General features: G+C 47.5%; 83 protein-coding genes, 2 tRNA genes, 2 pseudogenes and 1 riboswitch (2 of these 88 running past the window's edge). Of the genes and pseudogenes, 49 read left to right on the top strand and 38 right to left on the bottom strand.

Features of this window, described 5'->3' with window-relative positions; all coding sequences use genetic code 11:
• The 3 genes from ACL9RG_RS00945 to ACL9RG_RS00935 form a co-directional block, all read left to right on the top strand.
• Positions 1 to 747: the 3' portion of an amidohydrolase family protein gene (locus ACL9RG_RS00945; RefSeq protein WP_422790694.1), read on the top strand. It extends 660 nt beyond the left edge of the window; the window shows 747 of its 1407 coding nt (coding positions 661-1407); its start codon lies off the left edge, out of view; its stop codon occupies positions 745 to 747.
• Between the two features lie 324 nt (positions 748 to 1071).
• Positions 1072 to 1968, top strand: a complete 897-nt coding sequence (gene iolE / locus ACL9RG_RS00940; protein ID WP_422790693.1) for a myo-inosose-2 dehydratase — start codon at positions 1072 to 1074, stop codon at positions 1966 to 1968.
• 194 nt (positions 1969 to 2162) lie between these two features.
• Positions 2163 to 2238: transfer RNA gene (locus ACL9RG_RS00935), tRNA-Asn, on the top strand.
• Positions 2239 to 2501: 263 nt separating this feature from the next.
• Here the strand turns inward: ACL9RG_RS00935 and ACL9RG_RS00930 are convergent.
• Entirely contained in the window at positions 2502 to 2981 is a 480-nt protein-coding gene (locus tag ACL9RG_RS00930; protein WP_422790692.1) for a hypothetical protein, read from the bottom strand.
• Between the two features lie 216 nt (positions 2982 to 3197).
• Between ACL9RG_RS00930 and ACL9RG_RS00925 the strand changes: the two genes are divergently transcribed.
• Positions 3198 to 3518, top strand: a complete 321-nt coding sequence (locus tag ACL9RG_RS00925) for an ash family protein (protein WP_422790691.1) — start codon at positions 3198 to 3200, stop codon at positions 3516 to 3518.
• Between the two features lie 99 nt (positions 3519 to 3617).
• Positions 3618 to 4004 (top strand): hypothetical protein, encoded by a 387-nt coding sequence (locus tag ACL9RG_RS00920; RefSeq protein WP_422790690.1) that lies wholly within the window; start codon positions 3618 to 3620, stop codon positions 4002 to 4004.
• An 83-nt stretch (positions 4005 to 4087) separates the two neighbouring features.
• Here ACL9RG_RS00920 and ACL9RG_RS00915 read toward each other — a convergent pair whose 3' ends face one another.
• From ACL9RG_RS00915 to ACL9RG_RS00905, 3 genes are all read right to left on the bottom strand, one after another.
• Entirely contained in the window at positions 4088 to 4549 is a 462-nt protein-coding gene (locus ACL9RG_RS00915) for a DUF943 family protein (RefSeq protein WP_422790689.1), read from the bottom strand.
• Complete coding sequence (locus ACL9RG_RS00910) at positions 4533 to 5384, bottom strand: YPO3983 family protein (RefSeq protein ID WP_422790688.1); 852 nt, start codon at positions 5382 to 5384, stop codon at positions 4533 to 4535. Before ACL9RG_RS00910 ends, ACL9RG_RS00915 begins: the two co-directional genes overlap by 17 nt.
• A 194-nt stretch (positions 5385 to 5578) precedes the next feature.
• Positions 5579 to 5944, bottom strand: a complete 366-nt coding sequence (locus ACL9RG_RS00905; RefSeq protein WP_422790687.1) for a hypothetical protein — start codon at positions 5942 to 5944, stop codon at positions 5579 to 5581.
• Positions 5945 to 6150: 206 nt separating this feature from the next.
• Here ACL9RG_RS00905 and ACL9RG_RS00900 point away from each other — a divergent pair, with 206 nt between their 5' ends.
• Positions 6151 to 7392, top strand: a complete 1242-nt coding sequence (locus ACL9RG_RS00900) for a mechanosensitive ion channel family protein (protein WP_422790686.1) — start codon at positions 6151 to 6153, stop codon at positions 7390 to 7392.
• Positions 7393 to 7464: 72 nt separating this feature from the next.
• Here the strand turns inward: ACL9RG_RS00900 and ACL9RG_RS00895 are convergent.
• The 3 genes and pseudogenes from ACL9RG_RS00895 to ACL9RG_RS00885 all read right to left on the bottom strand — a co-directional run.
• Positions 7465 to 7620 (bottom strand): annotated as a pseudogene (locus tag ACL9RG_RS00895) (ASCH domain-containing protein); the annotation flags it as partial.
• A gap of 36 nt (positions 7621 to 7656) precedes the next feature.
• On the bottom strand, positions 7657 to 8595 hold the full coding sequence (locus tag ACL9RG_RS00890; protein WP_422790685.1) for a DUF3829 domain-containing protein: 939 nt from the start codon (positions 8593 to 8595) through the stop codon (positions 7657 to 7659).
• A 531-nt stretch (positions 8596 to 9126) separates the two neighbouring features.
• Entirely contained in the window at positions 9127 to 10146 is a 1020-nt protein-coding gene (locus ACL9RG_RS00885) for an LLM class flavin-dependent oxidoreductase (protein WP_422790684.1), read from the bottom strand.
• A 175-nt stretch (positions 10147 to 10321) separates the two neighbouring features.
• Positions 10322 to 10428, top strand: a riboswitch (TPP riboswitch).
• Between the two features lie 93 nt (positions 10429 to 10521).
• On the opposite strand from ACL9RG_RS00885, the gene tenA reads away from it, so the two are divergent.
• The 4 genes from tenA to ACL9RG_RS00865 are packed head-to-tail and all read left to right on the top strand — an operon-like array spanning position 10522 to position 13726.
• Complete coding sequence (gene tenA, locus ACL9RG_RS00880; protein WP_422791156.1) at positions 10522 to 11214, top strand: thiaminase II; 693 nt, start codon at positions 10522 to 10524, stop codon at positions 11212 to 11214.
• Positions 11214 to 11969 carry an ABC transporter ATP-binding protein gene (locus ACL9RG_RS00875; protein ID WP_422790683.1) on the top strand — a complete coding sequence of 252 codons (756 nt, stop codon included), beginning with the start codon at positions 11214 to 11216 and terminating at the stop codon, positions 11967 to 11969. Before tenA ends, ACL9RG_RS00875 begins: the two co-directional genes overlap by 1 nt.
• Positions 11966 to 12751, top strand: a complete 786-nt coding sequence (locus tag ACL9RG_RS00870) for an ABC transporter permease (protein WP_422790682.1) — start codon at positions 11966 to 11968, stop codon at positions 12749 to 12751. Before ACL9RG_RS00875 ends, ACL9RG_RS00870 begins: the two co-directional genes overlap by 4 nt.
• Positions 12752 to 12793: 42 nt before the next feature.
• Positions 12794 to 13726 carry an ABC transporter substrate-binding protein gene (locus ACL9RG_RS00865; RefSeq protein WP_422790681.1) on the top strand — a complete coding sequence of 311 codons (933 nt, stop codon included), beginning with the start codon at positions 12794 to 12796 and terminating at the stop codon, positions 13724 to 13726.
• 64 nt (positions 13727 to 13790) lie between these two features.
• On the opposite strand, the gene ACL9RG_RS00860 is transcribed toward ACL9RG_RS00865, so the two are convergent.
• Genes ACL9RG_RS00860 through ACL9RG_RS00845 form a run of 4 tightly spaced genes read right to left on the bottom strand, consistent with a single transcriptional unit; the run spans position 13791 to position 18555 of the window.
• A complete protein-coding gene (locus ACL9RG_RS00860) occupies positions 13791 to 14945 on the bottom strand; it encodes a Gfo/Idh/MocA family protein (protein WP_422790680.1) in 1155 nt (384 codons plus the stop codon).
• 30 nt (positions 14946 to 14975) lie between these two features.
• On the bottom strand, positions 14976 to 15986 hold the full coding sequence (locus ACL9RG_RS00855; protein WP_422791155.1) for an ABC transporter permease: 1011 nt from the start codon (positions 15984 to 15986) through the stop codon (positions 14976 to 14978).
• 19 nt (positions 15987 to 16005) lie between these two features.
• A complete protein-coding gene (locus tag ACL9RG_RS00850) occupies positions 16006 to 17574 on the bottom strand; it encodes a sugar ABC transporter ATP-binding protein (RefSeq protein WP_422790679.1) in 1569 nt (522 codons plus the stop codon).
• Between the two features lie 36 nt (positions 17575 to 17610).
• A complete protein-coding gene (locus ACL9RG_RS00845) occupies positions 17611 to 18555 on the bottom strand; it encodes a substrate-binding domain-containing protein (protein ID WP_422790678.1) in 945 nt (314 codons plus the stop codon).
• A 453-nt stretch (positions 18556 to 19008) separates the two neighbouring features.
• Between ACL9RG_RS00845 and ACL9RG_RS00840 the strand changes: the two genes are divergently transcribed.
• Together ACL9RG_RS00840 and ACL9RG_RS00835 are read left to right on the top strand one after the other, a co-directional pair.
• The gene (locus tag ACL9RG_RS00840) at positions 19009 to 20442 is read left to right on the top strand and encodes an EmmdR/YeeO family multidrug/toxin efflux MATE transporter (protein ID WP_422790677.1); all 1434 of its coding nucleotides are present in this window, start codon (positions 19009 to 19011) and stop codon (positions 20440 to 20442) included.
• A 194-nt stretch (positions 20443 to 20636) separates the two neighbouring features.
• Complete coding sequence (locus tag ACL9RG_RS00835) at positions 20637 to 21596, top strand: D-2-hydroxyacid dehydrogenase family protein (RefSeq protein WP_422790676.1); 960 nt, start codon at positions 20637 to 20639, stop codon at positions 21594 to 21596.
• A gap of 89 nt (positions 21597 to 21685) precedes the next feature.
• Here the strand turns inward: ACL9RG_RS00835 and tmaR are convergent, their stop codons facing one another.
• The 4 genes from tmaR to ACL9RG_RS00815 form a co-directional block, all read right to left on the bottom strand.
• Complete coding sequence (gene tmaR, locus ACL9RG_RS00830) at positions 21686 to 22018, bottom strand: PTS system regulator TmaR (RefSeq protein WP_422790675.1); 333 nt, start codon at positions 22016 to 22018, stop codon at positions 21686 to 21688.
• 198 nt (positions 22019 to 22216) lie between these two features.
• Complete coding sequence (locus ACL9RG_RS00825) at positions 22217 to 23278, bottom strand: FUSC family protein (protein WP_422790674.1); 1062 nt, start codon at positions 23276 to 23278, stop codon at positions 22217 to 22219.
• A 133-nt stretch (positions 23279 to 23411) separates the two neighbouring features.
• On the bottom strand, positions 23412 to 24179 hold the full coding sequence (locus tag ACL9RG_RS00820; RefSeq protein WP_422790673.1) for an N-acetylmuramoyl-L-alanine amidase: 768 nt from the start codon (positions 24177 to 24179) through the stop codon (positions 23412 to 23414).
• 116 nt (positions 24180 to 24295) lie between these two features.
• On the bottom strand, positions 24296 to 25204 hold the full coding sequence (locus ACL9RG_RS00815) for a LysR family transcriptional regulator (protein WP_422790672.1): 909 nt from the start codon (positions 25202 to 25204) through the stop codon (positions 24296 to 24298).
• Positions 25205 to 25325: 121 nt separating this feature from the next.
• Between ACL9RG_RS00815 and ACL9RG_RS00810 the strand changes: the two genes are divergently transcribed.
• The 5 genes from ACL9RG_RS00810 (at position 25326) to sbcB (ending at position 30018) form a co-directional block, all read left to right on the top strand.
• Positions 25326 to 26192 (top strand): pirin family protein, encoded by an 867-nt coding sequence (locus ACL9RG_RS00810; RefSeq protein WP_422790670.1) that lies wholly within the window; start codon positions 25326 to 25328, stop codon positions 26190 to 26192.
• Between the two features lie 77 nt (positions 26193 to 26269).
• Complete coding sequence (gene ycaC / locus ACL9RG_RS00805) at positions 26270 to 26893, top strand: isochorismate family cysteine hydrolase YcaC (protein WP_422790669.1); 624 nt, start codon at positions 26270 to 26272, stop codon at positions 26891 to 26893.
• A 218-nt stretch (positions 26894 to 27111) separates the two neighbouring features.
• Positions 27112 to 27708, top strand: a complete 597-nt coding sequence (locus tag ACL9RG_RS00800) for a pesticin C-terminus-like muramidase (protein WP_422790668.1) — start codon at positions 27112 to 27114, stop codon at positions 27706 to 27708.
• Positions 27705 to 28127 carry a hypothetical protein gene (locus tag ACL9RG_RS00795; RefSeq protein WP_422790667.1) on the top strand — a complete coding sequence of 141 codons (423 nt, stop codon included), beginning with the start codon at positions 27705 to 27707 and terminating at the stop codon, positions 28125 to 28127. Before ACL9RG_RS00800 ends, ACL9RG_RS00795 begins: the two co-directional genes overlap by 4 nt.
• Before the next feature lie 460 nt (positions 28128 to 28587).
• A complete protein-coding gene (gene sbcB, locus ACL9RG_RS00790; RefSeq protein WP_422790666.1) occupies positions 28588 to 30018 on the top strand; it encodes an exodeoxyribonuclease I in 1431 nt (476 codons plus the stop codon).
• Between the two features lie 89 nt (positions 30019 to 30107).
• Here sbcB and ACL9RG_RS00785 read toward each other — a convergent pair whose 3' ends face one another.
• Positions 30108 to 31484 (bottom strand): APC family permease, encoded by a 1377-nt coding sequence (locus tag ACL9RG_RS00785; protein WP_422790665.1) that lies wholly within the window; start codon positions 31482 to 31484, stop codon positions 30108 to 30110.
• A 798-nt stretch (positions 31485 to 32282) separates the two neighbouring features.
• On the opposite strand from ACL9RG_RS00785, the gene ACL9RG_RS00780 reads away from it, so the two are divergent.
• The 7 genes from ACL9RG_RS00780 to ACL9RG_RS00750 all read left to right on the top strand — a co-directional run bounded on the left by ACL9RG_RS00780 (position 32283) and on the right by ACL9RG_RS00750 (position 40810).
• Positions 32283 to 33944 carry a TIGR04028 family ABC transporter substrate-binding protein gene (locus ACL9RG_RS00780; RefSeq protein WP_422790664.1) on the top strand — a complete coding sequence of 554 codons (1662 nt, stop codon included), beginning with the start codon at positions 32283 to 32285 and terminating at the stop codon, positions 33942 to 33944.
• Between the two features lie 19 nt (positions 33945 to 33963).
• A complete protein-coding gene (locus ACL9RG_RS00775; RefSeq protein ID WP_422790662.1) occupies positions 33964 to 34908 on the top strand; it encodes an ABC transporter permease in 945 nt (314 codons plus the stop codon).
• On the top strand, positions 34905 to 35795 hold the full coding sequence (locus tag ACL9RG_RS00770) for an ABC transporter permease (protein ID WP_422790661.1): 891 nt from the start codon (positions 34905 to 34907) through the stop codon (positions 35793 to 35795). The genes ACL9RG_RS00775 and ACL9RG_RS00770 overlap by 4 nt, the downstream gene beginning before the upstream one ends.
• Positions 35792 to 37453: a dipeptide ABC transporter ATP-binding protein gene (locus ACL9RG_RS00765; protein ID WP_422790660.1), complete on the top strand. Its 1662-nt coding sequence runs from the start codon at positions 35792 to 35794 to the stop codon at positions 37451 to 37453. Before ACL9RG_RS00770 ends, ACL9RG_RS00765 begins: the two co-directional genes overlap by 4 nt.
• A gap of 22 nt (positions 37454 to 37475) precedes the next feature.
• Positions 37476 to 38555 (top strand): putative FMN-dependent luciferase-like monooxygenase, encoded by a 1080-nt coding sequence (locus tag ACL9RG_RS00760; RefSeq protein WP_422790659.1) that lies wholly within the window; start codon positions 37476 to 37478, stop codon positions 38553 to 38555.
• The gene (locus ACL9RG_RS00755) at positions 38552 to 39718 is read left to right on the top strand and encodes an alkylhydroperoxidase domain protein (protein WP_422790658.1); all 1167 of its coding nucleotides are present in this window, start codon (positions 38552 to 38554) and stop codon (positions 39716 to 39718) included. Before ACL9RG_RS00760 ends, ACL9RG_RS00755 begins: the two co-directional genes overlap by 4 nt.
• Positions 39719 to 39901: 183 nt before the next feature.
• Entirely contained in the window at positions 39902 to 40810 is a 909-nt protein-coding gene (locus tag ACL9RG_RS00750; protein WP_422790657.1) for an Rpn family recombination-promoting nuclease/putative transposase, read from the top strand.
• Between the two features lie 78 nt (positions 40811 to 40888).
• On the opposite strand, the gene ACL9RG_RS00745 is transcribed toward ACL9RG_RS00750, so the two are convergent.
• The 4 genes from ACL9RG_RS00745 to yieE form a co-directional block, all read right to left on the bottom strand.
• Positions 40889 to 41755 carry an ABC transporter ATP-binding protein gene (locus ACL9RG_RS00745; RefSeq protein WP_422790656.1) on the bottom strand — a complete coding sequence of 289 codons (867 nt, stop codon included), beginning with the start codon at positions 41753 to 41755 and terminating at the stop codon, positions 40889 to 40891.
• Complete coding sequence (locus ACL9RG_RS00740; protein ID WP_422790655.1) at positions 41752 to 42852, bottom strand: FecCD family ABC transporter permease; 1101 nt, start codon at positions 42850 to 42852, stop codon at positions 41752 to 41754. Before ACL9RG_RS00740 ends, ACL9RG_RS00745 begins: the two co-directional genes overlap by 4 nt.
• A gap of 303 nt (positions 42853 to 43155) precedes the next feature.
• Entirely contained in the window at positions 43156 to 44631 is a 1476-nt protein-coding gene (locus tag ACL9RG_RS00735) for an amino acid permease (protein WP_422790654.1), read from the bottom strand.
• 216 nt (positions 44632 to 44847) lie between these two features.
• On the bottom strand, positions 44848 to 45711 hold the full coding sequence (gene yieE / locus ACL9RG_RS00730; protein ID WP_422790653.1) for a DNA-binding transcriptional regulator YeiE: 864 nt from the start codon (positions 45709 to 45711) through the stop codon (positions 44848 to 44850).
• A 192-nt stretch (positions 45712 to 45903) separates the two neighbouring features.
• On the opposite strand from yieE, the gene ACL9RG_RS00725 reads away from it, so the two are divergent.
• Both ACL9RG_RS00725 and nfo read left to right on the top strand, forming a co-directional pair.
• Entirely contained in the window at positions 45904 to 47010 is a 1107-nt protein-coding gene (locus ACL9RG_RS00725) for a YeiH family protein (RefSeq protein WP_422790652.1), read from the top strand.
• A 100-nt stretch (positions 47011 to 47110) separates the two neighbouring features.
• Complete coding sequence (gene nfo, locus ACL9RG_RS00720) at positions 47111 to 47974, top strand: deoxyribonuclease IV (RefSeq protein WP_422790651.1); 864 nt, start codon at positions 47111 to 47113, stop codon at positions 47972 to 47974.
• A 68-nt stretch (positions 47975 to 48042) separates the two neighbouring features.
• Here the strand turns inward: nfo and fruA are convergent, their stop codons facing one another.
• The 4 genes from fruA to ACL9RG_RS00700 form a co-directional block, all read right to left on the bottom strand.
• A complete protein-coding gene (gene fruA / locus ACL9RG_RS00715) occupies positions 48043 to 49743 on the bottom strand; it encodes a PTS fructose transporter subunit IIBC (RefSeq protein ID WP_422790650.1) in 1701 nt (566 codons plus the stop codon).
• An 11-nt stretch (positions 49744 to 49754) separates the two neighbouring features.
• The gene (fruK, locus tag ACL9RG_RS00710) at positions 49755 to 50696 is read right to left on the bottom strand and encodes a 1-phosphofructokinase (RefSeq protein ID WP_422790649.1); all 942 of its coding nucleotides are present in this window, start codon (positions 50694 to 50696) and stop codon (positions 49755 to 49757) included.
• Positions 50693 to 51823, bottom strand: a complete 1131-nt coding sequence (fruB, locus tag ACL9RG_RS00705; protein WP_422790648.1) for a fused PTS fructose transporter subunit IIA/HPr protein — start codon at positions 51821 to 51823, stop codon at positions 50693 to 50695. Before fruB ends, fruK begins: the two co-directional genes overlap by 4 nt.
• A 376-nt stretch (positions 51824 to 52199) precedes the next feature.
• Complete coding sequence (locus ACL9RG_RS00700; RefSeq protein WP_422790647.1) at positions 52200 to 52454, bottom strand: YkgJ family cysteine cluster protein; 255 nt, start codon at positions 52452 to 52454, stop codon at positions 52200 to 52202.
• Between the two features lie 233 nt (positions 52455 to 52687).
• Here ACL9RG_RS00700 and yeiP point away from each other — a divergent pair, with 233 nt between their 5' ends.
• Positions 52688 to 53260: an elongation factor P-like protein YeiP gene (gene yeiP, locus ACL9RG_RS00695; RefSeq protein ID WP_422790646.1), complete on the top strand. Its 573-nt coding sequence runs from the start codon at positions 52688 to 52690 to the stop codon at positions 53258 to 53260.
• A 172-nt stretch (positions 53261 to 53432) separates the two neighbouring features.
• Here yeiP and ACL9RG_RS00690 read toward each other — a convergent pair whose 3' ends face one another.
• Positions 53433 to 53717 (bottom strand): hypothetical protein, encoded by a 285-nt coding sequence (locus ACL9RG_RS00690; protein WP_422790645.1) that lies wholly within the window; start codon positions 53715 to 53717, stop codon positions 53433 to 53435.
• A gap of 295 nt (positions 53718 to 54012) precedes the next feature.
• On the opposite strand from ACL9RG_RS00690, the gene ACL9RG_RS00685 reads away from it, so the two are divergent.
• The 4 genes and pseudogenes from ACL9RG_RS00685 to ACL9RG_RS00670 all read left to right on the top strand — a co-directional run bounded on the left by ACL9RG_RS00685 (position 54013) and on the right by ACL9RG_RS00670 (position 59227).
• Positions 54013 to 54987: a CobW family GTP-binding protein gene (locus tag ACL9RG_RS00685; protein WP_422790644.1), complete on the top strand. Its 975-nt coding sequence runs from the start codon at positions 54013 to 54015 to the stop codon at positions 54985 to 54987.
• 209 nt (positions 54988 to 55196) lie between these two features.
• Positions 55197 to 55901, top strand: coding sequence for a phosphatase PAP2 family protein (locus ACL9RG_RS00680; RefSeq protein ID WP_422790643.1), 705 nt, complete (start codon positions 55197 to 55199; stop codon positions 55899 to 55901).
• 445 nt (positions 55902 to 56346) lie between these two features.
• Positions 56347 to 56916: pseudogene (gene mepS, locus ACL9RG_RS00675) on the top strand (bifunctional murein DD-endopeptidase/murein LD-carboxypeptidase); the annotation flags it as partial.
• Positions 56917 to 57427: 511 nt separating this feature from the next.
• On the top strand, positions 57428 to 59227 hold the full coding sequence (locus ACL9RG_RS00670; protein WP_422790642.1) for an extracellular solute-binding protein: 1800 nt from the start codon (positions 57428 to 57430) through the stop codon (positions 59225 to 59227).
• A gap of 89 nt (positions 59228 to 59316) precedes the next feature.
• Here the strand turns inward: ACL9RG_RS00670 and ACL9RG_RS00665 are convergent, their stop codons facing one another.
• The 3 genes from ACL9RG_RS00665 to idnO all read right to left on the bottom strand — a co-directional run bounded on the left by ACL9RG_RS00665 (position 59317) and on the right by idnO (position 61765).
• Entirely contained in the window at positions 59317 to 59661 is a 345-nt protein-coding gene (locus tag ACL9RG_RS00665; protein WP_422790641.1) for a YejG family protein, read from the bottom strand.
• Positions 59662 to 60176: 515 nt separating this feature from the next.
• Positions 60177 to 60932 carry an SDR family oxidoreductase gene (locus tag ACL9RG_RS00660; RefSeq protein WP_422790640.1) on the bottom strand — a complete coding sequence of 252 codons (756 nt, stop codon included), beginning with the start codon at positions 60930 to 60932 and terminating at the stop codon, positions 60177 to 60179.
• Positions 60933 to 61000: 68 nt separating this feature from the next.
• Positions 61001 to 61765: a gluconate 5-dehydrogenase gene (idnO, locus tag ACL9RG_RS00655; protein ID WP_422790639.1), complete on the bottom strand. Its 765-nt coding sequence runs from the start codon at positions 61763 to 61765 to the stop codon at positions 61001 to 61003.
• A gap of 455 nt (positions 61766 to 62220) precedes the next feature.
• Between idnO and ACL9RG_RS00650 the strand changes: the two genes are divergently transcribed.
• Positions 62221 to 63204 carry a LacI family DNA-binding transcriptional regulator gene (locus tag ACL9RG_RS00650; protein ID WP_422790638.1) on the top strand — a complete coding sequence of 328 codons (984 nt, stop codon included), beginning with the start codon at positions 62221 to 62223 and terminating at the stop codon, positions 63202 to 63204.
• Between the two features lie 336 nt (positions 63205 to 63540).
• Positions 63541 to 64908 carry an MFS transporter gene (locus tag ACL9RG_RS00645; RefSeq protein ID WP_422790637.1) on the top strand — a complete coding sequence of 456 codons (1368 nt, stop codon included), beginning with the start codon at positions 63541 to 63543 and terminating at the stop codon, positions 64906 to 64908.
• Between the two features lie 49 nt (positions 64909 to 64957).
• On the opposite strand, the gene ACL9RG_RS00640 is transcribed toward ACL9RG_RS00645, so the two are convergent.
• On the bottom strand, positions 64958 to 66160 hold the full coding sequence (locus ACL9RG_RS00640) for a Bcr/CflA family multidrug efflux MFS transporter (protein ID WP_422790636.1): 1203 nt from the start codon (positions 66158 to 66160) through the stop codon (positions 64958 to 64960).
• 53 nt (positions 66161 to 66213) lie between these two features.
• Positions 66214 to 66921, bottom strand: a complete 708-nt coding sequence (gene rsuA / locus ACL9RG_RS00635; protein WP_422790635.1) for a 16S rRNA pseudouridine(516) synthase RsuA — start codon at positions 66919 to 66921, stop codon at positions 66214 to 66216.
• A gap of 321 nt (positions 66922 to 67242) precedes the next feature.
• Between rsuA and ACL9RG_RS00630 the strand changes: the two genes are divergently transcribed.
• Together ACL9RG_RS00630 and rplY are read left to right on the top strand one after the other, a co-directional pair.
• Positions 67243 to 69012, top strand: coding sequence for a DEAD/DEAH box helicase (locus ACL9RG_RS00630; RefSeq protein ID WP_422790634.1), 1770 nt, complete (start codon positions 67243 to 67245; stop codon positions 69010 to 69012).
• 195 nt (positions 69013 to 69207) lie between these two features.
• Positions 69208 to 69492, top strand: a complete 285-nt coding sequence (gene rplY / locus ACL9RG_RS00625) for a 50S ribosomal protein L25 (protein WP_422790633.1) — start codon at positions 69208 to 69210, stop codon at positions 69490 to 69492.
• Positions 69493 to 69591: 99 nt separating this feature from the next.
• Here rplY and yejK read toward each other — a convergent pair whose 3' ends face one another.
• A complete protein-coding gene (gene yejK, locus ACL9RG_RS00620) occupies positions 69592 to 70602 on the bottom strand; it encodes a nucleoid-associated protein YejK (protein ID WP_422790632.1) in 1011 nt (336 codons plus the stop codon).
• A 225-nt stretch (positions 70603 to 70827) separates the two neighbouring features.
• On the opposite strand from yejK, the gene ACL9RG_RS00615 reads away from it, so the two are divergent.
• From ACL9RG_RS00615 to ACL9RG_RS00595, 5 genes are all read left to right on the top strand, one after another.
• On the top strand, positions 70828 to 71055 hold the full coding sequence (locus ACL9RG_RS00615) for a YejL family protein (RefSeq protein WP_422790631.1): 228 nt from the start codon (positions 70828 to 70830) through the stop codon (positions 71053 to 71055).
• A gap of 24 nt (positions 71056 to 71079) precedes the next feature.
• A complete protein-coding gene (gene yejM / locus ACL9RG_RS00610; protein ID WP_422790630.1) occupies positions 71080 to 72837 on the top strand; it encodes an LPS biosynthesis-modulating metalloenzyme YejM in 1758 nt (585 codons plus the stop codon).
• A 119-nt stretch (positions 72838 to 72956) separates the two neighbouring features.
• A tRNA-Pro gene (locus ACL9RG_RS00605) sits at positions 72957 to 73033 on the top strand.
• Between the two features lie 726 nt (positions 73034 to 73759).
• Entirely contained in the window at positions 73760 to 74506 is a 747-nt protein-coding gene (locus ACL9RG_RS00600; protein ID WP_422790629.1) for a glycosyltransferase family 2 protein, read from the top strand.
• Positions 74507 to 74827: 321 nt separating this feature from the next.
• A complete protein-coding gene (locus ACL9RG_RS00595; protein WP_422791154.1) occupies positions 74828 to 75631 on the top strand; it encodes an acid phosphatase in 804 nt (267 codons plus the stop codon).
• Positions 75632 to 75725: 94 nt separating this feature from the next.
• On the opposite strand, the gene ACL9RG_RS00590 is transcribed toward ACL9RG_RS00595, so the two are convergent.
• Complete coding sequence (locus tag ACL9RG_RS00590) at positions 75726 to 75884, bottom strand: YqaE/Pmp3 family membrane protein (protein ID WP_422790628.1); 159 nt, start codon at positions 75882 to 75884, stop codon at positions 75726 to 75728.
• Positions 75885 to 76193: 309 nt separating this feature from the next.
• Here ACL9RG_RS00590 and ACL9RG_RS00585 point away from each other — a divergent pair, with 309 nt between their 5' ends.
• The 3 genes from ACL9RG_RS00585 to ACL9RG_RS00575 all read left to right on the top strand — a co-directional run bounded on the left by ACL9RG_RS00585 (position 76194) and on the right by ACL9RG_RS00575 (position 79359).
• Positions 76194 to 76436, top strand: a complete 243-nt coding sequence (locus tag ACL9RG_RS00585) for a DinI family protein (protein WP_422791153.1) — start codon at positions 76194 to 76196, stop codon at positions 76434 to 76436.
• Positions 76437 to 76683: 247 nt separating this feature from the next.
• On the top strand, positions 76684 to 78453 hold the full coding sequence (locus tag ACL9RG_RS00580) for a penicillin-binding transpeptidase domain-containing protein (RefSeq protein ID WP_422790627.1): 1770 nt from the start codon (positions 76684 to 76686) through the stop codon (positions 78451 to 78453).
• A 519-nt stretch (positions 78454 to 78972) separates the two neighbouring features.
• Entirely contained in the window at positions 78973 to 79359 is a 387-nt protein-coding gene (locus ACL9RG_RS00575) for a helix-turn-helix domain-containing protein (protein ID WP_422790626.1), read from the top strand.
• 112 nt (positions 79360 to 79471) lie between these two features.
• Here ACL9RG_RS00575 and ompC read toward each other — a convergent pair whose 3' ends face one another.
• A complete protein-coding gene (ompC, locus tag ACL9RG_RS00570; protein WP_422790625.1) occupies positions 79472 to 80578 on the bottom strand; it encodes a porin OmpC in 1107 nt (368 codons plus the stop codon).
• 759 nt (positions 80579 to 81337) lie between these two features.
• Here ompC and ACL9RG_RS00565 point away from each other — a divergent pair.
• From ACL9RG_RS00565 to ACL9RG_RS00555, 3 genes are all read left to right on the top strand, one after another.
• Positions 81338 to 83344 carry a DUF4034 domain-containing protein gene (locus tag ACL9RG_RS00565; RefSeq protein ID WP_422790624.1) on the top strand — a complete coding sequence of 669 codons (2007 nt, stop codon included), beginning with the start codon at positions 81338 to 81340 and terminating at the stop codon, positions 83342 to 83344.
• A gap of 384 nt (positions 83345 to 83728) precedes the next feature.
• Entirely contained in the window at positions 83729 to 84223 is a 495-nt protein-coding gene (locus ACL9RG_RS00560) for a DUF4334 domain-containing protein (protein ID WP_422790623.1), read from the top strand.
• A 105-nt stretch (positions 84224 to 84328) separates the two neighbouring features.
• Positions 84329 to 85444, top strand: a complete 1116-nt coding sequence (locus ACL9RG_RS00555) for an NAD(P)-dependent alcohol dehydrogenase (RefSeq protein ID WP_422790622.1) — start codon at positions 84329 to 84331, stop codon at positions 85442 to 85444.
• A gap of 42 nt (positions 85445 to 85486) precedes the next feature.
• On the opposite strand, the gene ACL9RG_RS00550 is transcribed toward ACL9RG_RS00555, so the two are convergent.
• The 4 genes from ACL9RG_RS00550 to ACL9RG_RS00535 form a co-directional block, all read right to left on the bottom strand.
• On the bottom strand, positions 85487 to 86656 hold the full coding sequence (locus tag ACL9RG_RS00550; RefSeq protein WP_422790621.1) for an HlyD family efflux transporter periplasmic adaptor subunit: 1170 nt from the start codon (positions 86654 to 86656) through the stop codon (positions 85487 to 85489).
• 10 nt (positions 86657 to 86666) lie between these two features.
• Positions 86667 to 88835, bottom strand: coding sequence for a type I secretion system permease/ATPase (locus ACL9RG_RS00545; RefSeq protein WP_422790620.1), 2169 nt, complete (start codon positions 88833 to 88835; stop codon positions 86667 to 86669).
• A 39-nt stretch (positions 88836 to 88874) separates the two neighbouring features.
• Positions 88875 to 90257: a TolC family outer membrane protein gene (locus tag ACL9RG_RS00540; RefSeq protein ID WP_422790619.1), complete on the bottom strand. Its 1383-nt coding sequence runs from the start codon at positions 90255 to 90257 to the stop codon at positions 88875 to 88877.
• Positions 90258 to 90528: 271 nt separating this feature from the next.
• Positions 90529 to 107385, bottom strand: coding sequence for an Ig-like domain-containing protein (locus ACL9RG_RS00535; RefSeq protein WP_422790618.1), 16857 nt, complete (start codon positions 107383 to 107385; stop codon positions 90529 to 90531).
• Between the two features lie 703 nt (positions 107386 to 108088).
• Here ACL9RG_RS00535 and ACL9RG_RS00530 point away from each other — a divergent pair.
• The 3 genes from ACL9RG_RS00530 to rcsB are packed head-to-tail and all read left to right on the top strand — an operon-like array spanning position 108089 to position 112598.
• Entirely contained in the window at positions 108089 to 109234 is a 1146-nt protein-coding gene (locus ACL9RG_RS00530; protein ID WP_422791152.1) for an MFS transporter, read from the top strand.
• A 21-nt stretch (positions 109235 to 109255) separates the two neighbouring features.
• Positions 109256 to 111949, top strand: a complete 2694-nt coding sequence (rcsD, locus tag ACL9RG_RS00525) for a phosphotransferase RcsD (RefSeq protein WP_422790617.1) — start codon at positions 109256 to 109258, stop codon at positions 111947 to 111949.
• A 4-nt stretch (positions 111950 to 111953) separates the two neighbouring features.
• Positions 111954 to 112598: a response regulator transcription factor RcsB gene (rcsB, locus tag ACL9RG_RS00520; RefSeq protein WP_422790616.1), complete on the top strand. Its 645-nt coding sequence runs from the start codon at positions 111954 to 111956 to the stop codon at positions 112596 to 112598.
• Between the two features lie 104 nt (positions 112599 to 112702).
• Here the strand turns inward: rcsB and rcsC are convergent, their stop codons facing one another.
• On the bottom strand, positions 112703 to 115343 hold the 3' portion of the coding sequence (gene rcsC, locus ACL9RG_RS00515) for a two-component system sensor histidine kinase RcsC (protein ID WP_422790615.1). 218 nt of this gene lie beyond the right edge of the window; only the last 2641 of its 2859 coding nucleotides appear in the window; its start codon lies off the right edge, out of view; its stop codon occupies positions 112703 to 112705.

Raw genomic sequence — 115343 nt, 5'->3', positions numbered from 1 at the left:
ATTGTTGCCTTTCCGCAGCACGGTTTATTGCATTCGCATGTCGACGGCCTGATGCGCGAAGCGATGCAAATGGGTGTGCAATACGTTGGGGGACTAGACCCGACCAACGTTGATGGCGCGATGGAAAAATCGCTCGATGCCATGTTCCAGATTGCAATAGACAGTCAAAAAGGCGTGGACATTCATCTACATGAAACGTCACCGGCAGGTGTCGCCGCAGTGAAATATATGATAAAAACCGTCGAGCAAAACCCGCAGTTGCAAGGCAAAGTGACACTGAGCCACGGTTTTGCGCTTTCGACTTTGCACGATGCCGAGCTCGATGCGGTTATCGACGGTCTGGCACGCCAACAATTTAGCGTGGCGTCTACCGTACCGATTGGTAAATTGGCGATGCCACTGCCGCAATTAAGTGAGAAAGGCGTCGTTGTCATGACCGGTACCGACAGCGTGATTGACCATTGGTCGCCATTCGGCACCGGCAGCATGCTGGAAAAGGCCAACCTCTATGCGCAGCTTTACGGTAATTCTGACGAGTTCGGCCTGACCCGCTCTTTAGCTATCGCGACGGGCAATGTGCTGCCACTCGATGACAGCGGTAAACGCCAGTGGCCGGCGGTAAACGATAATGCAGAGATGATCCTGGTTGACGCCAGCTGCTCCGCTGAAGCCGTTGCGCGTATCTCCCCCGTAAAAGCCACCTTCCACCAAGGCCGTCTGGTCTTTGGCAGCATACAAAAAGTCTGATTATTATTAAGGGTTGCCGTCAACAAGCGCTGTCTGGCGGCAACGCATTATCTCTCTCTTCGCCCTATTCTCTCCGTTACAGCATGCTTTACAGAGTAAAGATGCGGTAGATCACACATCAATAAAATTCCATATTGTTTTATTTTGAAATTTTAATTCCATTCATTACATTAATTTCATCAGTACTATCAATAGTCAAAAGCCCTGCATAAGTTAAGGCTATTCTATTGGCTTCACTACCCTAACACGTTCAAGTGCCAACCATTATTTGCAAGCAACACTCACCCTGTCTTTTGAGTTGAGAGACGACTTTAAGGAAAACGCATGAACAGAGACCATATCAAACTTGCCATCGCCCCTATCGGCTGGACTAACGACGATATGCCGGAATTAGGCAGCGAGAACAGCTTTCAGCAATGTATCAGTGAAATGGCTCTAGCGGGCTTTGTCGGTTGTGAGGTCGGCAACAAATATCCTCGTGATATTGCGCAGTTAAAAAAAGCACTGGATTTACGCGGTTTGCAAATCTGTAACGCCTGGCACAGCACTTTTTTTGCCAAAGGTCACCATCAAAAAACGTTGGATGAATTTACCCAGCAGGTGGATTTTTTATATAGCCTGGGCGCAAAAGTGATTGGCTGTTCAGAACAGAGCATGAGCATTCAGGGGACGACCAAAGCGGTATATGACGAAAAGCCGGAGTTTAGCGATATTGAATGGACTCGCGTCACAGAAGGCTATAACCAACTGGCAGAGATTGCCGCTACACGAGGGATCTCTGTCGCCTTACATCACCATATGGGCACCGGCATCCAAACCCCGGCCGAGATCGACCGCTTTATGTCAGCCACCAATGACAATGTGTTCTTGCTGTTTGATACCGGCCATATCTACTGCTCGGAACGCAGCCAGCAGTCAGTGATGGCAGTACTGGAAAAACACATCGCCCGCATCAAGCATGTTCATTTAAAAGATTGTCGTGACAGCAAACTACAGCGAGTGAAAGAAGAGAAACTCTCTTTCCTCGACGGCGTTCGCCTGGGTATGTTCACCGTACCCGGCGATGGCGTAATAGATTTTAAACCGGTATTCGAGCTGCTCGACAGCAGCGGCTACCAAGGTTGGATGGTAGTTGAAGCAGAACAAGACCCGGCGATTGCCAATCCTCTCGAATATGCCCTCAAAGCCCGACAATATTTACGTGACACCGCCGATATTTAATCTGTGCTTATCGCTAGCTGGGGCAACTCAGCTAGCTAACATAATCCATTAATGCGTATTAATTGGAGACAAAACGACCACATTTGCTTTAATAGTCAACAAGTTGACTAATCTGTCATCAAACAGTCATTTTTTTAATTTAACCCTTTGACATGCCCGTCCCCTATCGCTATTATTCGCCTCGTTCAAACGATTCCTCTGTAGTTCAGTCGGTAGAACGGCGGACTGTTAATCCGTATGTCACTGGTTCGAGTCCAGTCAGAGGAGCCAAATTAGAGAAGCCCGCTTAAGGAAACTTAAGCGGGCTTTTTGTTTTTTGGTTAACTGGTTACAGGCATAAACTGAAAGGCTAAGCAAAACCCTCGCTTCTTTACGCCCCCTCTAAAACCAGAACCTCGCTTAGGGCCGAGTCCACACTACGAGGGTAGGATCACTTTATTATCGAATTCGGTGACCACTTGAGTGATCACTTTTAATACGGTAGCAGTTTACATAGAATTATTTACAGGGCCTAAAATAACAAAAGTGCTATTTTATTCTGACGCTAAATCTTTTAATTTTTGGTAGTGAATATAATAACTAGCTCTTTCGCTATATTCATATGTCAAACATGCTCCTTTTACGATGTAAAAGTCGTAGCTTCCTTTAGTAGAAAGATAGGCTCTGGCTAAACACTTTGCTTTAATATAATTATCCCACTGCATTTTTTCAGTAGTGATTGAGGATAAGAAATCATTATAATTCAAAAGATAAAAATCATCTTTTGGGGTGTTTTTTATTTTTTTTAAAAATGCAGAGTATTCTTTCTCATAATCATTTTTAGTCTCTTCAGCAGTTTGTAACATGCAACTTTGTACAACTGAAAGAATACTGCTTGTTTTTAAGCAATCCTTAACATTTTTATTTTGATAAAAAACGTTACTACCATCATCAGCGATAGAGTCTGATTTCTCAATACTGGCATGTACCAATAAAGGGAATGCGGTCACTAATAATATTATAAAAACTCTCATCTCATATTATCCTTAATGTACTTAATTCTCCCTCTGCTTCCTTCATATTGCATTAACTTAGGTGTGTTTTTTATCATTTTTGATACTGACTAGATGAATCGTTGTTTCCTTCTGCTCGAAATGTCAGAAGTCCTTCTTTTGGCTCTAGCATCACTTTATTCCTTTTCCTTGGAGTTCTACGCCAGAATTTCTGGTTGACTGTCTTTCGATATCTGAATGAGGGACTGTACGCCGGAATCCCAGAGAACTCCATCACCAAAGCTAAAGACGGTCTGCATTTGGTCAATCGCTATCGAATGCGCTATAGTCGCGCCGCTGCGGCAAAATCCGCAGCCGGGTTTCGCACCCCGTAACCTTCAAGGTGGCACTCTGCGTTTAATACTGCGCTTAGGTGCCACTGTCTTTGAACACCTATTGCAAATGGATTTATATTTGCAGGCTTCAATGGTAGCTCAGATGGGGCAGCCTTCGGGCTGGCCGGTAGCCTTCAGAGCCGGTACTGCGAACCTCACCTGGGCAGTTTCGCAGCTCCAGTGATAGCATTAACCCTATCTGAAGGAGGCTGCCACATGGCTACGGCCCTCACCACTACTCACTCTATTTTTTGCATCATCCTGGCATTTCGCGGGGTGAGTCATGCATAACGATAAATCCGCTACTCACGCCCTGCCCGATTCCTGGTCGCTGTGCGACAGCTGCCGTTTATTGGCGCATGCGCTGATTGGCCCGCAGAATCATCATGCGCAACATACGCTGTGCCTGATGATGGAAACCCATTTAAAAGCCTTGCAAGCCGCACTGAATTTACCCATCCCTGAGGATTATCAACCCGACGCATTGCCCGCCAACGACGGCCTGTTTGATGAGGTAGAACTCGAACCAGCGGAACTCTGCGATCAATGCTTCGCGCTTAATTACGCGCTACTAATGCTCAGTGATAAATGGGTGAAAGAAGCGATCGCTTTTGTATTATGGGAGCCGCTGGAGATGTTACGCCGGTCGCTTTATACGGTGGAGGAATGATTGGGTTGGCTGTCTGGATAAAATTGATTGTCAGGCAGCCAAGATTAACACTATTTTGCAAGGAGTTCGGAGAAGTGACCTTACTAATACTTAAAGTTAACAATTTCACCATTTTTTTTCATACGATAGACCCCATCATGAAGAGTAAATAATATATCGTTATTTCGCTCTGTCTCAACTGAAAATACTCTGTTTTTATCAATGCAGTTTTTTTGATTTTTCATATCATCAAAACATAACCTGTCATATTTACCTTCCTCTTTATACCCACCAGAAAAATCCCAAAACACAATAGAAAAATGACCGTCACTATCTTTCTTAGGAATACTATATTTTATTTTTAATTTTTCTTTATTTTTTAACCACCAGTTGATTTTACCTTTATCGGTAAAAGGAAAGTTTATTACCAACACATCGCTGGAGTTTCCCACCTCATGGACTGCAACGATTTCAGCAGAACGCATTAGCAACCAAAAAATGAACAAAAATATGCTAAGAAAAGCGATTAACAGTGTATAATTAATTTTACTATTTTTTCCTTTCATTACGCCCTCCTGTAATTCCCACAGTAGCTTCCATATTCGTCATGAAGGGTTTAAAACCAAATTTATTGTATCTTTGTAAAACGAACCATATACGAAAAAAACGAAATTGAGAAAATTTAAAATTTGAAATATCTCCATTATCTAGCCCGAAGTGGTCTTGGACTTTATAATGTAGTGTTGCGTGATAACGATCATTATCTATCTGTAGAGACTTTAATGTAATATGTGTAGACCACGTGTCATGTACAGTAATACCCATCCCATTAAAACCATCCTGAAATCTATCAAACTTAGGAAGCTTTCCTTTACGGATAGCGATATTCATATCAATTTCTTTCTCTGCCGGATAGCATTTCCTATCCCAATCTATATTTAGATTAAAGACTTTCTCTAATAACAAACGAGTACTATTATCTGGAGAGTTATCATTTAATATTTGCTCTTTCAATGCTGCATTTAGTTTCAAACTACGAAATTCAGAACCGTTGTTATTCTGCATATGAGTGATCATCTCAGTGATCAAATCACTATAAGGCCCATAAATCGAGAACAGTTGTGAAAGATAGCGAAATTCATCAAAAAGAATTTTGGCACATTTCTCTCGTGTAATTTTTTCACCTTCTTGGCGCGAGCCATAAAACATTGATTGTGGCTGGGTAAATGGAGTAATTTTGGTCAACGTGTAAGGGTTAACGCTGGAAGAGACGTCAATCAGACTAAACTCTGCTTTTAACTGAGTCTCTGATAAGTCACCACAGTGCATATCATCTGCACTATAGTCATCCATCCATCTTTGTGTTTTGAATATTGAACAAGGGAATTTAAGTGCTGACATAATGATACATTCCTTATAATAAAACTCATCCATACTGACTTCACTTTGTAAGGGTACCCCTCAACAAATGATAATGTAAATGCCGCATTAGCCATTGTTATGAATAAACTAAAATTAGTCATTCAAAACTAGAAATATAAAAATCGTATAACCGTACTATTTTTAGCAGATTGGTTAAAATTGAACGATAATGTTCAACTGTATTCCAGTGATGCAGTGTCCTTATCAAATATAATGATAGCGGTATCCCATTTTTCATTTTTGAGGATTGCTTCAACGCATTGTACCGGATAGAGGTCATCGGCTGGTTGAAATCGCTGATACTCAGAATCTGGAGTAAGCATCACATCGTGATTGACACTTACAATATGTCCATCGGGTTTTTCAGGATTTGGGTATCTGATGCATAATAGCCTAGCCTTATAAAACTCCTCTGGCAGTCCCTCTAACATACATCCTGTGGCCCACCCAATTAATTGCTCTTTGGAATCTTCATTTTGTGAGGAATCAGGTTGCTGAGCACCTATCAATCTTTTAAAAGTATTAATAAAGTTAAACATATTATTTCTCAATAACGCTAGGTGAATACTCATCATCCAAACTGGATAACGTAACTACAATCAGGAGAAAATACATCGCAACAGTATAACCAAAATATCGCGTTGTCTTCGTTTTTCTAAATTATTGTAGGCAATTCTAAACAACCTCAAGGTTGCAGCGCCCTCCCTCGCAAGGCATGATGCCCCCTTATTTTTAAGGAGGCACTATGCAGGAATTGATTTCCACACTACAGCAATATGGTATTCAGCCCAACCACACGACGTCACTGATCGTCATTTTCGGCATCATCCTTCTCACCGCACTCGTGATCCACTTTATCCTGCACCGAATTGTGCTTCGTGCCTTTGAGAAACGTGCGCAGGCCAGTTCTCGATTGGTGCTGCAAATCATTACCCAGAATAAATTGTTCCAGCGGTTGGCGTTTATGTTGCAAGGCATCATCGTCAATATTCAGGCGGTGCTATGGCTAGAAAAAGGCAGCGATGCGGCGACGATCCTCACCACCTGCGCGCAGCTGTGGGTCATGCTTTACGCGCTGATGTCCTTCTTCTCGCTGCTTGATGTGATTTTTGGGCTGTCCGGCAAATTCTCTTTCGCTTCTCAGCTCCCGCTGAAAGGGATTTTTCAGGGCATCAAACTGATCGGCGCGATCATTGTCGGCATTCTGATGGTGTCGCTGCTCATCGGCAAATCACCGGCGATCCTCATCAGCGGGCTGGGTGCGATGGCCGCGGTGCTGATGCTGGTGTTTAAAGACCCGATTCTCGGCCTGGTAGCCGGTATTCAGCTTTCCGCTAACAGCATGCTCAAGCTGGGCGATTGGCTAGAAATGCCGAAATACGCTGCCGACGGCGCGGTCATCGATATCGGTCTGACCACCGTAAAAGTGCGCAACTGGGATAACACCATCACCACTATTCCAACTTATGCGCTGGTTTCCGACGCGTTTAAGAACTGGAGCGGCATGTCTGCCTCTGGCGGACGCAGGATTAAGCGCAGTATCAATATCGATACCACCAGCATTCGTTTTCTCTCGCAGGAGGAGCAGGACAAGCTGCTGAAGGCGAAGCTGCTGCAACCCTATATGGCCGAGCGCAGTAAAGAGATTGCCAGCTATAACCAGCAGCACGCCGATGATTCGGTGCTTAACCAGCGCAAAATGACCAATATCGGGACGTTTCGCGCCTACATGAATGAGTACCTGAGCAATCATCCGCGTATCCGCAAAGATATGACGCTGATGGTTCGCCAGCTGGCACCAGAAAACGAAGGGCTGCCGATTGAGATTTATGCCTTTACCAATACGGTTGTTTGGTTGGAGTACGAAAGTATCCAGGCCGATATCTTCGACCATATCTTTGCCGTGGTCGATGAGTTCGGATTACGTATCCACCAGACGCCGACCGGCAATGATATACGCTCGCTGGCGGGGGCATTCAGCCATTAATCTGTTAACGCCCGCAATGCGGGCGCTTTCTTAATATTGCTGTGGCTGCATTAGTTAAACAGCCCGCACAGGTCAAACAATATCTATCAGTTGGAATTCCTCGGCGACCAACTCCATATCCTCAGAAAATGTGCCTTCACGGGTAAAAAAGGCTTGATGTTCTTTACGCCAGTACTCGAGGCTCAGGTCGCCTTCCCCCTCTTTTCTGGCAAAGTAGGCCGTCACGTCAGAGATTTAATTAAAGGCATAGACATCATGTCAAAATTACTTGAAGGTACAACCATACATATTGATACGATTAATAACCTGCATGTAATCATTATTTACCGAGTTTCTTAGATTCTGGGCCATTAGAGGGCTACTCCCAGAGACGGAGTTGGGAGATAAATAACCATTTTCGGCCTTGTTCAATAAACCTCTTCCTGAACCAACAAAATTATTCACTGTGTCTTTCGACGGCTGACATCCAGTGGCCATTTCAGCCAGTTTATTCAGCGACTGCGTAAAATTATTGTTTATCTCTTTTGATGGTTTTCCTTCACGGTATAAATCAAAAACGGTGTTAGCTTCACGGATAGCTTGTTTTGCATAAAGCGCTATCCCTCCACGATAATATTCGGGCGAGTTTTTTGGCGCTTTATCAAACAGACTACGCATATTGGCTTCATCTTGTTTTTCCATTGCATCACTGAATTGCTCTTGAGATTCAGCAACATTCTTCATCAAAGATACGTATTCTTTCTCAGTATCACGTACTTTTTTCCCCTTATCCACTAATGCCGTTTTAGCTGTCTGATAATCATTCAATTCTGTTAACAGAGGCAGAGCAGCATTTATAGCATTAGAAAGTTTTTTAGCCGGAGTGTCTAAATCATCCATTTTAGGTGGCAAGGAATAAGCTTTATCTAACCGCTCTGCTAAAGATTTCAATGACGAACCGCTGATAGAACTATAATATTGGAAATCCCCATCTTTTTTATAAGTTTGTATATTATCAATATACTTATCCAGTTCATCCGCCACATTTATAGTGTACGAATTAGAGGCATTAACATATTTATTGTACTTGATAATCTCCTGCTGCTCTGGATCATCCTGCTGCACGACCTTGTTATTGCTTACTTTTTTATCGTCGCAAGCCGTATTTAAAACACACAAACCACCAACAACAAAAGCAAGACAATATTTTTTTAAGTTATTCATAATATTCAACTCTTATCTATTAATCCAATGATAATCTGCGTACCATTCCTGCTGACTGCAGTTTTACTATCAATCCCCCCTGCTGTTTCGCACTCGACGAAACAATAAATAAAAGTAGTTGAAAATTGAGAATGTGCCAACATGCCATTCATTAATTATGAATTTATAAAATAAAATTAATCAAGAAGCAGGGAGTTAGCATTAGTGGGCTTTACATGGAAGATATTTTACATCTGAAAAACAAAGATAATAATTTTATAAAAATCAAATAAGAACATTATTATAAAGAATGAAGTGAATTTTTTCAGTCTATTTATATTTACCCTGGCGCAATCTGTTCACGCTTTTGACCTTCAATAGCGCATATTAGCGGGCAAGAGAAATCGGCCATATTCGGCCGATTCAGGATGAGCCGGACAAGGGGTTCGCCTTAAACCACTTGCCGGGTACGTTCAGTTACGCTGGTATATTACATCTTCTTAATAAACGGCCGAACTGATATGTATATTCTATACACCACAGCAACGCTGCTTATCTCCACCCCAATCCCGGCGCGACATGCTTGAGAATAGACTCAATCACATGGGCGTTGTAATCCACGCCCAATTGGTTAGGGACGGTTAATAGCAACGTGTCGGCTTCGGCGATGGCTTCGTCTTGTGCCAGCTGTTTGATCAACACATCTGGTTCGGCGGCGTAGCTGCGACCGAAGATAGCGCGGCCCTGATCGAGATAGCCAATTTGGTCACCCTGATTACCGCTGCCGCCAAAGTAGGCGCGATCTTGCTGGTTCATCAGCGCAAAGATACTGCGGCTAACCGATACGCGCGGTTCGTGCGCATGGCCAGCCGCTTTCCAGGCGGCACGGTAAGCGCGGATCTGCTGCGCTTGTTGAACATGGAAAGGCTCGCCGGTTTCGTCGCGTTTTAAGGTTGAGCTTTGCAAATGCATACCCAGCTTAGCCGCCCAAACGGAGGTGGCGGTTGAACCGGCTCCCCACCAGATGCGATCGCGCAGGCCTGCGGAATGTGGTTCGATACGCAACAAGCCCGGTGGGTTAGCGAACATCGGCTCTGGGTTTGGTTCGGCAAATCCTTCACCGCGCAGCACGTCAAGAAACTCTACCGCGTGACGGCGGCCCATATCAGATTCCGTCTCACCGTCTTTTGGCTGATAACCGAAGTATTTCCAGCCATCGATTACCTGCTCAGGAGAACCACGGCTGATACCCAACTGCAAACGTCCGCCAGAAATCAAATCAGCAGCACCGGCATCTTCGGCCATGTACATCGGGTTCTCATAGCGCATATCGATGACGCCGGTCCCTATCTCGATACGTTTAGTTTTCGCGCCGATAGCTGACAACAGCGGGAAAGGTGAGCCGAGCTGACGCGCAAAGTGATGGACACGGAAGTAAGCACCATCGGCACCTAACTCTTCGGCCGCCACGGCCAGGTCGATAGATTGCAGCAGGACATCAGAGGCTGAACGCGTTTGCGATTGCATCGAAGGGGTCCAGTGGCCAAAAGAGAGAAAGCCGATCTTTTTCATAGGGGTAACCTTAAATTTGTATTAATCGGTCTACATTGACAAAAAAGCCCCCGCCTGTTCCACAAAAATCGTAAAAGACAGCACGGCTCAGAAAATTTTGTCGCAAAGCTACCGTCTTCTTCATGTTCTTTGCACGACTTGAGCGTTGTAATCAAAAAATAAATACCGTATAACAAGCTCCTCCGAGGGGTGTCCTGTGACGGGCTGAGATGGTGTTGTGTAGCCGAACCCTTTGAACCTGATCTGGGTCATGCCAGCGAAGGGACGGGTCAGCCACAGCTTTTCGGCTATGGTTTGTTCTACCTCTGCCTCTGCACGCCCGGATCTCCACTTACTTTTGGAGGTCCCATGTTTACATCGCCTATTTCTAAAAAAATGTTCGATACCGGTCTTTATGGTCAATTGCGCCAACAGGCTGGCAGCGATTGGCTGGACTATGTTGAGCACTCTTTTGTGCAACAGCTCGGTGCAGGTACGCTGCCGCAAGCGGCGTTTCGCCGTTATCTGACGCAGGACTATCTGTTCTTGGTGCATTTTGCTCGTGCTTACGCGCTGTTAGCCAGCAAGTTACGTACCCTGCCTGAAATGCGTGCTGCCAGCGCTTCGCTCAACGCCATCGTATCCGAATTGCCTTTGCACGTAGCCTATTGCGCCAGTTGGGGCATCACCGAGCCGGAAATCGCCCTACAGCCCGAAGCCGCAGAAACCATGAACTACACCCGCTATGTGCTCGATATCGGTCACTCTGGCGATGCGCTGGATTTGCTGGTTGCGCTGATGCCTTGCGTGGCGGGTTATGCCGAAATCGGCCTGAACTTACTGAACTCGCCATTAACGGTGATGGAAGGCAATCCGTATGCATCCTGGATCCGCAATTATGCCGATGAGGGGTATTTTGCCGGGGTACAAGCTTCTATCGATCTGTTGGAGCACATTGGCAATCAACGCGGTGCCGAAAAGCGTATGGCCGAGTTGTCCGAGATTTTCACCACCGCCACCCGCCTGGAATCAGCCTTCTGGCAAATGGGACTCAATGCCATCGATAGCGCCGCGGTGCTGCCTGCGTAATGAGTACTTATCACGTAAATAGCGGCACAGTACCGCCCGGCATTAAGGTCAGGGATTTAACGCTGCGCTTTGGTCAGAAAGTGATTTTCGAGCGGTTAAATTTTGATATCGAGAGCGGCCATTTTGTCGCGCTGCTCGGTGCCAGCGGCGCGGGGAAAACCAGTCTGCTGAAGATTATTGCCGGATTAGTCCAGCCGACCTCAGGCAGTGTCATCGGTAGCGATGGCCAGCCGATTAGCCAACGCATCGCCTATATGGGGCAAAAAGACTTGCTCTACCCGTGGCTGACCGTCAGCGAGAATATTACTCTCGGCGCGCGGTTACGTGGCGAAAAGGCTGACCAACAATGGGCCGAGCATCTGCTGGAACGCGTCGGGCTGAGCGGTTATGGCAATACCTTGCCCGCCGCGCTTTCTGGCGGTATGCGTCAGCGCGCCGCCATCGCTCGTACCTTGTATGAGCGCCAACCAATTGTGCTGATGGATGAGCCTTTCTCAGCGCTGGACGCCATTACTCGCGCCATGATCCAAACGCTGGCCTGCGAGCTACTGGCACAGCATACGGTGTTGCTGATCACCCACGACCCTATGGAAGCCTGTCGGCTGGGCCACCGTCTGCTGGTGTTGTCACCCTATCCTGCCGGGATTGATGATTCGCATCAGCTAGTTGGTCAGCCCCCGCGCGCAGCGGACTCTCCCGAGTTGCTAAAAAGTCAGGCGGCGTTGCTGCAACAGTTAGTGAGGGCCGCACAATGACATGGCAAACAAAGAGCTTGCAAGCAGAAGGACGAGCATCACGCGCGCGTCGGGGGTTAACGGTATTTATCGGGCTGATTGTGTTATGGGGATTGCTCTCTTTAAGCAATATTCCCGCATTCCTGATGCCCTCACCTGCCGCAGTGGCACAAGCGCTGTGGGATAACCGGGACTATCTGGCTTATAACACGCTGATCACCGCCTCGGAAATCGCCAGTGGATTGGTGATTGGCGTGCTACTTGGCGTGGTACTGGCATTGTGCATGATCTTCTCTCCGCGCATTCAACGCTGGCTAATGCCGCTGGTCCTCACCAGTCAGGCAATACCGGTGTTTGCCATGGCACCGCTGCTGGTGCTGTGGTTCGGGTTTGGGATGAGCGCCAAAGTGGCGATGGCGGTACTGGTGATCTTCTTCCCGGTCGCCTCTGCATTCTTTGATGGGCTGCGCCGAGTCAATAACGATTACCTCGATTTAGCCCGCACCATGCGTGCCTCCCCCTGGGCACAACTGCGGCACGTGCGTCTCATGGCCGCGTTACCGGCTTTTGGTTCAGGACTGCGCATGGCCGCTGCCGTCGCGCCCATTGGGGCCATCATCGGAGAATGGGTCGGGTCGGCAGCAGGATTAGGTTATGTGATGATCAACGCCAACGCCCGGATGCAGAGCGATGTCTGCTTTGCCGCGCTATTTATTTTGGTACTGATGACCGTGTTGCTATGGCTGGCGGTAGATGCGCTGCTGCTACGCCTGATTAGTTGGGCACCAGAAAGTCATGCATAACGGATCAATAAAATGAAATCTATTAATAGCAAGGGTATAAAAATGATTAAAAAAACGCTCTACGGACTGATTCTCGGCATTGCAGTAGCCACACAAGCCAATGCCGCAGAAAAACTGACGCTAATGCTCGATTGGTATCTGAATCCCGATCACGCGCCGATTATCGTCGCTGAGCAAATCGGCGCGTTCAAAGCCGAAGGGCTGGATGTCAAAATTGTGCCACCTTCTGACCCGTCGCTGCCGCCGCGTATGGTGGCCGCTAAACAGGCAGATCTGGCGATTACCTATCAGCCGCAGCTGCATTTCTTTGCCGATCAGGGTTTGCCGTTAGTTCGGGTTGGGACATTGGTCAATACGCCGCTGGATACCATTATCACGCTGGATAAAAGCATTACATCGCCGGGCAAACTGAAAGGTAAAAAAATCGGTTCGTCGGTCGGTGGCGTTGAGGAAGCCACGCTCGGCACCATGCTGCAACACGATGGAGCCAGCCTGAGTGACGTGAAACTGATTAACGTCAATTTCCAGCTAACCAGCGCGCTGATGGCCGGTCAAGTTGATGCCATCATCGGTGGTTATCGCAATATCGAAGCCTTGGAGTTAAAACTAGCTGGCAAAGATCCGCAAGTCTTTAACGTGGAGGATTATGGCGTTCCGGCTTACGACGAGCTGATTATCGTTGCTAACCGTGATGAAGTCGCGGCACCGAAGATCAAGAAATTCCTCGTCGCATTGCAAAAAGGTACGGATTACCTGCGTGCTCACCCACAAGAAACCTGGCAGGCCTTCGCCAGCACACATCCTGAGCTGAACACCGAGCTGAATAAACAGGCGTGGATGAAATCTATCCCTCTGTTTGCCAGCGATCCAGCCAAGCTCGACAGCAAACGTTATCAGGCTTATGAGCAATTCTTGTTTGATAATAAGCTGATTAAAAAAATCACCCCGGTAGAAAAATACGCGGTGCAATTGTAAGTCTGGCTAAGGTATTTTCCATCCATTGACCCCGCCGATCGCTGACGGGGTCATGCAAAGCTAATTAGATAATCTCTTCCACCGCCACCCAACGCGCCATATCGTGTGATAGTGCGATGGCATCCAGCACTCTCGAGACGCGCCAGCCCTCTTCAAAATCGGGCCACATTGGCGCGTTGGCAGCAACGCCATTGACCAAATCGCGCACTTCAACCGTTTTCATATCGTTGAAACCGATGCCGTGACCGGCACCGTTGCAAAACGCGGCGTAATCAGGGTGCAATGGTCCCGTTAATAAGGTGCGAAATCCCTGGCGGTTGGCCGGATCATCCTGACGATAAAGTTTAAGTTCTGCCATGCGTTCTTGGGTAAAGCTCAGTGCGCCTTTCGTGCCGGTAACGACATAGCTCAGCCCCATTTTGCGCCCACAGGCAACGCGTGAAGTTTCAATGACGCCACGCGCCCCTTGCGAGAAACGCAGCATCGCATGCGCCTGATCTTCGTTTTCTACCGCCACCAGATGCGGTGAACCGGCTTTTTCCGGACGCTGGGCCACCACGGTTTGTAAATCACCACACACACTTGCGATATCGCCAACCAAATAGTGCGCCATATTGACAATATGCGCAGCCAAATCCCCCAGCGCGCCTAAGCCCGCCGTGGCTTTGAAGCAATGCCAGTGAATGGGTGATTGCGGGTCCGCCATATAATCTTCGTTATGTGTGCCGTAGAAATGCGTGACTTCACCAATTTCCCCGTTGGCGATGATCTCTTTTGCCAGCTGCGTAGTGGGATTTTTGATGTAGTTAAACCCTACCAGCGTTTTAACCCCGGCGCGACGGGCTGCCTCGTACATTTCACGGGCATCGTGGGCGTTAAGTGCTAAGGGTTTTTCAGCGTAGATATGTTTGCCATGACGGATCGCCTCCAACGCCATCTCTTTATGCAAAAAGTTCGGCGAGCAAATATCGACGACATCAATCTCCGGGTGGCTGACCAGCTCGCGCCAGTCACCAGTTGAGTGGAGAAAGCCCAGCGCCTGCGCCCGTTCTGCCGCCAAAGGCGCGGAGACATCGGCCAGCATCATCTTTACCAACTGTCCTTGTAGCGGGAATACCGCCGGTGCCTGCGCATAGGCAATAGCGTGCGCCTTGCCGATATAGCCACTGCCAATTAAACCGATGCGTACCTGCTGATTGTTTGCCTGATGATTAACCATAACTGTTCTTCTCCTTTAACTATTCAGCAGCTACAAGGCACCGCGACGATTTTTAGCATAGGTATCAAAGGCAACGGCCAGCACAATAATCAGGCCGGTAATAATCTGCTGGTAATAGGCTGAGATATTCATCAGCACCAGACCATTGATTAACACCCCCATAATGACCGAGCCAATCACGGTGCCAGTAATGCGCCCATATCCGCCCATCAATGAGGTTCCGCCGATGACCACCGAGGCAATCACCCGCAGCTCAAACGACAGTCCGGCTACCGCTTCGGCACTGCCCAGTCTTGCACTGAGGATAAACCCGGCCAGTCCAGCCAGACAGCCAATCACGACATACACGCTCACCAACACCCGCCGCACATCAACCCCAGCCAAACGTGCGGCTTCCGGGTTGCCGCCGATGGCGAATACAAAGCGCCCCCAACGGGTTTTGTGCAAAGCGATATAGCCGACAACCGCGACCAGCGCAAAGATCCAGATGGGAATAGAAATCCCCAGTAGTTCACCGCGTCCCCACCAGCGATAGCCCGCATCAAAACCAGCAATCGGCGCACCGTCATTAATCACCAGCGTCAGCCCACGCCAAATGGTCATGCCGCCCAAGGTGACAATAAACGGCGGCAGTCGTAGCCGCGTCACGCCAAGGCCGTGTAAAAAGCCGATGAAGGTACCCATTGCCAGGCAGATAGCTAAGCCAATCAACCAGCTCATTCCGCCCCAAGCGTTAGGATCAACCGAGGTGAAGTTATCACCTTTGATAATATAAGCCGCCGCCATCGAACAGACCGCCAGAATGGAGCCGACGGAGAGGTCGATGCCCGCCGTTAAGATAACGAAGGTCATCCCTACGGCCATAATCCCGTAGATGGAGACTTCAGTCAGGATATTGAAGATATTGCGTTCAGACAGGAAGTTACCGTTTTGGCTCTGGAAGAATATCAGCAGCAGAATCATGAAAAACAACACTCCCCAACGCTCAAAAAAAGCAATCGGGTCAAAACGTCCATCGGCCTTAGTGATGGATGTCGGCATAGGTTGTGGTTTGAGCGTCTTAGCAAGGGGTTTGTTCATGAGTTGCCTCCAGGATCTGTTCATGGCCGATTGCCATCATGGTCATCAGCGTTTCTTCTGTCGCATCGTCGCCGTGTATTTCACCGGTCATTCGCCCTTCTCGCAGCGTGATAATACGATCGGCTATCGCCATGATTTCCGGCAGGTCAGAGGAAATCACGATAACGGCCACGCCACGCTTCGCCATATCGAACAACACCTGATGCACCTCAGATTTGGTGCCAACATCAATACCGCGAGTAGGTTCATCAACAATTAACACCTTCGGATTCAGCGCCATGCAGCGTGCCAGGATCACCTTTTGCTGATTGCCACCAGAGAGCTTTCTTACCTCCTGCTGGTCGCTGGCCATTTTGATATGCAGCGCCTGCCGATAGCTGTCGATCAACGCATCTTCTTTGCGGCTATCCACAAACCAACGCCAATGCAATAGCGAGGACAAACTGGAAAGAGAGATGTTGTCGCGAATAGACAGCCCTAACACCGCGCCCTCTTTTTTGCGGTCTTCTGGCACCAGAGCAATGCCTTTTTCTAGCGCATGCAGCGGCGTGCTTGGAAGATAGGGTTCTCCATCAAGGGTAAATTCACCGCGGGTGAAATTGTCGGCACCAAACAGGCAGCGCGCGACTTCAGTGCGCCCGGCACCGACCAAACCGGCAATGCCCAATACTTCGCCACGATGCACATTAAAGCTGATGTCTTGCAGCGCAATAGCCTGTGGATCCAGCGGCCTTTTGTCGCGGCTAAGACCTTTAACCGACAAGCGTACCGGCTGACTCTGATGATGGGTTTCGCTGGCCGGGCGACGATTGAATACCACGTCGCGCCCGACCATCATGCGGATAATTTCAGCCACGTGAGTGTCGGCAACATTGCCCGAACCGGTATAACGCCCATCCTGGAAAACAGTAAAACGATCGCAAAGCTGAAACACTTCATGCAAACGGTGGGTGACATAAATCACGCTGACGCCACGATGTTTCAGTTCGCGCACCACCCGGTGCAAGCTTTCGACTTCGCTATCGCTAAGCGCGGCTGATGGCTCATCCATCACGATCAGTCGGGCGTTGAGAGTTAAAGCGCGAGCTATCTCGACCATTTGCTGCTGGGCCACACTTAAGCGTGCAACTTCGGTCGTTGGCGAGATAGGCAAATGCAGATAGTCCAGAATCGCTTTTGCCTCTTTATTCACCGCCTGTCGGTCGACAAAAACACCACGGCGACGCAGTTCTCGCCCTAAAAACATGTTCTCTGCCACCGTCATATTGGGCAGTAAATTGAACTCCTGATAAATGGTGATGATGCCTTTATTTTGGCGTTCTACCGGAGAGTCTTCGAGCGGCAACACCTGCCCGGAAAACCAAATTTCGCCGCTGGTTTGTGGTTGCGCACCGGCCAAGGCTTTAAGCAGAGTAGATTTTCCGGCACCGTTTTCCCCCAGCAAGGCGTGAATTTCACCCTTTTGGACTTGTAACTGCGCCTGGCGTAATGCCCAAACGCCTGAGAAGTTTTTGGCTAAATCAGTGATGTTTAATAAAGGTTCGCTCATCAATTGCACCCCTTTCATTTGATTGCTGGGTCAGGATTATTTGCCAACTTCATCAATGCGCTCAGCATCTTTCAGATTATCTTTGGTGATCAAAATAGGCGGATAATCGGCACCGGTAATCGCGCTTTTCTGGCGGATGTTTTGTACTAATTGGGTCAAGGCGGTAGTGACCGCAAAACCGGGACGCTGGTCAGCGGTGGCGGTTATCCAACCTTCACGCACTCGCAGTAAGGCTTCGGGTACCGCGTCAAAACCGGTAACCATAATCTGCCCAGGTTTCATGCCTTGTTCCTTTAAGGCTTCTACAGCGCCAAGCGCCATATCATCATTGGCTGAGATAATGACCTGAGGAGGTTTAGGCAAAGATGGCAATACACTTTCTACGATGCGCATCCCTTCAGAACGCATCCAGTTACCGGTTTGGTCGGTCACAATGCGATATTTAGCGCCCCCCGCTTTCAAGCTGTCGCGGATGCCGCGCGTACGTTCAATATTGGAAGACGAACCTGGCTGTCCGGTCAGCAGCATGATATCCGCACCATCGGGGAAATGGCTTTTCACCAGATCGGCAATCGCCTGTCCGCCTTTATAGTTATTGGCACCAAAATGCGGGACTTTCTTTTGCGTATTGACTGAGCGGTCGAGCGTGACGACCGGTAAGTTAGCATCCTGAATCTCGACCACAGCCTCTGATACCGCATTAACATCATTAGGCGAAACAACGAAACCTTGCGCCCCTCGCGTGATGGCATTCTCAAGATCAGCGACCTGTTTAGGGGAGCTGCCCTGTCCATCTAAGACCTGCAAATTGATACCAAGATCTTTAGCCGCTTTTACCGCCGTACGTTGCATATGAACTTCAAACGGCATCGCTAAATTTGGCGTGCTGAAGGCGATTTGTTCATTGGCCGCCTGAGCGCCTCCTGCCAGTCCCAATGTGATAAGGACTGTCATGACATTGAATTTGCTAATTATATTCATGTTAATCTCCGCGTGATGGCGATAAAAGTACTTATCAAAATGGGAATAGCAACGACAGATTAAATAGAACATTTATTTTATTTTATTTCTTATTGGAATTTTAATTTCTGCGCACCAGTTAACATTTATGCGCTGCTTTTGCTTGAAATTTGTAATAAAAGTCACAAATCGTCTTTGTCGGGGAGGAGAAGATGAAATAAACCCTCAGCTTGGCGAGGCAATATAGCAATTAATGAAACAGACATTTCGCAGAGGGGATGAGCAAGCATTTGCCGAAAAAAATGCGCTATACGCGGGAAGCTGTTGTTTCTTAATCGGCGTTCTGTTTCTTAAACCAAAAGTATCACAACATCACATTAACAAGATAACGAGGCTAAAAAACGCTTTTCAAAATAACGATTCTCTCCCATCATCAATAACGCCTCTGTCCATTTTCCATTAGCTGGTACTCCCTTGCGTAATTTAGTGAACGGCCTACGCCACGCCGTCGAGCGTATGCCTTGGTATTCGAAGCGCCACTCTTATCGAGTGCTGTTTTGGCGTGAAATCACTCCCCTAGCCATTCCGATATTCTTTGAAAATCTATGCGTCATGTTGATGGGCGTCCTCAGTACTTTTCTGGTCAGTTGGCTAGGAAAAGAGGCGATGGCCGGCGTCGGTTTGGCGGATAGTTTTAATATTGTCGTCGTCTCGTTTTTCGCGGCTATCGATCTGGGGACCACCGTAGTGGTTGCCTTCAGCTTAGGTAAGCTCAATCACGAACGCGCCCGCGCCGCTGCGCGGCAATCGATCGTGATGCTCACGGTGTTTGCCGTGTTATTAGCGATAGGTATTGAGTTTGCCGGCCATCTGATCATTAACGGTATCGCCGGTAACGCCGCGCCAGAGGTGAAAGCCCTGGCTCTCAGCTATCTCAAGACCACCGCATGGAGCTATCCGGCTGCGGCTATTGCGCTGATCGGCTGTGGCGCCCTGCGCGGTGCCGGGAATACCAAAATTCCGATGATCGTTAATGGCGGGATGAATATTCTCAATATTATTATCAGCTCATTATTAATTTATGGCTGTTTCTCTTGGCATGGTTTGGGATTTGCCGGTGCGGGGCTAGGATTAACCATCTCACGCTATATCGGGGCGGCGGTGGTGTTGTTCGTACTGATGAGCGGCTTCCACCCGATTTTAAAAATCTCCCTAAAAAGCTATTTCTCAAAGCTCAATACCAGCATTTTAATGGAGGTATTGGGTATCGGCGTACCGGCTAGTATTGAATCGGTATTATTTAACGGCGGTAAGTTGCTGACGCAGATTTTCGTCGCCGGGATGGGCACTAATGTAATTGCCGGGAACTTTATCGCTTTCTCTATCGCCACGCTGATTAACTTGCCGGGCAATGCACTGGCTTCTACTTCTACAATTATTATCGGTAAACGGTTAGGTAAAGGCCAAATCGGCCAGTCTGAACGGCAGATCCGTTATACGTTTTGGCTGGCCACCATTGGGCTGTCTTTCCTGGCGTTTTTATCGGTACCTTTCGCCGGTATGCTGGCCTCGCTGTATACCAAAGAAGATGATGTGATCCACGTGGTCAAAGTGCTGATCTGGCTAAATGCCGCCTTTACCCCGTTCTGGGCTGCCTCTTGGGTACTCCCTTCCTCATTAAAAGGGGCCCGCGACGCCCGATTCACCATGTGGGTATCGTTACTCAGCATGTGGGGCGGTCGTATCGTTATCGGTTATCTGCTGGGGATCGTCTTGGGATTAGGCGTGGCGGGGATCTGGATCGGGATGTTTATTGACTGGATTATTCGCGGCAGTTGTTTTTACTGGCGTATGGTCAGTGGCCGCTGGCTGTGGAAATATCCTCGACCGTTAAAAACTGAATCCTAATTGAGTTTACTGACAAAGCCGTCTTTAATATTGAAATAGACGGACACGGTACGCTAGGGGGCGTTGCGGCGCGCAAGCCCACGACGCCCCCGATGGCGTACTCTCACTAATAATTGGCTTTATCAGCCGTTGCATCATTCTTTTTAGCGGCGGGTAGATATCTGCCCACACGTTTCCTCGCTTCGGAGCTTATTATGCCCTTACGCTGTGCCATCCTTGATGATTATCAACATGTTGCTTTATCGCAAGCTGACTGGACACCGCTGGCGACCCAGATAGATATCACCACCTTTAGCCGACCGCTGGGTGATGAACAAGCGGTTGCCGATTCGCTCAAGGATTTTGATATTATCGTGATAATGCGCGAACGCACGCCGTTCCCTGCGTCGTTGCTGGCGCAGTTGCCAAAACTGAAGCTGCTGATTACCTCCGGCATGCGCAACGCTTCAATCGATATCAAAGCGGCGCAGGCACAAGGTATTGTCGTGTGTGGCACTGCCAGCGGTTCGAGTGCACCTGTTGAGTTAACCTGGGCACTGATTTTGGGGTTGGCCCGTCATCTGGTGCCAGAGAATGCCGCCCTGAGACAAAACGGCCCTTGGCAAAGTACGCTCGGATTTGAACTACAAGGTAAGCAGTTAGGCGTCATCGGGCTAGGAAAAACGGGCGAGAAAGTCGCGAAAATAGCACAGGCTTTCGGCATGAAAGTGGTAGCCTGGAGCCAAAATTTGACGGCACAGCGGGCAGCAGACGTCGGTGTCACACTGGCAGAATCTAAAGAATCCCTGCTGGCCAGCAGCGATATCGTCTCCCTGCATTTGGTATTAAGCGATCGTTCGCGCAATACGATAACTGCTGATGATTTTACCCATATGAAATCTACTGCCTTGTTGATTAACACCTCTCGCGCCGGGCTGGTGGATCAAGCTGCAATGATTAATGCTTTGCAGCAACAGCAGATCGCTGGCGCAGGCGTCGATGTGTTTGATATCGAGCCACTCCCCGCGGATAGCCTGTTACGGACGCTACCAACGCTGTTAGCGACACCGCATCTCGGTTATGTCACCGATGGCAATTATCAGGTTTATTTTACTGAGGCAGTAGAAGATATTCTGGCGTGGCTGGCAGGCAAACCGGTGCGTCAATTGTCATAGACAAGCGCATTGGCTATATCGCAGCGTAAAAAAACCGGGCAGTTGCCCGGTTATCAGATGTGTTGCAATTTATCCGATCGAAATTGCAATTATTTCTTTTCTGGTGCTTTAATTTCGCCCAGAGATTTCAGTTTCTTAGACATTTCACGACGTTCTTTTGACAGGTCAGCGTTTTTGATGATGTAGTCATCAACGCGATCTTCATAGTCGCTACGCATGTTAGCGATAATGGCCTGAACATCATCAATACTCATATCTGCTTTGATATAATCGCTCAGGTTATCGAGCAAAAGCACGCGCTTCTGGTTGTCACGAATTTTCTTCTCGTTATCAACGATTTCACGTTGCAGTTTGTTTTTGCGACGAAAAATGCGCACAAACTCCAGTACATCGTGGAAACTCGGCTTAATTGGTTGTTCCATTTTTACACCTTCGATTAAGTTACACAGATTCTTTGGTTCGCCACGGGTGGTGCTCGCTACAATCTAGCAGTTTCCCCCGTTGGTTAAGCTATTCATTTGGTCATCTTAGCGCACTTTGCGCCTATCTTACCCGTTTTCGGCCACAGACAAAAATGCCTTCGTGATTTACGGATTATTCTCTGACTTATCGCCAATAGGTTATTTATGCAGGGTTGCCTTGATAAGATCCCCTATCGACTTAAGCTGGTCAGCGACTTGCATGCTTAACCATACATAGCCATAAATCGGCGCTTCGAGATTTTGACTCTCTTGCTGCATGGTAGTCATCAGTGCTTTTAGCTCCAAAGCCAATTCATTAAGCTGCTCGCTGATACGCATCTCATTGCCTTGAGAACCATTAAGTAACACCTCGCTGAGCTCTTCCATAGCGTTGAGGATCAGCAGTTGTGTATGACGCAGTGCAGGTGCGTTTAGCATAATAAAGTGGCTTTCTCGCGAGCTCCAATACGCATCAGCAAGTAATTCAAGGGTACAAATTAGATTACGGCTCAGGGTTTGAATCGCATCAAACACCTCGCGAGAAACGTGAGATTCTTTACTGGCAGCAGCATGTAAGGCACGCATTTTGATCATTTGCGACATTGCCTGCTTGAGCTTGAGATGCAGCCGCGGCCGCTCAATCATATTGGGGGATAACCAAGCGCTGTAAAGTTTATTGAGTGATTTGAGATAGGCTGCCATCTGCATGCGCCAGTGAATATAGGCGCGCTGTGGGTAAATGCTGGCAAACAGCAGTGAGAGCAGTGAACCGATAATCACATCGGCCGTTCGCCACATCGCGACGTCAAAGTGCCCTGCTCCCGCGCCTAATACCACCGCCAGCGTTACGCCGAGCAATAATGCCGCATAAGGGCGTTTACCCAACGTAAGATAACCACTGGCAAAAACTACCACACCGCACCAGGCCAACATCAGTGGTACCGAATAAATCTCTATCCACAGAGCTATCAGCCCGGAAATCGAGCCACCGATGGTGCCAAGAATACGCTCCATTACCCGTTCAACCACATTGCCCCAAAACGAGATTGGCCCCATCACCACCACCAGCGTGATAAGCGGCCACGTCGCCTCGGGAAGATGAATCCAATGCACAATCAAGAACGTTAGTATGAAGGCTAAGGCAATCCGCAACCCGTGCGCAATGCGGTAATTTTTGTAGATCAGAGTGTCCAGCGATGAAATTTTCTTATCCAGACGCACAGCACGACCACCTAAAGGCTCAGTAACTCGTTGAAGACAGACAGTCTAGCCGATAAGCCGCCTGCGATCACATGGCTTTATCAAGGATTTATCGATTAAGTACTGAGCCTATACCAGCAAGATTGACCGTAGCTTAAGACTTATACTTCTCAACTAATGCATAGAGAATCGCTGCGGTCTCAACATCAATAACCCCGCTATAGTCACACTGGCGATAATGCAGTTGAAAAGCGCGAATCAGTTGCTTGTAGCCAGTGTCTGTTGTTGCTGCGGAGACATCGTATCCGTATTTTTGCAGATTGCTGATAATGTCTTTCTTTGCCGGCAATGCGCTAAGGAATTTTTCCGCGTATTTATCCTTAGTGGCATTATCGTACCAAGCACCAATTCCCGCCTCGTACAACTCTTTCCATGGGAACGCTGGGCCAGGATCGCTTTTGCGATAGGGGGAAATATCGCTGTGCGCGACAACATTGGTCGGAGAAAGATCTGGGTAGCGCTGAATAATATTGAGCGCGAGCTGTTTAATTGCAGCAATTTGCTCGTGATGATAAGGCGGGAAAGTAAATACCCCATTATCTTCGCTGGCAAGATTAACAATTTCTATGCCGAGCGACGAATCGTTTAAATTGGTTCGCCCGTCCCATGAACTGACTCCCGCATGCCAGGCTCTGTCATTTTCATCAACTAAATTAAAGAGACGTAATTCTTTAAAGCCAGCCTCAAGATAACTCTGCTCAGTGGGATCTGGAACCAGATAATGTGCACTGGCACCACCATCACCAGCCAACAGAGTGGTCGATTGAGCAAAATTTACCGCCGTATAATGCATGACCAGAAAACGCACGCGACGATTGAATCCTTTGACTGAACGATAGCTATTATAATCAATCTGATACATAAGAACCCCTTCCATATGGATAATAAATCAAGCCAATAAACACTAACGGTCAGCCGCCTATAAAACAAACAAAAATATGGTAATTACCTTAATCAGTATTTTGCTAACTGAATTTCCTATTGTTCATTTTGAATACTATCGAATCGTTGAGCCAGATAGTCGATAAGAGTACGTATAGAAGGCAGCAAGCCTCTACGAGTTGGGAATACAGCGTGAATGATCTCTCGTCTTGGCTGCCACTCGGGTAACACTCTTAGCAAACTTCCCTCTGAGAGTTGTTTTTGTACCATCAGTAATGGCAGCTGCACTATTCCAACGCCAGCGATAGCGGCCTTTCTTAGGGCCATCATATCTGTGGTCATTAACCTTGGCGTGTGATTAATAACCACGTGCTCGTTATCGGGGCCAAATAACGTCCACGCATAAGTTTGAACCGACTGGCCAATAACAAGGCTTGGGAATTGCGCCAATTCAGCAGGTGAAACTGGGTTGCCCTGTTGTTTGATCAAATCAGGACTGGCAACCAAACATTGTCCTCTTTCAGCAAGCACACGCATCACCAGCGTGCTGTCCTCCAGCGGCGGCGGGCGAACACGTATTGCAATATCCATTCCTTCCCCGACGACATCGACCCGGCGATTTGTAGCCTCGAGAGAAATCGTCACCCGGGGATGCAAGACCATAAAATCGGACAACATAGAACCAACATGTGAACTTAATAAACCTGTAGGACAAGATAAGCGAATTAAGCCTCTGGGTTCGGTGTGGAGTTCATCAATAGACTCTTGCGCTGATTCAGCTTCAACCAGCATAGCTTTGCAATGTAAGTAATATTTTTTGCCAACTTCTGAAACCACAAAGTTTCTGGACGTTCTTTGAATAAGGCGCACGCCCAAGCGCTCCTCAAGCCCTGCAATACGACGGCTGAGTTTGGATTTTGGCATCCCAAGATGGCGGCCCGCAGCGGTAAAACCGCCGCATTCCACCACATGCACGAAGTAAAAGAGATCGTTTAAATCCTGCACTTTCACTCCTCCCATTGTTCTTAATTTAGAACCATATGATTCATTTTAGCCGACTACAGTCAATATCGTTCTTAATATAACCTTATGCAATATTTTTAATACTCATCTATAGGTATATGTGATGAAAAAAGTTCTCGAAATTTATCATGCCCCAAGAGGTCACTGGGTTGGCGATGGTTTTCCCGTCAGATCTCTTTTTTCATACGACCGTTCAGCGGAGGCGCTGAGTCCGTTTTTGCTACTTGATTATGCCGGTCCGGCTAATTTCACCCCGACCGATACGCGTCGCGGCGTTGGCATACACCCGCATAGAGGATTTGAAACGGTCACTATCGTTTATAAAGGTGAGGTTGAACACCACGATTCGACGGGACAAGGTGGCGTAATTGGCCCCGGTGATGTGCAGTGGATGACCGCCGGTTCTGGCATTTTGCATGAAGAGTTTCACTCGCACTCATTTGCCCAAACGGGTGGTGAACTCGAGATGGTGCAACTGTGGGTCAATCTTCCTGCGAAGGACAAAATGACCCAGCCAGGATATCAGGCTATTACTTCAGCTGAGATCCCCTCGGTCACACTGTCAAATCACTCAGGTGAACTACGGGTGATTGCCGGGGAATTTGCATCTATCAAAGGCCCGGCGAGTACCTTTTCTCCATTAAATGTATGGGATTTCCATCTTAATGAGGATGGCCTCTGCAATGTTGCGTTGCCGGATGGATGGACAGCGGCATTAGTTGTTCTCAGAGGTGAGATTGAGATAAACGGCCAAAATATTGTTGGTGAAGCCCAGATGGCGCTTTTGGACAGAGAAGGCTCGGATGTTTCCATTAAAGCAACGCAAGAATCCGTTGTTTTGTTGCTTAGTGGCGAGCCAATTAATGAACCTGTTGTCGGTCATGGACCTTTTGTCATGAATAGCACCCAAGAGATTAGCCAGGCATTTAGTGATTTCAAAAGTGGCAAATTTACTCGCTCACAGAGTTGAAAATTCATGTCTCCATCCCGGGAGACTTAACACCGGTGCCCTGCACCACATCAGCCGTTGAAGTTAAGGAGCATAAAATGACTAAACCGTACATCAGACTGGATAAAGACAACGCTGCCGTTTTACTCGTAGACCATCAGACTGGACTGCTTTCCCTGGTGCGTGATATCGATCCAGATAAATTTAAGAACAACGTACTCGCGCTTGCCGATATGGCGCAATATTTTAAGTTGCCAACCATTTTGACCACCAGCTTTGAAGACGGTCCTAATGGTCCGCTAGTTCCAGAATTGAAAGAGCAGTTCCCGGATGCGCCTTATATTGCTCGCCCGGGTAATATCAATGCCTGGGATAATGAAGATTTTGTAAAAGCAGTCAAAGCAACGGGTAAAAAACAGCTGATCATCGCGGGTGTGGTTACCGAGGTCTGTGTTGCCTTCCCTGCTCTATCAGCGATAGAAGAAGGGTTTGAAGTATTTGTAATTACTGATGCTTCAGGCACATTCAACGAATTGACCCGCGACTCTGCGCTGAATCGTATGTCGCAAGCCGGTGTGCAATTAATGACGTGGTTTGGTGCCGCTTGTGAATTACACCGTGATTGGCGTAATGATATTGAAGGGCTGGGAGCATTATTCTCAAATCACATCCCTGATTATCGTAACTTGATGACCAGTTTCAGTAAGCTGACTGCAAAATAATATCTTTATCTTTAATATAACCATAAGCCTCTGTTGCACAGAGGCTTATATTTTCCTTATTTCCTCAGACACCTTTGCACTATTTTACCTTGCCGTTATGTAAGCATAATGGGACAATCCACACTTTAAAACCACCCTGTTTGCACGTGTAATATTTTTAGTTGTGATATTTTTCTGTCAATGGTTGACTGAATATAACAAGGATAAGGAGCATAGTTATGCTTGAGCCAAGGGAAGGTCTTCTGACATTTAGGTCAGAAGGAAATGACATTTCAAATAGTCTATATTATTCTCGTAAAATTCACTGGCCAGGAAACATACCGGGTTGTTCATCAAACAGTTCAGGCGTTACGATTGGGAGAGGCTTCGATTTGGGCAATCGCTCGAAAGATGAAACTTTACAAGCATTAAGCATGGCTGGCATTCCCAAAGAACAAGCTAAGAAAATAGCCAATGGCGCAGGTCTAACACATTGCCAAGCTAATAATTTTGTTATAAGAAATAAAAATGAGATAGGCGAAATCACTGAGTCTCAACAGTTGCAATTATTTAATACAATCTACCCAAGCTATGCTAGTGATGCCGTACGTTTCTACAATAAATATAAAAAATCGAATTCTGTCAATTGGGATAAGTTGCATCCAGCACTAAAGGAAGTTTTTATTGATATGAAATACCAAGGTATTTTAACGCAAAAGATGGTTTATGTTTTTAGCGAAAATGACAGTAAAAAAGTAATTTCATTACTACAAAAAACACCAGATGATGAAAGAAGAAGGTCTCGCGTTGATTTTTTAATGGGAAATATTAAATGAACATGAAATTGATAATATTATTATCCACATTGTTCAGTTTAAATGCTAATGCAGAAATTCCAAATAAAAATAATAGTAACTTTTCCTATATAGGAGAAAAATACACAGTCTACATTCTTAGCCACTGTGAAAATCCTATTGACTGTAGATTGCTAACTGCTCGATTCATAAATAATGACACTAAAAAAACATTCGATATAAAAAAGGGAGAAACTATAAACATAGGGTACGGAAGAAATCTTAGAGGTTTTTTATTTTATGGAAAAAATAATGATTATATGTTTAATCAACCAGTTAAAGGTGATGATTTAGACAAATGGGACTTCAGAATAGTCAAAAAAGGCCATACTGATAACATGAACAATCTGGATGCCAATACCATTTATAAAGAAAAAGGGGATTATTTTTATATTAAATAATATTAATAAGGTGCGATGACTGGCACATAACAACTGTCATTATGCAAAAAACCTTCAGTTACTGTTGATGCGTTCCCATCATACTTTGAATCCATGTAGTTGCTTTCACAATTAACGCTAGGGCCGCATAAAAAGACAAATCCCCCATTATCTCCCTTGCTTATTTTGGTGATAAAACTGGATACTCATTAAACAAGATCGCGCACGTTTTACCATCCCAGATACAACGGGATGAAAATGCAATTGTGCAGAAACCACCGGCTTATATCACTTATACCCATGGTATTTTCTGTACACATGTTAAGATGAAACATGTACGCAATATGTACCATCCTTGATGTGTACTATATCTATCTTTTTTGTTCATTCATGTACTTTTGTGTACAATAAAATACAAATAATAAAAATAACAGCATGAAATATAAAGACAATTTCAAACAATCTAGGACATAACACCACAATGCGAGACAAGGCTGTACAACCCACATTCTACTTTCATGATTATGAGACTTTTGGCAAAAATCCGGCCTTAGACCGACCCGCGCAGTTTGCTGGTGTCCGCACCGATGCTGATTTTAATATCATTGAAGAACCACTGGTCATCTACTGTCGCCCGGCTGATGACTACCTGCCAGAGCCGGAAGCGGTGATGATCACCGGCATTACCCCGCAGCTAGCCTTAGCAAAAGGGCTGAACGAAGCCGAGTTTACCGCACAAATTCATACGGCTTTTAGCGTGCCGGGTACTTGCATCGTGGGCTACAACAATATTCGTTTCGACGATGAAGTCAGCCGCAATATTTTATATCGCAACTTCTACGATCCTTATGCTTATAGCTGGCAAAATGGCAATTCTCGCTGGGACCTGCTTGATGTCATGCGTGCATGCTATGCACTGCGCCCAGAGGGGATTAACTGGCCAGAAAATGACGACGGCTTCCCGAGCTTCCGCTTAGAACATCTTACCCGTGCGAACGGCATTGAACATGAAAATGCCCACGATGCGATGGCCGATGTTTATGCCACCATAGCGATGGCAAAATTGGTCAAACAGGCACAGCCGCGCTTGTTCGACTACCTACTAGAGCATCGTAATAAACACAAAATCAATGCGTTGATTGATATTCCTGCCATGACGCCGCTGGTTCATGTCTCGGGGATGTTTGGTGCCGCGCGCGGTAACACCAGTTGGGTCGCGCCGTTGGCCTGGCATCCTGATAATAAAAACGCGGTGATTGTTTGTGATTTGGGTGGAGATATGACTCCGCTGCTGGAATTAGATGCTAATCAAATGCGTGAGCGCCTTTATACCCGCCGCGAGAATTTAGCCCCTGGCCAATCACCGCTGCCGATTAAACTGCTGCATATCAATAAGTGCCCAGTATTGGCGCCAGCCAAAACTCTGCTGCCGGAAAACGCCGAAAGATTAGGAATAGACCGCCAATATTGCCTGAATAACTTACAACTGCTGCGCCAGGACCCTCACGTACGCGAAAAAGTGGTGGCTCTGTTTGCCGAAGCCGAGCCTTTCACACCGTCAGAAGATGTTGATGCGCGCTTATACGATGGTTTCTTTAGCGAGGCCGATCGTTCCACAATGCGGATTATTCAGCAAACCAAGCCAGAAAATCTGCCGGCGCTGGATCTAAGCTTTAATGACCCAAGGTTAGAAACTCTGCTCTTCCGCTTTCGTGCCCGTAACTACCCCGGTACGCTAGATGATGCTGAACAGCAAAAATGGTTAGCCCACCGCAAAGAAGTATTAAATAGCGACAAAGTGCAGAATTATGTTTTGCAGTTGGAATCGCTCTACAACCTGCATGAAGGTGATGCCGAGAAAACCGCCCTGCTGAAAGCGTTGTTTGAATATGGCAGGCAGTTGGTCAGCTAATTAACCCGTTACACGTGCGTACCTATCATAAAAAACGGGGAGCCATTTGGCTCCCCGTTCGCTGTGATCAACAGATTAACTCTGCCTTCTTAGCCAATCACTTCTTCGCTCATCTGCGGCGGTGGCTGACGGAAACGACGGGTGATAAAGGTCAGATAACCTAAACCAATCGCGCCCCATACCAGACCCAACGTCATTGAACTGGCTTCCAGGTTAATCCACAACGCGCCGACGGTCAGCGCACCAATCACCGGCAGAACCAGATAGTGAAGATGATCTTTAAAGGTGCGGTTACGTTTTTCACGAATATAGAACTGTGAAATAACCGACAGGTTGACGAAGGTGAACGCCACCAATGCACCAAAGTTAATCAATGCCGTTGCCGTCACCAAGTCAAAGGAGATAGCAGACAGCGCAACCACGCCGACTAACACCACGTTAAACGTCGGCGTACGCCATTGCGGGCTGATATGACCAAAGACTTTCTCTGGGAATACGCCATCGCGGCCCATCACGTACAGCAGACGAGAAACGCCCGCGTGTGCCGCCATGCCTGATGCCAATACGGTGACGCAAGAGAAGCATAGAATCACCGACTGGAAGAACTTACCAGCAACATAGAGCATGATTTCCGGCTGTGACGCGTCAGGGTCATGGAAACGCGAAATATTCGGGAAATACAGTTGCAGGAAGTAAGACACCACAACAAAGATAACGCCACCAATTAACGCAGTCAGGAAGATCGCTTTAGGAATAACCTTACCAGCGTTTGGCGTCTCTTCTGACAATGAGCTGATACCATCAAAGCCCAGGAACGAGAAGCATAGAATCGTCGCCCCGGTGATCATTGGGATCACATGTGCATTCTCAGAGAAGAATGGTTTAGTCGTTGCCAGTGTTCCCATGCCTTCGCCGTGATAAACACCGTTGATCAGCAGGCCAAGGAAGACCACCATGATAGCAACCTGTACGACAACAATAACGCTGTTCAGGTTAGCAACCAGCTTAATGCCACGCAGGTTGAAGAAGGTCATGATAGCGACTAAGCCAACCACAAACATCCACGACGGTACGCCCGGGAAGATAGCTTCCAGGTAAATTTTGGCCAGCAGAATGTTGATCATCGGCATAAACAGATAATCAAGCAGAGACGACCAACCCACCATAAAGCCAACGTGCGGGCTAATGGCTTTTTGTGCATAGGTATAAGCAGAACCGGCAGACGGGAAACGCTGCACCAGTTTGCCGTAGCTCACCGCAGTAAACAGCACTGCGATCAGCGCAAAAATATAAGCCGTGGCCACGTGCCCATCAGTCATTTGGGTCACAATGCCAAAGGTATCGAAAATCGTCATTGGCTGCAGATAGGCCAGGCCCATCATAACAACTTGAACTAACGTCAGAGTTTTGCGCAGCTGTGCGCGCTGTGGTGCTGCTGCAGCACTAGTAGCGGTATTAAGCGACATGATTCAGCCTCCCCAAACCTGCAACAATTGAACGAGAGAACGTCCTAACCGGCAAGGTGGAGGGAAAACTTCGTGAGGAATAATTTATAAGATTAAATGGGGGATTAATCTTCATGTCGCTGAAGATTGATGTAAAGGCCGCGCGTTGTTGACGGCAGCTGCTGATGATACCGGCAGGGATCGGTATAGGTATGAAAAATTTCCCCATCTTACATTTCCTCATATGTGGCGACCTTTATTAATTGGGGACCGCACACGAAATCTGGTTATCTATCCGGATCGAAGTCCGGCCTCTGTTAAATTTAGTTGGTGTAACGCAAATGCAAAAAAAATAACCGGCGCCTTTAAGCGTCGGTTATTCTGCATTGGTGTCTATTTTGCCCTAAACCGAAGGCAGATGACAAGATTATAAGGGCATTGAATGCGATTTTTTTGCTTAATAAATCACAAAACACTCAAAATGCTGGGTTTTGCCGCAACAAATGTAACAAATTACATTGCGTTATTATTTTTTTATGCCGGTTTCCTCAGGTATTAAACAATAAATTATTCTCATTTTTTTAACGCTAACCCAATATTTTTTAACACATTAATCACCATACTCCCCTCTTCCCTTTCCCTGTGCAGTCGGCCGCCTGAACTAAGAAAAGGCTTATTTGCCGTTTTCTCACTATCGTTAGCTAATTTCTTTATTTCATCTTCTTTTTGAATTGGTTTGTTATGGGTCAGACACCGGATTTCGATGCAATCTGCCAAGGCATTCCCTGGCTTCAAATCAAAATAAAAAAGGTAGAGATAATGAAAACAATTCGCCGTTTGAACGCCATCAGTCGCGCTCTGGCATTGGGATTAACGCTAGCCACCATTTCAGGGACCAGTATTGCACAGGCCGCAGATAATTCATCAGCCACTGCGCCGGTGAAAGGCGGTACGCTGGTTTATCTTGAGCAACAGGCTCACACCAACCTTTATCCCCCCGCTGGCGGCTTTTATCCAAACGGCGGCATCCTGAATCAGATTACCGATAAGCTAACTTATCAGAATCCGGAAACCTTAAAGATTGAGCCATGGATTGCCGAGTCCTGGAGCACTAACGCCGATAACACCGAATACACCTTTAAATTGCATCCGGGCGTCACTTTCTCTGATGGCACACCGCTTGATGCGAATGCAGTCGCCAAAAACTTCGATGTCTACGGACTGGGTGATAAAGCACGCCATTTACCGGTATCCGAAGTGATCAACAACTATGATCACAGTGAAGTTATTGACCCGTTAACTGTGAAGTTCTTCTTCAAGAAACCTTCACCTGGCTTCTTGCAAGGAACGGCGACCATCGGGTCCGGTCTTGTTTCACTAAGTACATTGGCAAAAGGCTTCGATGCACTGGGTAATGCTCGCAATATTATCGGTTCTGGTCCTTTTGTGGTCAGCTCAGAAACACTAGGGCGTGAAGTGGATTTAACCGCGCGTAAAGATTACAACTGGGGCCCAAAAGATATCGCACAGCAGGGTCGCGCCAATCTTGATGCCATTAAAATTATTGTCACGCCTGAAGATAGCGTGCGCATCGGCGCACTGCTTGCTGGACAGTCTGATTTTATTCGTCAGGTGCAAGCTTATGATGAAAAACAGGCCACCGATCAACACTTCCCGATTTACGCGGCATCGACTCGCGGCGTAAACGATGGCATCTCTTTCCGCCCGGATAATGCTTTAGTCTCCGATATTCGCGTACGTCAGGCCTTATTGCATGCCACCAACAGCCAACAGATCGTTAAAACGCTGTTCTCTGCTAACTATCCGCAGGCAACCTCGGTGATTGCTGCTCAGGCCGCCGGTTATGTCAACCTGTCCGATGACCTGAAATTTGACCCAACCTTGTCGAAGAAGTTGCTTGATGAAGCAGGCTGGAAACCGGGGGCTGACGGTATTCGTCAGAAAGATGGCCAACCACTCGCTATCACTATTTATGTCTCACTGCCGCAGCCGCAAAACAAAGAAGTGTTGCAGTTGGTCGCTCAGCAATGGCGAGATGTGGGCGTTAAATTGAACATTCTGGCCGGTGATGCCGGTAGTCGTGCGACCGATATTCTTGATCCACAGAAAACACCTGCTTATGTCGTCGAAGTGGGCCGCGCCGATCCTGACGTCATCAAAAGCGCCTTCTATCCGACTAACCGCGATGTGTTACTGCAACTCGGTGGCTCAAGCAGCAAGGTTAAAAGCTTTAAAGATGACAAGCTAAATACTTTGCTGACAGAAATTTCTGCCGAAGTGAATCCGCAGCAACGCCTGAAACTGACTGGCGATGTGCAGAAATATCTGCTCGACCAAGCTTATGTGATCCCTATCTTTGAAGAACCACAGGTTTATGCCGGTGCGCCTTATCTTAAAGGGGTGAGTTTTGAAGCCGTTGGCCGCCCAAGCTTCTATGGCGCGTGGCTGGAAAAGCACTAAGTAAAGATGGGGTGACGTCATGAGCCATTATTTAACGGGGCGCATTGGTCAGGCAATATTGGTGCTGTGGGCAGCATTTACGTTGTCGTTCGTGCTGCTACAGATTCTGCCAGGCGATGCGATTCTGATTAAATTTCAGAATCCGGATATGGGCCTGAGCCCGGCCCAAATCGCAGATATGCGCGCTGCATATGGCGCAGATCAGCCATTATGGCACCAGTATTTGCACTCACTGGGCAATATGCTGCGCGGCGATCTCGGCTATTCCATTCAAATGGGCGTGCCGGTGACTGAGTTGCTTAGCAGCAGCTTGCCGCCAACATTACGATTGGCGACGCTTGGTTTCCTGCTGGCAACGGTGATGGCGGTGGTCATCGCCTTTGTCTCCAGCCTATTGCCGTTAAGCTGGCTGAAATCGTTCTTTTTATCGCTACCTTCACTGTTTATCTCGATCCCAACCTTTTGGTTGGGCATCGCGCTGATTCAGTTTTTCTCATTCCATTTGCGCTGGATACCGGTGATTAATCCCGGCGAATGGGTCGGATTGATTCTACCTATCATCACGCTGGCGGTTCCAATTTCGGCACCTCTGGCACAGATATTGATTCGCAGCATTGATCAGGTGCAAACACAGCCGTTTGTTGCGGTGGCAAGGGCGAAAGGGGCCAGCCGCAGTGCCGTATTGTGGCGGCACGTGGCGCGCAACGCCACGTTGCCAGCATTAACCATCGCCGGGCTATTGTTTGGTGAATTGATCGCTGGCGCACTGGTGACTGAAACCGTGTTTGGCCTTAATGGATTGGGACAATTGACGCAACAGGCAGTAAATAACGAGGACCTCGCCGTCTTGCAGGCAATTGTCATGATCTCAGCGACCGCGTTTGTTGCTATTAACCTGTTGGTGGACTTGATTTATCCGCTGCTCGATCCACGCCTGAAACCTTCTGCGGGAGCCGTATTATGAGCAGTTTACCGCTAGGTAAAACCGATTCCGTGGGTCACGACTTATCCGCCTCCCCAGCCCCCGTGTTGACACAACACCGAGTCAGTCTGTTGCAAAAGTTACAGCCAGGCTTAGCGCTGGCGTGGTTGGTGATGGCAATTGTTATTTTGTGGGCCCTCGCACCTTCCTGGTTCACTAGCTTTAGTGGCACCGATGGTATTGCCGGCGCTCAGCGACTGGCGCCTTCTGCCGGTCACTGGCTGGGCACCGATCAATTAGGGCGTGATTTGTATGCACGGATTGTTTACGGCGCCTCACACTCGCTTTCTGGCGCGATTATCGCCGTTGTATTGGGGTTAATTGTTGGGACTGCCTTGGGTTTGTTTGCCGGTGCATTAGGTGGCGTCACCGATACGGTAATTATGCGTGTTGTCGATGTGCTGTTAGCCATTCCCGGCCTGCTGCTGTCGTTAAGCGTCATTATTCTGTTGGGATTCGGCACATTGCATGCCGCGATTGCCGTGGGGATCACCTCGATTGCTAACTTTGCCCGGCTGGCACGCTCAGAAGTCGTACTGGTACGTCATAGCGATTACGTTGAAGCCGCTTATGGCAGTGGGGGGACGTTCTGGGCGGTGTTATGGCGCCATGTATTGCCTAACTCCCTGACATCCGTTTTAGCGTTTTCTGCCCTGCAGTTTGGCAATGCGATTCTGGCTATCTCCACGCTGAGTTTCCTCGGTTACGGTACACCGCCGCCGACACCAGAATGGGGCCTGCTGATAGCAGACGGACGTAATTACATTTCTACCGCCTGGTGGCTGACTACCTTCCCCGGCATTGTGGTGATTTTGGTGGTATTAGCCGCCAACCGTATTAGCCGATCGTTCAGAGGGAAGCAAATATGAGCCTAAATCCTTTTGCACAACAAACGGGTAGCAACAGTGTACAACCCGTATTGCAGATGAACGGCGTGTCGATTGCTTACCGCAGCAGCCATCAAAGCCAACGCGTCGTACACGATGTCTCTTTTGACATTCGCCCTGGCGAGGTCGTGGCGTTAGTCGGTGAGTCCGGCTCAGGGAAAACCACCACGGCGCAATCGATCATCGGTCTATTAGCCGAGAACGGGCATCTTGAGCAGGGCAGTATTTTGCTTAACGGCGTAGATATCAGCCGCTGGTCACAGCGCCGTCTGGACAGTATTCGTGGTGCCAGAATTAGCCTGATCCCACAAGATCCCACCAGCTCACTCAACCCGGTGAAAACCATTGGTGAGCAAGTGGCCGAGATTCTCTCCATCCATAAACGACTGCCGCGTAAAGCACGCGAGGCTCGCGTGGTGGAATTATTGACTCGCGTTGGGCTCACTCACCCAGAAATGCGCGTTAAGCAGTATCCGCATGAGCTTTCTGGCGGCATGAAACAGCGAGTGTTGATTGCCATCGCAATTGCGCTGCAACCGTCGTTAATCATTGCCGATGAGCCAACCAGCGCATTGGATGTCACGGTACAAAAGCGCATTTTGGATTTAATTGACGAATTGCGCCAAGAGTTTGGCACCGCCGTGCTGCTAGTGACCCATGATTTGGCGCTAGCTGCCGAACGTGCAGACCGTTTACTGGTATTCCGCCACGGAAAAGTTCAGGAGCAAGGTGTAACTTCCGAGGTGTTGAGCGCACCGAAAAGCGAGTATACCCGCCAATTATTTGCTGATGCGCCCGCGCTTGCCAACAAACAGGCGCGCACTTCACGCGGCCAAAATACAGCAACAGATTTGACTATTGTGGTCAAAGACATCACCAAAGATTTCTCTTTAGGTGGAAAAGGCCAACCTGCATTTCGTGCATTGGATAATGTCTCGTTTGCGGTACAACGCGGCACTACACATGCCATCGTCGGTGAATCTGGTTCGGGCAAAACCACGCTGGCGCGCATTTTACTCGGTTTTCAACGACCCGAAAGTGGCCAAGTGTTTATTGATGGTGAAGACATTACCCGTTTGCAAGGCGAAGCGCTGCGTTTAATGCGTAAACAGATCCAACTGGTGTATCAAAATCCGTTTGCCTCGCTAGACCCATCACAGACGCTATTTAAGGTGATTGAAGAACCGCTGCTGAACTTTGAACGGCTCAGTACCAGCGAGCGCCAGCAACGTGTTTGGGATATTGCCGAACGCGTCGCGCTGCCGCGCGATATCTTGCAACGTAAACCACGGGAGTTATCCGGCGGCCAGCGTCAACGCGTGGCCTTAGCCAGAGCGCTGATCCTCGAGCCTAAAATTTTGGTACTCGACGAAGCCACTTCTGCGTTGGATGTCACGGTACAAGCGCAGATTTTAGCCCTGTTACAACAGTTGCAGCAGGATCTTGGCCTGACCTATCTGTTTATCTCTCACGATTTAGCGACGGTACGACAAATTTCACACAGTGTTTCCGTGCTAAATCGTGGACAACAGGTCGATAGCGGCGATGTTGAATCGGTGTTTGCCCAACCGACAAGCCACTATACCCGTGAACTGATCGCCGCCATTCCTGGCACATCGCATTTTCGCGGCGCTGCCTGAAGAACAAGAATAAGGATCACCTATGAGCCGTAAACGTTTAGGTTTTTTTAGCCGCTTACTTGATAACACCAGTCCACAAGAACGCTATCGCTTGGTTACCGAGCAAATCATTCAAGCCGAAAAACACGGTTTTGACAGCGCCTGGGTTGCCCAGCACCACTTTAACGGCAGCGAAGGCGGTCTTCCCGCACCGCTAGTGTTCCTCGCTCATGTCGCCGCGCATACCCAGCATATTCGCTTAGGTACCGGCGTGATTACGCTGGCAATGGAGTCTGCCGTTCGTGTAGCAGAAGATACCGCCGTGTTGAATTTGCTCTCTGGTGGCCGTTTAGAAATTGGCTTGGGATCCGGCGGCACACCCTCTTCCTTCCCACCTTTTGGGTTGGAAAGCAGCCAGCGTGGGCAGGTATTCGCCGCCAATTTGAAAACCTTGTTGGATGCCTGGCAAGGTCTGCCGATTGCCGGTACTGAAAATCGCCTCTATCCCGCCGCACCGGAGTTAGCTGGCCGTTTATGGCAAGCGACCTTCTCAGTTGAAGGCGGCGCCAGAGCCGGTGCTGCAGGCGATGGTTTAATGCTGTCACGTACCCAGCCCCGTCCGGCAGGCCAATCACATCTGACGTTGGACCAATTACAAAACCCGATTATTGATGCTTATCTAGAAGCGCTGCCAGCAGGTGTTGAACCACGAATCATGGGTTCACGTACCGCCTTTGTTACTGATGATCCACTAGAAGCACGTAAATTGGCTGAAAACGGCTTACGCCGTCAGGCCGAACACCACCGCGCCGTGGGTCACGATGTGCCGGGCAATACGCTTGATGACCATATTCGCGCCTTTGATGCTCACATTGGCAGTGCCGAGCAGGTGCTGGCCTCACTGCAAAAAGATACGGCCTTAGCGCGTGTTACCGACCTTGCTTTCCAAGTGCATTCTATCGATCCACCGCACGATTATATTTTGCGTTCTATTGAGCTTATCGCCAATAAAGTTGCCCCCGCTTTGGGCTGGGTGCGCAGTACGCCAAACGAAAATGCAAACCAACAAGCGGCTACATCGTCTGCTAGCCCGGTTCATCAACTTTCCAAGGAGGCACTATGACCGCTTCAGTACGCTCTGATTCAATACATTCTGATCGCTTAACACAGCCTGTTGGCGCAACAGCACATCACGATTTATTAGCCCAACTTGCGGACATCGACAGCGATTCGGCACTGGGCGAAGCCCGCCAAACGCGTGAAGCGGCTACCGTTCATGCCCAAGGCAGTTACGACGCGATTTTTGCCGTTACCGGTGATAGTCAGTTCGCTTTGAATCAACGCTTCCAGCTCGCACAACAGGTCGCTAGCTGGCACGGCGATAATCAACTCGCGACGCATTATGCCGATCGCCTGCGCCCACTGCCTCAAGCCGAAGATAATGTAAAACTCCAGGCTGCGCTGACTCACGCTGAACGTTTAAGCTTCAAACCTGCCAGCGCGACAGGCGCGCATTTGCAGGCTTTATTGGCCACAGGTTGGAGCCATGATGATGTAGTGACGTTGTCACAACTGGTCGCTTTCGTCAGTTTCCAGACCCGTTTATTGCGCGGTTTACGTTTACTCAACGGTCAGCCAACTGAAAATGACAGCGAGGCGAACGTTCCGGCGGGCGTCTGGCGTACCGAAGGTAAAACAGAGTCTGGACGCCCTGCACCGCAAGCCTTTACCCAGGAGGAACTAAAATGGGAACCTTGGATCCCGGCGAAAACCTTGGCCGAGTTTGATGAACCACAGCAGGCAACATTAGCGCGCTTTGGTCATACCGAATCCGACTACTTCCGTCTGCTCGGTCGCAACTTACCGGTGCTTGAGCAACGTACATTAACCGATAAAGGTATTTTTTATACCTCTGGCGGCTTGCCGCGCAAAGAACGCGAATTGGCGGCCACCGTTGCCAGCAAAGTGAACGGCTGCGTTTACTGTGCCTCGGTACATGCCCGCAAAGCGGCACAACTCTCTAAGCAGCCTGATGCGGTACAACGTTTACTGGATATCACGCCGGGCAGTGTGCTCAGTACAGGGCAAGAATCTCGTTGGCAGGCTGAAATCGATTTTTCTGCTGCCCTTTCCGCCACGCCACCAAGCGCCAGCGCGGTACATATTCAACGCCTGCGAGATATCGGTTTGAGCGAGCTTGAACTGTTGGATCTGGCGCAATCTACAGCATTCTTCGCCTGGGCCAATCGCCTGATGTTAACGCTGGGAGAACCTTTCGAGGGCTAAAAGATTGTGGCCGCCTGTAAAGGAGCCTCAGGGATGAGGCAAACTTGATGAAACCCCACATAAATCTGCTGACGATGCATTATTTACTTTATAAGACAGAGAATTTTTTAATCTTTAGAAGTACCTTCCGGTGATACATTCAAACCTGCATGCACCAGCGACTCGCTGTAGTAATGTCGGCCAATGAAAAAGCAAAACCGCACACCGACGCCCCATGATGCAACATTCCGGCAATTTCTTACCCAGCCCAATATTGCTCGCGACTTCATGGACATCCATCTTCCGGCTGAGCTACGCGCCATCTGTGACCTTGGTACATTGAAGTTGGAGTCTGGGTCCTTTGTGGAAGATGACCTCCGCCAGTATTTCAGCGACGTGCTCTATAGCCTGAAAACCACGGGCGGAAATGATGGATATGTACACGTACTCATTGAGCACCAATCCACATCAGATAAACATATGGCATTTAGGCTCTTGCGCTACGCCGTAGCGGCTATGCAACGCCATCTTGAGGCGGGTCATAAAAAATTGCCGCTGGTGATACCAATTCTATTTTATACCGGCAAACGTAGTCCCTATCCATACTCCACCCGCTGGCTAGATGAATTTAGCGATCCAGCGCTGGCGAGTAACTTGTACAACCGTGATTTTCCACTGGTCGATGTCACTGTTATACCTGACGACGAAATAGCAACCCATCGCAGTATGGCGGCGCTGACTCTGTTGCAAAAACACATTCATCAAAGGGATCTGGCTGTACTTCTGGACAGGCTTGCGTCTATCCTGTTGGCAGGATATCTTTCTTCATCACAGGTGGTATCGCTGGTACACTACATTGCGCAAACTGGCGAAGTATCAGACGCCGAAGCCTTTGTCCGAGAACTGGCACAGCGAGTGCCTACAAGTGGGGATGCACTAATGACCATCGCACAACAGCTGGAACAGAAAGGCCTAGAAAAAGGTATCCAACTCGGTATTGAGCAAGGTCGTAATGCAGGTAAACTCGAGGTTGCACGTATCATGTTGCAAAACGGCATAGATCTTGACAGCGTGATGAAAATGACCGGGTTAACTGAAGAGGATTTGGCGTAAATCCGCCACGGGGTATAATTCCACGTTTACCCTTTCTGTCGGCGGGTTAACTCGCAAGCAAACCCGCCACAATAAAAATCACATCACAGGCTGTTTCACCAAACCATCAATCATGATCTGCGGAATTCCCTGCGAACAGCGTTCAATACGCCCGCGAACGCCATAAACCGTTGCCAGACTCTCTGGCGTGATCACCTCTTCTGGTTCGCCATTGGCAATCATTTTACCGTCTTTAAGCATCAAGACATGATCGCTATGACGCAAGGCAATATTGATATCATGTACCACAACCACCGTGATGATATTGCGTTTTTGCGTTTCACGACGCACCAAGTCCATCACGTGGAACTGGTAATTCAAGTCTAATGCGCTGAGCGGTTCATCAAGCAGCAATAACGCAGGCTGACGGATCAGTGATTGCGCCAAACCGACTAACTGTTTCTGGCCACCGGAAAGTTGGTCCAGATAGCTTAATGCCAGGTGTTCAATTCCCAACTGCGCCAGCAATTCCATCACCTGTGCAGTGCTTTGTGCCTGATGGTTTGCACCGCCGCCAGAAGCGCGTTGCGCCACGATAATCGATTCCAGTACATGCAAATGCACGCCTGCTGGCAAAGACTGTGGCAGATAGACTACCTGCTCTGCCCGCTTAGCAAATGGCATTTTCATCAAATCCTGGCCGTCGAGAACCAGTTCACCTTGCGCTTTATTTAAGCCAGCTAACGAGCGTAACAGCGTTGATTTGCCGCTGCCGTTCGGGCCAAGCAGTACGGTAATTTTACCGCGCGGCAGCTTTGGCACATTGAGATTAGTGATGATGTTGCGTTTCGGATAACCAGCGGTGAAATGACCAATCCTCAAGCCCTGAGAGTTATCTAAAACGGTCTTGGCTGCACTATCTTCGCGTAAGACACTACGCTGTTCAGCGATTGCTTGATCGGTCATACGTTCCCCCGGTGACGCAGGATAATACTCAGGAAGAATGGCACGCCGACCAGTGAGGTGACGATACCCACCGGAATAATGACGCCCGGTACCAGATTTTTAGAGGCCACAGAAGCCATCGATAGCACCAGCGCACCAATCAACGCACTAGCAGGCAAATAGAAACGGTGGTCTTCACCAAACATCATGCGCGCAATGTGCGGCGCGACTAAGCCGATAAAACCAATCGGACCGACGAAGGCGACGGCTAGCGCAGACAGAATACTAATACGTAGCAAGGTACCAAGGCGCAGGCGGCGTACATCAATACCAAAGCTTACCGCACGGTCTTCACCTAAACGCAACGCCGTCAGTTTCCACGAGCTTTTCATTGAAATTGGCAACAATACGATGAACACACCGGCCATGATAGCCAGCTTCGACCAGTTGGCACGCGCCAGACTCCCCATCGTCCAAAACACCAGACCTTGTAAGGTGTCTTCTGTGGCAACAAACTGCATCAGTGACACCAATGCGTTGAAAGTAAAGACCAGTGCAATACCGAACAAGACTACGCCTGAACTCGCAACCTGCGTCCAGCGGGTAATGCCATCAAGCATCAATGCAGCGAGCAATGCGAAGATAAAAGCATTAGCAGAAATAAACCATTGGTCCGGCACGCCAGGAATACCAATGCCAAGCACAATCGCCAATGCCGCACCAAAAGCGGCGGCAGATGAGACACCCAGCGTAAATGGACTGGCTAATGGGTTATTCAAAATGGTTTGCATTTCCGCACCGGCCAGACCAAGCGACATCCCTACCGCCACCGCCATCAGCGCGTAAGGCATGCGAATATCCCAAACAATCACTCGCGTTCCAGCATCCACGCTCGCCGAATGCACGATCGTTTGCCATAGCGTTTCCAACGATAATCCTGCGGGGCCAATGGTGAAATCCACCAACAGTGAACCAAAGATAGCAATAACCAGCACTAACATGATGGTCAGGCGACGACGTAAAATGTGTTTATAGCGTCCCATTACGTTATCAGCTGCAGCAACGCTAGCAGCGTCCTGCTTGGACGAACTCAACGTGGGATCGGTGGTTACGGTCATGGAAGGATTCTTTCTCGTCTAACTAAGGGATAGTGACTGTCAATGCGCTAACAGTAATATAAACGATAAGTATTATCAATTGATCTGCGCGAAGGCGTGATGTTTTGCGGCACAAAAAGGGTAAGCGGGCGCGGCAACAAGTAACAAAAAATTAATGTGCATTGAGTTCGCCAATCAGCGATTCAAAAAAGAAATAGCGGCACAGAAGCCGCTATTTCTTTTATGGTTAAATCTACCTGCGCATATCGCCCTTAATCATGCACCTTTCGCACAAGTTACGGACAAGATTAATCGCCTACAGGTCTATTTTACCTGCGTCTCTGGAAATTCCATTTCACTGTACTTGATCCACTTGGTGCCTTTGGTCCATTTGTAACCGAGCCAGATAGCCAGGAACAGTGGAATACCAATATAAGTCGCAGCCACGCCGTACCAGTCAATTTTGTCTTGCAAGAACGCCTGGTAGTTTTGCCCCAGAGTGATAATCAGGCACAGTATAAAGGCAAAGATTGGCCCCACCGGGAAGAACCCAGAGAGATAAGGCAAGTCTTTCAGGTCACGCCCTTGATAGACATAACCGCGGCGGAAACGGTAGTGACTAATAGCAATACCCAACCATGCGATAAATCCGGTCATCCCCGAGGTATTAAGCAACCATAAGTAAACGGTTTGGTTACCAAACATAGAGCTGAGGAAACATAACGCCGCCACAACAGTGGTCGCATATAACGCGTTACGCGGCACGCCGCCTTTGGACAGTTTAGCGAAAATGCGTGGCGCTTTACCTTCACTCGCTAAGGTAAATAACATACGTGTTGAAGCGTACATGCCTGAGTTACCCGCCGACAGCACCGCCGTTAAGATCACCGCATTCATCACCGCAGCGGCAGAAAGCAGGCCAGCGTTACGGAATACCAAGGTGAAAGGGCTGACGCTGATATCTTTGACATCATTGCGCAGCAGGCTCGGATCGGTATAAGGGATAATCAGGCTGATCACCAAAATCGCCAGAATATAGAACAGCAGAATACGCCAGAAAACTTGACGCACTGCACGTGGAATATTCTTGGCTGGATCTTTTGATTCTCCCGCCGCAATACCAATCAACTCCGTTCCTTGGAAGGAGAAACCAACGATCATCGCCACGCCAATCATCGAGGAGAATCCACCGGCAAACGGTGCATCACCAATCGCCCAGTTATGCCATCCAGCGTGCTCTCCGCCTTTCATGATACCGATAATCATCAATACGCCGACGGCAATAAAGATAACCACGGTGACCACTTTAATCAGTGAGAACCAGTATTCTGCTTCACCAAATCCACGCACCGAAATGTAGTTAAGCAGGAAGATGAGACCAAGGAATAGCGCACTCCATATCCAGCCCGGCGTATCAGGAAACCAATAGTTCATCACCAGTTGGGATGCCACCAGATCTACTGCAATAGTGACTGCCCAGTTGTACCAATAGTTCCAGCCCAGCGCGAAGCCGAAACCTTCTTCAACATATTTGGCACCATAAGTGGAAAATGATCCGGATACCGGCATAAAGGCTGCCAGTTCACCGAGGCTGGTCATCAAGAAATAAACCATCAAACCGATCAATGCGTAAGAAAGCAGCGCCCCACCCGGCCCTGCTTGAGAAACCGTTGCACCTGATGCAACAAATAACCCGGTTCCAATTGAGCCGCCAATAGCGATCATCGTTAAATGACGTGCCTTAAGCTCACGACGCAGTGTGGGAGCCACCTGCTGATTTTTTGTATTTTGCTGAGCCATGTTTTCCCTATTTTTGCTCGTCATGTAGAAAATTACGCGCGGATTGTAACAAAACATCCATCAGTGAATAGCGGCAACATCGGGTTATAAGATCCCTTCATGATAGGCAATGGATTATAAGCAAAACTGGCAACAACAAATGCTGATCCACCGATCTGCCAATAGCAGACCGGTGGATCTAATCGTAATCAACGTATGTGGCGGCGATAAATGTATTTAGCAGCAATAAGTCAAAAAGCGAGATAACGCATTAGAAATGTGTTTTTGTCGGTGATGGATTAAATAGAGTTTACGGACCAGCGGTTCAATTGGCAGAGACAACGCCACCAGCGATCCTGTTTTCAACTGCTCGTCTACCACTCGGCGTGATAAGCAACTGATACCTATGCCGTGACGCACCGCATGTTTAATCGCTTCGGAGTTGCCCAACTCCATGACCAGATGGAAATCAGGCAATTGAGATAATAATAAGTGGTCGAGCACTTCCCGCGTGCCTGAACCGCGCTCGCGTAAGATCCACGGGGCTTCGCTTAATGCCTCTAGCGTCACCGGCCCTTTAGTTAGAGGATGATCGGGGGCCGCAAATACCACAAGTTCATCGTCCAGCCAGGCTTGGGTAACTAACTCCGGCATCCGGCAAGGTCCTTCGATCAAACCGAGATCAACACGGAAATTAGCGACCGCGTTAATCACATCGTCAGTATTACCCACGTTCAGTTCAATCGGGGTATCAGGGAAATCGAGCCGATAGCTAGCAATCATACCGGGCAGCATATAGTTACCGATGGTGCTGCTCGCACCTATGCGTAATGATCCGCCATCGCGGCTGAACAACCTCTCAATTTCTCCCGCCTGTTCTAGCAGCGCGAGCGCTTTTGGGTACAGCAAACGGCCATGTTCATTGATCACCAGGCGCTTACCAACGCGGTCAAAAAGTTGAACCCCTAGCTGTCCTTCGATATCAGCCAGCGCAGCACTCACTGCCGATTGTGATAAGGATAAAACCACCGATGCCTGAGTCGTTGAACCACTCTTTAACACCTCGGTAAAAACCTCAAGTTGGCGCAATGTAATATGCATAATGTCTGGTTACCCATAACAAGGAGGCACTGTTCATAGTATAGCCTCCTTCATTTAATACAGCGGATAAAGGGGTTAATCGTCATTATATACCAGTTTTATCGATTGGTTATAAGCTTATAATCAATTTCATTTTTATATCAGCAGTCAGTAAATTGGTCCCTGAGAAATTACTTAGCAGGACAGATAAAAATGAATACAACAAATCTGCATACCATTTTTGCCACCCAGAAAACACGCGATACCCATCAACCTAACTTGATTAGACGCTGGTTACCCGGCTTAATTCTCACCGGTTTTATCACTGCACTGTCTTTATGGCTCAGCCACTTCCCAGCGCTCGGCCACTTGGGGCTTAGTGCCCTGACGCTGGCCATTATTATCGGGATGATTGCAGGTAACACCTTCTATCCCCTCGCGCGTCCGATATGTCATGACGGGGTTAATTTAGCGAAACAAAAACTACTGCGTTTAGGCATTATCCTTTATGGTTTTAAGCTGACTTTCGGACAAATAGCCAACGTCGGTGCCAGCGGTATCCTCATCGATTTACTGACGCTATCGAGTACCTTTATGCTGGCCTATTGGCTGGGCAAAAAATTGCTGGGGCTTGACGAGGAAACGTCAATACTTATCGGTGCCGGTAGCAGTATTTGTGGCGCGGCGGCGGTCATGGCCACCGAGCCGGTACTCAAAGCCGAGGCCAGCAAAGTCACCGTTGCCGTCGCCACCGTTGTTATCTTCGGCACGGCGGCCATCTTTATTTATCCGTGGTTGTGGCACCTTAATCTGGTACATAACTGGGTTAGTTTTAATGCTACCGGTTTTGGTATTTATACTGGCTCAACCGTGCATGAAGTCGCACAAGTGGTCGCGGCTGGCCAAAGTATTACGCCTGAGGCGGAAAATGCGGCAGTCATAGCCAAGATGATCCGCGTGATGATGCTGGCACCTTTTTTAGTCTTGCTCTCTTTCTGGCGCAGCCGTCATCTGGCAAAAGTACAGGGAACCGCCAGCAGCAAGCTTAGTAACATTACCATTCCTTGGTTTGCGCTAATCTTTATCGCCGTTGCTGCATTTAACTCATTCAACTTATTGCCAGAAACCGTGATTCAGCATTTGCTGACGCTGGATACTGTCTTCCTATCAATGGCAATGGCGGCATTAGGATTGACCACTCACGTCAGCGCATTACGCCAAGCCGGATTAAAACCAATAGTTCTCGCCAGCCTATTGTTTATCTGGCTCATTGTCGGCGGCGCGGGGATTAATCAACTAGTTCAGCATCTGTTCGGATAATACTGATCACGGAAACTGACGCCACTAAACGTGTGCCCCGATAGAGATAAAACGGTTATCATCGGTAAAGATAAAAATTTCACATTTTGCTGGGGGAACTATGAAGTATGTTGGGGCGCACGTAAGTGCAGCGGGCGGTGTCGATCAGGCGGTATTACGGGCACATGAATTAGAAGCAACGGCTTTTGCACTCTTTACCAAGAATCAGCGCCAATGGCGCGCCGCGCCGTTAGCAACAGATGTAATCGATAAGTTCAAACGTGCATGTGAGAAATATGGCTATACCAGCAAGCAGATCCTGCCTCACGACAGCTATCTCATTAACCTCGGCCACCCAGTGCAAGAAGCGTTAGATAAATCCCGCGAAGCCTTTATTGATGAACTACAGCGCTGCGAACAGCTCGGGTTGTCGTTACTCAATTTCCACCCTGGCAGCCATTTGATGCAAGTGAGCGAAGAGCGCTGTCTGGCCACTATCGCCGAGTCTATCAATATCGCACTGGATAAAACCCAAGGCGTTACTGCTGTTATCGAAAACACGGCAGGTCAAGGTAGCAATCTAGGTTTTCGCTTCGAGCATTTAGCAGCCATCATCGACGGCGTAGAAGACAAAAGCCGCGTTGGGGTGTGTATTGATACCTGTCATGCTTTCGCTGGCGGTTATGATCTGCGTACACAAGCCGATTGTGAACATACCTTTAAGCAACTCGGCGACATCGTCGGCTTCCAATATTTACGCGGTATGCATTTGAACGATGCTAAAAGCGCGTTCAATAGTCGCGTTGACCGCCATCACAGCCTCGGCGAAGGTAATATCGGCAAAACCGTTTTCAGCTACATTATGGCCGATTCGCGGTTTGATAATATCCCGCTGATTCTGGAAACCGTGAACCCTGATATCTGGATTGATGAAATTGCCTGGCTGAAATCACAGCAAAATAAAGCCGATGAAGCGGCAGCATAATTTTTAAAACAATAAAAAAGCGCCTTATTGGCGCTTTTTTATCATTCAAACTCCCATCCTAAATAGTATTAGCGAGCAACTACTGCTGCCTTTGCCGCTAACTCGCTATCAGGGCGTTTTAACAGTGCGTAAGCTACGCCTGCCAATAATGTCCCGGCGATAATCGCCACCAAATAGAGGAACACCGGGGTAATCGCACCAGGGATCAACAGAACGAACAGGCCGCCGTGCGGTGCCATCAGCTTAGCGCCGAAGGCCATCGATAATGCGCCAGTCAAAGCACCACCGGCGATACAGCATGGCAGAACACGCATCGGGTCACGCGCAGCAAACGGTATCGCCCCTTCAGAGATAAAGCACAGGCCTAACACCAACGCCGCTTTACCGCCTTCACGCTCGCCTTGTGCAAATTTATTGCGCGCTAACAATGTGGCTAATCCCATCGCCAGCGGTGGAACCATGCCAGCCGCCATAATTGCCGCCATCGGCGCGTAAACAGAAGAGCTGAGCAGCGCGACGCCGAAAGCATAAGCGGCTTTATTTACCGGTCCGCCCATATCTGTACACATCATCGCCCCAAGGATAGCACCCAGCAAAACCGCGTTGGCAGTACCCAGCGACTGCAACCAATGGGTCAACCACTCCATGATTTTCGCAACCGGCGTACCGACCACATAGATCATCACCAAACCGGTCGCCAGGCTAGCAAGCAGCGGAATGATTAAAATCGGTTTGAGTGCTTCCATACTCTTTGGCAGATGCAGTTTGCTACTAATCAGCTTCGCTACATAACCGGCAAGGAAACCGGCAATAATACCGCCGAGGAAACCCGAACCTAAACTTACCGCTAACATACCGCCAATCAGCCCCGGCGTTAAACCCGGACGGTCAGCAATAGAGAAAGCAATAAACCCGGCTAATACTGGCACCATCAGTGCAAAGGCTGAGCCGCCGCCGATTTGCATCAATGCCGCTGCCAATGTGCCTTTTACTTCAAATGCTTTGATACCGAAGATGAAGGATAAAGCGATACACAGCCCACCCGCGACCACCATTGGTAACATATAAGACACGCCAGTTAACAGATGGCGGTAAGGGCCTGCACCAGACTCTTTCTTCTTCGCAGTTTCTGGTCCACCGGATTTGCTTGGTGAAAACAGCTCAGCTTCAACCAAGGCTTTATCCAGTTCTTGCTTGGTCTTTTTGAGTGCCAGACCTGTAGAGGTACGATACAGCGGTTTACCTGCAAACTTATCCAGGTCAACCTCAATATCAGCAGCCACAATCACTAAATCTGCTGCCGCCACTTCCTCGGCCGTAATCGCATTACCCGCACCCACTGAACCACGAGTTTCTACTTTTACCCACCATCCACGTTTATTGGCTTCAGCTTCGATGGCTTCAGCTGCCATAAACGTATGCGCCACGCCGGTCGGACAAGCGGTTACCGCCACGATACGTTTCGGGCCGGTAGACACTGCTACTTTTGCCTGAGCCGGTAGTTGGTATGGCGCAGCTTCCGACAGCGCGCGTTGCAAGAATATGTCGGGTTCTTGAATTGCTAGGGCGATATCACCTTGATAAAAACGCTTGCCGACTAATGCTGCATCCGCAGGCAAATGCTCGCCAGCAAACAGCACTAACTCAGCGTCGGAAATCAACTCAACCGTCGTATGCCCAGCTTTAACAGCAGCGGCAGTAAGCATGTTTCTTGCAAGATGCGCTCTGGCCTGCCCTTGCAAACTGTCAATAATCAGCAGAGTTTTCATTCTGCCTCCCGCTATGCGTTAAAAGGTTTCAGATCAACACGGGCCATCATCGCCGCAAGCTGCGGGCGGTCGACAATACCGACATTGCTTTGACTGACGGCCAATGCCGCCACCGCCGTTGCCAAACGCAACGTATGCTCACTTGATTCACGCATCAACAGACCATAAATCAGCCCGCCAACCATCGAATCTCCAGCCCCTACCGTACTAACCACTTCGCAAGATGGCGGCTTGGCAATCCAGGCACCTGAGGCATTAACCCATAGCGCGCCTTCGGCCCCCAGAGAGATCACGACATGCGCAATCCCTTGTTCACGCAGCGCGTGAGCGGCATCAACCACATCCCCTAATTCAGGTAGCTTACGGCCAGCCCAAATTTCTAATTCACGACGGTTAGGTTTGACCAACCAAGGTGCGGCTTTCAGACCGGCGACTAAAGCTTCACGGCTGCTATCGAAAATAATGCACGGGCACAATGCACGCAGGCGGACCATCCACTCGGTGAAAGCGGCTGGGTCGACACCAACTGGTAAGCTGCCGGAAACGGCGACCATATCAAACTGCCCAAGCCAGGAGAGAGAATCGGTCACAAATTTGTCCCAATCCTGCGTAGTCACTTCAAAACCAGAGAAATTAAAATCGCTGACTTCCCCATCTTTCTCGGTCAATTTGACGTTGATGCGGGTGCGCCCATTAACCACTTGGAAACGGTTAGCGATGCCTAGATCGCTAAACAGGTGCTGAAATCCATCCTGGTTTTCTTTCCCCAGAAAACCACCAACGGTGACATCGATGCCTAAATCTTTTAGCACTTTGGCAACGTTAATTCCTTTACCCGCGGCATGAAGGCCGGTGGTTTTCACCAGGTTAACTTCCCCACGTTCGATTTCCGGGCAATAACCGACTAAATCATAAGCAGGGTTTAGGGTAATGGTAGCAACTCGACGACTCATACAACTTCTCCTAAGCCAGCAGCGATAGCATCGCCGATGGATTGTAATGCGATTTCTGCATCTTCACCGTTAGCGGTAAAGCGCAAGTGATGACCTTTTTTTACGCCCAGCGCGACGACTTTCATCAAGCTGCGGCCATTGGCAGGTTTACCGCTACCATCCAGATTGGTAACAGTAATCTCACTGCTAAATTGTTTAATAACATTGACCAACGCAGTACCCGGACGCGCATGCAAACCGTGTTCATTGCGAATAATATATTCGGCACTCAGGCTATGATTCTGTTCAGCCACATCACTGGTGAGCAATGCCAACAGTTCAACGGGGTCCGCCGTTAACAGACGAGATGCTTTGCGAGCAAGTAACAAATCGCTGAGGTAATTGAGGACGTTTAGTGGCTGGTCATCAACAACGGAAACGGTCAGCAACATGGCAACTTGTTCACCGTCTTGGGTGAAAGGCTGTGCAGGACGACTTAGTGTGACCGCGCTCTGCAAGTTGCCTTGCGGGCTATCACTCAGCCAAATACCCTGTCCCAGATTAAGTGGATGACGACTAATAACATCGCTGACAAAGGCAGTATCAACCGCACCAATCTGCTGCAAGCGGCCAGCATTTAGCGCCTGTAGTGTAATAAGATTATTGGCAGCGACTTCTACGTCTATCAGTTGGCTATCAAACAACAGTTCTTGGCTGTTTTTCTCTCCCATCAGCAAACTACGCAACTCTTCAGCACTGGTGGTTTCTGCCATTTGTTTGGCAACACGATCGTCGCTTAAAACGTGGGTTAATTGGCGTAATAACGCCAGGTGTTCATCAGACCGCGCGGCAATACCAATCACCACGTAGGCAGTTTGTCCCTCGCCCCATTCTATACCTTGTGGAAACTGTAAAATTTGTACGCCAGTTTCTAACACCAAATTTCGGGTATCGGTGGTGCCATGAGGAATGGCAATGCCATTGCCCAGGTAAGTTGACGTTTGCAACTCACGTTGCAGCATCCCATCAACATAACCCTCGCTGACACGGCCCGCCTTTGTAAGGGCCGTTGCGACCTGGCGAATTGCTTCCTGCTTATCACCAGCCACCGCGTTAAGGTGAATATCTTGCTGTGACAATTCGAACATAAGCATTCTCCCCGCTGAAATTGAATCGTTTCAGCTTTTGTGGCAAAAATAAGCGAGATCTCGTTGACCGAATAAAAAAGACCTCGCTGAAACGTTTCGATGGAGTTTTATTCTGAGTGAAGTTTTATGCAAGTTTTGCGTGATTTTGTGATGTGATTTTATGATGTCACGCACATTTCCTAACTTCAGAGCGGTCATTTCGTCAGCAAAACAAGAAAAAATGACGGCGTTGCTGACAAAAGCTGAACGTGATTAGAAAGTGATGGTGTTAATTATCTAAAGTAACGTTAATGAGGCGAGATGATGCATAAAGAGTGAGCTGAACGAAGTTTCAGCCGGGCGAGAATTTGATGCCCAAAACGGCCAACAAGGCTAATTATGGTGCCGTGTCACGTTCTAATTTATGCAGATAAATCAATGCATCATCTCGATTAGCGTGACACATTTCTCGGCTGGCCTGTAAGCTGCCGCAGACTTTAGGACGCAAAGGGGAAAAGAACAATAAACAACGCATGTTGTCATCAAGCTGAACGCATCGCGTATTGGCTGGTTTACCATTAGGCATACCGGGAATCGGGCTAGAAATCGAGGGCGCAATACAGCAAGCCCCACAGTCGGAACGACAGTCCATCAGCAGCTCTCCAATGGGCTGATTATTGAGGGCAGACAATAGCAGCACGGGCTTATCATCACCAGTGAAATCGTCTCTGTGGTGAACGGATTGTTGATAGCTCAAGATGACACAGAAAAACAGCGAAAATACTCTACTTTTCGACGCTATTTTGTGTGCTATCACTTGCCTGAAATCAGCGGCGCGGGTAACGTGTCGCACATTATTCAAATTCTCTGCTGACAGGTTATTTTATGGCACGTGCTAACGAAATTAAACGCGGTTTTGTGATCAACTACGACGGAAAATTGCTGCTGGTCAAAGATATTGATGTACAAAGCCCAAGCGCTCGTGGTGCAAGCACCTTATATAAAATGCGTTTCTCTGACGTGCGTACCGGCATGAAAGTTGAAGAGCGTTTCAAAGGCGATGATATTCTCGATACCGTTACCCTCACCCGCCGTAAAGTGAATTTCTCCTACGTAGATGGCGATGAGTATATCTTTATGGATGATGAAGATTTCACGCCATACACCTTTAATAAATCGCAAATCGAAGAGGAATTGCTGTTTATCCCTGAAGGTGGTTTAGCAGGTATGCAGGTTCTGACATTAGATAGCCAACTGCTGGCGTTAGAAATGCCACAAACCGTAGATCTGGAAATCGTTGAAACAGCGCCAGGGATTAAAGGGGCATCAGCCAGCGCCCGTAACAAACCCGCAACTATGAGCACCGGCCTGGTTATTCAAGTACCAGAATACCTCAGCACAGGTGATAAAATTCAGATTCATATCGCGGAACACCGCTATATGGGCCGCGCTAGCTAATAAGTGGCCAATAAGAGCAAACATCAAGAGCGCTACGGCGCTCTTTTTTTATCTTTTATTTAGCAAACTTAGCGATTAGAGAAATAAAAAAACCGCAGTTGCCTAGTTTGGAACTAAGCAGCCTGCGGCCAGCAGTCGTCAATCAAGCGAATGACTTAATTGAGGTAGAACATCAGTTATAGCTGATGGTAGTAATAAGTAAATTGGGATGATTTGCCACCGGCCTGGTGGAGACGGTACCAAGGTCTAGAGGAAGCTTAGCGGATTCGATAGCCCCTACGGACACCTTTTGAGAAATCTCAGCGGTTTTTCCCCCTTGGAAACAAGAAGAAGTCACCACATTTTCTGAAGAATTAGTTGTACAACCGCCGTCGATAATCTGCCCATAAAAATGGATAATACCGTCTGCAGCTTGAGTCATCCCTGAGGTTAGCAATCCAAAAAACAGCACAATCATGTGTCTGCTCATTGTCACCTCAAATTAATACTTTAATAATGTTATTCCTAGGCTGTATTGAGCGAGTGAACTCCATACATCGAGGATCTTTTTTACCTTTAGCAATGGCCGTAACCACGTTAAATATCAATAAGTAAATAATCAAAGTTACGGTTCATACTAAAGTATCGGCACTATAATGGATGTTCTTTAAACCAAAAGGCATCTTTTGCAAAGCTTTATGATTAAACCTGCATAAATGCCATTTAGATTAAGTTAATCATAGAGTTATAAAATTACATCAAAAGGTTTCAACATGACCCTAACCAACCTCATTACCGGTTTTCTTGGCAGTGGCAAAACCACGACGATTTTGCACTTACTGGCGCAAAAACCTGAGCATGAAAAATGGGCAGTGCTGGTAAATGAATTCGGTGAGGTGGGGATTGATGGCGCATTGATGGCAGAAAGCGGTGCAGTACTGAAAGAGATCCCTGGTGGATGTATGTGCTGTGTTAATGGATTGCCGATGCAGGTAGGATTAAATATGTTGCTGCAACAAGCCAAACCAGACCGCTTGTTGATAGAGCCGACAGGACTGGGGCATCCCAAACAAATTTTAAATCTCCTGACTTCGGATGTTTATAAGAGCTGGTTAACCCTCAATGCCACATTGTGTCTGCTTGATGCAAGACAACTCAGCGAGCCTCGCGTCGTAGAAAATGAAAACTTCCGCGATCAACTGGCCTCGGCTGATATTATCGTCGCCAATAAAATAGAAATGTACCGCGATGCTGATAAGCAGGCGTTGGCCGATTGGATAGCCGAACGCGATCCCGCTCTACCGTTTATTACGACCAGCCAGGGTAAAATCAATTATCAGCTACTAGACACTCCGCGCGCGAATCTGCGAACCTTACCCGACGGACAACATCATCATGCCCACAAATCATCGTCTGGATTAGCAGCCCTAAGTTTGCCGGGTAAACAGCGCTGGCGCAGGGCATTAAATCATGCGGGTGGCTATTCTAGCTGTGGCTGGATTTTTGATGCAGAGACCGTCTTTGATACGGTAGGAATATTAGATTGGATAAGGAATGCGCCCGTTGAACGAGCCAAGGGCGTAATACGTATAAAGGAAGGTACATTACGTGTAAATCGTCAGGGAGAGGACCTCCACATCGATACACTGCCCGTGGCGCCCTTAGACAGCAGAATTGAGCTCATTACTCAATCAGAAGTGCTATGGAATGAGTTGCAATCTATCTTGTTGAAGATTCGTTTAAGCTAAAAGCCTTAACGTAACCCAAACTTAATACATTTATACCCAATAGACTTTAAAATGCAGGTGGCAACCGAGGGATAAACCGGGTCAATGACCGGTTTGAACAGCAATTTTGCTGGCCCGAAGAAGCGAAGCCCAGGATGGGCCGAGTAACTAAGGGCTGTTCCCCTGTGTTTTGGAGGATGGCGGGTTTATCAGTCTATAGGTCTTGTTTTATGTGGTACCGTAATTTACCTGCAATTATCGTGCTTAATATTTTAGGCATCGCACTGTTCTTGTCTTTCTACCTGCCAGCCAATCATGGCTTCTGGTTTCCGATTGACTCGTCGGTTTTCTTCTTTTTTAATCGCCACTTGGCTACCAACGAGACGTTCTTACATTTAGTTGCTATCACCAATAATCGTGCATTCGACGTTTGTTCATTGATAGCAATGGGCCTGTTGTATCTTTCTTACTATCTCAAAAGAGATAAAGAAGGACGCCGCCTGATGATTATTATTGGTATAGTGATGCTTTTAACCGCAGTGGTGTTCAACCAGCTCGCTCACCAACTTCCGGTTTCCCACCAAAGCCCGTCGTTGTTCTTCCCACACGTTAATCGCGTCAGTGAGCTGACCGGTATTCCAACAAAGGATGCTTCATCTAATAGCTTTCCTGGTGACCACGGGATGATGCTGATGATTTTCTCCTGCTTTATGCTGCGCTATCTGAGCCGAAGCGCTTTTGCGGTGGCTATCATTATTACGATTATTTTCTCGTTACCGCGGATTATGATCGGTGCCCATTGGTTCACTGATATTGCGGTAGGATCGCTATCAGTCGTGATGGTTTGCGGGAGTTGGTGGCTGATGACGCCAGCCAGCGATTGTATTGTCAATTGGTTAAGCGACAAGTTACCAAAAACAGGTCGAATGCGTTAACTTTTAGGAGTAATGGTCATTTCCTGAAATATTCTATCCTGTTATGGCTGAAGCATAGGCAGTGCCTTATTCAGCCATTTTTTCAAAAATGAAACCTGAAAAAAGCATAAAAGAACATTTACCTTCCCCCTTGTATTGCCTCGTTTTTATACTATTTTTACGCCAAAAAACTAGACACTTCTTTACGTTAAGATATCAGTTTTGTTACATAACTATTTCTTATTAAAAAATGTAGAAAACCTCTCGCAATCCCCGATCCATTACGGTAATCTCGACCCCGTTGCACAGAAATGTGGCATTTAAAGCTAAAACAAATAAAAACGTGCTCTGACGCACATTTAGATGATTTAGTCTTTGCGCCCGATCAATGTGCTCAGTAATCTCGCTTCGTTTGGCAATTTACTAACGATACATTCGTTAAGGACAGCAAGGGAAAACACTAATAATGGTCAAGTCTCAACCTTTTATGAGATATATCTTGCGGCTGATACCCGCAATTGGCGCGGCAATCGTTTTATCCGCGTGTAGTAGTACACATTCTTCGAACACAGAAAACGCGCAAACTGAGATGCATGCAGTTCGGGACTCAAACGGTCTTTTACTTCAAGCCTCTCAGGATGAATTCGAAGCAATGGTTCGTAACGTCGATATTAAATCCAAGATTATGGATCAATATGCAGACTGGAAAGGCGTTCGTTATCGGTTAGGTGGCAGCAGCAAGCGTGGTATCGATTGTTCTGCTTTCGTTCAGGTAACTTTCCGCGAACAATTTGGTTTAGACTTACCCCGCTCGACTTATGAGCAAGAAGATACGGGTAAAAAGATTCAGCGTAACAAGCTGCGTCCAGGCGACTTAGTGCTGTTCCGTGCCGGTTCTACCGGGCGTCACGTAGGTATTTATTTAGGTAACGATCAGTTTGTTCATGCTTCAACCAGCAATGGTGTCATGATTTCAAGCTTGAATGATACTTACTGGAATAAACGTTACCGTGAAGCAAGACGGGTTCTGAAATCAGGCGCTACGGTGAATACACCGGCGATGAGCTTCAGTAATAACAGCAACGCTGATTCGAGCGAGCACAGCTAAAAAAACGCTCTTGTTGTCCAAACCAAGCGAACTTAAAAAAACGTCATCTTTGGATGGCGTTTTTTTTTGCTTTGTATTGCCCCCCGCCGTTTTACAACTTTTTTATACGTTGCCGCGATACACCCGATTTTTATTCTATTTTTACAGCCGCTATACCAAAAATAATTGGAGTGGCACCAAGGCGGCAAGGAAATGACAAATCAGTCTGGTACTGATTTGAACAGCGCTTTGTGCTGGCCCGTAGGGTGAACCCCAAGGACGGGGCTCATCATCCAGATGAGATTAATAAGATAAGTGATTCGGGTCCGCCAACGCAGAGGCAAATTCAAATAGGGCGGGTATATACCCACTTTGGTACCTACGATTCATTTAGCAACCCTGACGCTCTTGTGATAAAACAACACTCTCGAAATAACTGCCACAGTAATAGGAGCTTAGGATGTTTGTGCGACGGTTTACCGCAGGTTTATTGTCACTACTAACGTTCTACGCCAACGCCGCAATTATTGATGATGGTTACGCCTTCTCGGTATTAGGCGAACCCAAATATATCTACAACTTCAATCATTTTGACTACGTCAATCCAGCAGCCCCCAAAGGCGGCAGCATTACTTTGGCCGCGATTGGCTCTTTCAATAGTTTTAATCATTTTGCATCACAGGGTCATCCCGCTGTAGGCAGTGAGACGCTCGACGATAGCCTATTTACACCATCGAGCGATGAAGTTGGCAGCTACTATCCATTGATTGCCGATTCAGCACGCTATGATAGTCAGTTTAAGTGGCTTGAAGTCGAAATAAATCCCCGCGCCCGCTTTCAGGATGGCTCGCCAATCACAGCTCAGGATGTGGCCTTTACGTTTAAGACGTTAATGACTGAAGGGGCGCCACAAGACCGGGAAACATATAAAGGTGTCGTCGTAAAAGCCATCTCACGCTTAACCGTCAGATTCGAGTTTCATCGCCCAGACAGAGAACAGATGCTCGGCTTGCTAGCCTTACCCATCGTTTCTAAGAAGTTTTGGCTACAACATAAACTCAATCGAATGATCGCGACACCACCGTTGAGCAGCGGCCCTTATCGTATTAGCCAATATAAGCTTGGGCAGTATGTGGTGTATTCGCGAGTGCCCGATTATTGGGCCGCAAATTTACCAGTAAATCGTGGCCGCTATAACTTTGATACCATCCGCTATAACTATTATCCAAATCAGCAGGCAGCATTAGCGGCTTTCAAGTCCGGGCATGTTGATTTGATTCAAGAAGACTCCCCAAAAAACTGGGCCACGCAATACCAAGGAAGTCCCTTTAGCAAAGGTTTTATAGTTAAACGTGATGAAATCAATCAGGCGGCACAGAATACGCGGTGGCTAGCTTTTAACGTTCAACGCCCTCTATTTAAAGACAGACGTGTTCGCGAAGCGCTCACACTCGCTTTTAATTTCAACATGATAAATAGAAGCCTGTTTTATAATACTTATCAACGCACCACCAGCTACTTCCAAAATACTGAGTATGCTGCGACTCACTATCCTGACAGCGCAGAGTTGGCGTGGCTTGCACCGTTGAAGTCTGCAGTGCCTGATGAAGTATTTAGCCATCTCTATCGGCCACCGCAGGCTGAGAGCAATAATGCGAATCTGGTAAAAGCAGCGCAATTACTCAAACAAGCCGGTTGGGAGAAAAAAGATCGGCAACTTGTGAATGATATCAGTGGTAAAGCCTTTACCTTCGAATTAATCATTCCAAGCGACGCTGACGCTGTATATCTCAAGTTTTTCCAGGATAATTTACTGCGTTTGGGAATACATATGAACATCAAACAGCTTGATGGTTTGCAGTTTACCAAACGTGCCCATGAGCACGATTACGATATGATCCCCGTCGTCTATAAGGCCCAGCCTTACCCTGGCAAAAATCTGCTATTACTTTGGAACAGCAAATATACCAACGCCGCTGAAAATATGTCTAACGTTGCCAATCCTGCCATCGATACGCTAACGAGAGAGATCGCCGCTAATCAAGGAAAACCGGCGGCTCTACTGCCCCTTGGACACGCCTTAGACAGAGTATTAACCTGGAATATGTTGATGATCCCATTGTGGTATAGCGAAAGAGACCGCTACGCCTATTGGGATAAATTCTCCGCGCCAAACAACGGCCCATATTTTACGCTGCAGTTGGATACCTGGTGGTTTGATGTCAACAAAGCCGCTCGCTTACCGGCAGAATATCATTAGCCAACCCAGGCAAAGAGGAGAGATAACACAACAGATACACTTATAGAACGGCCCGATATGCATCGTGAACCGATCAATAAGTGTCGTGTTCAGGAAGGATAAATAGCGTAAACAGACTCCGCAATGGCTACACCAATATTCTTTAATCGGCACATCGTCGCGCTTTCATCATCACGTTTCACAAACAGACAAGGCTCACCATCGTATTCCACCACAGCGCTCTCAACTTGGATCTCTTGCAGAGACAACGCTAAATTGCGCATCACCTGTCGGGCAATCTCTGCCTCATGGCTTAATAATTTAAGGCCAATCAAGTTGTCATTGTCATCAACATTGCTAAGCGGAATCGGTTCAACTCTGATACCGGCAAAACCTGATAACCAACGATAGCTTTGCGGTAATCGATGTACTACCGAAAGTTGGATATTATTCACGATGGGTCCCCAGAAAGCGTCTAATAAAATTTCACGCCAAACCACACATTCAACATGCAGGGCCAAGCGAGGTACTTGTGCATCCATTGCATAATTAACAACCTAAAATTTACATTCCATTAACCATTTAAGGACAAAAAATCCAATATGGCGTGTATTTATGTCAAATAAAGGCAATTTTGCTACAGACATCTCATTTTTTATATTTGTAATCTTTTCCAGACCATTTCTCAACCAATTTCACCATTGATTTTCACTTTTAAGATCTACTTTTTTCACACAAAAGAAACAATTCATCAGCGATCATTAAAATTAACCTGGCATGTACGGCAACTTATGGGGATTTTTTGGCACGAACCGTCTGATGAAGTTAGCGGTTGGATGGAGCTAAAAGGATGATAAAACTGATAGATGCAATGACAGTTAAGTCATGGCCATCAATTCGAGATGAAAAATGGTGGCCACAACCAGTTATACCGCGTTATCGATGTCGTATTTTGATATCAACCCGGCACTCAACCTCGCCCAATAAACGGCATGGCTGTTGCCATAACAGTCATTGTCTGCACATTAGTGTCGAGCGATAGATTAGCCATGAACACTACCGCTTCAGCAACCCGTTCAACATCAATAACTGGCTCTTGCACAATTTGGCCATTAGCCTGTTTTCTTCCCTCTAAAGCTGAATTCCCCATATCGGTAGAAGCATTCCCAATATCAATCTGACCACAAGCAATATGGTATTTTCGCCCATCCAGCGATGTCGATTTAGTCAAACCTGTAATAGCGTGTTTACTGGCAGTATAAGGCGCGGAGTCCGGGCGTGGCGAATGCGCAGAAATAGAACCGTTATTAATAATACGCCCACCCATCGGCCGCTGCTTTTTCATCAATCTTACTGCCGCTTGAGTGCATAAAAAGCTACCGGTCAAATTCGTGTTAATCACCGAAAGCCAGTTTTCAAGCGGTAAGTCTTCAATCGGCACTTCTGGCGCGCTGACGCCTGCATTATTGAATAATAAATCTAAACGGCCAAAGCGCTGTTCAATCTCATCAAACAGCACGTTGACAGAATCAGCAGACGTCACATCAAGCTCATAAGCAAATGCCTGCCCAGCGCTAAATTGTGCTATTGCTTCATCTAATTTATCTCTGCGCCGACCGGTAAGAACAACCAGATAGCCAGCAGCCGCTAGTGCTTTGGCTGTACTCAAACCAATCCCTTGACCCGACCCCGTTACCAACGCAATTTTCTTCTGGTCTTGATTCATCCGTAATCTCCTTACTTTGGTAAAATTGGTAGCATTAGGTGTCCAGCCTGACGATACGATGTGGCGATTTACACCGCCGCCATCATCCCACCGTCAATAAACAGTAATTGGCCATTAACAAAATCAGAAGCTCGAGAGGAAAGATAAACCGCACCACCGATCAATTCCTCTGGATTTCCCCAGCGTGCAGCAGGCGTGCGTTTACACAGCCAGTCGGAAAAGGCTTTATCATTAACCAAAGCTTGCGTCATATCTGTTTTAAAATAGCCGGGGGCAATGCCGTTTACCTGAATGTTGTAGCGGGCCAATTCGACACACATTCCACGCGTCAGCATTTTCACCGCACCTTTAGATGCAGCATATGGCGTAATGGTATCGCGCCCTAGTTCGCTTTGAATCGAACCGATGTTGATAATTTTGCCGCGCTCACGCTGTATCATGTAACGGGCAACGGCTTGCGAAACCAGAAACACCGATTTCTGATTCACAGCGATAATGTCATCCCAATCCTTTTCAGGGAATTCAGTAAATTTGTGCCGGCGCTGAATACCAGCGTTATTAATCAACACATCAATGGCACCAATTTCACGCTCAATATAGTCAATGGCCTGATTAACTGCCTGGCTGTCGGTGACATCAAAGGCCTCAGAGTGGGTAATAAAACCCGCTTCTCTGAGTGTTTCTGCCGCTTTTCTGGCAGAGTCAGCAGAAGTGCCGTTAACAATAATTTCAGCGCCCTGCTCTGCTAATCCTTTCGCCAGCAAATAGCCTAAACCGCGAGACGAACCGGTCACCAGAATCTTTTTGTTATCCAACGAAAATAAGTTTGTCATTATCACTAATCCTAACAGCTGAAGTCAGTCAAAGGCTCCGAATAGGACAGCCTGCGAATATCAATCATCATCCCCGTTATACTTGCAGTTGCCTCTGCGTTGGCGGCAGTTGCTTAATCAAATCACTTGAACTTAGTAAGCTCATCGAGAGACGCTGCCTTAATACAACTCCAATTATTTGGGGTATGGGCGACATGAAAGCTTTTTCCCAGACCTTGAACTGTGACGAGGATCACCTAAAATAGTGTTAAAAAACTCTGTTACTACAAGCGTGAAGCAAGTCATTCGTAATTAACGTTTTTTCCATGGAAAGGCTATGTTACTCAACTCAATTTCATCGATATGAAACCACCATACTTTTGCCTGAACTTCCGGTCGTTGTCTGCCCGACTACAATTTGTTAACATTCGAATAATTAGCTGCCCATTGCTTTCACCTTCACGCTGGATTAACGGATGAGAAATCAACGCGTCACACTACAAGATATCGCGTTACTCGCCGATGTAACTAAGATGACCGTCAGTCGTTTTCTGCGCACGCCAGAGAAAGTCTCGGCTGAAACACGTGAACGTATTATCAAGGTGATGCAAGAAGTGGGTTATCCACTTGAAGAGGCAGAGAAACTCCAGCAAAGTCGGCGCATTGGCATCTTAGTACCTTCTTTCAACAACCAGATTTTTTCCGATTTATTAGCCGGTATTGAGTCCGTTACCTCGCAGCAGGGCTATCAAACGTTGGTGGTCAATTATGATTACAGCAAAGAACGTGAAGAAGAGCATATTATCAATCTGCTGACTTATCGGCTGGCTGGATTAATTTTGACGGATTCTGTTCATACGCTTAAAGCAGAAAAGTATCTTAATGCCGCCGCAATTCCGATTGCTCAAGTTATGGATTTTGATCAATCCAGCACGCGCATTTCAGTTGGGTTTGATAATTATCAGGCTGGATATGACATGGCAGCTGCATTACTTGCCAGTGGCAAAAAAAATGTAGTTTATTTTGGTTCAATGTCTGATGCGCGTGATAAGAAACGCTTTCAGGGATATAGCCAGGCGATGTTGAACAATAAACTGACGCCACAACAAATCATGCCTAATAAAGTCTCTTCGGTTTCTATTGGCGCCGGAATGCTGACGCAGGCAATGCAAATGTACCCACAAATTGATGCCATACTTTGTACTAACGATGATATTGCCGTTGGTGTGTTACAGGAATGCTTAAAACAAAACATTCAAGTACCAGAGCAAATGGCAATTTCCGGTTTTCATGGATTAGATATTGGTCTGGCAACCACTCCTGAGATGGCTAGCGTCATTACGCCTCGTTTTGAGATAGGTAAAGTTGCTGCGGAAATTTTATTAAATAAAATCAACAACAAGCCAACCACTGAGCACATAAACTTGCATTATCGCCTATCCCTCGGCGGCACCATATAGCCTATTCCTACCCATAATTTACATTATTTCATCTCCCCCCTAAATAAGTAGAATTGCACCAAGGTGGCAAGGGAGCGTAGCCAACAGTGAGGCAACGTCAAGAATGACGGGAATACATGAGTTAGCGATCACGTTACCAGTAACATGATTTTTTAACATGGGCTAACGTGAATTAAATCACAAAATAATATTCTCAACCTGCTTTTATTAAGACATCACAACATGGTGCTTGTTGGTTATTCCCCTAAAAGGACAGGCTCATTTATTTAGAGAAATAACATCGTGCTGCTCATTGAAAGAGCGTAAAGCATGGTATTAAAAGCAGAGGTGTAATAGATGGATAATAAAATACCTAAAGCTCGTTGGTTGCGTGTGATTACACCAATTCTCATCGCCTGTATTATCTCGTTTATGGATAGGGTGAATATTAGTTTTGCTATGCCAGGTGGAATGGATGCAGAGCTTGGTATTACTGCTTCAGTTGCTGGTTTAGCGGCAGGTATTTTCTTTATTGGTTATCTGTTTTTGCAAGTTCCCGGTGGCAGCATTGCCGTTAATGGCAGTGGCAAAAAATTCATTGCCTGGTCGCTGTTAGCCTGGGCGATTATTTCGATATTAACCGGAATGGTCACCAATCATTACCAGTTACTATTCCTGCGTTTTGCATTGGGTGTATCCGAAGGTGGCATGTTACCTGTGGTGCTGACAATGGTTAGCAACTGGTTCCCCGATGCTGAACGTGGTCGGGCAAACGCCTATGTGCTGATGTTCGCCCCTTTGGGTGGCATGATCACCGCCCCGCTGTCAGGCCTAATACTTGATGCTTTAGATTGGCGTTGGTTGTTTATTATTGAAGGTGCATTATCAGCTGTCGTCATGTTGCTATGGTGGTTCACCATCAGCGACCGTCCAGAAGAAGCCAAGTGGCTATCAGAACGTGAGCGCGATTATCTGGTCAGTGAATTGTCCAAAGAGCGGGAAGCGTTACAAGGTTTGATCAAAGTAGAGAAAGCACCACTGAAAGAAGTCTTCCGCAATAGCTCTCTGGTTAAGCTCATTGTGATCAACTTTTTCTATCAGACCGGCGTGTACGGCTATACCTTATGGTTGCCAAGTATTTTGAAAAACTTGACCGGCGGAGACATGAGTTCCGTCGGGATGCTGGCCATCATTCCTTATATCGGCACGATGTTAGGTATTTTCGTTTTATCATTTTTATCAGACAAAACCGGCAAACGCAGAATGTTTATTATTCTCCCTCTGTTAGGTTTCGCCGCCTGCCTGTCCGCTTCGGTCACTTTTGACAGTAATATCATGACCGCCTATTTCTTCTTGGTCGGCGCTGGCTTCTTCTTACAAGCTGCCGCCAGCCCGTTCTGGACGATTCCGGCAAAAGTCACAACCTCTGAAGTAGCCGGGAGCGCGCGTGGTGTCATTAATGGCTTAGGTAATTTAGGCGGCTTTTGTGGGCCCTATTTGGTCGGTGTGATGGTGAGTTTCTATGGCCAAAGCATTGCTATCTATGCGCTGGGTGTCTCTTTGTTGATTGCGGCATCAGTTACCGCATTGTTGCCGAAAGAGTGCGATATGGCGCTCGTTCCTGGTGCTAAAGCCAAAGCGATGGCTAATCAATATTCCCTGGCAAAAGCGCAAGCAAAAGCTCGCGCGCAGCAACAAGCTACCAATCTTTCTATTACTAGCTAAGTTCAACAATACCGCGCACGCCCGAATCTTCGGGAGTGCGCGTTTTCAATTACGCGGTTTGTTCACTTTTTGCAGGCCGGCTGGCGTAGATATACAGAACAACGGAAGCAAAAATACAAAATGCCATTGAGCCAACCATTGGCCAGGCACTTTTTGCTGGAAATAGCGCTAATAGCGACCCCACCGCAGCTCCAGTACTAAACCGAATCGTCCCCGCCAATGAAGCAGCCGTTCCCGCCATGTGAGGAAAATCATCCATAACAACGGCCATTGCATTGGATGTTACCAGTGCAATACAACCAACATAGCAACCTATGCCGAAGACGAGCGGCCAGAAACCTAATCCCAATGCGCTGACGATTAATAACCAAATGCCCATAATCAATTGGATAGTTATTCCAAAACGGAACATTTTCTCGGCACCGAAACGGCGAACACTGCGGCTATTAATGGTGGTGAAGATCACCATGAAGACAATATTTAGCGCGAAGTAAAAACCAAAGTTCTGCTCGGATACGCCATTCAGGTCGATATAAACAAACGGTCCGGCACTTAAGAAGGAGAACATCCCGGCAAAAGAGAAGCCGCTGGATAACATGTAGCATAGAACGCGTTTATGGCGGAACAACGTCGCAAAATTACCCAGGCTATTACGTAAGTAAAAGCGCTGTCGTTTCTCTTTGGGGAGGGTTTCTTTAATGAAAAAGCCCACCAACACGGCTGCAATTAATGCAGCAATCGACATTGCCCAGAAAATCGCGTGCCAGCTAAACATTAACAATAAGGTGCCACCCAGCATCGGTGCCACCAAAGGAGCAATGGTCATGACCAACACAACAAACGACATCATGCGTGAGAATTCGTCTTTGGTGAACATGTCACGCATTAAGGCATTGATAACTACGCTCGCGGCGGCCGCAGCCAGACCATGTAGCAAGCGCATATAAACCAATTGCTGCACTGATGCTGACAGTGCGCAGGCTGCGGCGGCAAGTGCAAACGCCAACACCCCCCAGAAGATCACCGGCTTACGACCGTAACTATCGGCTATCGGTCCGTAAAAAAGCTGCCCAATAGCAAACCCGAGCACATAGATGCTGAGGGTCATTTGCACACTACCCGCCGGCACGCCAAATTCTTGAGCGATAGCTGGCATACTTGGCAAATACATGTCGATAGCCAACGGCATCAACATCGACAACAATCCCAGGATAAAGATCAAACCTACGTGGGATGTCCGGTTCTCTTGCACTTTTACCAACTCCTCATTAAATACCGCACGGGTAGCGTTGTGGTTACAGTAAATTAACGTGAGGGCATGCCAACGCTGGCAACTTCCTCGTCGGTCAATAACCGATATTCACCGGGCTCGAGATCATCATCCATTACGATAGCGCCGATACGTTCGCGATGAAGCGCAACAACACGATTTCCTACCGCAGCAAACATCCGCTTAACTTGATGATAGCGCCCTTCGCTAATCGTCAAGCGCACCAGGCACTCTTCGACTTGCTCTAGCTGCGCCGGTAAAGTCAGAGAATCTTCATTATGCAGTTGTACACCCGCAGCAAACTGCTCGGCAGTATCAGCAGCCAATGGATGCTCAAGCGTCACTAAATAGGTTTTTTCGCAGTGATGTCTAGGAGAGGTAATACGGTGTGACCATTGGCCGTCATCCGTCATCAGCACTAAGCCCGTAGTATCGATATCCAGTCGTCCGGCAGCGTGCAATTTATAAGCAACCGGCTCATCGAGAAAGTAAAGCACCGTTGGGTGATCGGGATCATCTGTTGAGCAGACGTAACCTTGAGGTTTATTGAGCATGAAGTAACGAGGGCCAGTAATTTGATCAAGCACATTGCCATCAAATTCAACCCGCTGTTCCGGAGATAATTTCAGCGCGCCGCTTTTTACAATTTCGCCATCTACCGTGACACGTTTCGCACGCAGCTCGCGCGCAACAAGCGCCCGGCTGACTCCTAACTGCTGTGATAAAAACTTATCCAATCGCATGTGAATCTATTTAGCCTGTCTTGGCAGCCGATAAACGACCGCGTTACTGATAAAACACAATGCACCACCCTTGCGCCAAGAGTCGCGGCAATCAATGAAGCATTGGTATGTTCGATATGAAATAGTTGCAATATGTTATTATTGCTGCGGGGACAGCCTTGCTGCCAATTAGAGTGCTAAGTATAACTGTGCTTACGCTAAGAACATAGATGCATATCCACACAATATGTAAAAATCGTCTTAATAACTAATCGCTTCGCGCCATCGTCAGCGCCATGATTTCTTGGCATAATTAAACCCTGTTTTTTAAGCTGGTGCCGCATGCAATCCACGTCTTTTACCCTTCGCCCCTATCAGCAGGAAGCCGTTGATGCCACCCTGAACCATTTTCGCCGCCACGATACGCCAGCGGTCATTGTGCTACCAACAGGTGCAGGGAAAAGTTTAGTCATTGCCGAACTGGCAAGGCTCGCGCGCGGCAGAGTTTTAGTGCTCGCTCATGTAAAAGAGTTAGTGGCACAAAACCACGCTAAATATCTTTCTTATGGAATGGATGCCGATATTTATGCCGCGGGCCTTAACGTTAAACAGAGCCAGGGGAAAGTGGTATTTGGCAGCGTGCAGTCTGTAGCCCCCAATCTTAATCAATTCGACAGCGCCTTTTCTCTACTGATTATTGATGAGTGCCACCGCATCAGTGATGACGATAATAGCCAGTATCAACAGATCATTGGCCATTTACGGGCGGCAAATCCTCGCCTGCGCCTGTTGGGGCTAACAGCCACGCCTTATCGGCTCGGTAAGGGCTGGATTTATCAATTTCATTATCAAGGGATGGTACGCGGGGATGACCGTAGCCTATTCCGCGATTGTATTTTTGAGCTGCCGCTGCGCTACATGATCAAGCACCAGTTTTTGGTACCACCAGAGCGTCTGGATATGCCGGTAGTACAATATGATTTCAGTCGCTTGCAGCCTAATAACAATGGTCTGTTTGCCGAAGCCGATCTTAACAAAGAGCTGCGGCAACAAACGCGTATTACACCACATATTGTCAGCCAAATTTGTGAGTTCGCTGCCGATAGGCGCGGCGTAATGATTTTTGCCGCCACGGTTGAACACGCCGGTGAAGTCTTCCGCTTATTGCCCAAAAACGAAGCCGCATTAATCAGCGCACAAACGCCTGCGGTCGAACGTGACAGGTTAATCGGTGAATTTAAACAACAACGTTTGCGTTATCTGGTGAATGTTTCAGTACTGACAACTGGCTTTGATGCGCCACACGTTGACCTAATTGCTATTTTGCGCCCGACTGAGTCTGTCAGTTTATATCAGCAAATCGTCGGACGCGGTCTGCGACTTTACGAAGGTAAAAGCGATTGTCTGATCCTCGATTACGCAGGAAATCCGCACGATCTCTTCACACCCGAAGTAGGAAGCAGCAAGCCGGCCGGTGACAATAAGCCGGTACAAGTATTTTGCCCTGGCTGTGGTTTCGCCAATATCTTTTGGGGAAAAACCACCGAAGATGGCAGCATAATTGAACATTTTGGCCGCCGCTGTCAGGGATTTTTAGAAGATGATGAGGGTAACCGTGAGCAGTGTGATTACCGTTTTCGTTTTAAAAGCTGCCCACACTGCGGCGCAGAAAACGATATCGCCGCTCGCCGTTGTCATCAGTGCCAGGAAGTGCTGGTTGACCCAGACGATATGCTAAAAGCCGCTCAACGCCTGAAGGACGCCTTAGTGTTACGCTGCGGCGGAATGGCGCTGGAAGCCGGGCAAGATGACCAAGGTGAGTGGCTAAAAATCACCTATTACGATGAAGATGGTGCCAGCGCCAGCGAACGTTTCCGTTTAAAAACACCGGCACAGCGGCTAGCGTTTCTGCACAATTTTATGCGCCCGCATCAACGCGCACCCGGCGTGCCGCTGGAATGGAAAACCGCACAAGATATTCTGGCTCAGCAGTCGCTATTACGCCATCCAGATTTTGTCGTCGCAAGAATGAAGGGGCGTTTCTGGCAGATCCGCGAAAAGGTTTTTGATTATCAAGGGCGTTTTCGTCGCGCCCATGAATTACGCGGTTAAGGCAGCGAACAATTCATCAGCATCAAAATTGCATTATTGATTGCCGCAGCGGCGATACTTCGATAACATATCGCCCGCTTTCGCCATGTGCGGAGCGAAGAACTATTTAGTGCATTTAGTGTATGACACAAATCACTAACCAACCTGTTGCTGGGTCGCCTGTAACGGGGTTAATTTTCTTAAAAGAGAAAAACAATGTTTACTATCAATGTAGCAGTACGTTCTGTGCAGGGTAAGGGTGCGAGCCGCCGCCTGCGCGCAGCAAACAAATTCCCAGCTATCGTTTACGGTGGCTCTGCTGAACCAGTTTCTATCGAACTGGACCATGATTCTGTTAAGAACATGGAAGTTAAAGCGGAATTTTACAGCGAAGCAATCACTCTGGTTATCGACGGTAAAGAAACCAAAGTTAAAGTTCAGGCTGTGCAGCGTCACCCGTTCAAGCCAAAACTGACTCACATCGACTTCGTTCGCGTTTAATCGCAAACGAGATTGATACGCTACGGGACGCCGAAGCGAGAGTGATAAAAAACGCCGCAATTGCGGCGTTTTTTATTGGCTGTGATTCAAGAAATTCGTTTAGCTGTTTCCACTGCCGGTACGACGCATCAGTTGATCGCGTAAATTCGGTGGCGTGCCTTTAATAGTCAGCGTGTCCGTTGCAGGATCCCAGAAAATTCGCTCGCCCATTAACAGCGCATCAAAATTAATGCTCAATCCCCCGCCACTGCCAGCAAACTTGGTCAACTGACGCAATGTTCCGCGATCCGCAGGGAAACTCTCTTCCAACTGATAACCTTGCTCGGCCGAAAACTGTTTAAAATCTTTATCCCCAAGCGGGGCTAATTCGTCAGATAGCCCTTGTAAGGCGATCTCTTCACCCGCTTGCAGTTGCTCGTTACAGTAAGAGTAAACCTGCTGGCGATAATTCTGACGCTCATTTTTATCTAACTGCGCGTCGGCACAATAATCATCAACCGCCTGTAATAGTCCCCGGTTCTGCGCTTTGGTATCGAGACCTTCGCTTGCTGCCAGGAAATCCATGAAGAAATCCGAAACTTTACGCCCTACTCGTCCTTTTAAGAAAGTCAGATAGCGTGTTGATTCTGGATTGGTTTCCCATTCAGTCAAATCGATACGGGCAACGATATCAGCATGATTAATATCCAGATAATGAATGCTGCTGACATCAAGTTCTTCATTCACACGCATGCTGCTGCGGCTATTGAGCACCGCAATCAATAAATATTCTACCGCTAAAAAACGGTAGTGGCAGAAAAGCACAACGCCGCCTTCGGCAAAAGGATATTTAGCCAACTCATCACGCAAACGCCCGGTCGCTGCGCGACTGAACCCCAGGAAATCCTCTTCGCCCTTACGACAATTACGCAATGCGTCGGCTAATTCACTACCTTCGTTAAACAAGCCATAAGCCTTGCTTTTGGCACTGTATACCCGGTGTAATTCGGCCATCATCTCTTCAACCGCCGCATTGGGGGTTAAAAGGCTATCGCGCAGCACAACATCCAGCGTCTGCTCGTCGCGTTTATTCAACTGGTGTAGAGCGATCTGCTCGATATCCAGACTCATGATTATTCTCCTGTCTTGGTGGCGGTTGGCCTTGCGCGCGTATTCAAACACTGAAGGCTTGCCGCTGCAACTATTAACCCCCGACTAAGGGTGGAGTACAGCGCTGTAACAGTACAAAACAAGTCCAATCGATGCCTGAACACTTTTAACGTTATAAAAATGCGGAAAGTCATCCCACGATAAGTTAAGATATTGGACTTTGTCAGGCTTTGAGCACATTTATCTATGCCACAATCATCTCGTTACAGTGACGAACACGTTGAGCAATTGCTGTCAGAATTAGCTAACGTACTGGAAAAACACCGCACTCCCAATGACCTTTCTTTGATGGTTTTGGGTAATATGGTGACTAACCTTATCAATACCAGCGTCGCGCCGGCTCAACGTAAAATGTTAGCCCGCTCATTTGCTGATGCGCTACAAGCATCGGTGAAAGAAGATAAAGCCCATTAATCTACTGATTACCCAAACTCCCTTATGGTGACAAATAGCCAGCGCTATCGCGAAAAAGTCTCCCAGATGATTAGCTGGGGCCACTGGTTCGCCCTGTTTAATATCCTGCTTGGTCTTGGACTCGGCAGTCGCTATCTATTTGTCTCCGATTGGCCTTCCTCGTTTGAAGGCAGGGTATATGCCTTAGTCAGTTGGCTTGGGCACTTTAGCTTTGTCGGTTTTGCCGCTTATCTACTGATTGTGTTTCCACTGACTTTTGTCGTGATGTCACAACGGTTATTGCGTTTCCTTTCGGCCATTTTAGCAACCATGGGTCTCACCTTGTTGCTGGTCGATACCGAGGTCTTTACTCGTTTCCATTTGCACATCAATCCAGTTGTTTGGGATCTGGTGGTCAATCCCGGTGAGGGGGAAATGGCGCGCGATTGGCAACTGATGTTCATCTGCGTTCCGGTTATATTCCTCATTGAGATGCTATTTGGTACCTGGGCGTGGCAAAAGCTACGCAGCTTGAATCGCCGTAACTTTGCCAAACCGCTCGTTGCGCTATTTATTAGCTGCTTTGTTGCCTCACATCTGATGTACATCTGGGCTGATGCCAATTTCTACCGCCCGATTACTATGCAACGCTCAAATCTACCGCTTTCTTATCCAATGACTGCGCGTAAATTCCTGGAAAAACACGGGTTACTAGACGCCCAAGCCTATAAACAGCGGCTTATTGAGCAAGGCGATCCCGAAGCGCTGTCGGTTGAATATCCGCTAAATAGCATCAATGTACGCGATAGCGGCAGCGGTTATAATTTACTGATGATCGTCGTTGATGGTCTGCATGCATCAACAACGGCAAAAGATATGCCGATGCTGGCAACATTTGCTGCGCAAAACGTCAGCTTCGCGCAGCATTACAGTTCAGGAAATATGAATGATACCGGACTGTTTGGACTATTTTATGGGATATCCCCGACCTACCTGGATGGGGTGATTAACTCACGTAAACCGTCAGCATTGATAAGCGCATTAACACAGCAAAACTACGAGTTTGGCTTGTTTGCTTCCGATGGATTTAATAGTCGACTTTATCGCCAAGCCTTGTTATCCGACTTCTCTCTACCCGCACCGGTACAACAAGATGATGCACAGACCACTCAGCAATGGCAGCTGTGGCTAAAAGCGCGCAACGATCGCCCATGGTTCTCATATTTAAGCTTCGATGCGACATCTGATGCCTTGGCACAAAAATTACCTAAGGGTTCTTCTGTACAGTCTACCTATCAGCAAGCAGCATCACGCGTTGATCAGCAGATAAATAACGTACTGCAAACGCTACAAGAGCGTGGAGAACTGGATAAAACCGTTGTTATCATTACGGCATCACAAGGCATAAATTTCAACAGCAATGCCAGTGCATTGAGCCGCGACAGGTTACAAGTACCGCTGATTATCCATTGGCCTGGCACGCCAGCACAAACCATTAATAAGCTGACATCGCACGAAGATGTCATGACGACGTTGATGCAGCGTTTATTGCACGTAAGTACAGCGCCTGCGGACTATTCACAAGGGGAGGATTTATTCTCCGCTCGTCGTCGACATAACTGGGTGACTAGTAGCAACGATGGCTCACTAGTGATAACTACGCCAACCCAAACGATTCAGTTGGAGAATAATGGTGAATACCATGCCTACAACAAGATAGGACATAGACTGAACGATCAAAAACCAGAGCTGGGTCTGCTGTTACAAGTCCTGACCGATCAAAAACGCTTTGTTGCTAACTAGAAATAATACAGTTGCTCATAACCCGGCAACTGTATTCTCCCCCTGCTATATAAAATCACCACCATCGCACTAGCGGTATATTGATTTCAAAATAGAGTTTAGTAGACTATTACCTGTATCGGCATGTAGCGCAGCTTGGTAGCGCACCGTCATGGGGTGTCGGGGGTCGGAGGTTCAAATCCTCTCATGCCGACCAAAATGCCCAATAATTTGTTTAACAGCATTTTTCTTTATATCGTAACCATCATATCTTTATATCAATGTCAGCTTGCTGATTTTCTGTACTCATAGTCTCTAAAATATATTTCATTCCAATGAGAATATATTGTTATAAACAATAGGATTAATATTAAGATTAGATTTTCTCACTATCTTTTTACAATGGCCGGTCATCAATGAACCCAAACTATCTTCACCCTGCTATTATCCCTCCGATCAAAACAGCACTCCTTACATTAAAGTGAACAATAATAATCTTGAGATACTTAACTTTAATGATTTAGCCCCCATGCCATCTAAAAAACACAGCCTGCATCTGCGGGCGGTTTCAGTCTATTACAACTATTGATAATTTTCTTACCAAGAACTGAACGATAAAATAGCTAAAAAACAATATCCTACACATAGAGAAAATGCATATAACTTATTAACGATGAGATATGTCTTCACTCGGGATCATTTACATCCCGATGAGCGCACTGGAGTTAAGTGATTCGGGTAAGCGAGCACAGATAAATACCCTTATGTTTAACCCGTATTAATTATAGACAGCTATGTTCTTTTAGGTCATGATAGCCTGCTAACTATTAGCAACGCAATCAATGTGTGACATTTAAAAATCTGCTAGTACTTTCAGTTATTCAGGTTCTACCGTGTCTAGAAAATAAATCTTATTACGTCTCATTCAGTTATGGACTTCGCTATGTTTAAGATCAGCATTTGCCTTCTCACTTTCAACTCAGCGCGTTTGTTAAGAGAAGTGCTTCCCCCACTTACTCATATTGCCGATGAGTTTGTCGTTATCGACTCTGGAAGCACAGATGCAACACTGTCTATTTGTGCAGAATTCGGGATAACGCCAATTTATCACCCTTTTGCTACGCACGGGCAGCAGATGAATTTTGCTATCTCTCAAGCCAATAATGAATGGGTGCTATGCATGGATAGTGATGAAATTATGGGTGATGAGATGGTGGCGGCCATTGCCGATCTCAAACAAAATGGCACTCCACAAACCAGCAATGCTTTTCGAATCCCTCGCCATTGGTATGTGTTAAATAAACCCGTCAGAACCATCTATCCAGTTTCATCTCCTGATTACCCTATCCGACTGTTTAATAGAAATAATGTCCAATTTAACGATGCACCCGTTGATGATGCTGCCGAAGGTTTTTCAACCAGTGAAATCCTTCCTGGCAAAGTCAGACACGATACGTTCTATTCACTTCATGAAGTGTTTGGCAAATTAAACGTTTATACATCCAGGTTGGTTGAGCATCGAAAAATCCGACCATCCATTAGCCGAGGAGTTGTTAGTGCATTCGGCGCATTCTGGAAATGGTATGTCTTCAGCGGAGCGTGGAAAGAAGGTAAAGTCGGTGCCGTTACCGGGCTTTATGCCACTCTTTATAGTTTTTTAAAATACTTCAAAGCTTGGTATAAATACTAATTAAATTATATCGGCGGATACTCTATATAAAAACCGTATAACAATACGGCGAAGAGTATCCCACTATTTTTTATTAAATGGCAAGCCATCTATTTAATCACATCACAAATTACCCCCATCTTATATAAAATACCCAAACGCTTTGTAAATAGGATTAAATCCATTTTCATAGGATATATTTACTCACGGAGTTATTATCTGTGACATCCAACACATATAATAGAAAGAATAATATATACCCTTACAATCTCATTTTTAAGAACATTTTTTAGGAATTTACTTTAATAATTTGTTAAATAATAAGGACATTTAAAAATGATATTGAAAAAACGCTTAATATTCTGTGCAGCTGTAATCGCACAATGCGTAGTATGTTCAGCGCTGGCAGATGACTCCTTTTTACGACTAGATCAAACACCTGATAGTCTGAGCTATCTCCCATCGCCGCCAGCAGCAAAAAGTGAGGCCTTTAAGCTTGATAAAGAGGCTTATCATCAAGGCTATAAGTTGAAAGGCAGTGCACGATGGAAATTGGCAGCAAGCGATGCTGACCTCTCCGATGCAAATATAGGTAAACCTTTTTCGCAAGCTTTTGGTATAGATATCACACCTGAAAACACCCCGATTACCTACGATATATTGAAGAAGTTGCGTGAAGACAGCGGTGATTTAGCATCAAAATTAGCTAAAGAACATTACATGCGCCAGAGACCGTTTATGGTCTTCAATACGCCAACATGTTTGCCTAAAGAAGAAGCCGCCTTACGTAAAAATGGTTCTTATCCTTCAGGACATACCGCGATTGGCTGGTCAACCGTACTCGTTCTTAGTGAAATTCGTCCCGATCGACAAAATGAACTGCTAAAACGTGGCTATGATTTTGGTCAAAGTCGCGTTATTTGTGGTGCTCATTGGAAAAGTGATGTTAATGCAGGATATTTAGTTGGCGCAGCAGAAGTTGCGCGCCTGCATGCTGATAGCGGCTTTATGGATGAACTCGCTAAAGCTAAATTGGAGATTGGCAAAAAACTTCCCTCGCAAACTACGGCGACACTCTCTTTAACAGGGAAAACTGCAACAGGGCAAGCTACAACAGAGCCAGTTACTCCAGCAACGGCAAAATAATACCGCGCATGTACTGGAATAACCGTGGTTAGATAACCTCATTACCGCCAGGTTGTATTGTCCGGCATATTTCATACCGGACAATACATAACCTTTATTTTTTTGTCTGCACCCAAAAACCGTGAATCAAACCAGGCAAATAACCGCACAATGTCAGAACGATGTTAATGATAAATGCCCATCCCAGTCCGTTGCCAATCAGCACGCCTAATGGCGGAATCAAAATAGTAATAACAACTCGCCAAAATCCCATAATAATCTCCATCACAGTTGATAAAAACTCAGCATATAGTGTTGAAGGTAGTTGATTTTATGGGTTTAACAATAGGATTTAGGGTGGATTATCAATCTGATGCCTCCCCTAACGTCGCTAAGGACAGTCAATATATCTAAGGCTTAAAACATGACAGTTCTTGATGAGTTTGCAGACGTTACTGAGAGATGACCACCAGACAGCGCGAAATCCCCAATTTGCTGTAGCGATAAACTCCTTGGCTCAGCCCGCCATTCACTGTATATTCAACCAGCTATTTATTCAAAGATGGAGCAAGTGAACGTGGCGATGCGGGTAGAACTGATTTACGATAAACGAAATGTGGCGGCAATCCCTGATGCTTTCGAGAAGATTACCGCAGAGTTAACTAAGCGAGTACATCGCATGTTTCCTGAGGCTGAAATTAAAGTTAAACCAATGCAGGCGAATGGCCTTAGCGCACCAGGTGCAAGCAAGCAAGAAAAGTCTCAATTAAACCAAATGCTTGAAGAAATGTTTGATGAAGCTGATGAATGGTTATCAGCAGAGTAATCTTTTCTCAGCCCTGATGCTTCAGGGCTGCGGATGCCGAAAATATCGCCCACACCTCTTCCCGCCCTCACTTTATGTTGTATTTACTTACAAAGAGCAATCGAAATAAACAAATGCCTTCAGTCGCTTATTATAAGATAGATATAACGATAGAATTCATTATCAATCATAATGATGAAACAATAACCTAGAAGCTATTTTTCATTGTTTTCAGTACCAAACTGCTCATGACCTTGCGAAACCATTCATGCCGACTTCAAAAAAAACCAGCGCACAACCTCATTTTTACACCAAACGCTTTGCACTGATTTGTCTCGGTATTGTTTGTTGTATGGCACTGCTGCTTGGCCGCGTAGGCTACTTGCAGCTGCTCAATCGTCCAATGTTGGAAAAACAAGCTGACTCACGTTCGCTACGTACGACAATCATCCCAGCGAGCCGAGGCACTATTGTCGATCGTAACGGCCACCCGCTGGCTTTGAGTGTGCCCTCCCGCGATATTATTGCCGACCCATTCCGTATTGCCCAATTGCACAGCGATCTGAACAGCCCAAAATGGCAATACCTGGCGTCAGCGTTGCAAATGCCGTTGCCGCAATTGCAACAAATGATCACCAGTGATCCAACCAAGCGTTTTATTTTTATTGGCCGCAAAATCGAATATGGCATTGCCAAGGATATTGCCCAATTGCATTTGGGGGGTATCAGCAGCCAACATGATGACAGCCGTTATTATCCAATGAGCGAGGCTGCAGCCAATCTGGTTGGTATCGTGGGTACCGATAATGAAGGATTAACCGGGTTAGAGCGCGGGTTCAATACTCTGCTTGAAGGTAAACCGGGGTTACGTGAGTTCCGTCAAGATGGTGCTGGCAATGTTATCGGTATTCTCAAAGATATCCCACCACAGCAGCCACCCACGGTTAATCTGAGTATCGACAGCTTCGTGCAATACGTGATGTATTCAGCCTTACGTGATGGCGTTACTTATAACCAGGCCGATTCTGGTGCCGCGGTGATGGTTGATGTTAACACCGGTGAAATTCTCGGAATGGCATCTTATCCATCGTTTAACCCGAACAATTACGCGGGTACAGCAATTGGCGATATGCGCAATGTTGCCGTGAGTGACAGCTTTGAGCCTGGTTCTACAGTGAAACCGCTGGTGGTAATGGCCGGTTTATCTCGCCATTTGATTCGCCCCGATTCTGTACTCGATACCCGACCTTATGTCGTTAATGGCCACTTGATCCGCGACGTTGGCCACTACCCGGCTTTAACCATCACTGGAGTGTTGCAAAAATCCAGTGACATTGGCGTATCACATATTGCACTAGCGATGCCTGCACAAGTATTAGTCGATCAATACCGTGCTTTCGGTTTAGGCAGGCCAACTGATCTAGGCATTGGTGGTGAGAGCAGTGGTTACTTCCCCCTACATCGTCAGCGTTGGGCTGATATCGAACGGGCAACCTTTGCTTTCGGCTATGGATTACGCGTAACGCCGCTGCAAATTGCCCGCGAATACGCCACCATTGGCGCATTAGGCGTCTATCGTCCATTATCGATCACTAAAGTTACCCCGCCAGTAATAGGCACACGCGTCATGCCACAAGATGTGGTCAAGACAGTGGTACATATGATGGAAAGTGACGCATTACCGGGCGGCAGTGGTGTTCCAGCGGCAGTACCCGGTTATCGATTAGCGATAAAAACCGGGACAGCGGAGAAAATGGGTACCAGCGGTAAATATGATGGCGGCTATATCAACTACACGGCAGGCGTTGCCCCAGCAAGCAACCCGCGAGTTGCATTGGTCGTGATGGTTAATAACCCGAAAGCAGGCCGACATTTTGGTGGTACTGTTGCAGGCCCGATATTCGGAAAAATCATGGGACAAGTATTGAACCACCTGAACATATCCCCTGATGCACTGATACCAGAAACACCGCCATCGACGATTTCTTCATCTGACAAAGCGGTGACGCTAACTCGACAAGAGAGAAGTGAGCAATAACCCTTAAGTTCCTGGACTCTACTGCATAAAATAGGTAAGTTGCACTGGATTTAGCATCAACGTGCTGTTGAATGTCGAGTCCAGTGCGTCAGTAAAAGAACCATCACATATTAGGTAGTAGTCAGAGGAAACGGAGGCAGAGCATTTAGCTCAGAAGAGAATCACTATGAAACGGCTATTGATTGTTGTAGTTATTTTTGTAGCAGTATGTATCGGCGTTATCAGCTTAAACATGCATGGAACAGGTCCCTGGAGCTAGCAACTAACGGTTCAATTTCCAACGGAGACAAACTGTTGCCTACCAGAAAAAGATTCACAATATTGATTGTCTCCGTTGCTATCGGGTTAGTTGTACTCGATGACCTCATTGCGCGGCTGATTCATTGGGTGTTATTGCACTAAAGCGAGTGCTTTTAGCATTCTTAGATAAGATTAACCCAGCGGATCGCTTTTGTACGACACCGTTATCACTGTGAGTTTGTGTATAATGACGCTATCTGAATTGAATATAGACGGGTTATGGCACAAGACATTCATCTCTCAATAGTCTGCGCGCTCAGTAAGTGGATTGAAAACCACTTGGGGCGAGTGATCCATCTAGAGGAACTGGCTAGCTATTCTGGCTATTCTCTTTGGCATATGCAGAAACTTTTCAAAGAATCGACCGGCATTTCGCTCGGAAAATACATCCGAGAACGTCGTTTAGCCAGTGCTGTTTATCAGTTGAGCAGTAGCGATACACCAATTTTTGATATCGCGATGGATTTTGGCTTCGGATCGCAGTCGCATTTTACTTATATGTTCCGTAAACGGTTTAACATCACGCCACACGAGTTCCGCCAAAACCCGCATATTGAACTGGAAGTCGCCCTGCCCTTGCATGTGACACATCAAAAATCAGCCTGATTTTTCAGGCTGTTATTTAATGAGTAGCCTGAATTTATAACGAATAAACCACTCACCAAATACATCCAAAAAAAAACGCAGCCGAAGCTGCGTTTATCATTAATCAACCGAGTTAGAACTGGTAAACCAGACCAACGGCAACTACGTTATCAGTGTTGATACCGGTAGCGCGTGTAAAATCATTTTCTTTCAGCAAGTTGATTTTATAATCAACAAAAGTAGACATGTTTTTGTTGAAGTAATAGCTGGTACCAACATCGATATATTTCACCAGATCCTGGCTACCGAATTTGTTTTCAATATCTTTGCCGCGAGATTGCAGGAATGCCAGTGATGGGCGCAGACCGAAATCGAACTGATACTGTGCAACCAGTTCAACGTTATCAGCTTCGTTAGCAAAGCCTTCAAAATGCCCGTTGTCTGTCGTACCGAAATTGGTCATGTTGTAGGTTTTAGTATACATCGCTGCCAGATAAACATTATTTGCGTCATATTTCAGGCCGCCGCTATAGGCATTTGCGCGATCGCCATGACCGTATGTCATGCGGTTTTGGCTATCAGTACGTTTTGAACTGCTAAATGCACCCGCAGCACTCACGCCCCAACCCAGATCATAAGAAACCGACATACCGTAACCATCACCATTTTGACCTAATTCGTCACGGCCATTATTTGTTTCAGATGAACTGCCATTTTTGCCTTGATATTGCAGCGCAAATTTCAGGCCTTCCACCATACCAAAGAAGTCATTATTGCGGTAAGTCAGCAAGCCACTAGAGCGTTGCATCATGAAATTATCTGCGCTGTAGGTATCGCCACCAAACTCAGGAAGAACGTCAGTCCATGCACCAATATCGTAGATTACGCCATAATTACGGCCATAATCGAGTGAGCCCCAATCGCCAAATTTCAAGCCAGCAAATCCTACGCGAGTATAGCTATTTTTAGTCCCTTGGGATTCGGTAGTATTTAGCGCAGCTTGGTACTCCCATTGACCGTAACCTGTTAATTGGTCACTAATTTGGGTCTGGCCAGAAAAGCCAAAACGCAAATAGGATTGATCGCCGTCAGAATCATTATTGCTGGAAAAATAATGCTCACCATCAATCTTACCGTTCAAATCGAGTTTATTACCGTCTTTGTTGTAGATTTCAGCTGCATTGATTGCACCAGCAGCTAATAGCGCGGGGACCATGAGTGCGAGAAGGCGAAGTTTCATTGTCATCTATCCTTGTTATGTCGAACTGCTACTAAATTATCGAGAACTGCTTAAACCGATGCAGTCAAAATACAAGCACGTTCAGGCGTCCATATTTTCCGGAAAAAACCTTATTAAATTAAAGTGCTCAAAAACGTACTTGGCGGGAGTATTCCATAGCAAAATATCAATGTAAATAAATATATACCACCTGGAACTTTCTCGTATTTGATGAAATGAAAAAATAAAGCACAAATAGCTTACCGAATAATACCCACACATGGGTAGCAATAGCACTAAGTGATAAGCAACACTCAACAACCCACTATATACTCTCTCTCGCTATCATCATTATTTGTTATTAATTACCCCCTATTATTCCTGACTTTATGGAAACAACAGCCGGCCTTTTGGCCGGTTTTTTTTTGTTTTTTTTCTAACCTATTATTATTTGCTAGTTCCCAAACCCGATCCCATAAATAAGAATACTCCTAGTTTTTATTTGTGAATAAAATAAAAAAAACGTAATAAAGTTGTTATTTAAAGCCGCTCTCCATAAGTCTGATTATTACCCCTCCTTTACAGTGGCCACCAGAAACGCCACCACGACCAATTAGCCGATCGCCTGCCACCAATGTAGTGATAGTACGTTTTGCATACTAATGCAGAAAAAGAATAGTGGTCATATGAGAGCAATCTCGCTGCCTATTTCGGCATAATCCAGTAGACTACAAGGCGCAAAGTAGACTTATCTTATATAGCCAGCCAGTAAGGAATCGCATGCATCACCCGGAGCAACCAGACAATCTCAGTAAAGCCAGAATGCTGCTGGCGACCCGCCGTTTTATCAAACTCGACGAGTGGCTGTTGTCACAAATGCGCGGCTGGCAAAACCAAACAGAGATACACAGTGATTATGGTCTGCTGATGCACCCTGGCAGCCTTTTTGCCGCCAATGAAAGCACCCAATATCGCCTGCAACTTCTTGATGATTGGGCGACTCAATGCCCGACTAGCTATCATGCTCAGGTATTGCTTGGTATGTTATGGCATGAACAGGCGTGGGTCATACGCCAATCTCATACAGGCGAAGAGATCGCCGATCACCAATGGCTTGGGGCTCAACTTTGCTGCGATTATGCTGTCATGGCGTTTTTAGCTGCCATTGAACGCCATCCACGCCCGACCCATGCCTTTCGTCATCTGATGAACCTAAGCGGCGGCTTTGGTGAGCCTTATTGGTTGCGAGCACTTTTTGCCGGTGATATTCCCAAACCTTTGCATGAACAATTCAATATTGAAAATAGCCCGATATGGCAAGAAGGTGCTCAACATCTCTATGCTATAGGCGTAGAGCCTTTGACCCATTGGCCTCACCAGTTACCAATAGCATTACAGCATACTCGACGCACTGACGAAGACCCGCTGGATTATTGGCTACGTATGGCCACGTCAGTTCGACACAATGATGTTGGCAGTATGGAATCTTATCTGTTATTCCATTCGACCTATTGGGGAGGCAACGCTCAGCAGCAGCAGGCGATTATCGACAGCCATGTGTGCGCCGAGTTTTCAGAACAAGAGCGCAATCAATTTCGTGCAACCGCAATGCTTGATGCATTGCAAAACGACGTTGCCGATAGACAATCTGAGCAGGCCGCCCTGTTACAACAACAGCTTGAGCAGTTGCTTGCCCAACCTTTAGAAAATACTACGCGCATTCAATTGCTTGATAAAGCAGGCGGTGCAGTGGCTTATTGGCAAGACGACGATCTGGCTGGTCTAGCGCTTTACGCTGATTTATTTAACGTTTCCCCGCAGGCGATGCCTGGCCATTTATCTTCACTATTTATCTCACGGGTCGTGTTAGCAAACGGCAATCAAGATGGCCTTCCAGTACTAACGACATTATTAACCCGCGCCATTGTGCAATCCGATAACGCGTTACTCACCGCCTTTGCCGCAGCCGCCGTTCACTATGGACTATACGGCTTGACGCAGCAGCCAGAATTAAGCGCAAATTTAATGGATCGCGCGTGGTCCTTAATGCATCAAGAAAACGCCCAGCCGAGCACCGAAAAGGATCTATTAACGCTGGCGCATGATATGGCGATCAATGACGATATTGACGCTGCACATTTCTTGATGGTTGAAATGGCGCGTCGTGGCAGCGCATTGCATAGCCATGAGTTGTACTTCTTTTATCGGAATCTTTGGTATCAAGATGTGCCTGAAGCACTACATAGCGATAGCAACGCCCTCGATTGTGTACTCAGCGCCGCCCGTTCTGGTTTAGTTCCCGCTATGTTCAATTGTGCAAATGCCTTGCGTGAAGGGTTTGGTGGCGAAGTTGATTACGCGCAGGCCATGCAGTGGTATCTGCGTGCGATTGATGGCGGCCATCCTCAAGCCGATTACTGGCGGGCCAGTTGTGCGCTGGATCTTGGCCCCGAGCAGGATAAGCGTTTGGCGGTTGAACAGTGGCTGCCAGCCATTGTTTCTAATAGTGAACATCCTGAACGCGCAGAAGCGGCCTATACGCTAGGAATGGCTTATATGCAGGGTGCTGGAACATCGAAAAATCGCTATTACAGCTGGCAATTTATGCAATTTGTCTTGGAGTTAAACCCTGAGTCTAGCGTGGCGCAAGAAGCGCTGGCGGCATTGGAAGGGTCGCTACGCAGCCGTATGAGCCTCTGGCAAGATAAACGTAAAGTCGACGGGCGCGATATTGTTACTCAATATCGCCCAATCAAAAGCAGTGAAACACCTTTACCACCGATTTAATACATTTAATTTTACGTTATTAAAGCCACAGATTACTCAACATAGTTAATCTGTGGCGCTCCCCTCACATCCCCCATTTTAGTTATTTTTTATAGAAACCGTACCTCAATAAAAATATAACAACAAATAATCATTTATCTTTTATAAATTAAATAATTATTAATAATCAAATGATTAAGAATAAATAAAAATCGACAGCAATAAATGTCAAACCAGTTATTAATCATAAAAATATTATTAGCACGCTAATCTTTTGCGTTGATGAATTCAAACACAATAACCCGTAGGTTCATGATTGAAGTTATTAATCAAAAGACGTTATCTACCGTGAGCTTATTCGATATTGATAAGCCAAACCTACCTATTATTAGTGAGTAAAATAAAATGAAAACTGAAGATTTCCTGGCAAGGATTGAAAAAACAACACACGAAGAATTATTGAAATTATTTGATTCACTACCTGCGGCAAATGTGGATGAATCACTCGCAAAATGGGAGGGTCATAATATCGACATTGGACACCCTTCTGCGAAAAAAATGAATATCGCCCAATGGTGGGGAAAATGGTTTGTTTCCGCAGACGAAGCGATCCCACTTATTGAATATAACGATGCCAGAAGTGAACTGCATTCAGATAAAGATGCGATGCGTGGCGAAGCTTGCCTTAAAATGATGGCATTCCGAGAAGTTGTCTCGTTAACCATGGTTTATGATGGTGAACCTGCTTTCGATAACTTTAGAAAAGTGAATGGTGACATTCTATTAGGCTGTATGAGCGGTAAAACCACCAGCGGCGGCATGCAGATAGCACCACAAGGTATGTACTACTTCTGGTGGATGAAAAGAACCCAAGACTTCCCAGTGAAATTTAAACGTTAATTTTTATTATTCATACCAAAGCAAACACTGCCCTTTATATTCCAAGCTAAACATGACTATTAAGGGCAGCGGGGTGAATATAGCTATTGAAGCATTGAGGGAAATATGGAAATAAAAGCGATTTTATCACGGAAAAAAGATGACTTTTCTTTGCAAGATATCGTGCTATCCAGGCCTAAAAATAATCAGCTTTTAATTAAAATTGTGGCATGTGGCGTTTGCCATACCGATGTTACCGTACTCAACGGAACACTTCCTGTCGCTTATCCAGTGGTGCTAGGGCATGAAGGGGCTGGCATTGTCGTTGAGGTTGGCGAAAATGTTTCTTCAGTTAAACCTGGTGATCATGTTGTGCTGGGTTTTTCATACTGTGGTCACTGTAAACACTGTTTAACTGGCAATGCTTCGGCTTGTACTGATTTTGCGAAGCTCAATTTTTCAGGTAAAGATGAAGATGGCTTCACTGCACTAACCACTACGTCAGGGGAGCAGATTTCTCAGATATTTGGTCAATCATCACTCGCTACGTATTGCGTCGTCAATGAGAAGAATGTCTGTAAAGTTGATAGCGATGTTGACCTGCGTTACCTCGGCCCTTTGGGTTGTGGGATCATGACCGGCAGCGGAACGGTATTCAACACGTTACAGCCTAAAATTGGCAGTTCAATTGTGGTTTTTGGAACGGGTGCTGTCGGGTTAAGCGCAATTATGGCAGCCAAAATATTAGGCTGCGTACATATCATTGCCGTTGACGTTCACACTAACCGCTTAGCCTTAGCACAAGGGCTTGGGGCAACTCATGTCATCAACAGTAGAGAGCAGAATCCGGTTGATGCTATTTATGCTATTACCAATGGAGGGGCCGATTACGCTATCGATACGACAGGGATCCCCGCCGTTTGTCACCAAGCACTCGACTGTTTAGATGTTTACGGCGTCATGGTGGTACTTGCCGTCAGCAATGCAGAGATTAGCGTAAACCTTAATCACGATTTAGTGGCGAAAGGGAAAACTATCAAAGGCGTGTTAGAAGGCGATGCCTCACCCAAAGTGTTAATTCCAATCTTGGTTGAGCTATATAAGAAGGGGCAATTCCCCGTTGATAAATTGATGCGTTTTTATCAGCCGAATGAGGTTAATAAAGCCTTTGCCGACTCGGCCTCTGGCGAAGTAATTAAGCCGGTGATTGTTTTTGATGAGTCGATTTATTCTGGTTCTTAACTATCAAGCCAGCCCCATTATGGCTGGCTTGATTCATGACGATTATCTTTCTCTTAGTGACTCTTTCACTTTATTCAGCGGTTTGATCAAGTAATCTAAGACGCTTTTCTGTCCAGTTTTAATCTCAACGCTGGCGACCATCCCCGGCACAATCGGAAACTCCCTTCCCGCCCGATTAGTGAGATAAGCTTTATCTGTACGAACATAAACCCGGTAATAGAACTGATCTCGTTTGACCTCATCTTGCAGCGTATCTGGCGATACACTCTCTACGACTCCGTGCAAATTACCGTAGATCGAGGAATCATAAGCGGTCACTTTTACCGTTGCTGGCAAGTTGGGACGAATATAAGCAATATCACGGGGATTGACGCGAGTCTCAATCAGTAGCTGATCTTCAATCGGTACGATCTCCATCAGTTTACCGCCAGGTTGCAGCACACCGCCCACGGTACTGACCTGAATATCCTTCACGATGCCATGAACTGGCGAGAACAATTCTGAGCGAGTGACCTGATCCTCTTTCCCTGCCATCACCTGCAGCTCGGCATCAAGATCGGCGTTATTCTTCACCTGCTCTTCGCGGGCGCGTACCGCATATTGGTTAATAGCATCATCAATTTTGCCTCGAATTTCACTGGCCTGACGACGCAAACGGATCACCTCAACCTGTCCGGCAGCGCCTTTTGCCACCAGCGGTTCGGTCATGTTGATCTCTTGGGTGACCAACTTGAGCGACTGCTGCAAATTATTCACAGTTTCATCACGGTTCTGTTTACGCGATAGATAGAGCTGGCGCTCCCTAGCTACCAGCTCGGGCGATTGCAACGTTTCCGCGCTGAACGTCAAAGGCGCACCGCTCAGTTCAGCACGCAAGCGTTCCGATGATGCACGTAAAGTTCGCACGCGAGAAGCGGCCTCACCAAAGCTTGAACGTGAGCGCGTTGGATCCAGTTGCGCGAGCAGTTGGCCTTTGTCGACAATCGAACCTTCTTGCACCAACAGCTTTTGGATCACCCCACCGTCTAAAGAGTCAATTTGCTGTGCTTTGGTCGATGGCGTCACTTTTCCCGTCCCGACAGTGACTTCATCAAGGGTGGCAAAATATGCCCAAGAGAAGAACAGTACCAACACTGCCAATGTCACCCAGATAATCCAGGACACTTTCTTCTGCTCGGCGTCTAATTCATCGTGCAAGGTAGCATGTGTCATAGCATATTCCTTAGGCTGCGCCCTGCTGAGTAGATGTCGATGCCGCCGCCGCGTTAGTATTAGCAACAGCACTGGCTAGAATTTTGTCACGCGGACCATCAGCTACCACGCGGCCATTGTCGACAACCACAATACGATCGACCAATTTGAGCAGTGCCGGACGATGTGTTACCACCACAAGTGTCCGCCCCGTCAGCCAGGTATTGAGTTGGCGAATAACATATTCTTCCAACTGCTCATCCATTGACGCGGTGGGTTCATCGAGTAAAACTACTTGCGGGTTACGTAACAGCATGCGGCTAAGCAACACCATCTGGCGCTGGCCGCCAGAAAGGCCGCGCCCGCCTTCATTGATGATTTTATCCAGACTGGATGCGTCAGCTTGCACCATTGCCAATGCCCCGCTGATGCGCAGCGCTTGCAACATTTCCTGATCGGTTGCATGTGGGTAGCCCAGCATCAAATTCTGACGCAACGTGCCAAAGAACAACCGTGAATCTTGAGACAAATAGCCCAATTGGCGACGCAAATCTGCTGGCTCAACATGAGTCATATCTACGCCATCGATCAGAATTTTGCCTTGACTGGCGGTAGCCTGCCCGGAGAGGAGTTTCAGCAACGTGGACTTCCCTGCACCGACTTTCCCCAAAATAGCCACTCGCTCGCCAGGCTTGATTTCAAGACTACCGATGCCCAAAACATTAGGCGAATTCTCTTTATCATAGGTGTATTGCACATTACGCAGCTGATAGTGGCCGCTGAGCGTTGGGCAATGAGACAACACCGCATCATCTGGACGGTCTATCGGCTTTTTCAACAAGTCATTAAGGCCCTGCATGGCGCTTTTCGCATGCTGCCAGCGTGAAAACACCATTGTTAACTGCATCAAAGGAGCAATGGTTCGTGATGACAACATGCTACTGGCAACCAACGTACCGGTGGTGATATCGCCGTTCAGTACCAGATAACAACCAAAGACCAGCATGCTCGCGAAAGTCAGTTGTTGCACCGTTGATGCCCAGCCAGTGAGTCGTGCTCCCCATAAACGCTGTTTCATCCCTACACTGGCGCTCACTTCGTGCGTCTGTTCCCACTGACGCTGGAAATAAGTTTCTGCCTGTAGCGCTTTGATATCTTCAATACCTTCGATGGTTTCAACTAATACTGCGTTGCGCAGTGCCCCCTCACGCATTCCCTCTTTCGCCAGTTTTGCCATTGGCCACTGGATCAACAAGCCAGGGATAACAATCAACGGGATCGCCAATAGTGGAATGATCACCAACGGGCCGCCGATAAAAAACATGATCGCCAAAAATAGCAGTACGAATGGCATATCGGCTGCAGCGCTAACCGTCGTTGAGGTTAATAACTCACGAACCTGATCGATTTCACGCAATTGAGAGATAAAAGAGCCGGTAGATTTTGGCCGGTCTTCATTTTTGATATGCATTGCTCGGACGAAAAACATTGACGAGACTTTTAGGTCAATACGTTTTCCCATCAGATCTGAGACGAGCGTACGCATTAAACGAATCACATATTCAAGAACTGCGGCCAAAACGACGCCAAAGAACAATACCCATAATGTCGAATACGATTGTGCCGGGATCACCCGGTCATAAACCTGCATCGAGAATAGAATTCCGGCCAGCGCTAATACGTTACCAATAATCGAGGCCAGCGAAATCTCACCGATTTTGCGCCCCTGTCCGCGGAAGTTATGCCAGAACCAGTGTTTACGATAAGGCTGCACGAATTCATCGATACGCATATCGCGCCCACGCGCAGCTACCCCGACTAAAAATACCGGCCCTGTGCTCTGTTCAAGTAGAATTGATAGCTCGGTACTGCGAGTCAAATCACCGCCATCATTTACCCAATACTCCGCCTGGCCGTCATCATGCAGGCTTTCGATAACCGCGATCCCGCCTTGTTGCAAAGTAATAATCGCGGGTAGGACTTCACTACGCCAGCGTACTTTAGTCCAGCTGGCCATGCCAATTTGTAGCCCCATCAACCCACTTAATCGTTCGAGTTGGCGATTGATAGGTTGATTCTCAAACCAGCGCATTTGTTGGCGCAGGTAGGCCGGATCGGCTGGTTTTCCAAAAGATTCAGCTACGCGTATCAGCGCACTAATCCAAACATCGATAGAAAGTGGTGCAGTTTCAGTACTCATATCGCCTCTTTAAATGCGCATTTTGTTGGACTTGACGACTCACAATGTCGGGAGGCTGTCACCGCTCTGTTTTTGTCTATCAATTCCCAGCATGTCTACGAGATTGTCAACGGCGGCGGCATAGCGCACCGTGGCATCCCAACCGTCATATAAGGCACCAATGCGCATGGTGTCGGCCTGAAATACATCCTGCTCAACGCTGAGCAGGTCGTTCAGGCTACGTTTACTGAGTTTGTATTCATCCTGATATACGCTGCGAGTATGTGCCGCGCTGTTATATTGCTGATCGCCTGCGACTTGTCGCTGCTGGCCACCAATCATGTCGGCATAAGCGGTTGAGGCTTTCAGATTGATGTCCAACTTGGTTTTTTCCACCTCAGCCTGTGCCGCTTGACGCTCAGCCTCTGCTGCTCGCACTTTCGCACTGACAGCCCCGCCCTGATAAATCGGGGCATTGACGGCTAGTTGCAGCTCATCATCCCAATAAGATCCACTGCCACCGCTGTTTTGATAACGAGTGCGTGCCGCCTGCACTTTGATGGTTGGATAATGACCGGCTTCACTTTGTGTCACACGTTCGATCGCCGCCTGCTGTTTGGCTTGAGCGGCCTGCACATACATGCTGTTTTCATACGGGATTTTGTTGAGGGTGATCTTCTGGTTGAGCAGACTTTGTGGAAGATCGGGTAAATTATGGGATACCACCCCAGTCAATACCGTTAACTGAGCAAGGGCTGAACGCTGCTGAGCGCGGTACTGTTCAACCGTGGCACGCATGCCTGCAATACGCGTCTGCGCTTGCAACACATCAGATTGAGAACTTAACCCGGCATCGGCGCGCAGCTTAGCGGTATCAGCCACATGCTGCAGTGAATCAATATTCTCACTAGCGGCCTGGCTTAGCGCTTGAAACCGTTTTACCGAAAGATAGGCCTGCAATGTGCCTAAAGCCACATCTGTCATGGTGCCATAAAGTACATAACGATAGGACTCAGAGAGGCGCTGCTGTTCATCAATCGCGCCCCCCGTACTCCCAAAGTCATATAACAGTTGGCTAAGTTGGATACCGCCGGTGGCGTTGTTATTGACACTGCCGGCTGAGTCGGTGGTGTGCGACTTACCTGCCGTGCCCTGTAGGGAAATTTGTGGATACCATGCCGCTTTGGCGGCATCAAGATTGCCTGCGCCTACGCGAATTTGCGCTGCTGCTTCAGCAATTTGAGGGTTGCGGGCGAAGGCACGCAAAATAGCCTCTCGCAATGAGAGGCTCGCTTGTGCTTCTTCTGTTGGCGCCGCCTGCCAATTGAATTCAGGCTGTTTAACGGCTCCCCACGCTAGATGACTATTCGGTAAACCAAAACTACATAAATACAGGGTACTGATAACGGCGGCGATACGCCGTGTAACACGTTTCTTATTCATGACCGACACCACTTGATTTCGTCGATTCTTTATTATGTAAGGCTACGCGGTGAGGCGAAGGCATTCGGCTAATCCGGTCATACTTCAAGTTACAGGGTTGTTGGCTGTTCTCGATTGCCGCCTACCTGAATCTCGCAGTCTAGTGGGTAGAACTCCCTAGCGCCGCCGCCAACATCGCATATCACCTCGTTGAAAACGTCTGCCATTGCGCAACATCCTGTCTTGCAAATGACAAAACCCCCGCCGCTTACGCGGACGGGGGTCTTCTTTTTTAGGTATTTTGTACGTGGATACCGTGCTGAACTAATACGTCTCCCAACGTGTTATTCGCATCCAACGAACTGTTGTGATAAACATCGAAGGTCAGGCCATCCACCGTGCGCTGCCCGGTTTCATTCCATGCGCCATCGCTACCTTGTACTAAGTTAACCAAACTGCCTTCGGCACCTTTAATAATCACCTCGTCACTTGGCTTATCTTTAACTGTCTGCGCCTCTTCTAAATTCAAGGAGATACTGTTGGTGCCCGTATTTCCAAGGTCGAAGATATCAATATGTTCGACTTTTAGACCCAGAAGAGTGAGATCAAGATGTTGGTTGTTACCCGCCAGTAACAAAGTATCGACCCCTGCACCACCGTCAATATGTGCAAAGTTCAGGTCGAAAACTTCGATGATATCGTTACCTGCTCCACCAATTGCTTCACCATTATGTTCCGTCAACTCCAGCGTCACACCGCCTATCGAGAATGCGGTTTCGATAGGTTCTGCATGGCCGGCATCTGCTGGCTGGTGATCGATTGTCGATTCCGGTGTAATCAGCGTATCGGTCAAGGTACTTGCCGCTGTCGCCGTAGCAATATCGTGTTCAGTATCGGCCGTCGCCACGTGGTTCTGAACGGTTGCCGGTTCTGCTGCATGATGAGTCGTCGCTGCCAGAGTATGATTATCCTCAGGTGCAACATGCGCAGCACTGAACGATGCCGTTTCTGGAGGCAGAGTAGAACCCGATGACAGGCCAAGATGAATATCAAAGCCGTTACCTGCTTTATCTTGTACCTGCAGCTCAACGATATCGCCAAGCAATGCACCTAACAGAGTGAAAAGACTATATGCCTTGAACACCTGGCTGGAGAATTTCACCGTCCAGGAACCATCTGCCTGCACCGTTCCTAACAAGGTATTGCCCAACAGCGTGACTTTGATTAACCCACCGGCTTCAATGTTACGGCTCTTACCGCTTAGGGTTAGACCATTCCCCAAGATGCCGCCGATCAGATTGCCAAGGTTGCCAAGTCCATCCAACGTCGCAATTGGCAGCGCATGGGTTTTCACCGTCAGCGGTACGTTTTGCGAGGTGACGTTGCCAACCGCATCAGCCAGTTTGACATTGACCGAGGTGACGCCATCGCCAATCGCTTTTAGCGCAGTTGAGCCAATATTGACACTCCATACACCTTTAACAATGGTGCCGGTATAGGTTGTGCCATTGAGGGTGACCGTTGCCGTACCATTATCGATATTACTCGTGCCGCTAATCACACCATTTTTGCTGGCATCAGCCGCATTGAGGTAACCGGTATTACTAAAGAGTGAGCCAATATTCAGCGTCGGTAGCGTATGGATACCCACCTGCACATCCAGCACGCTAGCTTCTGCCGTTTTACCTGCCGAGTTGGTGACTGAGGCCCCAATCTGCAAGTGTCCATCGGTCAGCAATGCCAGGATGCTAGGAGAGACTGCCGCACTGAAGGTACCGTCTGCTTTTACCTGAGCAGTCACTTTGGCAACACCAAGATTGATAGTCACCGTTGAACCAACCGCATTGGTCGTCGTGCCGGTAATTGTCTGGGTTAACAGTGCTCCTACCGCGTTCAGTAGTCCGTTGTTGAAGGCACCATCCAAGGTAATCGTTGGCAAAGCATTGGCGATAACATTCAACAAGCTGCTGCCAAGCGCCTGGTTGCCCGCGGAGTCAGTATAAGAGACACCGACCGACAGATTGCCGTCAGTGGTCAGCAGTTTCAGGTCGCCAATACCGACAGTGACACTCCAGTTACCGTTAGCATCCACGGTACCTTGGTAAGATTTACTGCCCAACGAGACAGAGACTTTACTGCCAGCAGACAGATTGACAGAGGTTCCGCTGATGGTTTGTGGCGACAGCAAATCAGCTACACCAAGCACACCATTACTGAACAACGAGGTAATGGATACTTTTGGTATCGCATTGATAATGACATTCAGCGGACTGCTGGCGCTGCTGGTATTGCCCGCAAGGTCAGTGACAACGACATTGACGTTTAGCTTGCCATCACCCAAACCAGCCATTTGTGCCACAGACAGCGTGGCGGTGAACTTCCCAGTTGCATCAACTACCGCAGGTAGCAACAGGTTGCCGATAGAAACATTAACAGTTGAGCCTGCGGTGAAGTTGCTCAGGGTACCGGTCAAGACTTGATCGACACCGGCAGTGACCGCATTCAAGGCACCATCTTTGCCAAACAATCCATCCAGCACCACTTTAGGCAAGGTGGTGATCACATTAATCGGACTGATAATCGAACCGACGTTACCAACAGCATTAGCGACACTCGCGGTAACGTTCGCTACCCCGTCGACCAACAATTTCAAGTCGCTTGGCTGTACAGTAATACTGAAATGTCCGGCATCATCGCTGGTAGTACCGATGTAATTTTTACCGTTTAGCGTCACAGTAACTTTAGTGCCACTAACAACACCGGTGACCAAACCAGTGATAGTTTGCGCTGACAGCAAATCGCTGGCATTGAGATGGCCATTATCAAAGATAGAGTCAAGCTTGATGACCGGCGCAACAAGGTTAAAGCCCAGTGATGAGGTGGTTTTATCAACGTTACCCGCCGCATCCGTCACGATAATTGACACATTGAGATTGCCGGTGAGTAACCCGCCAATCAGCCCCGTCAATACTGCTGGGGTTAGCGTCAGACTAAAGTGACCACTACTATCGACCGTTGCATCTAACAGCGACCCATTACCGATTTGAATAGCAACCTTGGTTCCGGCAGCCATATTTTTCACCGTACCGGTGATCAGCTGGTTGGTCAGCAAGTCTGCTGCAGTAATCAGGCCATCACCCACGACTGACAACGTATCTTTCACCAAACCTGGGAGGCTATTAACCACAACATTCAGGTTGCCAAGGGTTTGCGAAATAGCGTTACCCGCGGTATCAACAACGTTAAGTACCATCGGTACTAAGCCATCGGCAATACCTGTCAGGCCCCCTTCAGGGATAGTCAGTGAGAACTTCCCGCCGTTGACTACGCCGCCATCAAAGATCTTGCCACCGATAGCAACGGAAACCTTAGAACCATCTGCGGCATTGATAGCACCACTAATTGTTTGTGCAGCGCCAACGCTTACCGCATTGAGAACGTTACCTACGCCGCCAATCAGGTTATCTACAATGCCGACAACCGGCAGCGTTTTCGCGACGTCGACGGTCAGGCCAGATGTTTTGGTGTTGCCGAAAGCATCGGTCAGCGTTAGCGTCAGTCCTAAAGGACCATCCAACAAACCAGACAGCAGCCCAGGCAGAATGTTGATGCTCCATTTACCATCAGCGCCAACGGTTGTTGTCAGTGGGGTCAATCCTAACCCCTTCAATGTCACCGTTGATCCCACGCCCGCATGTTCTGCGGTACCACCAATGGTTTGAGTGAGCAACGAACCCGCAGCATTCAAAACTTTATTGAGGCCCAGGCCTTCAGAGATATCGAGTTTCAACAGTTGATTAAATTGCAGGTCAATACCGGCATTCACTCGTGTGGTGTTGCCATAACCATCGGTAATCGACACATCAAGAACATTCGCCCCATCTTTTGCCAGCGCTAATAATCCATCAAGATCATTAGGCAGGATCTTAATAGTGGTGCTCCACAACCCTGTTGGCCCCACTACCGCGGTACCAATCGTCACGCCTAACAATTTAATGGTAACGGTTTGCCCTGCCTGATCCGGCGCGGTACCACCGAGCAAGGTACCAGCGAGCAATCCAACCAAGTTAAAGACGTTATTACCTGCATCAAGGCCCACGGTTAACAGCGGTGCGGTTTCGTGTGCGTTGAATGTCAGCGAAACTGGCGCACTTGGGTTACCAGCTGCATCGGTCATGCTAGCCGAAATAGTATGCGCACCATCTTTCAATGCCGTCAGATCGGCAGCTGGAATAGCAACACTCCAGTTACCTTGAGCATCGACTACGGCATAGTAAGAATTCTTACCATCGATCTGTACGGTTACAGTACGGCCCGTTTCACCCAGCGCTTTACCGCTAATGGTTTGTCCTGCCGCTGCTTCGGCAGCATTAAGGATATTGTCACCAGCAAATGTATCGATAGTGACAACCGGCGGCGTACGGTCAACGATGACGGTTTGTTCTGCAGTAGCGATGACGGTAGACGGCAATATGGTTTGCAAAGTGGCAACAAACTCTTTGTTCCCATCAGCCAACAAGGCAACCGGAACCAAAGCAATAATTGTCCAAGTACCCGAGTTACCAGACAACACCGTAATCGGATAGGTGCCGAACAGAACGCCATTAATCGTCAAATTGATGGTCTGACTTGGCACAAATGTAGCAGAGGCTCCAGAGTAATGCCCGGTTACCGTCAAGTTGCCAATCAGTGGATCAGAGGCATTGACGACGTTGTCACCACTAATAGGATCGATAGTCAGGAATGGCCCTGCTGGAGGCGTCAAGTTCACCGTAATCGGATGGTTATCCGTGACGACATTCCCTGCCGCATCCGTTGCAGTCACGCTGATTTGTGTACTGTTGTTGAATGTTGCCAGCGAGGCCGCAGGAACAGAAATACTCCATCCGCCACCAGCAACGACGGTTGCCGTACCAGTAAAGCTTCCAGCCGTTACATTAATCTGCTGGCCAACAGCCAATCCGGAAGAGGTACCGCTGATGGTTTGCGGCACCAAACTTTCGCCATAATTCAAATTATCATCGCCAGCAAACAAGCCCACTTTAATGCTTGGATTGGTGACAACATTGACCTGCAAGCTGTTAGTCGTCACGTTACCGTGATTATCGGTCGCAGTGACCGTAACAGTTTGCTGGCCCTGATTGAGAGCAGCCAATTGAGCAGGGGTTAAATCTACACTCCATGTATTGCCGGTCACAGCGACCGTAATTGGGTCGCCATTACCCAACTTGACCGAAACACTGACGGCATCGGTCACGGTTCCCGAAATGGTGGTACCAAGCTGCGACTCTTTCTGGTTGAGATAAATAGTGCCCGTCGTCGGGTCGCCAAAGACCGTTGTGACCGCCAATACCGGCGGCGAGAAATCGGTAACAAACTGAACTGGGACTGCGGTACCAGTGTTGCCGTTGGCGTCCGTCACAGTGACATTTATGTTGTGTGTACTCGCATCTCCCAAACCACTGAGAGCACCTGCTGGCAAGGTAACCGACCAGGTTCCATCGGTAGTATTGACGCTACCAGAATAGCTTATTCCGTTAACATCAATCGTCAATTTGACGCTCGAAGAAATACCTACAACACCCGTTTTACCCGTAATGGTCAACGCACCGTTAGCTTCGACGGAACTCACGAAACCATCACCAAATGGATTCGCATCAATCGTCGGCACCGGCAATATAGTGGCCGAAGTGAAGCCCGTTGTCGTTGCCACACTCTCGTTACCGTATTGGTCGGTAGTCGTCACAGTAATATTGTGTGCACCTGTTCCACTGACTTGCGCCAATTGCGCGGTGGTCAGTTGAGCAGTCCACAGGCCATTAGCATCTACCGTCACAGCAATTGGAGTCGTCACACCATCAATGGTGACCTTAACGCTTTGATTTGCGCCCAACAAACCGGTAGAACCGGTCAGTGTTTGACCTTCAGCTGCTGCTGCTTCCGCATTATTGAGTACACCATCAACGAATGGCTTATCAATCGTCGGTGACACTGGTGGAGTCAGATGTACAGCGATATTAATCGCCGGTGCTGTGCTGGTATTGCCCGCCGCATCTGATGCTTTTACCACCACCGACCACGTACCGTCTGGTAAAGCTTGCAACTGTTCTGGCGTGAATGTGAGCGTCCATTGTCCGATGTCGTTAACAGTCGCGGCGAATTGGCTGCCATTGATGTTTACCGTTACGATTTGACCTTCCGTGGTTGCCCCGGTCGTGCCACTCAGGGTTCCACCCTGCGCAGCAGCATTGATATTCAGTACGGTACCGAAGGAAGTATCCACTTCTGACAAGCTTGGTACGTTATGAACATAAGCCGTGAAATCTTTAGTACCTGTTACGATATTACCTGCAACATCTTCGGAGGTGATGAGAATGGTATTTTTGCCATCCGATAGGCCTTGCAGCACTGTACTTGGCAACGTTGCTGTCCAGGATTTGCCGTCAGCGCTCACCGTAGCAGCGATTGGTGTGCCGTCTCCCCCCAAAATGGAGATTGAAATTTTCACACCAGGGCCGCTGAGGTTGGTTAGTCCACCAATCTGTTGGTCCTGCCCAGATTCCACAACATTGAGCAAATTATCACCGAAGACCAAATCATTAGCTGTCGGCGGCGTCAATGGTGCCAAATGCAATTCCAACGCGCTGCTATTAGTCGTGTCATTACCAAAAGCATCTTTCGCGGTAACGTCGATGGTAACCGTACTATCGAGGCCAACAGTGAGTAATGCAGGCGGAACATTGACTGACCATTTTCCATCAGTGACCACAACCGTGAAGGATTGGAGAGCACCGAGGTTTACCGTAATGGTTTGCCCATCCAAATTAACCGCCGTACCGCTAATCACAAAACCATCGGTCGCTTCTTTGACACCAATGATATTGTCACCGGAGATAGGATCAATGCTCACGATTGGCAACGCATTCACTGCCAAAGTGAAGGTCTCTGAGATACTGCCCGGGTTGCCGAACCCATCCAGGACACTCACACCAATAGTCTGTGTGCCATCCGTCGTAACGGCCAATAGTGCATCTTTGGATAACGTGTAGTTCCAGTTACCTTGTGCATCAGCAACCGTTGAATAAGTCACACCATTAAAGGTGATATTGACCGTTAAGCCAGCTTCAGTCACGCCATGCAGTGCCAAACCTGATTGAGCTTCCGACAGATTTAACCCATCAGCGACACTAGCATCCAGTACTAACGTCACTTCAGGAGCCAGCGAATCAACCTGGATGTGGTGCGTGGTATTTGCTGGGTTATTGGCGATATCGCTAGAACTTACCGTAATAGTATTATCACCCTGCGGCAGTTGTTGTACCGCATCAGCAGGGACGGTAACTGTCCAATTACCCTGCGCATCAATGGTGGCTGAGTAATCAACGTTATTCAGGGTTACTTTGACCGACTGCCCTTCAACCAGATGCGTTGATGAACCGCTAATCGTCAACGGTAACTCGTGTTCTATCGCATTAATCTTGTCATCATCAGAAACTGGATTAACCGTTAAGGTTGGTAAATCAGCCGGTGAAGCAATGACGGTGACATTGTGTCCCGCAGCAGCCGGGTTTTGCGCAGCATCGGTGACGGTGCCACTCACCACAATCTGCCCATCTGGCAAGGCGGCTACATCTTGCGCATCAACGGTGACAGACCACTTACCGCCGGTTACAGTTGCTGTATAAGCTTTGTTGTTGAACAGAACATTGACTGTTTGCCCATCTTCAACATTAGTCGTGCTACCCGTGAGGGTTATCGCCCCGGCTTTTTCAAGCGCATTGATATAGTCATCGCCCGTGACTTTATCGATAGTCAGCGTTGGCAGACTGGTTGGAGAGGCTTTAACACTGAAGCTTCCTTCTGCGGTTGTAGTATTACCCGCAACATCCTTCAGCGATACGCTGTAGGTATAGCTTGCATCAGGTAATGTTTGTACCAACGAGGCAGGCAAGCCAACACTCCAACGTCCATCTTCGAGTACGATTGAGGTGAAGGTTTGCGTCGTTCCGTTATATGTGAATGTCACGGTAACGGTTTGACCTGCATCTTCAGCGCTGCTGTTACCGGTGATCTCGACTTCGGCGCGAGATTCTGTTGCATTGATAACGTTGTCACCAGAGACCGTCAAATCGGCCAAGACTGGCGGCGTTAAATCGACAGTGATCGCACTGCTGGTAGTAGTAGAGTTACCTGCCGTATCAGTAGCGGTAATCGTGATAGTCAACGAACCATCTTTTAACCCGCCCAACTGTTCAGCAGTGAGATTCAGGCTCCAGTGACCATTGTCATCCACTGTCGCCGTGAGCGGTGTCGTGCCATCACCTAAAGTGACCGTCACTACCTGATTCGCACCGATAACACCGGTATCACCACTTAATGTTTGATTAGTTGCCGCATCCTCTTTATTGAGCGAACCATCGCCAAATGGCGTACTGATCGTTGGTTGCGGCACAATTTGGATAGCAGCATCAACGTTGTGCGTCACAGTGGTGTTATTACCGGCTGCATCCGTCAAACTTACCGTCAACTGCTGATGACCATCAAGCAAGGTACTCAACGCACCAGCAGGAACGTTAATGCTCCACGTCCCATCGGCTTGTACCGTGCCGCTGAAGGTTTTACCCGCTACGTCAACGGTTACTGTGCGGCCGGCTTCGCTGAGAGAGGCCGTTCCCGTGATGGCGAAACCGTCTGTCGCTTCACTACGGTTAATGATGTCATCACCCGTAATCGGCTTAACCTCTAGAGTAGGTGCAACCAAGTCAATAGCCGCGGTTGCCGTAGAATTTTTGGTGTTACCTGCCGCATCGGTTGCGGTTATGGAAATATCAAGCGACTCACCCGTTAGCCCAGAGAGACTATTAGCAGGTAAGGTTGCTCGCCAACTGCCATCCGCTGCCACTGTTGCATTAAGGGTGATACCGCCAATGACCAGCGTAACCGTTTGTCCATTGCCTGCCACCCCCGTACTGCCAGTGATAACCTGATCGCTGGCCGCATCTTTGATATTAAGGGTGCCATCACCAAATGGCTGATTCAGCGTTGGGTCTGGAAGATTATGGGTATAAACGCCCAGTTCAGTGCTATTGGAAATTGGCTTACCTGCAGTATCTGCGGAACTGACAGAAATGACATTCGGACCATCAGGGAGTGCAGTTAATGCCAAGGAAGGGATCTGTACACTCCAAGATCCGTTAGCGCCTACAGTGGCATTAAAGTTTTCGCCACCAACATTAACAACAACAGTTGAACCAACAGGCACATTGTAAGACGTCCCGCTTACGGTAATGCCGGCAGCGGCTTCACTCACGTTAAGATTACCGTCACCGGCGATGACATCGAACGATAGGCCACTTTGAGTACTGTTGACGCTGAAGTTTTCGAATGCACTCGCAGTATTCCCAGCTTTATCACTGATACTGACATTAATGCTATTGCTGCCATCATTGAGTGCCTGCAATGCTGCAGATGGAATTTGTACACTCCATGATCCATCAGCCTGTACGATTGCGGTGTACTTACCACTACCAATAGTGATCTCAACCTGTTGGCCTGGCTCAACATTGGATGTTTTACCGCTTAAGGTTTGTTCGACCTGACGTTCAGCACCGTCCAAGATATTGTCATGGGCAAAGACATTAATACTAATGCTTGGCAGGGTTGAGCCATCGGCACTTAATGTGACGTTTTGGGTCAAGGTTGTGGTATTGCCTGCCGTATCAGTCAGGCTAATAGTAATTGGGTAGGCACCATTGGGTTGGCCGCTAAGCTCACCAGCAGGAACGGTCACCGTCCATGAACCATCGGCCTGGACTTCACCAGTATAATTTTTGCCATTCAGATTTACGGTGATAAATTTACCCGCTTCATCAGGGGAAGATTTACCCGTGATATCAATGGCAGCCTGCGCTTCACTGTTGTTGATGATGCCATCACCCGCAATCGGATTAACCGTTAACAGCGGAGGTGTGAAATCAACGCTTACGTTACCGGCTAGTCCATTCGACTGGCTGTTGCCTGCCGCATCCGTTGCCGTAACCGTAATCGGCAGAGTCCCTTCTGGCAGTGCTAACAGGTCTGCACTTGGCAGCGTGGCGCTCCAATTGCCCTTATCATCCACAGTCGCGGTATAGGTTTTACCATTCAAGGTCACGGAAACACTTTGCCCCGCACCTGAAATCCCCGTGCTACCGGTCAAAATCTGCGGGCTTCCCGCTTCGACTTTGTTCAGCAATCCATTACCAAAAGCGGGATCCACCGTTGGTGCAATCAGGTTTTCATTGAATACACCTACTTGTGTGGTGTTAACAATGGTTTTGCCTGCAGTATCTGTTGCCGTAACAGAGAGAGTTGCTAAACCAGACGCTAGCGTGCCAGCAGCAAGATCGGCCGCGGGGATTGTCGCTGCCCAATGACCTGTTCCATCAACAATTGCCGTGTAGGTTTTACCATTAAAGGTAATATCTACCGTGGTGCCCTGCGCGATATTCACCGACGTACCGCTTATCACTACGCCAGCAGCAGCTTCCTGTGCATTGATCTTGCCATCGCCGGAAATCAAGTCAAAGGCCAAGCCACTTTGTTGACTGTTCAGTGTGAAGTCCAGGCTGTTGCTTATACTGTTGCCAGCTTTATCAACAACTGAAACATTAATAGATTGTGCACCATCCGCGAGTTTTTGCAGATCCTGAGCACTGATCTGTACCTGCCAATTGCCTGCTGAATCCACCGTCGCGTTATAGGTCAAACTACCAATATTGATAGTGACCGTCTGTCCAGCTTCTACATTAGTAGTTTTGCCGCTGAGAGTTTGTGAAACAGTACGCTCAGCCCCATCAACGATGTTGTCAGAAGCAAAATCATCAACAGCAATGGTAGGCAAATTGGCCACATTAGCCTTCACCACCACATTGCTGGTTTGGGTTGTGGTATTACCAGCGCTATCGGTCAATGAAACGGTGAGTGGATAAGTACCATTCGCCACAGTCGACAAGCTATTGGCCGGGATCGTGACGGTCCAACTGCCATCGGCATTAACAGTTCCAGTATAGGTTTTGCTGTTAATGGTGACGCTAACTTGCTGCCCAGCTTCAGAAAGTGATGCTTTGCCGGTGACATCAATTGCAGCCAGAGATTCTGCGCGACTAACAATACCGTCGCCCGCAATAGGATTCACCGTCAGCGTTGGCGCGGTGAAATCGACCGAAATATTTTTAGTGATAGTGGTGGTATTGCCTGCGGCGTCGCTCGCCACCACTTTGATGGCATTATCACCTTCAGGTAACGCCTGGAGATCGCCTGGTGACAAGCCTAAGGTCCATGAACCGTCAACGGCTACCGTAGCGTTATAGGTCTTACCATTTAGGGTAACAGTAACATGTTGACCAGCCCCCGTTTCACCGGTGGTTCCACTTAGCGTTTGCACGCCAGCAGCGGTATCAATACCCACCTTATCATCGGCAAATGGCAGCACAATAGTGGGTAATGGTGCAGTGAAATTAACGGTTGCGGAACTATTAATTGCCGAGCTATTACCCTCTGCATCAGTAGCAATAATCGTGACAATAATTGTCCCCGCCGGCAAAGCTTGCAGGTCGGCGCTAGGGATTTTCACTGTCCAGAAGCCGTTGTTATCTACCGTTGCTTCATATTGCTTGTTGCCAAGTGAAACTTGCACGGTCTGTCCAGCCCCGATAACACCAGTACCACCGCTGAGAAGTTGTGGAATGGCGGCTTCGGCGATATTCAATATGCCATCACCAAATGGCTGGTTCAGGGTTGGCGTTGGTAAGGTGTTAAACACACCAACGTCAATGCTGTTGGTCAGTTCGGTGCCGGTGATGGAATCAACGACAGAAACGTTAAGCTCTTTATTGCCCAAGGTCAGATCGGCAAGTTCAGCGGAGGTTAAATCAACGCTCCAACGCCCACCCGAGACGATGGCAAAGAACTGCTTGCCACCAAAGTTGATCGTCACTCGAGAGGTATCGCTCACCCCGTGAGTGGAACCACTAATGGTGATCCCGGCTTGCGTTTCAGCAAAGGTGATCTTGTTATCGCCCGTCACAGGATCGATAGAGATACCGTCTTTCGTGGTATCGACAACAAAATCCTCGCTACCCGTTGCCGGTGGGTTGCCCGCTTTATCGGCAACGCTCACCAAGATAGTTTGGGTACTGCCATTGGCAAGCGCTTGCATCGCATCAGCAGGAATAATGACGCTCCATGAGCCATCTTTCTGCACGATCGCGGTGTAGTTATCACCATTTAGCGTGATGGTTACTAACTGCCCGGCCTCAACGTTGGTCGTGTTACCCGTTAACTCTTGTGCCGTTACCGCTTCAGCACCGTCAACACCATTTCCACCCGCGAAATCATTGATAGTGATACCAGGCAAGGATTGCGGATCGGCAGACAAGTGCACACTGGATGTCGTGGTGGTGGTATTACCCGCCGCATCCGTCAGCGTCGCCACCAACGGATAATCACCTTTTAATCCGGTCAATGCATCTGCTGGAATGTTCGCTGTCCAACTGCCATCTGGCTTAACAACCGCCGTATATTCTTGGCCATTCAGCGTAACTTTTACCTCGAGCCCAGCTTCTGAAGTTGATGCTTTACCGGTAATGTTAATAGGCGCTTGTGATTCTGCGAGATTGATATAGCCATCGCCGGTGAGTAAATCGACATTCAAGGTCGGCGGCGTGGTATCGACGATCAATGTAACTGTGGTCGTTGGGCTGTTATTACCTGCCGGATCGGTGACCACAATGCTAACGCTGTAACTTCCCTCAGCAAGCGGGGTTGTTGGTGTGAAGCTCCATGATTGATCTGGCCCAACAAGCACGTTTTCAGTAAGGGTATTATCACCCACTTTTATAGTGACAGTAACCGTACTTCCCACTTCAGCCTTACCGCTGATAGTTGGCGTGGTGCTATTGGTTGCACCAGGAGGAACGATGTCTCCAGCGGCATTAGTGAAAGTAATATCCGTCGCAATTCCAGGGGCTGTCAGGTCAATGACCAACACAATTGGCGCACTAGGCTCGCTACTGTTGCCCGCCGCATCGCTAACGACCACGCTGATATTGTAGTTGCCCTCAGTCAGTGGTGTAGACGGGGTGAAACTCCAACTACCATCACTGCCAACTTTCACGCTACCGAGAGTATCATTGCCATTTTTAATTGTGACTGTGCTGTCTGCTTCAGCTTTGCCACTGATGGTGAGGTTAGTATCATTGGTCACACCGCCGATAGGCTCGCCGGCACCATTAGTAAAAGCAATGTCTGTAGCCAGTTCAGGCACAGTGGTATCAACGTTGATAACAATTGCGGTGCTTGGCACACTATCGTTACCTGCCGTATCAGTCACTACAACGCTGATACTGTGGCTGCCTTCTTTCAAAGGCGCGTCTGGCGTAAAGCTCCAGCTTCCATCGCCGCTTACCACGATACGCCCTAAGATAACATCGCCATCTTTAATGGTAATAGTGTCGCCAACCGTCGCTTTGCCACTCACTGTTGGCGTGGTGTCATTAGTCGCGCCAGTGATCTCATCGCCTGCAGAGTTAGTCAGGGTCACACCTGTGGCTGCTTCTGGTGCGATGGTATTGATGAGTACTGCAATCGGTGCGCTCGGCAGACTACTGTTACCAGCAGGGTCGGTAACGACAACACTGATGCTGTGATTCCCATTATCTAACGGTGCAGTTGGTGTGAAGCTCCAAGAGCCATCGCTACCAACGGTCACACTACCAAGGGTAGTATCGCCATCTTTGATAGTGACCGTGCTATTCGCCTCGGCCTTACCGCTGATTGTTGGCGTGGTATCGTTAGTCGCACTGCCAATGACTGAACCAGAACTGTTGGTCAACGTGACATCCGCAGCGATTTCCGGTGCTTTGGTATCAATGTCCAGCGTAATTGGTGAACTCGGCGCACTGTTATTGCCTACTGCATCGGTAACAATCACGCTAATACGGTGATCGCCTTCTCCCAATGGCGCGCTTGGTGTGAAGCTCCATGAGCCATCGTCACCGGCGTTAACCGTACCCAGGATTGTATCGCCATCTTTGATGGTGACCGTGCTGCCCGCTTCAGCCTTACCGCTAATTGTTGGCGTAGTGTCATTGGTCGCACCAGTGGTGATAGTTTCACCCGCTGCGTTAGTGAAGGTAATGCCGGTGGCGACTTCAGGCGCAGTCGCATCAATATTAACAACAATCGGTGTGCTTGGTGCGCTGCTATTGCCAGCAGGATCAGTGACCACGACGGTAATGCTGTGGCTGCCATCCCCCAACGGTGTACTTGGCGTGAAGCTCCAGTTACCATCGTTACCAACAGTCACGCTACCGATGGTGGTACTGCCATCTTTTACCGTCACAGTACTGCCGACTTCAGCTTTACCGCTTACTGTTGGTGTCGGATTATTGGTTGGACCGACGATCGGCTGGCCAGCGCTATCGGTCAACGTTACGCCTGTCGCAGCTTCTGGTGCACTGGTATCAATATCGACTATAGCTGGAACACTCGGCAGGCTGCTGTTACCAGCAGGATCGGTGACCACGACGCTAATACTATGATTGCCTTCATTCAACGGTGCAGTTGGAGTAAAGCTCCATGAGCCGTCACTGCCAACGGTAACGCTGCCTAATGTAGTATTGCCATCTTTAATAGTAACCGTGCTGCCCGCTTCTGCCTTACCGTTGATCGTTGGCGTCGTATCGTTCGTTGCGCCAGTCGTAATGGTTTCGCCCGCAGCGTTAGTAAAGGTAATACCAGTAGCAGCCTCCGGTGCTTGGGTATCAATATTGACGACAATAGGTGTACTTGGCGCACTGCTGTTACCAGATGGGTCGGTCACAACGACGGTAATACTATGGTTACCTTCGCCTAATGGCGCAGCTGGCGTGAAACTCCAAGAGCCATCGCTACCGGCAGTCACCGTACCTAATGTCGTACTACCGTCTTTGATAGTCACCGTGCTGCCCGCTTCAGCTTTACCACCGATCGTTGGCGTCGTATCGTTGGTCGCTCCCGTGGTTATGGTATCGCCAGCGGAGTTAGTCAGGGTAATGCCGGTGGCAGGTTCTGGCGCAGTCGCATCGATATTCACAACGATCGGCGTGCTTGGTGCGCTGCTATTACCCGCTGGGTCAGTGACCACAACGGTAATGCTATGACTGCCATCCCCCAACGGTGTACTTGGCGTGTAGCTCCAGTTACCATCGTTACCAACAGTCACGCTACCGATGGTGGTATTACCGTCTTTGACGGTTACTGTGCTTCCTGGCTCAGCTTTGCCGCTGACCGTTGGTGTAGGATCATTGGTTGGGCCAGTGACCGGCTGACCAGAACTATCCGTCAGTGTGACGCCTGTCGCGGCCTCTGGTGCTTGGGTATCAATATTGACGACAATAGGCGTACTTGGCGCACTGCTGTTACCAGATGGGTCAGTCACAACGACGGTAATACTATGGTTACCTTCGCCCAATGGCACAGTTGGCGTGAAACTCCAAGAGCCATCGCTACCGGCAGTCACCGTACCTAATGTCGTACTGCCGTCTTTAATAGTCACCGTGCTGCCCGCTTCAGCTTTACCACCGATCGTTGGCGTCGTATCGTTGGTCGCTCCCGTGGTGATGGTATCGCCAGCGGAGTTAGTCAGGGTAATGCCGGTGGCAGCTTCTGGCGCAGTCGCATCGATATTTACCACGATCGGTGTGCTTGGTGCGCTGCTATTACCCGCTGGGTCAGTGACCACAACGGTAATGCTATGACTGCCATCGCCCAGGGGCGTGCTTGGCGTGAAGCTCCAGTTACCATCTCCGCCGACAGTCACACTGCCGATGGTGGTATTACCGTCTTTGACGGTTACTGTGCTTCCTGGCTCAGCTTTGCCACTAACCGTTGGTGTAGGGTCATTGGTTGGACCGGTGACCGGCTGACCAGAACTATCCGTCAGTGTGACGCCTGTCGCGGCCTCTGGTGCTTGGGTATCAATATTGACGACAATAGGCGTACTTGGCGCACTGCTGTTACCAGATGGGTCGGTCACAACGACGGTAATACTATGGCTACCTTCGCCCAATGGTGCGGTTGGTGTGAAACTCCAATTACCATCTCCGCCGACAGTCACACTGCCGATAGTGGTATTACCGTCTTTGACGGTCACTGTGCTTCCTGGCTCAGCTTTGCCACTCAGGGTTGGAGAGGGATCATTGGTACTGCCAGTGATTGGCTGATGATTACTATCAACTAACGTAATATCGCTAGCATTTTGCGGAGTTGTGGCATCAACGCCTATCGTCACAGTGTTTGTCGCAGTCTGGCCAGTGCCACTTGGTACTGAAACAGAAACAACATAAGTCCCATCCGATAGCGCCTGCAAATCTGCCGCTGGCAAGGTAATACTCCAAGTACCATCAGCATTAATTGCGGTTGTGTAAGTTTTGCCATTTAAGGTTAGGGTCAAAATTTGCCCTGCAGCGATATTACTTGTGTAACCGCTGATAACCTGAGATGTCGTAATCTCGGAGGCGTTTAATACGTTATCGCCAGCAAAAGTAGAAACTGCAACGCTTGCTATCCCGCCGCTGCCGCCCTCACCATTGGGAGGATTATTATTATTGTTATTGTTATTGTTATTGTTATTGTTGTTATCATCGTGATGACTGCCACCACGATTACTGGCAGCAATGCCAATCCCCGCACCTAATGCAACAACGCCCAGAATGCTCGCGAGAACCGCCGGGTTGAAAGAGCTAGTATCGACAATTAAAGAGTCAATCCCACTAATCGTTTCATATCCAGGGACAATAGGCACAGCAGTCGCTGGTGCAGCACCTGCATCAACAAAAGTGGCATGCTCAATAGGATTCACGCCATCATCAAAAATCAGTTCGCTGTGTTTTCCTTTAGCATCGACATCAAAAAAGCTCTGATAACGAACAGTTGAGCCATCTTGCATATGTATGATCAGATCATTGCCAACGCGCTCATAGCTGCTCACGGCAGAGCGCGCCCCATTGATCCGAATAATGCTTGATTGGCTTAAATTAACGGTTTGGCTGCTGCCAGAAACGTGGGAAATAACCTCACCATTGTGGCGAGAGATAACATCAACTGCCGCATTGCTATTTTGAGCCATTCTTCTATGCCCCTAAACCCAGAGAAAATAATTATGCACCGCTAATAGCCTGTTTTATTTACAAAAAACATGGCTTCATGGTCATCGTTTATCATTTAAGTAATGAATAACTTTTCCAATTGGTGAGAAAAAAACGAATAAATACTCAATTGATTTTTTCAATCCCACTGTCAACAGCGGTTTGTTGTAATGTTATTTTGTTACAAAACATTCGGAATAATCCTAACGAATTAAGGTATAGACACGATTCCCACTTTTTTCTAGAAATGTTATTAATCATGTCGATTAACATTACTAATCCTTATACTAAATCACATGGCAAAATCTATTTTTTGCATTAGTCAATAAAAATAAAAAAAACTAAACTATTGATTTGCATCAAATTAAAAATAAAAATAGCATTTTATGCTTAAAAAAAAGCAACCTAATTTCGCGCTCGTCATGCTTTTTTTTATTAACTAATTTTATGATTTCGTGATCTGCAGATAAGTATTCTTAATGTGTCTGCACGCCACGCATATTTTTAAGACCAGAAGACATAACGGCTCATCCGCATATCTGATAGAATTGCCCGCTTTGAAAACCCGCAGCAGAAAAACAGAGATAATAAATAAATAACAATGAGTTAAGCTGCTCATGTTATGTCTGTTTGTTCAGTGAATTTAAGGCCCCAGCAATGACCAGTAATTCGATACTTGCAGAAATGGAACACCCCGGCACAATACCGCCGGGCCGCGCACAGCAGTGGGCGACACGGATTATCTTTTTACTGTCTGGCTTAGCGATGTCAGCCTGGGCTCCATTGGTCCCTTTCGTGAAGTTACGCCTTGGCATTAACGATGGCGTATTAGGCTTGTTGCTACTGTGTCTTGGTGCGGGTTCAATTTTTTCTATGCCACTGACCGGATATCTGACCAACAAACTCGGCTGCAAGACCGTCATTCTGTTAGCCGGTATATTGTTATGTATTGACCTTCCGTTATTAACCTTGATGGATAGCGGTCTGGGAATGGCATTAGCCTTGCTGTTATTTGGTGCGGCAATCGGCATGATTGATGTCGCGATGAATGTACATGCGGTGATCGTAGAGAAAGCCAGCGGACGCGCGATGATGTCCGGTTTTCATGGTTTCTTCAGCCTTGGCAGCATATTAGGTGCGTTGCTGGTCAGCGGGATGCTCTCTTTGGCACTCTCCCCGTTTATTGCCAGTCTTGTTGTGGTTGCCTTCACCCTGCTTTCTCTGGCAACGATGAGTAAGCATTTGTGGAATGATAAAAAAGATAAACAAGATGGGCCGATGCTGGTCCTGCCACGTGGCTGGGTTATTTTTTTGGGATTGTTGTGTTTTGTGATGTTTATGGTGGAAGGCTCGATGCTCGATTGGAGCGCCTTGTTTTTGATGAATGAACGTGGGATTAATTCACATCAGGCCGGTCTGGGATATACACTCTTTGCTATTGCGATGACGTTAGGCCGGTTATTTGGCGACCGAATTGTCAACTCTCTAGGCCGTTATAAGGTGCTATTGCTTGGTAGTTTACTCGCCTTTATCGGGCTGATTATGGCGGTTAGCATAGACAGTCTGTATGCGCTTATCGCTGGTTTTATTATGGTAGGATTCGGAGCATCGAATTTAGTACCGATTGTCTTTACCGCCGCAGGTAATCAAACCGCCATGCCAGCCAATCTGGCAATTGCGTCGGTGACCACGTTGGGATATGCCGGTATTTTGTCAGGCCCGGCACTCATTGGTTTTATTGCTCAGATAAGCAGCCTGCCCATCGCGCTATGCTGTGTTGCAGTTTCGCTCCTGCTGGTCACTGCCAGCGCCAGGGCTGTCACCCGTTAACCAAGGAAATGCGCCACCATTATGCCAAGTAAATATTTGTCGCTGACATCAAGTCATATCACGCGATTTTTCTGGGTCTTCATCTTACTTCTGGCAATGGGGGTTGGACTCTATGGTTATAATTATACCAATGCATACCTCAATGATAAGTTAAAAACGTTACAGACTACGGCAGAGCGTCTACAGACACGTATCGATACTTATCGCTATATGACCTATCAAATCTACGACAATTTTTCAGGTCAAACGCTGGCACAACTGCCGCCCAACGTGCAAGAAGTACGTCTACGCCAAGACTTGTTCTCGGTGGTTAAATCTCGGAAGAAAACCGACGCTCTCATTTATGGCACTCACGAGAATTCAACGCTGGACCTGACGCTAAAAATATCTGATTTTCTCGACGCGCAATGGGGAGCGAAAAGCCTGCCTTATTCAATGTATTATCTGAATGGGCAAGACAATAGTTTGGTGATCATCACCACTCAACAGTTGCAACAGCAAGATTCTCGTCTCAAAGAAGATAGCTTCCTCAGCGCTATCCAGGCACGCCGCAGCGAGATGTTAAAACAGGCCAACACGCTAGATGAGCGAGAGAGCTACTCCAATCTTCGTAAGACGCGTAATACTAATGAATCTTTCTTTTCACTGCGTACCACCTTTAATAACCCTGGTAGTCTTGCGACGGTGATCGCCTTTGATCTGCCAGTGAGTGATTTGGTTCCACAGTCAATGAACCGAGATGATTTCCAACTCAATACTAATAACGACAACGTTAATGAAGGGGATAACTCGGAAGAAGCCAATGCAGTCAGCAGCATTGAACTACATAACACTGCCGTTTATTTCAATATTCCGCTCAGCAACTCGCCACTCAGTCTGAGTTATCGTGTCCCGCTATTTTCACTTGTTCTTGATCTATCACGTAATAATTTTTGGATAGTGGTAGTGAATCTGCTGCTGTTTGGTATGGCAATGGGTGGCATTTATTTTATTCGCCACCAATATATCCGTCCAAGTGAAAACATTGCTGTACAGTTGCAAACACAGCAGGCTCTGGGGCAAGAAATTATCTCCAACCTGTCTATCGGTCTGCTGGTTTACAACTTCAGTAATCATAGCGTAGTTGTTAGTAACAAGATTGCTGACCAGCTGTTACCTCATTTAAGCCTGAATAAGATTGCCAATATGGCGGAGCAACATCACGGTATGATCCAGGCAACCGTGAATAATGAAGTGTATGAAATCCGCATGGTGCGTAGCGAGATCTCACCAGAAACCTATCTGTTCTTGATCCATGACCAAGATAAAGAAGCGATGGTCAATAAAACCTTGCAGCAGGTTCGTCGTGAGTACGACAAAAATCTGCAGGCTCGCAAATTGTTGCTACACAATTTGGGGATCGAACTGAATCAACCGCTGCTTGAATTGCATGGTTTAGCAAACCAGTTACAAACGATGACCGAGTCTGACGACAAGAATGTGCTGCAAAAACGCCTATTGCTTGAGTCAAAAAATGCACTAACGCTAATTGATAGCATCACGATGCTAACACGTTTGGAAACTCAGGATTGGCAGCCAGCCCAGCAGCCCTATTCGCTTTCAGCCTTGATTGATGAGGTTTTATTAGACGCTTTGCCTAGGATTAATCAGAAAGGCTTGGTTTTACTCAATCATTTCCATGTTAATCATGAAAATAGCTTTATTGGCGATGCGCAAGCGGTTAAAAAGGTACTGTCGCTTTTGGTTAATTATGCAGTCGTCGCCACCTCACTGGGCAAAGTTACACTAACCAGTGAACAAAACGCTGCACACCCGGAGCAACTGACGATACACATTACCGATACAGGAAGTGGAATCTCCAAAGAGGAATTAAGTAATCTCAACTACCCGTTCTTGAGTCAAACACTGGTAGACAGGTTCAATCATGGTTCTGGATTAACCTTCTTCTTGTGCAATCAACTGTGCAAAAAACTCGGCGGGCAGCTTGAAATTCACAGCAAAATTGATATTGGTACTCGTTATACTGTGCGCATTAAACAGGCTATAGCAGCGAAAGAGCCAGAAGGGAATAACGAAAAACTATTGGATGATGTCACATTACTTTTGGATATAACGTCCGATGAAGTACGCAGCATTGTGACTAGTGTGATGAGCGCCTACGGCGCACAATGCATTGTTGCCGATGAACGCCAGTTAACAAGGGATTACGATGTGCTGTTAACCGATAACCCGCAAAACGGCGATCGTTATACTTTGCTGTTAACCAGTGATGAAAACGGCTATCAACAGCTGCAAAAGCATTATATTCGTGCCAATTACAATATCAGCAGCGCATTGCTAGACGCGACATTACTGTTGATTGAGCGGCAATTTGCCGAGTCAGACAATGAAGATTTACCCTTTGAAACTGAAAATGACGATTTTGACAGCTATAAAAAGCAGCTTAAATCCAGTGACTATTACCCACTGTTTGTCGAGACAGTTCCAGAAGATCTTGAGAAAATGTATAATGAAAATCAACGTCGTGATTTTACATCGCTTTCCCAAACTGCACACCGGCTTAAAGGTGTGTTCGCCATGTTGAACCTGACACCAGGAAAGCAATTGTGCGAAACATTAGAACAGCATATCGCCGAAGGTAATATGCTGATGATCTCAGACAACATTAATCATATCGATTCTTTTGTCTCCAGACTGCTGCAGCAAGGTAGCTAATCATATGAATAACATGAACGTAATCATTGCCGACGATCATCCGATCGTCCTCTTTGGTATCCGGAAGTCTCTTGAACAAATTGAATGGGTTAACGTCGTCGGTGAGTTTGAAGACTCAACCACACTAATTAATAGCCTAAGTAAACTTGACGCGCATGTACTGATTACCGATTTGTCTATGCCAGGTGATAAATACGGCGATGGCATTACGCTTATCAAATACATTAAGCGCCACTTCCCTCAGCTATCAATTATTGTTCTGACCATGAACAATAACCCGGCAATCCTCAGCTCCGTACTGGATTTAGATATCGAGGGCATCGTGCTCAAGCAAGGCGCACCGACCGATCTGCCAAAAGCGCTTGCTGCCCTGCAAAAAGGCAAAAAATTCACGCCAGAAAGCGTCTCTAAGTTACTAGAGAAAATCAGTGCTAACGGCTATGGCGACAAACGCCTTTCACCGAAAGAGAGCGAAGTTCTGCGCCTGTTTGCCGAAGGTTTCCTGGTTACCGAAATTGCCAAGAAACTTAACCGCAGTATCAAAACTATCAGCAGCCAGAAGAAATCAGCAATGATGAAACTGGGCGTTGAAAATGATATCGCGCTGCTGAATTACCTTTCCTCAGTTAGCACAACATCATCAGACTAAAACCTGTTCAAGGCTATTGGCCTTGAAATGTAAAAAGGGCACAATTATTGATTGTGCCCTTTTTTTGTTGTCTTGATGGTCAATACATGACGCCGTTTGAGACATTATCCCCTGCGCGTGCGGCGAACCAAATTACTAAAATAGGTCAATGCCTGACGCAACTGTTCCAACGTCACTGGTTTGGAAAGGCAACTGTCCATCCCCGCTTCTAAACAACGCTGTTTTTGTTCAGCCAAGGCATTCGCTGTGACGCCGATGACTGGCAATGAATAACCCAGCTCACGCAAACGTCTGGTGAGTCCATAACCGTCAAGATTCGGCATGTTAACGTCGCTAAGCACAATATCAATCGCATGTACTTTGATGGCTTCCAGAGCATCTAAACCATCATTTGCAGTGATCACTTGATACCCCATCGATCCTAATTGATCGGCCAACAGGCGTCGATTGATCGGATGGTCGTCGACCACCAGCAGAGAAATATCGCTGTTATCTTGTAAGTATCCGCCATCAGTTAACAGGGCCGGCGTGTTACCTGCGGCTAAATCTTCAAGCTGGTAAATACGGTTGAGCAGCAGCGTTATTTCTAACGGTGTTGAGGTGCTATGCACCCAGTAACCAGGACGAGTTTCCAACGGCGGACCAATATGATCGATAGAGAACTCAATCTGAGCGCCTAATTTACCGTAATGGATTAACGGAATATCGGTAATCAATACATCTTCAGGCCCAACATCTGCATCTGGCTGCCAGCGTTGCACTTTCGCGCCTTGATGACGCAGTAATTGCTGTAAATAACTTTCCAGATAAGCGTTGCGGATACCTAACCACAGGGTTTTATGCTGCCAGATAGTCAAAGGTTGCATATCTGGTTTTTTGGCAGAAAAAATAGGTAATCGTACCGTAAACAAACTACCCATCCCCGGCTCAGACTCAACGGCAATATCACCATCCATCAAGTTAATTAGCTTTTCACAAATCGCCAACCCTAGCCCTGTTCCTTGGAAGTGTTGCTGCACGCCGCTACCAACCTGGAAGAAGGGATCAAAGAGTTGAGTCAGTTCACGCCTCGGTATGCCAACCCCAGTATCACGCACCATAAATTCCAGATAATCACCGTTAGTACGCGTATGTAAAATAATGCAGCCTGTATCGGTAAACTTAATCGCATTATTCAAAATATTGGATAGCACCTGCTGTAACCGCACGGGATCGCTATTAAATATTTCCGGCACATCGTGCTCAATAAAACAATACAGTCCAAGGCGTTTCTTCACTACCAACGGCAAATAGTTAGCGGCTGTGTGGGTGATCACTTCACGACATGAAAACTCACTCGGCTCTATTTTTAATTGCTCGGATTCAATTTTAGAGAAGTCGAGAATATCGCTAATGATTTTCAGCAATAGCGCAGAGGAGTTATTCATTGCCGTCACTAAACGGTCTACTCCTTGCGGTAATCCTTGGGTTTGCAGTAAATCCAGATTACCGATAATTCCATATAATGGCGTGCGCAACTCATGGCTCACCGTTGCCAGGAACATGGATTTTGATTGGCTAGCCTGCTCGGCGGCATTGGCCATATCCTGTAATGACTCTTCCATTTTTACCCTGGCACTCACATCAATAAGTACGCAGATAGCCACATCTTCATTACGGTAACGCGAGTGCACAAAGCTTAGCTGTATGTTGTTATTATCTTTAGTAATAATATCGACCAGATCGGTTTGTTGGTCACAGATAATACGCGTAATACGCTGACGGTCTTTATGGGTCAGCATATTGATATAATTATGTGCCAATTCGTTACTGAGGATATTTACCCCATCACTGATACGTAAAATCGAGATGCCTACCGGGGCCGATGCCACAATTTTGCGGTTAAATTGCTCGTGCTCCTCCAAGCGTAAGGCGTTTACTTCGGCAGGAGAAAACATCTTGCGTTCAAATGCCCACGCCAGAACGAACAGTACCAAGGCAGAGAGGATGTTTAAGAGTACTGAATTGAGGATCAGAACCCGGAAACGCTCAATAAGCGTATTGAAGGGCAGCGAATAGGCAACACTTAGCGAAGATGGCGGGAGTATTTTTTTATAAATGAGATGCTTATAACCGCTGGTATAACCGAAATAACTCTTGGCTGACGGGTATTGATTTGGCAATAGGGTAAAATTATTGCTTTCCGTAAAATTGAATACCGGCTCATTGCTTTCGTTGAGAAGTACAACATTACCGTGGTTAACAGGCGTTGAGACGAGATCATCTAAACGCAACGCCTGCTGAATACCCATCAGGGCTTCGAGTTTGTTGCCGACATAGATAGGCGTCAAAACATACAGATAGCCGGTCTCTTTATTCGGTCCAGGCACCGCCCAATAAGTACTGCTAGCCTTATCCTTGCCGTTACGATATGTCATGATTTTATCGTGCATCGATTTCAGCACGTTTTCATTTTCTATCTGCAGCGTGTTAGGAACGACGCCAAAATCTACCAAGCAAAGACTTTCACCACCAATAAAGAAAATACGTCTAAGATCATAATCTTCTGAGAAATTATTTTTCCAGTAGTGGATCATACTGCCCAGAGAATTGAGAGAGTTACGATAGCTGCCATTAATCTGCGAACAGTCAGAATCGCTATATAGCGCATGGTAGCTAGGTTCAATATTTTTGCTGCTCACCACGCCGTTAATAATATCCAGACCGTTCATCGAATCGCTAAGACGTCTTTCCGCCATGTATTTA

It is taken from the genome of Rouxiella sp. Mn2063, assembly GCF_049319665.1.
In the GTDB taxonomy this organism is placed as follows: Bacteria; Pseudomonadota; Gammaproteobacteria; order Enterobacterales; family Enterobacteriaceae; genus JBMOUD01.
The sequence above is the reverse complement of the archived record's forward strand: the minus strand, read 5'-3'. Positions and strand labels throughout refer to the sequence as shown.

Excerpts from the sequence above, each read along its gene's own strand:
- ACL9RG_RS00735 (WP_422790654.1), bottom strand. The coding sequence starts at position 44,631 with ATGGCTCAGCAAAATACAAAAAATCAGCAGGTGGCTCCCACACTGCGT.
- ACL9RG_RS00875 (WP_422790683.1), top strand. The coding sequence starts at position 11,214 with ATGAGTACTTATCACGTAAATAGCGGCACAGTACCGCCCGGCATTAAG.
- ACL9RG_RS00925 (WP_422790691.1), top strand. The coding sequence starts at position 3,198 with ATGAGGGACTGTACGCCGGAATCCCAGAGAACTCCATCACCAAAGCTA.
- ACL9RG_RS00550 (WP_422790621.1), bottom strand. The coding sequence starts at position 86,656 with ATGACACATGCTACCTTGCACGATGAATTAGACGCCGAGCAGAAGAAA.
- rcsD (WP_422790617.1), top strand. The coding sequence starts at position 109,256 with ATGCCAAGTAAATATTTGTCGCTGACATCAAGTCATATCACGCGATTT.
- ACL9RG_RS00800 (WP_422790668.1), top strand. The coding sequence starts at position 27,112 with ATGCTTGAGCCAAGGGAAGGTCTTCTGACATTTAGGTCAGAAGGAAAT.
- ACL9RG_RS00590 (WP_422790628.1), bottom strand. The coding sequence starts at position 75,884 with ATGGGATTTTGGCGAGTTGTTATTACTATTTTGATTCCGCCATTAGGC.
- ACL9RG_RS00650 (WP_422790638.1), top strand. The coding sequence starts at position 62,221 with ATGAGAAATCAACGCGTCACACTACAAGATATCGCGTTACTCGCCGAT.
- ACL9RG_RS00545 (WP_422790620.1), bottom strand. The coding sequence starts at position 88,835 with ATGAGTACTGAAACTGCACCACTTTCTATCGATGTTTGGATTAGTGCG.
- ACL9RG_RS00555 (WP_422790622.1), top strand. The coding sequence starts at position 84,329 with ATGGAAATAAAAGCGATTTTATCACGGAAAAAAGATGACTTTTCTTTG.
- idnO (WP_422790639.1), bottom strand. The coding sequence starts at position 61,765 with ATGACAAACTTATTTTCGTTGGATAACAAAAAGATTCTGGTGACCGGT.
- ACL9RG_RS00630 (WP_422790634.1), top strand. The coding sequence starts at position 67,243 with ATGCAATCCACGTCTTTTACCCTTCGCCCCTATCAGCAGGAAGCCGTT.
- ACL9RG_RS00785 (WP_422790665.1), bottom strand. The coding sequence starts at position 31,484 with ATGTCGCTTAATACCGCTACTAGTGCTGCAGCAGCACCACAGCGCGCA.
- ACL9RG_RS00565 (WP_422790624.1), top strand. The coding sequence starts at position 81,338 with ATGCATCACCCGGAGCAACCAGACAATCTCAGTAAAGCCAGAATGCTG.
- rplY (WP_422790633.1), top strand. The coding sequence starts at position 69,208 with ATGTTTACTATCAATGTAGCAGTACGTTCTGTGCAGGGTAAGGGTGCG.
- ACL9RG_RS00575 (WP_422790626.1), top strand. The coding sequence starts at position 78,973 with ATGGCACAAGACATTCATCTCTCAATAGTCTGCGCGCTCAGTAAGTGG.
- tmaR (WP_422790675.1), bottom strand. The coding sequence starts at position 22,018 with ATGGAACAACCAATTAAGCCGAGTTTCCACGATGTACTGGAGTTTGTG.
- iolE (WP_422790693.1), top strand. The coding sequence starts at position 1,072 with ATGAACAGAGACCATATCAAACTTGCCATCGCCCCTATCGGCTGGACT.
- yejK (WP_422790632.1), bottom strand. The coding sequence starts at position 70,602 with ATGAGTCTGGATATCGAGCAGATCGCTCTACACCAGTTGAATAAACGC.
- ACL9RG_RS00915 (WP_422790689.1), bottom strand. The coding sequence starts at position 4,549 with ATGAAAGGAAAAAATAGTAAAATTAATTATACACTGTTAATCGCTTTT.
- yieE (WP_422790653.1), bottom strand. The coding sequence starts at position 45,711 with ATGCATATTACATTGCGCCAACTTGAGGTTTTTACCGAGGTGTTAAAG.
- ACL9RG_RS00765 (WP_422790660.1), top strand. The coding sequence starts at position 35,792 with ATGAGCCTAAATCCTTTTGCACAACAAACGGGTAGCAACAGTGTACAA.
- nfo (WP_422790651.1), top strand. The coding sequence starts at position 47,111 with ATGAAGTATGTTGGGGCGCACGTAAGTGCAGCGGGCGGTGTCGATCAG.
- ACL9RG_RS00560 (WP_422790623.1), top strand. The coding sequence starts at position 83,729 with ATGAAAACTGAAGATTTCCTGGCAAGGATTGAAAAAACAACACACGAA.
- ACL9RG_RS00530 (WP_422791152.1), top strand. The coding sequence starts at position 108,089 with ATGGAACACCCCGGCACAATACCGCCGGGCCGCGCACAGCAGTGGGCG.
- ACL9RG_RS00795 (WP_422790667.1), top strand. The coding sequence starts at position 27,705 with ATGAACATGAAATTGATAATATTATTATCCACATTGTTCAGTTTAAAT.
- ACL9RG_RS00535 (WP_422790618.1), bottom strand. The coding sequence starts at position 107,385 with ATGGCTCAAAATAGCAATGCGGCAGTTGATGTTATCTCTCGCCACAAT.
- ACL9RG_RS00855 (WP_422791155.1), bottom strand. The coding sequence starts at position 15,986 with ATGCCGACATCCATCACTAAGGCCGATGGACGTTTTGACCCGATTGCT.
- ACL9RG_RS00540 (WP_422790619.1), bottom strand. The coding sequence starts at position 90,257 with ATGAATAAGAAACGTGTTACACGGCGTATCGCCGCCGTTATCAGTACC.
- ACL9RG_RS00660 (WP_422790640.1), bottom strand. The coding sequence starts at position 60,932 with ATGAATCAAGACCAGAAGAAAATTGCGTTGGTAACGGGGTCGGGTCAA.
- ACL9RG_RS00600 (WP_422790629.1), top strand. The coding sequence starts at position 73,760 with ATGTTTAAGATCAGCATTTGCCTTCTCACTTTCAACTCAGCGCGTTTG.
- ACL9RG_RS00755 (WP_422790658.1), top strand. The coding sequence starts at position 38,552 with ATGACCGCTTCAGTACGCTCTGATTCAATACATTCTGATCGCTTAACA.
- ACL9RG_RS00770 (WP_422790661.1), top strand. The coding sequence starts at position 34,905 with ATGAGCAGTTTACCGCTAGGTAAAACCGATTCCGTGGGTCACGACTTA.
- ACL9RG_RS00905 (WP_422790687.1), bottom strand. The coding sequence starts at position 5,944 with ATGTTTAACTTTATTAATACTTTTAAAAGATTGATAGGTGCTCAGCAA.
- ACL9RG_RS00615 (WP_422790631.1), top strand. The coding sequence starts at position 70,828 with ATGCCACAATCATCTCGTTACAGTGACGAACACGTTGAGCAATTGCTG.
- ACL9RG_RS00860 (WP_422790680.1), bottom strand. The coding sequence starts at position 14,945 with ATGGTTAATCATCAGGCAAACAATCAGCAGGTACGCATCGGTTTAATT.
- ACL9RG_RS00900 (WP_422790686.1), top strand. The coding sequence starts at position 6,151 with ATGCAGGAATTGATTTCCACACTACAGCAATATGGTATTCAGCCCAAC.
- fruB (WP_422790648.1), bottom strand. The coding sequence starts at position 51,823 with ATGTTCGAATTGTCACAGCAAGATATTCACCTTAACGCGGTGGCTGGT.
- ACL9RG_RS00930 (WP_422790692.1), bottom strand. The coding sequence starts at position 2,981 with ATGAGAGTTTTTATAATATTATTAGTGACCGCATTCCCTTTATTGGTA.
- ycaC (WP_422790669.1), top strand. The coding sequence starts at position 26,270 with ATGACTAAACCGTACATCAGACTGGATAAAGACAACGCTGCCGTTTTA.
- ACL9RG_RS00760 (WP_422790659.1), top strand. The coding sequence starts at position 37,476 with ATGAGCCGTAAACGTTTAGGTTTTTTTAGCCGCTTACTTGATAACACC.
- tenA (WP_422791156.1), top strand. The coding sequence starts at position 10,522 with ATGTTCGATACCGGTCTTTATGGTCAATTGCGCCAACAGGCTGGCAGC.
- ACL9RG_RS00870 (WP_422790682.1), top strand. The coding sequence starts at position 11,966 with ATGACATGGCAAACAAAGAGCTTGCAAGCAGAAGGACGAGCATCACGC.
- ACL9RG_RS00775 (WP_422790662.1), top strand. The coding sequence starts at position 33,964 with ATGAGCCATTATTTAACGGGGCGCATTGGTCAGGCAATATTGGTGCTG.
- ACL9RG_RS00645 (WP_422790637.1), top strand. The coding sequence starts at position 63,541 with ATGGATAATAAAATACCTAAAGCTCGTTGGTTGCGTGTGATTACACCA.
- ACL9RG_RS00745 (WP_422790656.1), bottom strand. The coding sequence starts at position 41,755 with ATGACCGATCAAGCAATCGCTGAACAGCGTAGTGTCTTACGCGAAGAT.
- ACL9RG_RS00835 (WP_422790676.1), top strand. The coding sequence starts at position 20,637 with ATGCCCTTACGCTGTGCCATCCTTGATGATTATCAACATGTTGCTTTA.
- ACL9RG_RS00690 (WP_422790645.1), bottom strand. The coding sequence starts at position 53,717 with ATGATTGTGCTGTTTTTTGGATTGCTAACCTCAGGGATGACTCAAGCT.
- ACL9RG_RS00910 (WP_422790688.1), bottom strand. The coding sequence starts at position 5,384 with ATGTCAGCACTTAAATTCCCTTGTTCAATATTCAAAACACAAAGATGG.
- ACL9RG_RS00670 (WP_422790642.1), top strand. The coding sequence starts at position 57,428 with ATGTTTGTGCGACGGTTTACCGCAGGTTTATTGTCACTACTAACGTTC.
- yejM (WP_422790630.1), top strand. The coding sequence starts at position 71,080 with ATGGTGACAAATAGCCAGCGCTATCGCGAAAAAGTCTCCCAGATGATT.
- fruA (WP_422790650.1), bottom strand. The coding sequence starts at position 49,743 with ATGAAAACTCTGCTGATTATTGACAGTTTGCAAGGGCAGGCCAGAGCG.
- rcsB (WP_422790616.1), top strand. The coding sequence starts at position 111,954 with ATGAATAACATGAACGTAATCATTGCCGACGATCATCCGATCGTCCTC.
- ACL9RG_RS00680 (WP_422790643.1), top strand. The coding sequence starts at position 55,197 with ATGTGGTACCGTAATTTACCTGCAATTATCGTGCTTAATATTTTAGGC.
- ACL9RG_RS00580 (WP_422790627.1), top strand. The coding sequence starts at position 76,684 with ATGCCGACTTCAAAAAAAACCAGCGCACAACCTCATTTTTACACCAAA.
- rsuA (WP_422790635.1), bottom strand. The coding sequence starts at position 66,921 with ATGCGATTGGATAAGTTTTTATCACAGCAGTTAGGAGTCAGCCGGGCG.
- ACL9RG_RS00845 (WP_422790678.1), bottom strand. The coding sequence starts at position 18,555 with ATGAATATAATTAGCAAATTCAATGTCATGACAGTCCTTATCACATTG.
- ACL9RG_RS00890 (WP_422790685.1), bottom strand. The coding sequence starts at position 8,595 with ATGAATAACTTAAAAAAATATTGTCTTGCTTTTGTTGTTGGTGGTTTG.
- ACL9RG_RS00750 (WP_422790657.1), top strand. The coding sequence starts at position 39,902 with ATGAAAAAGCAAAACCGCACACCGACGCCCCATGATGCAACATTCCGG.
- ACL9RG_RS00700 (WP_422790647.1), bottom strand. The coding sequence starts at position 52,454 with ATGGACTGTCGTTCCGACTGTGGGGCTTGCTGTATTGCGCCCTCGATT.
- ACL9RG_RS00780 (WP_422790664.1), top strand. The coding sequence starts at position 32,283 with ATGAAAACAATTCGCCGTTTGAACGCCATCAGTCGCGCTCTGGCATTG.
- ACL9RG_RS00850 (WP_422790679.1), bottom strand. The coding sequence starts at position 17,574 with ATGAGCGAACCTTTATTAAACATCACTGATTTAGCCAAAAACTTCTCA.
- ACL9RG_RS00810 (WP_422790670.1), top strand. The coding sequence starts at position 25,326 with ATGAAAAAAGTTCTCGAAATTTATCATGCCCCAAGAGGTCACTGGGTT.
- ompC (WP_422790625.1), bottom strand. The coding sequence starts at position 80,578 with ATGAAACTTCGCCTTCTCGCACTCATGGTCCCCGCGCTATTAGCTGCT.
- ACL9RG_RS00685 (WP_422790644.1), top strand. The coding sequence starts at position 54,013 with ATGACCCTAACCAACCTCATTACCGGTTTTCTTGGCAGTGGCAAAACC.
- sbcB (WP_422790666.1), top strand. The coding sequence starts at position 28,588 with ATGCGAGACAAGGCTGTACAACCCACATTCTACTTTCATGATTATGAG.
- ACL9RG_RS00585 (WP_422791153.1), top strand. The coding sequence starts at position 76,194 with ATGCGGGTAGAACTGATTTACGATAAACGAAATGTGGCGGCAATCCCT.
- ACL9RG_RS00820 (WP_422790673.1), bottom strand. The coding sequence starts at position 24,179 with ATGTATCAGATTGATTATAATAGCTATCGTTCAGTCAAAGGATTCAAT.
- ACL9RG_RS00740 (WP_422790655.1), bottom strand. The coding sequence starts at position 42,852 with ATGACCGTAACCACCGATCCCACGTTGAGTTCGTCCAAGCAGGACGCT.
- fruK (WP_422790649.1), bottom strand. The coding sequence starts at position 50,696 with ATGAGTCGTCGAGTTGCTACCATTACCCTAAACCCTGCTTATGATTTA.
- ACL9RG_RS00885 (WP_422790684.1), bottom strand. The coding sequence starts at position 10,146 with ATGAAAAAGATCGGCTTTCTCTCTTTTGGCCACTGGACCCCTTCGATG.
- ACL9RG_RS00725 (WP_422790652.1), top strand. The coding sequence starts at position 45,904 with ATGAATACAACAAATCTGCATACCATTTTTGCCACCCAGAAAACACGC.
- ACL9RG_RS00920 (WP_422790690.1), top strand. The coding sequence starts at position 3,618 with ATGCATAACGATAAATCCGCTACTCACGCCCTGCCCGATTCCTGGTCG.
- ACL9RG_RS00865 (WP_422790681.1), top strand. The coding sequence starts at position 12,794 with ATGATTAAAAAAACGCTCTACGGACTGATTCTCGGCATTGCAGTAGCC.
- yeiP (WP_422790646.1), top strand. The coding sequence starts at position 52,688 with ATGGCACGTGCTAACGAAATTAAACGCGGTTTTGTGATCAACTACGAC.